We start from the raw sequence: 115,343 nt of genomic DNA on the forward strand, positions 1-115,343 counted from the left end.
ACAAAGGCTTTATATCCTGAATTGTGCACACCTACTGTAAAGCGTTTTAGTTCCCGCATTTTAACGACGCATCTACCATTTGAGGTTAAACTTAATTTGTTTCAAGAGGAGCAATTGTATTGCTTCAACTAAACTATTATCTATGAAAAAGATATTAATGGCAGTAGTATGTTTATTGACAGGCTATGGTTACTTGCATGCACAGCAGAATACAAACTATGTAAAGCAGCCGCAGGCAATTCAAAAAGGTTATTATGGAATTGGTAATAATGCAAATAAACTGGAACAAAAGACGCCGGTGGCAACACTGACTACCAATGATGTTTCCAAAGGTTATTATGCCATTAGCGACAATAAATCAAAACTCAATTTAGTGCCCGTAGTAACAGTTGGCGGTGACAAGAAATCCTCTGCAACAAAAGGTTATTATGCTATTGGTGATAATTACAAGAAGTTAACCACACCCGGGATTGTAGTTTTGGGAAAAAATAGCATGGGAGCGGAAGATATGCTTGATTGATAATAATGGTTGTTGTTTTTTTATAAAACGTGGTTTTTAGAAAATGTTCATGATCAATGAGGCAAATGTCGATTTGCCTTTACTGTATCCTTTGAAAACAATTTAAATGGCCTGGCTAATTAGCCGGGCCATTGTTGTATTGGCGAAGTAATGTCGTTAGGTTAAACAAGCATCGTCAGCTTTGGAAGATGTATCCTTCCGTGCCAATGACAGATTACATAACATTAACAGTTTTTCCCGTAGGGAATTAAGCTTAGTAGAAATGTCCGAATTGAGAACATCATAGCCCGTAGGGCTTTAACCAAATAAAAGAGGCTAATGTCCTACGGACAAGAATGAGCTTGAGTATTAGGGCATCTATTAAGCTATAAGCCCTACGGGCAATCGACGAAAAGTGCACGGTTATCTTTTTCTGATGTGAAATAAAAAAATACAGTTACACGGAGGGGCACTGAGTAGACACTGAGCTACACAGAGAATATGCTCAGATCATAACCAACACCGCTGCACCTTTGAGTTTCCCGTTTTTTAAATCTGACAGGGCTTCGTTGGCTTGTTCCAGGGGATAACATTTTGTTGTTGTCCTAATGTCCACATGGGTTATAGCATCGAAGAAATTTTGTCCGTCCTGACGGGTAAGGTTTGCGACTGACATAACTTTTCTTTCTTCCCACAACAGGCTATAGGGGAATGAAGGTATGTTGCTCATATGAATTCCGCCACAGATAACGGATCCACCCTTGCCGGTATGCTCTAACGCTTTAGGAATAAGACTTCCGGCGGGAGCGAATAGAATGCTGGCATCCAGCTTTACCGGCGGTGTTGCGGATGAATTGCCTGCCCATACAGCGCCAAGGCTTCGTGCAAATTGCTGGCCGGACTCATCGCCATCTCTCGTAAATGCGTATATGTTCTTCTGTTGTGCTACCGCCAGCTGCGTAAGTATATGCGCTGCTGCGCCAAATCCATAGATTCCAATATTGACCGCCGAAGGTGCTATCATGCTGTATGAGCGATAACCAATCAGACCAGCACATAACAACGGTGCCGCTGAAGCATTGGCCAATGTATCTTCAAGCGGTATGCAATAATCAGCGTATGCAACAGTAAATGTTGCATAGCCGCCATTAACTGTGTATCCCGTAAATAGAGCATCTTCGCACAGATTTTCTTTCTGCTGTAAGCAGTATCTGCATTTTCCACAGGTATGTGCCAGCCACGGCACTCCAACAACATCACCTTCTTTTAATGCATGTACATTGGGGCCTTTTTGTACAACAGTGCCAATGATCTCATGTCCCGGAATAAGTGGAAGCTTTGGATGCATGAGCTCGCCATCGACAATATGTAAATCCGTTCTGCATACGCCACAGGCAATCACCTTAATAAGTACTTGTTCGTCGCTGGCAACAGGTAAGGGTAAATCTTTTTGAACAAGAGATGTTTGTGCCGCTTCCAGCACCATTGCCCGCATAGTTTGTGGCAGCTTCATATAAGCTATAGTTAAACAGGTGAGAATATGTACCTCTAAATTAATCAGAAGATGGATGCAAACAAATCTGTATAGAATCAGGCGCAGTTTCCTGAAGCATTCCATCTGCACCGGTGTAGCCAAACATAAAGGGCCGCCCGTTATGCGCAGCAGCCCTGTCATTGCACCCTACGAAAACAAATTTTACGGAGCTTAAAAGCACTCCGGATTATTTAGTTATGTATATGTATATCTGAAAAAAGAATTGAGTCAGTTGGTGTAAGACAGTTTGATATCCTGACTTTCGTACCGGCCGGTTTTTTCTTCCACCGCAATGCGAAATATGATCCCATCAACAGATCCTTCCTCATTACCAAAAAATGGCCAGCTCGGTGTTAATTTCACCGTTTCGCTTGATATAACCGGTAATTTTCTGTGCAGTAAAAGATCCACGGCTTTTTTCCGGGGCTCGGGATCTGTTAGTTCTTCAAAACGGCCCCAGCATATTACACTTTCCCAGTTGCCCATGTTTTCCATAAGGTCCACTTCAAAGCATACCCTGGGATTTTTTCGCATCATCTCAATTTTCTTACCCTCTAAAGAATGGCAATAAATGTTTTTTCCATCATAGGCAAAGCTTATGGGTACTATGTATGTTGTGTCGTCCGCATGGCAACCTATGCGTCCGAATATTTGTTTTTTTAAGACCTCTTCAATTTGAGGGTCTGTCAATTTGCCCACCATAACCCTAAATTTTTCTTAAAGTTACTAATGGCTGATCCTGAAAATTGATGACCTGCATCACCCGGAAAGCTGTTTGTGAGCAGTAAAAGCGACAGGCGCCAGGTACAATCATTCAAATATTTTTAGCGTCTTTTGAATTATTGAATATGAGTTTGATCCATCCCGGATTTGTAGGAAATGGAAATTGAAACAGCAAAAATTTCATTGAATAATAATTACTTACATTTAGGCGGAATTCAGCCTTCAATTATTTCTGACAAAATTTGATGTAGTTCAGGTTGATTTTTTGTTTTAATCCGATCGTCGAGATAAGCTAACCAGTGATATGAAGTCTTTTACACCGTCAATTGCGTGCATTTTGGCACGAAGTCATCAGTTTTGTTGCCGCTGCTATTAAGTTGCCTGAGGTATTAAAAGTCTTAAATTAGTCACACATGGTTGTTGGTTTACAAAAGAACGCCAATGTACAGTGAAAAGAACGTAAATAATGAAGTCTCCCGTTTTGAAGCGCTGCTTGAACATGCCAGCGTTGGGATTGTAGAAATGAATGAAAAGGGCGAAATAACCGAGGTTAATGCCTTTGCGCTCCGGATGTTTGCCTGCAACAAGGAAGATGTGATCAACAAAAGAATTGAGGTTTTGATTCCTTCACGTTTTCATCACAAGCATGTTCATCACCGGCAGGAATACCTTGAACATCCTCATAACAGGCCGATGGGTATAGGCATGGATCTTTTTGGCGTTAAAAAGGACGGAACTGAGTTTCCGGTAGAGGTAAGTCTTAGCAGTTATATACACAGCGGACACAGGTATGTAATTGCATTTATAAATGATATAACTGTAAGAAAGCATGCCGAAGAGGAAATTAAAAAATTGAATGATGGGCTGGAGCAGGCAGTTGTGCAAAGAACAACAGAGCTTACCGAGGCAATTCAACAGCTGGAATTGTCGAAAGAAGAATTGTCGAAGTTGCTCGAGCGTGAAAAGGAATTGAATGAATTGAAATCGCGGTTTGTTTCCATGGCTTCGCATGAATTCAGAACGCCACTCAGTACTATTTTATCTTCGGCATATCTGCTCAATAAAGTGAAGATAATTGAGGATGAATCACGACGGGAGGCGCATTTAAACCGGATCATTTCATCCGTTAAAATGCTTACAGATATACTCAATGATTTCTTAAGTGTGGGCAAAATAGAAGAAGGTAAAATTTATGTCCGTATCACCGAATTTAATTTGCCCGTTTTTGTGGCCGATGCTTTGGATGAATTGAAAAATAATTTGAAAAATGGGCAGGAGATCATTTATAACCACACGGGAGAAGACCTGGCTGAACTTGATTCTGTACTGGTCAAACATATTATAATGAACCTTGTTTCCAATGCGAGTAAGTTTTCCCCGGAGGATGCACCGATCGAAATTGTTACTCATAATGGAAGTAATACAATAAGTCTGTCTGTAAAAGATCATGGCATTGGTATTCCTGCTGAAGATCAAAAACACCTGATGGAACGCTTCTTCAGAGGTAGTAATGTAAGCAATATCCAGGGGACCGGGCTTGGTTTACATATCGTTGCGAGGTATTCAGAATTGATGAATGGATCTATCTCGTGCATTAGTGAAGTGAACGAGGGAACGGAAATTGTTATAACCTTTAATAAAATCTAACATAATGAAAAAAATACTGGTGATTGAAGACAACGACGACATAAGAAGTAATACGGCAGAAATACTTGAGTTGTCCAATTACGAGGTAATAACCGCAGAGAATGGAAAGGTAGGTATTGCAAAAGCATTGGAAGCAAAACCGGATTTGATTATTTGTGATATTACCATGCCGGAGTTGGACGGTTATGGTGTGATTCATGCAATTCAAAGAAATGATGCTGTAAAGAATACACCCTTTATCTTTCTTACTGCAAGAGCGGAAAGAAGTGACTTCCGTAAGGCGATGGATCTGGGTGCCGATGATTATCTTACAAAGCCTTTTGATGGTACCGAACTGCTGAGTGCGGTCAATGGCCGCCTGAAAAAGATGGATGACCTGAAAAAAAACTTTGGACCCGGGCTAGAGGGTGTTCAGCATTTGCTGGAATTATCATCCGGAAAAAATGCACTTGAATCTCTTACCCAGGACAGAAATATAAACAGGTATAAAAAGAAACAGATAATTTACACAGAAGGCAATCACCCCAGCCGGGTATTCTATGTTTTAAAGGGAAAAGTTAAAAGCTTTAAGACTAACAACGACGGCAAAGAGCTTGTTACAGATCTTTTTAGTGAGGGTGATTTTGTTGGATACGTTGCTTTACTTGAAGGCACGACTTATAAGGATACTGCCATGGCCCTTGAAGATACTGAAGTGGCTATAATTCCGCGCGAAGATTTTGATAATCTGATCACCCGGAATCCCCAGATCGCCAAAAGGTTTATCCAGCTACTGGCGAAAAATGTCTCAGAAAAGGAAACTCATTTGCTAAGGCTGGCTTACAATTCTCTAAGAAAAAAAGTTGCTGATGCGTTGCTGATGATCCTTGCAAAATATCCGACGAAAGAAGGGGAGAACCCTGTTATCGATATTAGCCGTGAAAACCTGGCTACCATTGCAGGAACGGCTACCGAATCGCTGATAAGAACGCTGACTGATTTTAAAAATGAAAGGATTATTGATATCAATGATGGCCGCATCATCGTTCTCAATAAGTCCAAATTGGAAAAGATTTACAGCTAGCAATACAGCTTGCTAAACATGCTGTAACAGATACTTGTTGAAGTCGAGTTTTAACCGGGAAAAATCTTTTTCCAAAAGGCTTATATGCCTGCGGATATTTTCGAGTTTATTGTCGGCTTCAGCAATTAATGCGCTTTCAGGAATAATTTGTTCTGATTTAAGGATCTTACTGAATTCGGAAATATCGTTTCGCAAAACACTGATCATATCATCTTCCCTGATAAAACTATTATGAAATGCTTCGATGCTGGTCAGGTTGGCCCTGCCCAGCTCTTTTTTTAATATTTCGACGAGCCTGTTCTTGAGCCATATATTTTCATCCATCATGAATGTCAATAACCGTTTCCACGTATCGATTTCGTATTGTATTTGCTCAACTTTATCCTGCGACATACAATTGTGTTTATATTGATCTGTTTCAGTTCCTGCCAACTTATTCATATTGCACCTTTTTTTAATGAAAAATGACTTTTCAAAGAAGGCAATTTCTTCGTTTGGTGCAGTTGTTCGTCGTCTAACGGCACCTGGCTTTGTTTTTCAGGTAAACAGATCGACAAAAATATTTTTTGGCAACAGCATCTGCAAAGACGGTGGTCAGTCTAAACACTGAGATTGGTCATGGAAGACAGTAAGACCGTAGGATCGTAAGACAGTAAGACCGTAAGATAGTAAGACCGTAAGATCGTAAGATGCCGTCAGTGCGCTGTTTTTGACCACAATCAGGGCGGGGAATGAGCTGCATCATAATTGTTGGTCAGCAACTTTCAGATATTTATGTTGCGTCTCTGGCTTCTCCGTATGATTTTTCAGGTAAACGACGGTGAAATCTTTGTTACTCAACCTATAAAATGAGCAGCTTATGAAACTGCTAATCGTCTATGGAACTACAGAAGGGCAGACACGAAAAATTGCCCGTTTCATAGAATCTGCTTTGGAAGACTGCGGTCACCATGTTACAATTGCTGACGCTTCTGATGATCCTCCTCCAGCCTCAGAATTTGATGCTGTTCTGATAGGGGCTTCCATTCACATACACAGTTATCAGCCTGCCGTAGCGCATTATGTTCGGCAAAATGTGCAGGTGCTAAACCAAAAGCCATCCGGCTTCTTTTCCGTTTGTCTTGCTGTTGCATCTGATCTGGAAGAAGAACACCGGGAAGCAGAAAAGATAGCCTCTGATTTCTTAATCAAGGTAAGCTGGTCGCCCAAAATGGTCGGGCATTTTGCGGGAGCATTGAAATATACCCAGTATGATTTTTTCAAACGTCTTGTAATGAAAATGATTGCAAAGCGCGAGGGGAGAAGCACAGATACTTCACAGGATTATGAATATACCAACTGGGATGCGGTTAAAGCCTTTGCGATGGACTTTGCCGGTAAGCTGGAAGTAGTGAAAACTTAGTGTTCTATATCACAGGCGGAGATATGTATGAAGAGAAGATACGCGAATAGGCAAGTCTGGTCTTCGTCTCTAACGTTATCAGGCAGCTGTCTGTATTAATCCGGATTCAGGATTTTCTGACGTTTTTTATATTTTACAGATGATGAATTTTTGTGATAGCTTTCAGCCTGAATGAGAGTAAAACATAATACACACCCATTATTATCAGGCATGAGGCAGCCCAGAATAATGTAGTCACGATGCCTAACAAGGGAAGAAATGCCAGGATGAAAGTTGAAATAATTGTCAGACCGATCGCGCCCAAAAGCCATTCATACTGGGAGGCGTGAAATTGTTGTATCCCACTCGCTTCTTCAATTAAAGTTATAGCTCCGGCAAGTATCCAGAAGCTCAAAAGAAACGGAAGCATCACCATCGTAAAACCGGTATAGGTCAGTAAAAAAATGCCTGCGATTATTTCAGAAAAAGCTACTGATAACGTCCATTTTCTTGTGGAGATATGAGTTTTACGTCTAAATATAAAGTAGATTTTTCCTGTACCGGTAAGCACGCCCAGGGCGCCAAAAATATTTTCAGAGCCTATTGTGTGCTCAAAAGGGAAAAGTATTGTATAGAAACCAATTAGAATGAAAAGTACACCAATGGCGATGAATATTTTCCAATGCTTACAATCATCTTTGATTGTGGTTATGTGGGGTTTCATATAGTTAGCATTAGTTTGCAAACTATAATAATTTTAACGTCGTTTCAATGACCGGTATCATGGCATTTACGGATTGGCGTCAGCATGTTTACAAGGCGGAAGGTCCGGAGTACAGACACTTCACACAGGCGCAGTAAAAGTATTTGCCATCGGCTATACCGGTATATTAAAGTTACAAAAAATAGTGTTTCTATGTAAGCAGCATGGGCTAATGGCTGGCGGCTTTATGCTTTTTTCTTCAGTAACCCGTTGCTTTTTAACTCATTGAGAAGTGTTTCCGTAAATTGCTGACTTGCTTTGTTTATTGCGGGAGGATTCATGGCTTTTGTTTGAATAGAAAACAGAATACCCAGCGAGTTTACATCATAAAGATTTGTTTCAATATAATAAGTTTTGTCTGTTGAATAGTAGCCCGGTTGAAAAGTAGAACCGGCAACAAAGCTGTAGTAGCTGGCGAAATTGCCATAATAGCCACCATATGGGTATGGCTGATACGTATATTCCGAGCTCTTTGTATATGTGGTTTTGTTCTTTTCATCCAGGAGAGAAACAGTGAGAATGGAACTGCATCCGGATTCTTTTACTTTTCGGATCAGTGATGCTATTACAGCGGTGTCCGTGTTTGCAGTAACGGGACCGAAAACATCCAGGCTTTTTACTGCTTTTATTCCATTTGCCCGCGCTCCGTCAGCAAGGTCACTCTCAAGTATCGTTCTTGTTTCGGTGTTCTGGGTTAGCGCCGCAATAAACACACTCTCATTTGCCTGTTTGGGCAGGCTGTCCTTTTTTACCCAGGAGCCGGTGATCTTTAGGGTCTGTTTACTACATTGTGTTAAGCAAATTCCAACCACGAGGCTCATTAGTATAAAGCAGAAATTTTTCATTGGTTGTATCAGTCTTTTAGTTAAAGCGGTTATCGATCAATTTCTTTGGTATTAAGAAGAAGAACAATTGAATAGGGCTTAAGTTCATATTTGTTTGCAGAAATGTATACAGCGTTTTCCAAATCACTAACATCATCAGGAGATTGAAGTGCTGTGTCTATCCAACGTTTCCATTGAGAACCGGCCGCAGGTCCCGGTATTTCAAACGTTAACGCCTCATGGTAAGTGTTCAGCATATAATGCATGGTCATTGTGCCGCCCAGTGATTCTACGGTAAAAGCAATGGTGTGGGACGAGTATGACCAATCCGGCTGTCCAAGTTTAACGCCGTGCCAGGTAATGCTTGACTTCCCAAGGAGTTGATTTAACGTCATGCTATATTCAGCTTTAGACAGGTCACGCCGCAGGCGAATACCGATAAGCTTTTGCGTAAATCTCCGGACGTCTGCATGTCTGTCTGTAAGCGACCAGTCAAACCAGCTAAGATCAGTATTTTGACAGTAGGCGTTATTGTTGCCGTATTGCGTTCTGCGGACCTCATCACCCATCAGTATCATCGGCGTGCCTATGGAGAGCAATGTGAGTGCTAAAAAGTTTTTTGCCTGCCTGTTGCGAAGTTCTTCTATTGCAGCATCATCCGTAGGGCCTTCTGTTCCGTAGTTAGAGCTGCAATTGTCATTGTTGCCATCCCTGTTGTCTTCCCTGTTGGCCTCATTGTGTTTGTTGTTGTAGGAAACCAGGTCGTTAAGCGTAAAGCCGTCGTGGCAGGTGACAAAATTGATACTTTGTTCAGGCTCTCTATCACGGTAACTATAAATATCGGGACTGCCTATCAGTCTTGTTACAAACCTGGATAAAGTATCGTCATCTCCCCGCATAAACCTTCGCACGTCATCGCGAAATCTTCCATTCCATTCTTTCCATCTGTCGCCCGCAAAACTTCCTACCTGGTACAAGCCTGCGGCATCCCAGGCTTCTGCAATCAGCTTTACACCTGCAAGTACAGGGTCGGAATCAATGTCCCACAAAACAGGCGGTTTTTTAATCGGAGTGCCATCCTCGTCGCGGGATAGTATCGAGGCCAGGTCAAACCTAAAGCCATCAACATGCATTTCTGTTACCCAAAAATGAAGACTGTCCATGATCATCCGTCGCACAATCGAATGGTTGGCATTTAAAGTGTTGCCTGTTCCTGAGAAGTCAGCATAGTACTCCTTGTTATTTTGCAGAATGTAATAGATCTTGTTATCAATACCCTTATACGCAAATGTGGGTCCGTTATGACCAGCTTCAGTAGTATGATTGAATACGACATCCAGTATTACTTCAATGCCTGCTTTGTGCAGCGCCTTAACCATATCGCGGAACTCATCCAGCGCAGCGACCGGATCTTGTGACGAACTGTATTTCTGGTGCGGCGCAAAAAAAGAAACGGGACAATATCCCCAGTAATTGATGAGGCCTTCCGGGCTGTCTTGTTCGTCAAACTGAAACACGGGCAATAATTCTACCGCAGTGATGCCCATTTCTACAAGATAGGGGATCTTCTCAATCAGGCCGGCGTATGTTCCCCTTTTTGCGTCATCAATCATTGAGTTAGGATTACGGGTAAAGCCGGCAACATGCATTTCGTAAATTACTGTTTCCGCAAATGGCCTTCTGATAGGTGAATCGTTTTCCCAGTCATATAAAGAGAGGTCGGAAACCGCACTTTTCATCGGGGGTGTTGTGCCCTTTTTTCCGGGAATGTTTGCTGCATTACGGTCATACCTTTGTGGTACTGCAACAACATTTGAATATGGATCAATCAATGTTAAAGACGGATCATACCGGTGACCTTTTGCGGGATCAAACGGTCCATTGATCCGATAGGCATAGAGTTGGCCACTTGTAATGCCCGCCACAAATATGTGCCAGTAATTGTCCGTTCTGTTTTCTTTTGGGTGAAGCGTAATTGTCCGGGCAGGTTCGATAGCATCAATATGATCGAACAGAAGTAGTTCAACAGATGTGCCGTGCTTGCAAAACAGGGAAAAATTTACACCTCCTGTAAATACAGTAGCTCCTGGCGGAAAGCTGGTTCCATGCGCGGGATCATTCAACGTTCTTTCCGTTTTCTGCATAGCCAGAAATTTTTTATCCGGGTGTAACGTGCCAGATGTTTTCACAATAATCTCTTATGGATCTGTCTGATGAGAACTTGCCCATTCTTGCCACATTCAGAATGGACATTTTTGTCCATGCCTGCTCGTTGTTATATGCTGCCGAAACTCTTTGCTGGCAGTCAACATATGCCTGGTAATCCTGTAATACAAGATACGGATCGTCGCCCAGCAACGAATTGATAAGCGGCTTGAATATATTGGTATCACCTTTTGAAAAGGCGCCGGATTGAATCAGGTCGATTACTTCTTTAAGGTCGTTGTTATTGTTATACACATCATACGGGTGATAACCATTTTGTTTAATTGCTTTTACTTCGGCCGCGTCTAGTCCAAAAAGAAAAAAGTTGTCTTCCCCTACGCATTCCATTATTTCTATATTGGCGCCATCATACGTACCTATCGTCAGCGCTCCGTTCATAGAAAATTTCATGTTGCCTGTGCCCGAAGCTTCTTTTCCCGCTGTAGAGATCTGTTCGGAAAGATCTGCAGCTTTGTAAACATGCGCTCCGTTCTTTACATTGAAATCGGGAAAGAAGACCACCCGGATAAATTGATTTACCTCAGGATCGTTATCGATTGTTTCCCCAATTGCGTTAATCAGTTTAATGATGAGCTTGGCGAGATAATATGCGGGAGCAGCTTTTCCACCAAAAATAAAAGTGCGTGGAGTAATGCCATCAGTGCGTTTTTGTTTGATGCGGTTATACAGGTGGATAATATGCAGTGCATTCAGGTGTTGCCGCTTGTATTCATGAATCCGTTTGACCTGGATATCGAATAGTGAATCAGGATTTATATTCATGCCAAAGCGCTGTTTCAAAAGATGGGCAAGGTCTGTCTTGTTCTGTTTTTTTACATCGCGCCACGCTTGTTGAAATGACAGATCGTCTGCAAAAGATTGAAGATTGATAAGATCTGTTTCAAGGTGTGTTATCCATCTTTCACCAATGCGATCAGATATCAGTGATGCAAGGCGCGGATTGTAGAGTTTTATCCATCTCCTTGGTGTAACGCCGTTGGTAACATTAAAGAATGCATCAGGCTGAAGTTCATAGAAATCATGCAGCACATCCTGCTTTAATAACTCTGTATGCAGTGCAGAGACACCGTTAACAGCATGGCTGCCTATGGTTGCAAGATGTGCCATACGAACATATTTACTGCCCTGTTCATCTATAATAGACATGCGCCGGATCCTGTCATCATCTCCGGGATATTTATTTCTAATGTCAGACAAGAACCGGCTGTTGATCTCATATATAATCTCCAGATGCCTTGGTAAAATATGTGCAAACAGGGGAAGTGACCATTTTTCAAGCGCTTCAGGTAATAAAGTGTGATTTGTATAGGCGAAAGTTTTTCTTGTACATTCCCAGGCTTTGTCCCAGTCAACCATGTATTCATCAACCAGCAAACGCATGAGCTCGGCAATTGCAATGGATGGATGCGTATCATTTAACTGGAACGTGACGGCATCAGGAAGATCATCAAGGCTAAGGCCGCGCAGCTCTAATATACGCAAGGCGTCCTGCAAGGAACAGGATACAAAAAAGTATTGTTGAGATAACCTGAGTTTTTTACCTGCTTCCGAAACGTCATTGGGATATAAAACTTTTGATATTGTTTCTGAAAACACTTTTTCATGTACAGCGCCATAATAATCACCTTTGTCAAAGGCCTGGAAGTCAAAAGACTCAGTTGCTTCAGATTTCCATAAACGCAAAAGGTTAATTGTTTCATTCTTATATCCGGGGACAGGTGTATCGTAAGCAACACCCCTGATCTCGTACTCCGGTATCCATTTAACTCTGTAGCCACCTTTCTCATCCGTATAACCCTGTGTTTTGCCACCCAGTTTCACGCCGTAATTAAGTTCAGGCTTTACAATTTCCCACGGATTGCCATTGCGCAACCATTTGTCTGTAATTTCTACCTGCCAGCCATCACGGATCATTTGATCAAAGATGCCAAATTCATAACGTATACCATAGCCTATTGCCGGAACTTTCAGGGTAGTCAGGGAATCCAGGTAGCATGCGGCCAACCTGCCAAGTCCACCATTCCCTAATCCGGGTTCTTCTTCCTGTTGCAGTATCTCATCCAGGTTAATATTGAGCTGCTCCGCAGCTTCTTTGATTTGCTGTTCAATACCCAGGTTGATTATGGCATTGCCAAGATGTGGCCCCATTAAAAATTCTGCAGATAAATAGCCAACTATCTTCTGATGCTTGTCACGTATTCTTTCTAAAGAGCTTACCCAATGCTCCATCATTCTTTCGCGAACGGAATAAGCCACTGCCATGTACCAATCGTGCAAGGTTGCATATTCGGGAGATTTTCCTACGTCAAAACAGAAGTGACCAAGTATTGATTCTTTCAATTCGGCTACACTATTGCCAGGTCCAATATGCATAACATCAGTACTCATGCTAATTGCTAAGATTTAATGGTAAAGACTTTATTGATGTTGTTATTTTTCTGCAAGCAATTCCTGTTTGATTGTTCCTAATTCAGCTAATTTTTCCTTCGCCACCTTGGGATATTCAAGTCCGATAGAGTCAAGCGTTTCAATAACAGCTGAAGCTACAGCTACTCTGCTAAAGGCCTTGTTATCTGCAGGTATAACATACCACGGAGAATCTTTGGTAGCCGTGTTTTTAATCATGTCTTCGTAAGCATTCATGTATTCTTTCCAGTACCTTCTTTCTTTGGCATCAGAAGCAGAGAACTTCCAGTTCTTATCAGGATTGTCGATCCGCTCAAGAAATCTTTTCTTTTGTTCTTTGGCCGATACATTTAAAAAGAATTTGCAAACCAGCGTGCCATTTCTTGTGAGATATTTTTCAATGTTCCTGATGTCCTCAAATCTTTCTTTCCAAATGTTTTTTGTTACAAGTTTCTGCGGTATTTTTTGACTCTGGAGCAGCTGTTCGTGGACGCGCACAACCAACACTTCTTCATAATAAGAGCGATTGAAGATGCCAATGCGGCCGCGTTCCGGCAGGTTCCTCATACATCTCCACATATAGTCATGATCAAGATCTTCGGACGTTGGTGCTTTAAAGGAACTGACCTGGCAACCCTGCGGATTGATGCCTGACATTACATGCTTAATAGCTCCGTCCTTTCCAGCGGCATCCATGGCCTGGAATATCAGCAATACGGACCACCGGTCTTGTGCATACAGAATATCCTGCATAGTTGCAAGTGCATTTACGCCGAGTTGCAAAACCTGTTTGACCAGCGGTTTGTCTTCAGGGCCAAGTCCTCCGTCATCATCCGGATCATAATCTTTCAGGCGAAAGTTTTTCCCATCGGATACACAAAAATTCTTTGAGAACTTTTTTGCACGCTGGATGAGTTCTTTCTTACTAAGTTTAGTTACGTCAATTTTGTCAAGCTCTTTTTCTTTTGATTTCATAGCGTCTTGTTTATGCGCATTGCTCCTGATAAGAGCGATAAATAGTTAATGAGTACTTCAATCCGTTCAAGCTAATAGATATCCTGTTCCTCGCCAACTCTTGCATGTGTATTCGGCGACTTATTAGCAATATGCTCAATGGCTTCCTGCACACTATCTGTAACCAGCGCCAGTTTAAGATCTTCCTGTGAAATAGTTTCAGCTTCAACCATGGTTTCCCGCAAAAACTGGCCAAGGTGTTTCCAGTAGGCTGAACCCATGCAAACAATGGGCCGTGGTGGCAATTTGCCTGTTTGCGTTAGTGTAAACACTTCGAATATTTCATCCATCGTACCGAATCCTCCCGGCAACAAAACATATGCAACTGAATTTTTTCGAAGGATCACTTTACGTGTAAAGAAAAACTCAAATTCAACTTTAATATCCACAAACGGATTCAGTTTTTGTTCAAAGGGAAGCTTAATGTTGCATCCAAGTGAAACGCCTCCTCCTTCCTTTGCACCTCTGTTTGCAGCTTCCATTACGCCTGGCCCACCTCCGGTCATAACACTATAGCCATTTTCTGCCAAAGCTTTCGCCACACTTCGGGCCAGTTCATAGTACGCATGGCCTTCTTTGAAGCGGGCAGATCCATAAACTGTAACGCAGTTACGTATATTGGCGAAAGTGCTTATTCCTTGCCACAGGTCAGACATGGCTTTATGCGAATCACGGATTTCATCTGCAAGTGCTCTTCCTTCGTTAAAGAAATTTTTATCATTGCTTTGTGTCATGCTACAGTTTTGAAAATCTTGAACGGATATGTGAGGAAATTGGTTGCTGTGTTTTTTTATTTAAAACCAAGAAAATTAAATCTTCGTTTTCCGAGTTAATCCCTGTTCATGTCCTGGTGATGAACTGCGCAGATACAGGGAATTCGATGGCTGGAAAAGAATTTGCCTCCGTGGGCCTTTGTGCATGGTTGATCTTTTTACCATTGAACGGGCTTTTGAATTTTTATCAAAAAGGAGCAGAGATATTAATGCAAATAACTGTCTGCATACGGCATTAGCATAAACAACAACAACAGGCCTTTTAAACCAAATACTCACACATGCTATTAAAGTTAGCGCTTCATTTTTTTATGCTGATAAATGCGTTGGATTAACCGTAACATTTGTTACTGTTTTACCGTTAAATGCAAATAACCATTGCGTAATGTAACCTAATGAGTGCCTTATTTAATAATTTCAAATCCAATGTCGTTTAGCTAAGCCTGCATCTCCAGCTTTGGGGAGGTCTTCTAAATATAGATTTGTTAGTGATTTTTTATTGCTGTTGATAATGTGACCTCTTATCTAAACGATGTTAAATTTCAAATCTAAAATTTCAAATTCCAAATCTGCATCTGATAAATGTTTCATATTGAAAATCACATCAGTTGAACAAATTTGGAGAGATGTATGTTAAACAAAAAAGCAACCTGTTTCGTCATTACGAAATGAAAAAATATGACAAGGAACATCTTCCTGGCAACCTGCCTGATTCTACTTGTGTCTTTGCAAACTTTTGGTCAATACACTGCAGATAAAGTGATAGGCCAGAAGAATGTTGATGTTATAGATAGCCTTAAAACTGCCGACTACCCATATTTGCTTCCTATCTGGGGCAAAAAGGTTGCACAGAAAGGTTTTAAACTGCCCAAGTCCGCGGGGTTAAGTATTCAGTACCTTACACAGAAGTCAGACATCACGATCAATAATCTGAAAGTAGGAGTAAACAATGGGCCCCTGCATGATCTTGATCAGATTGTAAGGTTTGATGGCGCGCGTACAACCTCAAACGGAGTAAACATAAGACCTGATTTTTGGATATTTCCATTTCTGAATGTTTATGCAATTTTCGCTAAATCAAGAACATCAACTGCTGTTGATTGTGGTGTATGGTTGCCCGATGATAGTTCATGGAAACGTGTAGCTTCATTCAGTTCCAAAGCAAATTTTGACGCAACTACATTCGGGTTTGGATTGACACCAACGGTTGGTGTAGGTGGTTTTTTTATCATACTGGATATGAACTGTACATGGTCGGATATAAGTGCGCTTGATAAACCCGCTTTTGCATTTGTGTTTGGTCCGAGAATTGGTAAGAACATAACATTCAAAAACCATCCTGAAAAAAGTGTAACTGTATGGGCCGGTGGTTTCAGGCTAAAAATAAATACAGGTACTACAGGCTCGTTAAACGCATCAGATCTGCTGCCTGTAAACGAATGGCAAAGCAAAATCGATACAGGGTATATGAAGGTTTCTCAAAATCAGCAGAAGGTTGATAACTGGTGGGCCGGTCTCACAACTGTTGAGCAAAAGAACCCGGTTAATGTTGCCAGGCATGAAGCAGCTAATGCTGCCCTGGCGAAAGCGGGAAATGTATTGGATCAGGCTTCACAAATAGTTAGCGGTGCAGGTAATGCAACCATTCAGTATTCACTTGATAAAAAGCCACAGGATCCATGGAACTTTATTATTGGTTCTCAGTTCCAGATCAATAGAAGCTGGATGATACGTGCGGAATATGGCTTTTTAGGAAGTCGCTCGCAGTTTATTGGAGGTTTGCAGTATAGGTTTAATCTTTAAGACCGTAAGACAGTAAGACGTGTAAGATAGTAAGATAGTAAGACCGTAAGACCGTAAGACCGTAAGACCGTAAGACCGTAAGACCGTAAACCTTGTAAGATAAGAAGAATGTAAGAGGATAGGATGCGCCTTCCTCAAGCCTTACACCTTATACCTTACACCTTGACCTTCAATCCTAATAAACGAACTTGTTTAAAATGTCTCCAATATTTATTAAATTGTATAAGCTTCACCATATAAATTACCCTGTCATGAAAAAGTTGCTTTTGCCCTGTTTGATTGTGGCGCTGGGTTTGATTAGTCTGCCGGCTTTTTCTCAAGATAAAAAAGATTCCAAGGAAGTTAAAGATACGCTGCCCATGCTGGGGCTGGCTGGAGATAATCTTGATCTGTACGCCGTTTTGGATTTGTTTCAAAAGTCAAAGACAATTGAGGCTTTTGAAAAATCCCTGAACGATCCAAAAGAAAAAATCAATAACCTGGATTTGAACCTGGATAATAAAGTCGACTTTATTAAAGTGGTTACCAAAAAAGATGAAGATTCGTATAGATTTATACTTCAGGATGATATTAGTAAAACGGAAACGCAGGATGTCGCCGTCATCTTATTGGACAGAAACAAGGATAAAAAAATTTCTTTGCAGATCGTCGGCGATGAAGAGCTGTATGGCAAAGACTATGTTATAGAGCCAAAAGGAAACTCACCGGTTACGCCCAATCCTGCTTATAAAGGCGAGGATCCTGTTACAGTAGCAGTTCCGGCAACAACCACTACGGTCGTTGTTCAACAGGCACCCATTGTGCAATATGTATATTCCCCGGCCTATGTGCCTTATGCTCCTCCGTATTATTACGGATATTATCCACCCTGGTTTGGCTTTGCAACGGTTATGGCCGTTGGCATCTATCGCAGTAACCACTACTATCATGGCGGCTATTACGGGGGGCACTATCATGGAGGGAATAATACAGTTATTATTAACAACAGGAACAGCATTAATCACTATAATAGCACCAGGAATAGATCAGCTACCGTATCGGATAACCGGGCCAGGGGAAGCTATGGTAATGGATCAATAGACGGTAATAGGGGAGGTGGCAGGCCTTCGGCGTCAACGCGCCCATCTAACACGCCATCAAACAGGCCTTCAGCATCTACACGTCCTTCTAACACACCATCCAACAGGCCATCTGCGTCAACGCGTCCTGCTACTTCAGACAGAGCAGGAGGCGGATCTTCTTTTTCCAATCGCCAGACGCCATCAGCATCAACCCGCCAGTCATCTAATTTTTCTTCGTCCAGATCGGGTTCGGGCTTTTCAGGCGGAGGACGTTCTATGGGTGGAGGTGCCAGAGGTGGAGGCGGTGGAGGAAGAAGAAGGTAATTAAATTGACAATGGATAGTTCCTGCCCGACTGAAGTCTTTCAGGCGGGGATAATTGAAAATGATTGTTCTCGATTAACTTGATGGACTTAAGCACATTCTTCGCTCTTTCTCTGCGTGGTAGTTTAACCACAGAGTGAAAGGAGTTTTATTCACAGAGTTTCACAGAAAAAAAACAAAGCTTTTTTTGGGGTAATAAAACCGTGCAACTCCGTGAATAAACTCTGTGTCTATCTGTGGTAAAAACCAAATGCCGTAAGGCATTAAAGCCATCTTTCTATTAATGCGAATGAATGTGTTGGTAAACAAAAAAGGTCTTCCGGAACAACCGGAAAACCTTTGAAAAATATCTTAAGATTTTTTATTTAATCGGCCGATCAGAGGCACTCATATCCCTTACAGCAACATAGCTGCCGTTTCTCTTCTCAAACAGCGTCATATAATTCCCGGTATTGAATGGAGTGTTAGTTGAATCAACAACTGTAAAAGATCCAACCTCTACAACCATATTTCCATTTTCGGATACAAAAACTTCATTCGTTGTAAAAGAAATCTTGTCTGTATTCCCGATTACGTCTGATTGTAAAAATGCTATGATCGAATCCTTACCAACCAACGGCTTCCTGTTTTGATAGAAGCTGGTTGCATCATCAGCATAGTAACCAATGTTTTTCACTACTCCGCTATTGTAAGTCGCCGCAAATTCAGTCTCTTTGGCCTGAATTTCTTTTTTGATCTGCTCCTTGTCAATCGTTACAGTCGTTGGTTCTTCTTTTTTTGTTTGACTTTGACAAGCCAACATCAGGCTGGTTATGCATACGAATGTTGTCGCTTTTATGATCGTTGTTTTCATATTTGAACGCTATTGCCTTAATTATTAAAAAATAAAACCTGGTAACACTTCATCGCAATTTTAAATCAGCTTAGAGAGCCTGTTTAAAAATTGTGATGTTGTATAACAAGTACTCATACTGGTAATTATTTATCATCTACAAAGTCAACGAATATTTTTCTATCCTGATCAGGACTTAGTCTATGACCAGTAGCTATTTACAGATCGGAGTACTAGTATGATTTTGGTGCTGTGCTTGGTGCTTTCTGTTGTCCCAGTTTAAATGTAAGTCCACCGCCTAAAACAAACTGCAGCATAGTTGAATAAGTAGATACTCCGGCACCTGCGCCACCTGTTCCAAAATACAAAGCACCACCGGCACCTTGCGGAACAGAAAGAAGCTGTGTCTGCAACTTAATACCTACTTTGCCAGATGTCCAAATGTTAGTGCCTAAACGAAGGCCCCATGCAAATTTTGTTGCGCTTGCGCTGGTGCCTTTATCCGGATTTTTTGCATCGACGATGGCCATGCCTAGCATAAAACCACCGTAGGGTTCAACTTTTTCACTTGGATGAAATGTTCTAGCACCTCCAACCATAATGTAGTTGATTCCGAGGTCGAAATTGGTGTGTTTAACTCCGGAACCAATGCCCCCCTGGCCACCCGGATCATAGTATTCAGTAGGAGCATGTGTATCTAATCGCTGATACATCAATTCTATCCCGTAATACTGATGTACCCTGTATTCAAGGCCTGCCCCCCAAAGAAAGCCGCCTTTTATGGTCCCGTTAAAATAACTTGTGTTGCTGTAATAAGAGTCCACTTTGTCATCAAAAACATAAGCGCCGTAAGCATTCAGTCTTACATTTTGCGAATAGCCTGTATAAACAAGGCAACCGGCAAGCATTAGCAATAGAATTTTTTTAGCCATATGAAATTGTATTAATGATGTAAAAAATGTTGCGGTTGTGTTGGGGTGTGTTACTCGTGCATTCATCAAACAACATGCACTACTCATCTGTTATGAATTATAAAATTACCTTATTAATGTTGTATATCACCATCATCTGTTATTTAACGGTTAAGTAGGAAGAAAGTTTGAAGAATCGTAAAATCTGAAAATTTTATTACTAGCTTTATGCGTAAGTATTATTTAAACCCCTTTTACATAACCGGCATGATTAACTGGAAACTGTAAATTTTTTACATGAAACCAACGTTAATTATACTGTTCATTTTTACTGGTTACGCGCTTCTTTCCTGCAAAGGAAAAAATACTGAAACTACGCAGGTTGTTCCTGAAGTTAAGGTTGTTGTGGCTGGTCAGAAGACCATACCTGTTTTTACAGAGTATGTAGGCCAGGTGTACGGACAATCAGATGTAGAAATAAGACCGCGTGCAGAAGGCTGGATAAAGAGCCTCAATTTTAAAGAAGGTAGTCACGTTCAACGTGGTCAGCTATTGTATGTAATACAAGACGATGAATTGCGTGATCGCGAACAGGCTGCCGCAGCGCAACTGGCTGAAGCCAATATATTGCTTGTTAAAGCAAAAGCTGATCTTGATCGCGTAAAGCCACTGGCAGAAATGAATGCGTTAAGCAAACGCGACCTTGATGCAGCACAAGCCAGTTACGATGCGCAGCAACAGGCGGTATCATCTGCTGGTGCCACACTAAACAACGCGCGTACACAACTAAGTTATTCCCGCATTACAGCTCCGCTGGATGGTATTATAGGTGTTTCCAAAGTGCAGGTTGGCGACTATGTAAATAAAGGCATAGGGCAGCAGCCAATTAATACAATTTCATCTGTAGGCGCCATGCGCGTACGCTTTTCCATATCAGAAAATGATTACCTGAAGTTTAAGGAAAAAATGACTTACCAAACTGCAAAGGAACTTGAAGTCTCTTTTGTTTTGAACGATGGTACGCCCTTTCCTGAAACCGGTAAACTTGATTTTACTAACCGTGAAATAGATCCGACAACAGGTTCGTTGCTGGTGCAGGCTGTTGTTGCAAACAGATCAGGCCTGCTGCGTCCTGGCCAGTATGTAAAAGTGCGGTTTAAAGCTGACGAAATACAAAATGCCGTTCTTGTTCCGCAGGAAGCAATCAACCAAATGCAGAATGTGTATATGGCTTTTGTGGTGAATGACAGTAGTAAGATCAATCCACGTCCTGTAAAAGCAGGCGTTCGGTCAGGTAGCAACTGGGTTATTACAGAAGGTATAAAACCGGGCGAAAAACTTGCGCTCGTGGGTAATACCTTTATTAAGCCTGGCATGACCATCAAGCCGGTAATGACCCCATATTCTTACGACTCTACTTCAACTAAGTAATAGACTAACAGAATACAATAGCAAACCCATTCAATCTTATTCATGAGTGAATTTTTCATCCGGCGGCCAATATTTGCCATGGTAATATCCATTCTAATGGTAATACTAGGGTACCTCGTACTTCGAAGTACACCTATCTCTCAGTATCCAGAGATCACGCCACCCATGGTACAGGTAAATGCTACATATAATGGAGCAAACTCTGTAAACATGGAACAAACTGTAGCTACGCCGATAGAACAACAGGTGAATGGTGTGGAAAATATGCTTTACATGCGTTCCGTAAATGCGAACGATGGAACGATGCGACTTGAAGTTTCTTTCGAAGTAGGTGTGAATCTTGATAACGCCAACATGCTTACGCAAAACCGTGTGTCGCAAGCCAATCCTTTCCTGCCTCCCGAAGTAACTCAAATGGGTGTTACGGTAAAAAAATCGCTCACCTTCCCGCTGATGCTGGTTTCTATTTCATCTCCCAACAATACATACGATTCAAAGTTTCTGAACAACTATGCATTCATTAATGTAGTGGATGAATTGAAACGTATTTATGGTGTGGGTGATGTGTCTGTGTTTGGCGGATCCGAGTATGCGATGAGAGTTTGGGTAAAGCCTGACAGGTTGTCTAAATATGACCTTACTGTACAGGATGTGATGAATGCACTGAAAGTACAGAACGTGATTAAGCCCGGTGGTAGTTTTGGTGGAGAACCTGCTGCAGCAGGAACTCAGAATACTTACACAGCTCTGCTCCAATCACGTTTAATAACAGAGAAGGAATTCGGCAATATCATACTTAAATCAAATCTGAATGGTGCATTGGTTCGTATAAGTGATGTTGCAAGAATTGAGCTTGGTACGGAAAACTACAACATGACGAGCAGGATCAATGGTTCAAGCGCTTCAACTATCGCTATCTACCAGATCCCTGGTTCTAATGCGCTTGCTGTTGCCGAGGCAGTAAGGAAAAGAATGAAAGAGTTGCAGGAGCGTTTTCCGCCCGACATGAAAATGGATTTTGCGTTAGATACAACACTTGCTGTAACCGCGGGGATAGATGAAATTATTCATACCCTGCTTGAAGCAGTTGTACTCGTAATAATCGTGGTGTTCCTCTTTCTGCAGGATTGGCGCGCAACCTTGATTCCGTTGCTTACAGTACCGGTTTCACTCATTGGTACTTTCATTGTGTTTCCTTTACTTGGTTTTTCGGTGAATGTGCTTTCACTGTTAGGATTGGTGTTGGCAATTGGTCTTGTGGTGGATGATGCCATTGTGGTAGTGGAAGCAGTAATGCATCATATAGAACATGGCAAGTCGCCAAAAGAAGCAACCAGTCTTGCTATGAAAGAGGTGGGTGGTCCGGTTGTTGCGATAGCCGTTATTCTTTCAGCCGTGTTTGTTCCCGTAGCATTCACAGGTGGAATAACCGGAAGATTGTATCAGCAGTTTGCGATCACCATTGCGATATCGGTCTGTTTCTCGGCATTCAATGCGCTTACATTAAGCCCCGCGCTTGCTGCGTTGCTGTTAAAGCCGAAGAAGGATCAAAAAGGTCTTCTCGCCCGTTTCTTTGCAAGCTTTAACCGTGGCTTTGATAAGTTCACCAATGGTTATGTTAAAGTGGCTGGTTTCTTTGCACGAAAATTAATTATATCATTAATAATACTTGGTGGAATCGTGGTTGTAGCCGGTATGCTTGGTAAAAGAATTCCTTCCGGCTTCGTCCCTGAAGAAGATCAGGGCTATTTTATTATAAGCACACTACTACCTGATGCTGCGTCTCTTGAGCGCACAGATGCTGTTACAAAAAAGGTAGAAGCTATTCTGAAAAGTATTCCGGAAATAGACCTGTATACAACAGTTAATGGTAATAACCTGTTGAATAATACTGTTGCTCCCAATGCTGCTACATTCTTCATTACATTGAAGCCGTGGGAACACAGACACAAGACGGCGCTGGATGTTGTTCAGGAGATCAACGCCATCTGTATGAAAAACATTTCCGAAGCAACGGTGTTAGCAGTAGGGCCGCCGCCCATCATTGGTTTGGGTAACGGTGCAGGTTTTACGATGATGCTGCAGGATCGTGGCGGTAACTCTCCTCAATACCTTGCGCAGCATGCACAGGCATTTATTGCTGCGGCAAGTAAACGTCCTGAAATTGCAAAGATCTATACACTCTTCCGCGCCAATGTTCCTCAAAAAAGTATCCAGGTAGATAAAGAAAAAGTAGATAAGCTCGGTCTGAACCTGGACAATGTGAACAGTACAATAGCAACCTTACTTGGAGGAACTTTTGTAAACAACTTTAATCAGTTCGGGCGACAGTATAAAACTTATGTAATGGCTGATGCGGATTTTCGTAACCGGCCGGAAGATCTTCAACAGTTCTACTCACGCAATGCAACAAATGAAATGGTGCCGATAAGTACGGTCATTCAGATAAAAGACACGGCGGGTCCCCAGTATACCAACCACTTCAATATTTATCGTGCTGCAGAAATAAATGGTGTGCCTGCCCAGGGATATAGTTCAGTCCAGGCATTGCAGGCACTTAAAGAAGTTGCAGCGCAAACATTGCCCGCTGATATGGGCTACCAGTGGAGCAATATCTCTTACCAGGAAGAAGCCGCGGCAGGAACGGGTGGAAAAGCTTTCTTAATGGCCCTTCTCTTTGTGTTCCTCATCCTGGCCGCGCAATATGAAAGCTGGAAATTACCGTTCAGTGTGTTGTTGGGAACGCCGTGGGCTGTGATGGGCGCGTTTCTCGGACTGTTTTTAGCAGGTATGTTTTCGCTAAGCTATGTAAATAATGTATTTGCCCAGATCGGGTTGGTGATGCTGATCGGGTTAAATGCGAAGAATGCCATCCTGATTGTTGAGTTTGCAAAGATGAAGCTTGAAGCAGGGCAGCCAACACTTGATGCTGCATTAGACGGTGCCAAGCTACGCTTCCGCCCGATATTGATGACTTCGTTTGCATTCATACTTGGGGTTGTGCCCTTGCTTACAGCAACAGGTGCGGGCGCAGAAGGACGAAAGGTAATGGGGATGTCGGTATTCGCAGGTATGCTGACTGCAACGATCATTGGTGTGGTGCTTATCCCCGCATTCTTTGTTCTGATTGAAAGAAAGAAAAAGAAGAAAAATCAAGAAATCGCAGCTTCCGATACACCTCAACATGGATAGACAATGAAAGCAAAATATACATATCATCTTCTTTTAGCTACGCTGATGTTGTTAGGCGGATGTATGGTGGGGAAGAAATATACTGCACCTGAACAGCCTGCTGCCATTAGCTATAGAGACACTGTTCGTATTGATACGGCTAAGTTAATGGGCTGGTTCGATCTTTATAATGACACAGCATTGCAGACAATTATTAAGACCACACTGGATAGCAACAGGGATATGCTTACCGCCGCAGCAAGAATTGCTGAAGCAAGTTTACAGGCTGCTGTAATAAAATCAAACCTGTATCCTCAGTTTAGCTATGCATTGCAAGCAGGTGGCGGTAAAGCCGGATCTGATGCCGTTAAGGTGGCTGGAGGTGTTGATGGCGCCGCGTTCAATGCATTTGGTGTGCTTAACTGGGAGATAGATATATGGGGTAAGATAAGGCATGCCAGCAGGGCTGCATTAGCAAGCTATTTGTCCAGCGTATATAATCGCAATGCATTGCAGGTTAGCCTTGTTGCGGAAGCTGCTTCGGAATATTTCTTATTGCGTGACCTGGATAACAGGCTGGCAATTGCTCAGCAAACATATGCTAACAGGCATGAAGTTACAGGCATTATTACCGAGCGTTTTAATAAGGGGTATGTAGCAGAGCTGGATAAGTTATGGGCAATGCAGCAGGAAGCTATTGCAGGAGCAACCATTCCTTCTCTGAAAAGACAAATTGTGCAGGTAGAAAATTCATTGCGTCTTCTGATGGGAGAGGGGCCGGGAACGGTGGCGAGAGGTAAGTCAATTTTTGATCAGACTATTACTCCTGATATCCCCGTGGGGCTTCCTTCCCAGTTGATAGAAAGACGTCCGGATGTTATATCTGCAGAGCAATCATTGCGCTCACAATTTGAACAGATCGGTGTTGCTCAGGCCAACAGGCTGCCTTCATTCAGCCTTACAGGTTTGCTGGGTTTTGCAAGCCCCGCGTTATCAACTTTCCTTTCTTCAAAAGGATTTGTAGCTAACGGCTTCGGAAGTTTGGTAGGACCGATATTTAATTTCGGCAAATTGAAAAATTTGGCTGAAGCTGAAAAGAGAAAATTTGACCAGGTATATTATCAATACCAGCAAACAGTGTTAGGAGCCTTCGGTGATGTAGACAATGCGCTGACGTCCTACAGAACTTATGCGGAAGAGTATGCGCAAAGAACCAACGAGGTTGATGCAGCGGCAAAGTCATTGGTTCTCTCACAGGCCAGGTATGATAACGGATATACTGCTTATGTTGAAGTGATTGTTTTGCAGAACAATTTGTTTGATGCCCAGTTGCAGCAATCGATAGCGCTGCAGGGAAAATTGAATTCGTTAGTTCAGCTATATAAATCTTTGGGCGGCGGATGGTGAGGGGAGAGAAGGTGAATAGTGAATAGTGAATGGTGAATGGTGAATAGTGAATGGTGAATGGTGAATAGTGAATAGTGAATGGTGAATAGTGTAAGTTCAAAAGTGAAAAGTAAAAACACTCAGATTCAGTCCTTTTAGAAGCTCGTTGATTATAGTGCTGCAGCACATTTCACGATTGACCATTCACTATTGACTTTTTTAACCGTAAATCCGCCTGAAGCTTAACCGTTAAACAACTGCGCCCTAAGAAAATTTTGTAAGGTTGCCATACCTTGGTTATGGCAGAAAATTATTTCAGTAAATCAAATCTTTTCACAATGAAAAAAAGCTATTTGTTGGTAACCGTTTTATCGGTAACCCTGTTTGGCTGTCTTAAGACTCCCGATACAGACAAGCTGTCGAATAGTTTTGTTGTGCAATCTGCAAAGGACGCTAACGCCAATTTCAGTAGCTACAAAACTTATTACATTTCGGATACGATAGCGCTAGAAACAACCAATCAGAATGACAGTCTTTGGATTGGAGATGATGCAAAACAACTTGTCAACGCTGTAAAGCAAAACATGGATGCACGCGGCTACAGTTTTGTTGCTAAGAACACTCATCCGGACCTTGGGCTGGGGCTTACTGCAGTGAAGGATCTTAACCTGGGCGTTATCTATCCTGGCTGGTGGTGGGGATACTGGGGAGGCTGCTATTGGGGATGGTGCGGTTATCCGCCTTATTACCCGTACGGTGGCGTGGTGTACAGCATTCCAACCGGTACACTCATATTGGACATGATAGATCTGAAGAATGCCAGTGCAAATGGTAAACTCTTTGTGCCCTGGAGCTCTGTTATGTCGGGTGGTCTCGGAAATTCTTCCAATGATCTTCAATTGGGTGTTGAAGCCATTAACCAAGCATATACACAGTCACCCTACATTACAACACATTAATAAGCAACTTCAAACTGTATATCATGAAGAAAATTATTATAACACAGGTGCTTGTATTTTTTTGCGTGATATCCGCACTTGCGCAGAAGCAACTGGGTGCCATTTCATGGGAAATGAATTTTCCTACGAATAACGATTACCTCACCAAGACAAGCTACAGGGGCGGTAAAATTGAGTACCGGTATTTCTTTAAAAAGAATATGTCTGCCGGCCTTGCTTTAAACTGGGCCAATTATGAACAATACCTGCCGAGACAAACATTCCAAAAGCCTGACGGAAATAGCGCCGTAACAAGTGATTTTGTTGCGCAGGCATACCAGTTGCCCATCACAGCAACCTACCATTACTATTTTGAAGGTGGTAAAACATTTAAGCCGTACATAGGCGTTGGATTGGGCGGCCAGTATCTCGGACAGTCGCTTTACTACAATGTGTATGTGACGGATGATAATAACTGGGGCTTTGTTGCGCGGCCGGAAGTGGGTGTACTTATCAAGCCTGAAAAGAGTGCCGGCTGGGGATTTCTTGTGGCTTTGGGGTATAGCTATTCCACCAATAAAAACGATCTGCTGAACCGCGACAGCTTTAAGAATTTTGGGATAAGTATTGGATTTGCATTTGGACAATAGAAGACCGTAAGAGCGTAAGATCGTAAGACAGTAAGAGCGTAAGATTGTAAGACAGTAAGAGGGTTTGCATTTTTAACAACATAAATTCTGACAAATGAAAAACTTCCTGGTATTTGGTATTTTACTTGTGTCATTGTCTGCTGCGGCGCAGCCCACCAAGGATGACATTAACCTTATACAATCTATGTATGGTAAGGATAAACGGGACCTGATGCAGGAATATCTGCAGATCACTGATTCTGCTAAGTCAACTGCATTCTGGAAGCTTTATGACAGCTATGAGACTGAAAGAAGAAAACTCGGCCAGGACTATATAGCCCTCTTGGAGGAATATGCAAAAACTTATCAGACCATGGATGATAAAAAAGCGGACGAGCTTGTTACTAAAGCTTCCGCAAACAATATTGCTTACGAAAATTTGTATCTCAAATACTATAAAAAGATCAAGCCTGTGATCGGCGGCCTTAAAGCAAGTCAGTTCTTCCAACTTGAAGCCTATATGCGTAACACAGTACGCTCGGCCGTGCTCGATCAAATTCCTTTCATTGGCGAAATAGACCGGAAAAAGATGCAAGTAACGCAATAGCAATCAGCAAGCAATTACGCCTTTGTAACAATACATTAAACCACCAAAAAAGGATGTACTTCGCATCCTTTTTTTATTATTTAAATCGGTTGCATCATCGCCAACACAACTCCGATCTTTTCATTTTTTCCATCTTACCTATCTCCCCATCTTACACGTCTTACGGTCTTACGATCTTACGATCTTACTGTCTTACTGTCTTACTGTCTTACGGTCTTACGATTACGGTCTTCTCTACACCGCAGCCATCACCACACTTCCTGCTTGCCTCATCCAGCTCTCTGCGCTGGCGTTTTCAAACTTTGAAACGGTAATGCCTACAATTTCATCCTGTACTTTAAAGATAGAGGATTTGGTAAGAGATGTTTCATGCAGTTCACACCACATCTGTTGATAGTTGCTTGTTCTGATTATCTGGATGTTAGTGCGTATTCTATCGCCTGCGTACTGTAGATGCCCCGTAATGACAATATCGGCACCTGAATTGGTTGCCAGTTCCCTAATGTCAGAAGTCCTGCTTAAAAGGCTTGTAATGGCCTGGGGTGCTATAACACAAATGCTCTCGAAATGCATTAATGCGGAACTCAATTGCATTGTTAGTCCGTTGGTAAAAGATTCAAGCAGATCGTTATTCTTCTGGTAGGTGAAAGGAAGCACTGCAACTACCATGTTAGGATGCCCGATGTATGAGCTGTTGCTGCTTTTTCTTGAAAGACTGGCAACAGGTGCAAACGTGCCGGTGCTATCGCTTTTTGTTGTAGTACTGAATTCCGGAACGTATTTTCCTTTTGGTATGGAAATATACACTGTGTTTGCTATATCAGCGTGGTGATAATAATCATCCAGCGCGCGTCTCAATCTGCCTGCGTGTATTCTTACTATACCGTTTTCAGACGGTTTAAAATTAGCCGGTTTGCCCAATACGCCCACGGCAATGGTGTATTCCTTAAGGCAATTGGCACGGCCATTCAGTGTTTCATTTACAATGAATACAAGAAATCGTTTCAGTATTTCAGATTCTACAAAAACGGGATCTTTAAATATTTTTGTCATCTGATCCTGGATCGCTTCTTTTGGGATTGACGCTTCATTTTGCGTCCATTGAATAGGGGTCATAACAATAAGTTTAGTTTTTCTAAATAGGCAGCATCCGGTTAGCGCAGCATAGGTTTTGCAAATGGGTAAATGTTTCAATTGACATGCTGCGTGATCTCTCCTTTTACATTTTCATACAGTTGGCCAAGCGTTGTGAATGCACCGGACATCATGAAAAAAAGTTCCGACTGCGAAAATGACTCCAGTGATTTTACAATCGCCCAGTAGGTGATAAAATGATATTTTCCTTCGTGTATTACATCACGCATGATCTGAAATCCGAGGCAGGTGTCAGGTATTTGCGTAGATGCCAAACGATAAGTTTGTTCAAATTCTTTTTGATTATGTTCGGGAATGAACCCGGATAATTTTAAGTAATACATATATGTGGTTACAGAAAGTTTATGGAGGTATGAAGAATGTTCAGATTTGGTATCTATAGATTTCAATTTGTATGCCAGTAAAAATTGCAGCATAGCTTTTTTATAACATATTGATTTTTACTGGCTATCACTGTATGTTGAGGTGATGCAAATAATGACCTCTATCGAAATTTAAAACACGTATCGAAATATCGATAGCAGTAGAGGGCTTTCCATAGCCGCATTCGGTTGCTGGTTGTTTTTCTTTTCATTGGTTGTCATTTTTCATTTACAGGTTTTCGCGATAAATGTTCAATTTTTTTAATCGCGATCTCAGTGTACTTGGATGCAGCCCCAATCTGTTAGCTGCGCCGCTTTCGCCATTGATCCTTCCATTACATTCTTCCAGTATTTTCAGGATATGATTTTTTTCTACCTCTTCAATAGTTGATGAAGAAACAATTGTTGTATCATCGTTAACCGGGTTTTGGTTATTTAATCCTTCGAGTCTCAGTGTGTGCCCTTCTGAAGAAATAACAGAACGTTGTATTACATTCATTAACTCACGGATGTTGCCTGGCCATTTGTATTCGCACAATCTGGTCATGTCAGCCTTGCTTACGTCGGTGATCTGTTTGTTATGTTCAGCAGATATTGTTCTAACAAAGTGTCCTACAAGCAGCGGAATATCTCCGGGTCTTTTTCGTAGTGGAGGAATAGTGATGGGAAATACATTCAGCCGGTAAAAGAGATCCTCCCTGAAATGCCCTTCAACCACTTCCCTGGATAATTCCCTGTTTGTTGCTGCGATAATGCGTACGTCAACCTTTATTGTCTGTTGTCCGCCTATCCGTTCAAATTCACCACTCTGCAGCACCCTTAATAATTTGGGTTGAACAGAAAGGGGCATTTCACCTATTTCGTCCAGGAAGATAGTGCCTTTATGTGCCAGTTCAAATCTTCCTTTACGTGCTTGTAAAGCGCCGGTAAATGCGCCTTTTTCGTGGCCGAACAATTCACTTTCTATCAGTTCAGGTGGAAGCGCCGCACAGTTTATTTTGATGAACTGCTTATCACTACGGAAACTGTGGCTATGTATAAAGTGTGCGAAAATCTCTTTGCCCACACCGGTTTCACCGTTCAGAAGAACACTTGCGTTTGTGTCGGCTACCTTTCTTGCTTTTTGCAAAGCATACAATACTGCGTTGCTTTGACCAATAATACCAGTTTCCATGATTTGGGAACTGGTTTCGCACGTCGATGGAAGACTTTCTTTTTCAAGTTCATTTTTGAGTAGCTTCAACTGCATCAGTGCGTCTTCCTTATCTGTTATGTTGTTGCCAATATTCATCGTACCTTTAAGCTTTCCATCCTCATCATACATAAGCATGTTTGTCCAGCTTATCTTTAGCCCGGTGCCGTCTTTTGTGCGGACCTCAGTAAGAAAATTGGCGATTGTTTGTTGAGTTTGTATTGTTTTTGTGTAAAGCGCTTTTAAAGTATTGCCTGTACCGGCCATAGGAAACTTTTCAAACCAATTTTGGTTCAGCAATTCCGAAGCTGAATGATAGCCGAGCGTTTTAACTGTATAAGGATTAACGAAACTGATATTACCGTCTTTGTCCAGGGCAACGATCAGAAGTTGTGCTGCGTTCAACAGGGAGTTCCATTGAGTTTGTTCCTGATTCAGCTTTTTGATGATGTGGTATTTTTCAAACAGTTTGTTCCTCAACCTGAAGCTTATAATACATACAAACGTGAGTAGATTGAGGTTAAACGGAAAGAATATTCTAATGCCGCCTGTCTGCTGTTGATCTTGATTGGTCTGATAAAGTACGCCTGCAAACAGCAGTAGTCCATAGATCAGCATTGCTGTAAAAAGCCATTTAGCTTCCTTGCTCTTGCCTTGTTTTTTCTGATGCCTGGCTGCGAGCATTCCTTGCGCCCATATCAGTGTCAGCGGAACCAGCATAAACCAAATCCAGTTGGGGCTATCATTGCGTTGCTCTGTAGACACCATCAGCACAAAAGCAACAGCAAGTAAACCATTGATTACTAATGAAAGTTTTTTTCTGTGGTAATTGCTGTAATAGCTGATAAACCAGGGTAGCAGCAGGTAATGTGCCCATAAAAAAGAACACTTAACGTAAAAGGAAAAAGGATAGGGGGCTTGTACTTTTGTAATAAATCCCGCAGGGGGAACAACAATAAACAGCAATACAAGCAGTGCCAGTATTCCAAACAGCACATCTATCTTTTCACCATCTTTATGCATGCCCACAAACAGGTTTATCAGACCCGCAATGAGAGCAGCTCCTGCAGTAATAAATGCAGTTGCGAAAATAATTGGTTCCATCCGACAGTTTTAAACTGGCGTCTTAAGGGGTGTAATAAATAGGTCCTGTTTTCGTGGTAATAATCAAGGGGTACTTTAGATCATTCTATTATTGCGGCCGGCGCAGTTAGTTGCGGCGTTAAGACGTAACCAATAAGTTTTTTAGCAAAGCAGATCCTGAAAAAGTTTTTTTTTTAATGCAATTCCTGGCGAATGTTACGTCCTCGTAATAAATTTAATAAAAAAAGCCAATCTGTAACTTTTTCTTGACCGGGCCAACTGGTGTTCCGCATTGGTATTTAACTGTATTACAATCATTTGAATAATTTGTTGCAAAAACTGCAATAAATCTTTTAACAAACTATAAAATCCAGCCATAAGAGAGGTATAAAGAAAACAGGCTACCGGTAATGGCAGCCTGTGTTCCTGGTTGGATCCTATGCTGGTTGCTGATAATTATTGTGGTCTTGCAGATACTTCCGATGAGAGTGGTCCTTCACCCACACTATTCAACGCTGAAATAACATAGTAATAGGTTGTGCCATTTGTTTTGTTTCCATCAACATAAGATAGTGTGTTACCGTCCGAGGTGGTTTTAATCAGGTTGTATTTGCCTGAAGCGGTGCCACGGTAGATCTTATATCCCGTAATGGTGGTGCCACCTGTGTTGGAGGGTTGCCCCCATGAAAGCGTTACAGTAGTACTTGCTGCTGTAGCCCTCAAATTGGTAGGTGCTGTCGGCAAAGTATATGAAGATGCCGTGTATCTCACCTCGTTTGATTTAGGAGACTCTGCAGCTGAATTTACTGCCGTTACTGTATAATAGTAATTTGTGCCGTTAGTGAGATTCGGATCTGTATAAGTAAGTGTACTGCCTCCCACAGTTGTAAGCAACGTGCCTGATCCAGATGCATTGCCACGGTATATCTTGTAATTGGTAATTGTTGCGTTACCATTGCTTAATGGTGCTGACCAATTTAGCGTTGCTTGTAATATGCCGGCCACCAGGGAAAGATTTTGAGGTGCAGATGGTGCTACAGGTGGCGGAGTAACCAATACAGAAACTTCATTTGACTTCGCGGACTCCATATGGTTTCTGGTACTGGTCACAGTATAGTAATAAGTGGCGGGAGTAAGGCCAGCATCGGTATAGGTTGTAACATTCTTGGCAACGGTTGAAACGAGCTCTGTGGTAAAGCCTTTCACGGTTCCCCTGTAAACTGCATAGCCGGTAATTGAATCCGCACCAGAAGCTGGTGGGCTCCAGTTTAAAATTGCTTGTCCTACGCCCGGTTGTGCTGTAAGACCTTGCGGAGCTGGAGGTAAAGGTTCCGGTGCAAGAGAAGCCACAGCATCTGCTGAAGGCTGGGATTCGCCAACTTTGTTTATTGCTGTTACTTTATAAATGTAAGTAAAGCCAATAGTTACACTGGTATCGGTATAACTAAGCCCTGAATTTACAGCTACACTACGGTCTGAACCTCTCATTGCGGTTGATCTGTATACCTGGTAAGATGCTATTGGTGATCCGCCGTTGACTGATGGTGGGTCCCATGTTAATACAACACTTTTCCCTTGCGGAGTAGCAACCAGGTTTGTTGGTGGTGCCGGCACTGTTGGCATAACAGAGTCAGAGGATGTTTTGCTGTAAACATCTTTTCTTCCATCGTTGTAATACACGGTGATCTTATCCTGTCCTACAGAAAAGATTGCGCCGGGAGCTGTTGGGCCGGGAGGGGGAACAACTGAACTAGTGTCTGGTGGAGGAGGAGTTACATGGTTTGTATCCGGAATACCTTCAGTACCGCCGATATATTCATTCGGAACGTTGTCTTTTATCTTGGGCCACAAGGTTGGATCGTAGGCGAAATTGGTGATAACACCAGGTATAGATGCCAGAGCGCCATTGCTTGTTCCATTCTGAATGTACATAGCCTCCCTTGGGGCATTGGAACCACCCTGGAGTACTACATTGGTCATAAATAACTGCATTGCGCCGAGATTGTATCCTCTGTCATAACGGTTGTCAATATAAACAGCATTACTATTACCCATTTTGGCGGTGTTTTTCAATACGATATTGTTGTAATAAACCTGTCCACTGCTAAAGATGGTTAAGCCGGAGCCCACGGATCCATCCACATAAAAATCGCTAAAACTACCAGTGGTGGCATCTTGCACGGCTATGCCGCTTCTTTGTCCTGACTGGCTTGCTGTACCTGCATTGTACACTTTAAGGCCGGAAACATCACAGTTCTGTGCATTGGTTATCTGAAATCCATCCCATCCACAATTTGTAGCAGAACAGTTTCTGATTTTCAAGCCAACAATAGGAGGTGTTTTGAAACCATTGTACATATCGGATGTCTGACCGATATAAAAGCCTTCGTTATTACAGTTCTCTGCAGAACAGTTTTTCAGGGATACATCTCTGATAACAAAGTTGGGGTACGCAAAGGACTGATTAGCGGGGTCTGTCTTAATCATGAATCCTACCGATACTGTATTGATTGATACATTTTCAACAGCCAGGTTAGTGCACCCGCCCGCTTTAAAGCCGATCGCACCGCTTACACCCTGTACGGTAAGACCATACGCTTTGAAATAGGAGCTCCCTGAAATCTCTATGCCCCTGTTGCTGGCACCACCTATTATAACGCCGGGAACTGCGGTAACCACAACGGTATCTTTTATAGTTCCTTTGAGATTGTTAATGTAGAAACTGGTGATGTTTTGGTTAATTAATAATGTGTCACCGGGAGCATAATTTAAGGATGAGGCATCCTGAATGTAAATGCCGGTTCCTCCGGCATCAGGATTAAGTGTGATTGTTTTGGCCTGACTAACATACATAGTCGTAGCCATGCAAAAAGTAAAAATTACCTTTTTCATAATCTTTTTATTAGCGTGAGGAAATAGGATATCAGCCTGTGTATTTCAGCATTAAACACAACAGTATTAAAGGCCCATAAATCATGAGATGCTTGAGGATATATCCCTGTGTTTAGTGGAAAACACAGACAATTACAAGATACAACAAGTTATGTCATGTGTCAAGAGGCATGCAAAAAATATGTTTAAAAAAAGAGGGTAGCAAACCTTTTTTTATTCCAAATCTGGCAGTTGTATATAAGATAATCAAACATTTTTTTTATTGAAGATATTAGTGCACAGATATGTAAATCACCTTATAGCTAAAAGAAAAAGTATATCATTTATAAGCAAGGCCTTTTGTTCAGAAGCTTAGTTGTTTTTAATAGTACTAATAACATTTTGAATCTTCAATTTGGTTGCAGCTTATTTGGTTCCGTTTCCACGAATAAAATCTCTATACTCTGGTATAAGACGCAAAGTATAAGCACTTAATCCTCATATGTTGTAAAGAGCTTGATATAAGTAATTGGTTTTTGTGAAGCGGTATAAAGGTATACGTAGTTCACGCGCAAGTAAAATGAATGCTCAATACCTGAAAACATTTTTTTTTCAAATTTTTTTGCAAATAAAACCATGGTTGGTTTTTACCGTAATTTAAGTTGTTTATTATATGTCTAACCGCTGCGTCAGCAGGCAAAGAACAAGAATTCATTTAACCGTAAAACAAACGTATATAAACGCGAATGGTGTAAATTGATAACAATAACTTAATGAGGAGCTATTCCTTTAAAAAGCATGTAATATTTCAAACCATCGAATTATGAAATCCGCAAAGCCCGCAGCTGCTCTGAGGCAAAAAGGGCAGACCAAATCATCCATAAAAAAAATGCCTGCACCCGGGGGAAATGGACAATTGAAATCCGATTCATGGGTGGGTAAAATACCACACATAAAACCCGGTCGTTATGCAGATGGATTGCCGTTTCCTGATTTTAATTATCTCGCATTTAAGCTGATCCTAAAGCCCAACAGGTTTGTTTCGCGTGACAGTTTGTTCGACTTTGGGAAAGTGATCAAAGCTCCTGCAGTGGAAAATGGAATGAGCTTTAGCGTTGGTAACTTTGCCAACAGCCCTGTAAAGATCCGCGAAGTGATTTTTATTGATACGGATGACTTCAGGCTTTATAATAATTCTTTCATACTAAGACGCAGGATAACTTATGTGGATGGCTTTCCTGTAGGCGACCCGGAAATTGTATTTAAATACCGGAATCCGGATTTGCAGATGACGGCTGAAACAGATGTAAGGCCTCAGATACAAGGGGACTACCAGGTTAAATTTAAATGTCAGGTTTTGCCGCTTAAAGACCGGCTGGGAGGCATTCGTATTCTATATTCAAACAACGTGCAGTTTCCCAGGAAGAATGTTACTCAAAACGATGTACTGTCCTTTGATGTGGTTTCGCAGGTATTTCCAGCCCTGGAGTCCTTGAAAAATAAAGAAGGAGAGCGCATAAATCTTGTGAACGGTGCGATAGTGGAAGAAGTTTTGCAGGATATTGGAATGATTGACTTTGGTGACGGGATTACTGCAAAGGCAAATGTCGGCATCTGGCGCACGCGGGGTGAACACAGACCCCTGATTGGAGAGTTTGCATACCAGATCAAATTCCGCGATCGCAAAGAACTTGACCGCGAAGCTATGAAGCGTGCAGAAGCTTTTTTCCTTGCTCTGCAGTATTCCGCAAAAGACTGGATAGCTTTAAATGCCACTAAAACGGGAGTTGTGTACAGGCTTCTTGGTAATCCGCCAAAATCTTCAGAATAATATGGCCGGCAAGTCGTCAGAAAAAGCCACGGCGCTAATGCACGCATGGCAGCTTTCATTTGATCATATTCTTGCAATACGCTTTGCTATAAATGTGGCCCTCGCAACCTGGATTGTTTGGGGTTCCCTTCGTCTTATTAATGATACAAATCCGATATGGGCCATCGCGTCTATGGTTGCAGCTTCAGATCCTCAGCCTGTAGAAGCGCGCAGAATGTTTAAAGCAAGACTTGTGAATGTTGCCGTTGGCTGTGCCGTAGGGCTGGCTTTTTTGGTTTTCGGTAAGGCACAACAATGGATGTTGCCTGTAGCGCTTGCAGTAACTGTGCTGATTTCTTCGTTTGTTATACGCATTAAAACCATGTGGCGGCAGGCGCCTATTACAGCGGCAGTGGTAATTGCTTCCGCAATAAATCATGAATCAGCCAAAACCGGCCTGAGCTATGGATTACACAAAGTGGCTGAAGTTGTTTTCGGGTGTCTGGTTGGGCTTCTTGTGAGCTGGATGATGTCAAAATTGTGGTTGATTCAGTCAATGCCGGAACCGCAGTCTTCATCTCAAAAAAAGTAAAAAAAGCCTTCACATTGTATATCTTGTAGGCGAAACGATGCAGGGTAAATAGTATTAATTTTTTAACCAATAACCCTGCATCGTTGCTATCAGACTCGTTGCAGAACGTCTGCGACAACTCATCTATTTTTGATCGCTAGTGCTGAATTGTCGTGTATTGCCACTGTTGTAAAAGTTGATTTTTACTCCGGGCTTTTTCAAATACTTTGCTTTTAATTTTTGAAACAGTTCAGCGGGCTGTCGTTTATCGTTTACAATCAGGCCATCTGATGAAAACTGCAGGGAGTGCAGATCCTCTTTGGTCGCAATTACTTTTTCGCTGATCAGATCATTCGTTATCGCGGCCAATAGTTTTCTGTCTTCTTCAGCATGTTTGCGATCTATTTCAGCCTGGGCCCTGTCGTGGTCTGCTTGTTTCCTGTCTTCTTCAGCGCGCACCCTGTCCTGTTCCGCTTGTTCACGATCGCGCGCTGCCTTTTGCATGTCTAATTCTGCCAGTTCACGATCTTTTTCTGCACGCTCGCGGTCATTCTCCGCCTGTGCCCTGTCCAGGTCAGCCTGGTGCCTGTCTTTGTCAGCCTGCTGTCTGTCCACCTCGGCCCGGGATCTGTCTTTTTCCGCTTGCTCCCTGTCTCGCTTAACCTGATCAAGAATTTTCTTCACCATCGGCTCATATTTGGGAAAGTCTTGTTCCGGAATCTTCTTGCCGTCGATTACAAGTTCAGTGATCTTTTCATTTTTTAGCTCAATTTTATACAGTGAGCCATTCCGATAGGTTGTGACATGTTCAATTGCATCGTCGGTCGGGTCAGACTCGATAGTGAGAAAACTCTGATCGTTGCTTTTTAATTGTGTGGTTTTAGTTCCCTTTGAAGCGTTTGTTTTTGTCTGTGCGTGGGTGTTCAGCGAAAGCAAAGCTATCGCAAGGGCTGCTAAGCTTGCAGCCATAACATTTGTTTTCATTTCCTTTTTAATTTTAATAATGAGCAAGAACTACCTGTTCGGCTTGCAGTAAATTTTAAAAGTTAATTGTAAATGATGATTAACTCGCATGGTATCAGATCATGCATCTGACATGATGATTACATGCAGACATGTTGTAATGTGGCAATCCTGCCGGTCAGACATGATTTAATATTTACCAAACGATTATCCGGTATTAAACGGGATGATACATAAAGTGCGCATCTTTATGGTTCCACAGAAACCGCCGGAGTTTTATATTGTTGTGGTAGTGTTTTGTTTTTATTGGTAGTTTGAGAAGCCTCAAAAGCCTGCCGCCTGTCGCGGTCTGCCTTCTTCCTGTCTTCCTCAGAGCGGGCTCTGTCAACGTCTGCTTGTTGTCTGTCTTTTTCGGCTTTTTCGCGGTCTTTTATTGATTGCTCAAGATCGCGTTCGGCCCGCTGCCTGTCCAACCCGGCCATTACTCTGTCGGCGTCTGCTTGTTGCCTGTCCTTCTCAGCCTGCAGCCAGTCTTTATCAACCTGGGCTTCATCTGACAGCAAGAGTGTGTGGCCGTTTTGTGTTAACACCAGCTGTTTTTCATACTCATAAATTTGTGGATCATCTGTTTCTTTAACTGCTTCTGCTCTGCTATCCTCATCTACTGTCTTTGTTGCATTTTGTTCTATGTAGTGATCAGGTTCGTGCTTCCTGTTTTTTTCCTCCGCATTTTGTATTGAAGTTTCATCATGAGTGATAATAACGTGTTCCTTTTTTTCTGTTGATGTAGTGGTTGCCATTACCGGTGATATGAATCCTTTGGTGTTTTGAGGCTCAACTATTTTGCTTTTGCCTGCTATGCCCGCTAAAACAAAGCATGCGCAAATGCTTAGCGTAAAGAATATTTTTTCATGAAGGCTTAATGAATTATTTCTGTTGTAGGTAATGCGCATAACGCGTTGTACAAGTTGCTTTTTCGTTCCCGGAAATGCCGTAGTATATGAAGATCCGTATAAGGAATGTTTAGTGAAATTAACAAGCGCCTCAACAAACTGCTTCCTGGAATTTGTTTGTGCCAGCGCAATATCATCACAGCAATGTTCTCTTTCCTGTTTAAGAACTGCAGAGACCCAAAGAAAACCCGGATTGAAAAAGAAGATTGTTTGCATGATCTGTTGAACAATATTCACCAGGTAGTCATTACGCCGGATATGGGCCAGTTCGTGTAGCAGCACTGCTTCAACCTGGTCTTGCGGTAAGTGATTGAGCAGGCCGACAGGCATATAAATAACCGGTTTTAAGTGACCTATCACAACGGGCACTTTGGTGATCGCCGATTCCATTAAAACAACTGTTCTTTGCAGGTGTATCTTTTTTGAGAGGGTGATTAATGCCGCCTGCCATTTTGGTTCCGGTGTTGATAGATGATGCGTTTGCACACGGTGAATGAAAGTAAAACCTATGCTGATCTGTATGCATTTTAATAAGAAAACCATAAACCAGGCAAGAACAATTGTGTTGGCGTTAGCGGTGCAAAACAGTAGCAGTTTGTTCATTAAATACGTTAGGCCGGGTTGCTCAAGAAATCCTGTAGTATTATTGCTAAGTGTGCCCGGTTCTGCGTGCAATATAGAATAGCGCTCTTCAGCCAGGGATTGAAAGAAAGTATAAAGACAAGTGAGCAAGAAGATAAAAAACAGAAAACTGATGATATTATATCTGACTGCTGACTGTTTTTTCCTTGTGAAAAGTATGACCAACGAAGTGGCGATGCAAAGTAAAAGCCCCTGCCATAGTGAGTGAAGCAGCATTTTTGAGAATGCCCGCACCAGTACTTCTACTGATAAGGATGTAAGTAACGTTGTCATACAATTTGATTGTTATTTCGTTTTATCAAGCTTATGCAGCATTTCTTCGAGGACTTTCAATTCTTCAGGGGAAGTTTTCTCATTGCCCAACAAGGCCGTCATCAGGCTTTTCACAGAGCCTTCATACATGTTATCGAGGAATTTGCTCAGGGCGTTCCCCTTTGTCTTCTTCTCCTCCAAAACTGCACTGTATATATGTTTCATGTTTGTTTCATCCCGCATCAATAATCCCTTTTCCGTCATAGTCTGCATCAGTTTCAGGGTAGATGTGTATTGAATGTTTCCTTTCTTTTCTGTAAGGATATCATGCACAAAACGAACGGTTGAAGGGCCATGTTGCCATAAGATCTGCAATACATCCATTTCAGATTTAGCCGGAACAGGATCTGCTACCGTGGACTGATTTTTTTGCTTCATGAATCTAAGGTACGATAAAAAACGTACGTTTAGAGATTTAGTTATATTTTTTTGAATTTTCTTGATGAACGGTAAGTTGGGCCACTAAGACGCGAAGGCGCAAAGAAGCACGAAGTTTGGGAAACACGAAGGCATAAAGTTTGGGAAACACGAAGGCACGAAGTACACAAAGGAACACAAAGTTTTTTAAGACGTGCAAGCGCTGATAAGGGCACAAAGATGTGGCTGCCTGCGATCCTTCGCCAAAGAAAATGTATAACTTTTACAACGGCAACACGCTGCGTCGCCACTCCGCCGTGTTCGTTGCGAGAAATTTTCCTTCGCCAGCGCAACACATTCTTCGCTAAGAAAAACGTAAAACGTAAAACTTACAACGGCAACACGCTGCGTCGCCGCTCCGCCGTGTTCGTTGCGAGAAATTTTCCGTCGCGAGCGCAACACATTCTTCGCTAAGAAGAACGTAAAACGTATAACTTACAACGGCAACGCGCATCGCCGCCGTCCGCCGTGTTCGTTGCGAGAAATTTTCGCTCGTGAGCGCCACACATCCTTCGCAAAGAAAAACGTAAAACGTATCACATATAACTTACAACTGAAAATCAGCTGCGCCGCCGCCTCGTTGCGATCGTTGCGTGAAACCTGGCTTTGTGGCATTGTTATTGAGTATCGAACCCTGAAACCTGCAAAAATGAAATTTAAAAAGATGTTAGTTCCGGCGATGAGAAAAATAACATGCATTCGCATGTTTATCGTCACTGTTATTTGTTGTCTGATCACTTCCTTTTTTACGAACGCTTCTGCACAAAACGGTCAGCGTTTTATGCGTGTTGCGCGGATTGTTGTAGACTCTGCTCAACTGGATGATTATAAAGCTGCATTAAAGGAGGGTATGGAAAGTGCCGTCCGAACAGAACCGGGTGTGCTTTCGCTATATGCGGTATACGACAAAGAAGAGCCCACACATGTTACCGTATTTGAAATTTACCTGGATGAAGATGCTTACAAGGCTCACATACAAACGCCTCACTTTAAAAAATATAAAAGCACTGTCCAGAATATGGTTAAATCGCTGGAGCTTTCCGATGTTAGTCCTATCGCACTGGAGGCTAAATCCAAATTGTAATTTTTATCACATTATATAAATAATAAAGCAAAGCTCTATAACGGAGCCTTGCTTTGTGTTGGCAAATGACTGTAGAGAAAAAACTTCCCTCAATCACCATGTACTCTTCCAAATCGTCATTTTCCATTTTCAACTTTCAATTTTCAATTAAAGAAAGTTTTAATTCTAAGATCTATTGCTGCACAGCCCACGCCAACCCATCCGGGTTTATACCTACATCAATCCGGTTGGTTATCTCCAGTGATTTTAGATCTATTACTGCGACATAATTGTCGGCAGAAGTAGCAACGAACACACGTGTGCCATTCGGATCCATCTGGATACCCGCTGCTCCGCGTCCCAGTTTTATCCGTTTTATTTCTTTGTGGGATTTGGAATCAATAATCGTTAAGTCGCCTGTTTGCAGGCTTGAAATAAATGCCATTTTTCCATCTGTTGTAAATTTGAGTCGGTTGGCGCCAAATACTTTGGCGTCGATTTTTCCTGCGGGTTTATTTGTTGTGAGATCAATAATGGAAATAATGCCATTCTCTCCCGACGCTGTCCATAATTCTTTACCATCCGGCGTTACATCAAAACCCTCGGATCCTCTTTCGCTTGGAACCACGGTGTGTATCCATTCCTGGCGCGGTCTGGCTCCGGGAGGCGCCGATTTGCCCGGTTGAACGGAGCTGTCAACAAGAATGCTTACCGTGCCTGAAGATATGTTGGTCGTGTAAATCCGCTTTAAATCGTTGGTTACATAGATCATGTGGGTTCTGTCCTGACCGGTGCCCATGCTCCAGTCCAATTTATCCGTTGCGGGATCATATCGGCCAATCGCCTTGGATCCTTCTGCAGAAAACCATGCTTTGCCATCGGTGAAAACAATTCCGTGCGGACCGAACAATGGTCTTGTGTCAATATTTTTCAGCGGTTTTTGTGCAACCAGGTCAATCACGTTTAGTTCATGCAGACTCCCTCCGCCGTAAATAGTCACGTAGGCAGTCTTTCCGTCAGTTGACGCAATTACTTCATGCGGGTCGCTTCCAACCGGAATACGCGCCAGTACTTTGAGGGTGGCAGGATCAACAATGGCCAGTGTATGATCACCCTTTGAGAGTGCAAGGAGCGATTGGCGCGGCGCAGATTGTGCATGTGAGAAAGTTGCCATGCACGATGTGCATGCTAAGGCAAATGCGGCTATCAGACAATAGAAACCTGTTTGATGTGTTGTTTTTTTCATGGCATGAAGTGTTTGTAAACGAGTTTGAATATTAGATTCCTCAATGTTGAGCTGGCAAACCATTGCGCCCGTTTTTTAAAATACGAAATATGTTTTCTTTCTCAAAAATCATATCACTTTAATTCCTGCTTTCCGGAAGATTTGCCTGCTTTACCGCATAAATGAATGTATATACCCAATAGTTGGGGAATGATAAACAGGAATTGTTTGGATTGCTTAAATTTAAGTTATATACAAATCAGTATGGAAAACATCAAAAAAGAAGATATCAAACAGGAAGTGTTTGATCTGTACGATGACTATGCACATAACCGTATTGACAGGCGCGATTTTGTTCAAAAGCTTTCTGTGTATGCGGTTGGAGGCCTTACAGTAACGTCGCTCATGAGTTTTCTTATGCCGGACTACCAGGGTGCTATACAGGTAAAAGCCGACGATCCGCGCGTTAAATCAACGTATGTAAATTATCCTTCGCCCAAAGGCGGCGGTACAATTAAAGCATTGCTGACAATGCCGGCAGATGCAAAGGGTAAATTGGGAGGAGTTGTTGTGGTGCATGAGAACCGTGGCTTGAATCCGCATATTGAAGATGTTGCGAGAAGAGTCGCCCTGGCGGGATTCATTGCCATTGCGCCTGATGCGTTAACGCCGTTGGGTGGTTACCCTGGCAATGATGACAAAGGCCGTGAAATGCAAAGCAAGCGCGATAAAAATGAAATGCTGGAAGATTTTATTGCAGCATATGGCTTTTTAAAAGAAAACAAAGATTGTAATGGCAAAGTTGGCGTCGTAGGTTTTTGTTTTGGTGGATGGATAGCAAATATGATGGCTGTTCGTATTCCTGATCTTTCAGCGGCGGTTCCATTCTATGGTACGCAGCCTGCAGCTGAGGATGTGCCTAAAATAAAAGCGCCGTTGTTGTTACACTATGCGGGATTGGATACGCGTGTGAATGAAGGCTGGCCTGCTTATGAAGCTGCACTAAAAGCAAACAACAAAGCATATACCGCGTATGTATATGACAACGTGAATCATGGCTTCAACAATGATACTACTCCACGCTACGATAAAGCGGCTGCAGATCTTGCGTGGAAACGTACAATTGATTTCTTTAAAGCAAAACTGATTTAGTTCTCTGTGCGACTCCGTGTCTTCTCCTGTATTTCTCTGTGTAACCTAAATGATTATTCAACCCCATCAACAATTAGTTACGCAGAGAGCCCTGAGAAGACACTGAGTTCCAAAGAGTTTTTCTCACTCAGTCTTTTTCCAGCTGCACACAATTACGGATATCTCCAATAATAATCCCAATCTGCCCAAAGCACATGATTATTTTCTCCTGTTAAACTTTCTGTATTTTAATTTTTTTCTGCGCAGCTAATCATTGAAAGTGTCATAATTACACACAGAAATGCAAGAATATGTACAGCGCTTTCTGTTGATCGCCCCTTACAATTGTTAGGATTTCTTGTTCATAATTTGCAAATTTCCTGCTTCGTTCCTTTCTCCAAAAGCCTTGATTATCTCCCAAGAAAAAAATGGTTTAAGTAAATTGTTTTGTTATATTTGGATATGTATGAATGTGCATACATAGTAAACCTTTGTTAACGCCAATATGCCCCGCTTGTGAAAGAAGAAAAAGTATTGATTGCTTCCAAATGCTGCAGTGTAGACCTGTCTCAGATGCAGTATATAATTCATTTTTACCGTAAAAACACCTGTCGACGATGTCCAAATTCAAGAAATGTCTCTGAAGAGCGTGAGCAATTTTAAGACTGGTAAACAGCCGGATAGCCTGATGTAACAAGATCCCAGGTTTAACGCCATTTCGGTGTTTTTGAACACAATTACGGGTTACTAAAAAAAATATAAGAAGAAAAATAACGCAATTTTAAATTTATTCTTACTTTCACATATGTAGGTATGTATGAACATACTGAATAAACGATTGAAATGTAGCCGATTCAGATTTGCCCCTTATTCAGCAGTGAAAAAAGATTAAAATGTAACTGAACATTGAGTTTTTGACGTACATCCTAACGAACGCCTTCATAAACAAAGAAGCAACCATTACGACCATATGATCAACAACAAAGGCCCGTGATTGAAAATCATGGGTAAATAGCGATTTGCCAAAAGGTCAGCGACCTGGGATTTAATTTTTTAGTCAACAATTAATTGCTTTATGAAATCAAATTTGCTGCTAACCACTGGGGCTAAAGCAAAGCGTGCGCTTTGTCTGGTGGCCCTGTTAAATTTTTTGTCTACAGCCGTAATGGCGAAAGATAAAGACCCGCTGTTCGGTTATGAAATTGAAAAGGATATAATTATTACCGGGCAGATAACAGGAGAGAATGAAACCGCGATGGCAGGTGTAAATATTATGGAAAAGGGTACAAGTAACGGTGTATTTTCAGATAAAGATGGTAAGTTCTCCATAAAAGTGAAGGATAAAAACAGCTCTCTCATATTCTCTTTCGTAGGATATTCCATTAAGGAAATAAAAATAGGTTCTCAATCAAACTTCAACGTAAAGTTGGAAACAATTTCAAAAGATCTTGATGATGTGGTTGTGGTAGGTTATGGTACTCAGAAAAGGTCAGAGCTTACCAATGCGGTTGTGCAGGCTTCCGGAAAGGAGCTTAAGAAGTCCAACTCAATTTCACTTTCCAATTCTTTGTCGGGCAGATTAGCCGGCGTATTTGTCAATCAAAGAAGTTCCGTTCCTGGTTTTGATGATGCACAAATCCTGGTAAGGGGTCCGAATACGTACCGGAACAGCTCTGCATTGATCGTTATTGATGGTGTGGCGAATGCAGATCCGGATGGATTGAACCGCCTGGATCCGAATGATATAGAATCCATTTCGGTGTTGAAAGACGCCTCAGCTGCTATTTATGGTGCGCAGTCAGCAGGCGGTGTTATCCTGGTAACCACTAAACGCGGTAAAACAGGAAAACCAACATTCGATTTTGTTACTACCCAGTCATTCAACTCGCCCACAATGAAGATCAAATCTGCAGACGCATTTCAATACATGCAGGTGCTGAATGACAGAAGAGCGCTGGAAGGTACACCGCCAGACTTCCCGGATGAATTGGTACAAGAATTTAAAACAGGTAAAAGAAGGCCTGAAAACTGGTATGATGCATTGGTTGACCCGCCTGCAAAACAGGCGAGATACTCTCTTACCATGAGAGGTGGTACAGACAGGGTTAGATATTTCCTGTCCCTTGGAACTGCTAATCAGGGGGGCATTCTCCGTGGTGACGATAAAACCAGGCTGAAGCAATACAACGTAAGAAGCAATGTTGATGTTACCGTTACCAAAGATTTAGAAGTTGGTCTTGATATTTCGTTAAGAGAAAAATATACACAAACACCTCAGGCTGGTCCTGGCGGAAACATAGAATATTTTGCAAATACCAGCCCGCTGCAGGAAGCTTATATTGGTGGAGATTACCGTTACCCCGGTGAAGGTTGGTCGCAACTGAACCCGGCAGCGAGACTCCTTAGCCCGGGATACCGCAAGTATACAGCGGATGTTGCAAGTGGTACACTGAGATTCAAATACAACATACCGTTTGTAAAAGGACTGGCATTAGACGGGTTTGCTTCCCTGGTTAAAACCAGCAACTATAACAAGAGCTTCAACTGGACATGGTTTTACTATGAAAAGAACCCAACAACAGGCGATATCGTTAAAAAGCCATCAAGAACTGTTGAGGATATTGGATTGAGAGAAGAGTACTACCAGAGCCAGAGAGTTACGGGTAACTTAAAACTCTCTTATAATACGGTTATAAACAAAGACCATAAGATCAGCGTGTTTGCGTCTTATGAGCAAATGGAATACAAGGACAATAACTTCTGGGCACAACGTCTCGGTTATGATTCTTATATGATCGACCAGCTTTTTGCCGGTAGTAAAAACCCTGCAAACGGAAGTAACTCAGGTACTGCATCCGAATCTTCCCGCCAGAATTATTTTGGCCGTGCAAGCTACGAATACCAGGGTAAGTACCTTCTTGGATTTAGTGCCAGATATGACGGCTCCCCCATCTTTCCTAAAGATACCCGCTTCGGATTTTTCCCTCAGGCATCTGCTGCCTGGGTAGTTAGCAAGGAGTCCTTCATGATGAAAAGTCCGTTCAGCAATTTAAAGGTCAGGGCATCATGGGGTCAGTTGGGTAATGACAGGGTGAATCCATTCCAATACATCGGAGCTTTCGGTTACTCTCCGGGATGGGTGGTTGATGGCGTTGACGTAAGCGGTATTGCGGCTACAACAACTCCCAATCCAAACATTACCTGGGAGGTGAGTGAAAAAACTGACCTTGGTTTAGAACTTGGCTTCCTGAACAACAAACTGACCTTCGAAGCTGATGTTTACAGAACAAAAACATCACACATCCTGGGTCAAAGACAAGCCTCAATTCCTACATACACAGGATTGTTGCTTCCGGATGAGAACATTGGTAAAATGGACAGCCGCGGCTTTGATTTCCAGGCTGGATACAAGACGAATATTGGCAAGGTGAACATGGCCATCAATGGTAATGTTTCTTATGCTGAAAACAAGATCATTTATTTTGATGAAACTCCTCAGGCTGAACCGTACCAGAAATTAGAAGGCAAGCCGCTTAATTCCACTTTAGTGTACAAGGCCATAGGCATTTACAGAACGCAGGAAGACCTGGATAAACATCCGCAGTATGCCGGAGCAACACTGGGCGGGCTGATTTTTGCTGACCTGAACAACGACGGTAAGATTGACGGAAACGACAGGTATATGTTTGATGCTACTACTTTTCCTAAAGTGCAATTTGGCCTGAACGTAGCCCTGTCCTACAAAGACTTTGATTTAACGATGTTGTTCCAGGGGCAGAGTGGTGCTAAATGGCAACTGAATAACTCATTCAACTCAGGCGCTGGTGGTAATGGCCTTCAGTATGTGGCACTTAACAGTTACTCATTGAGCAATATAAATTCAGTGCTGCCTATGATTGCCCCTGTGGGCACGGCAGGTTCGGCCAGTGATTTCTGGTATCATAAAGCAACCTGGGTTCGTATGAAGAATCTTGAACTTGGCTACAACCTGCCTTCCAGGATACTTTCCAAAGTAAGAATGTCCGGTTTGAGGGTCTATTTTTCCGGAGATAACCTGTTTATGCTGTACAACAATCTTAAAAAATATGGAGCCGGCGATCCCGAGTTCGTGAGTGGAAACGGTGGAGTCTATCCAAATATGAGGACATTGAGTGTTGGCTTAAATATTACCTTCTAATACTAAACTTATGAGATATATAAGATCACAAAATAAAACACCGCGAATAGCTCTTTCTGTATTTTTATTCAGCTTAATAATTACGGTAGCAGGTGTTTCCTGTAATCACGACATACTTGATAAAAAGCCGTTGGACTCAATATCGGAGGACGCCGTTTTTAACGATCCCACATTTCTTCAAAGCTATGTGTACAACATATACAATGGTATAAAAGCACCCTGGAAACCCGGAACCGGGGGATATGAGGCGTTGACCGACATTGCGGTTGACCAGCCTGAAACGCACGACAGGTCCGCTGGTATTCGTGAGTATGTGCAGGGCATCATTACACCAGACAATATCACAGATCTTACCAATCTTTGGGCGGATGAGTACGGCTACATAAGAAAAGCAAACATATTCTTTGAAAAGACGGAGAACACAGTTATTGAGGCAGACAAGCTTAACCCGATGAAGGGCGAAGTACACTTTTTAAGAGCATGGATGTATTTTGAACTGATACGTACCTATGGTGGTGTGCCAATTATCACGAAGAGCTTTAAGTTGGATGACCAAAGCTTTGAAGCCAAAAGGAACACATATGGCGAATGTGTGCAATTTATATTAAAAGACTGTGATTCGTCTATCAGCTTTTTGGATGGAGTACCTACAAAGGCCGGAAAGATAAGTAAAGCAGCGGCTTTGGGTTTAAAAGCAAGAGTGTTGTTGTATTGGGCAAGCCCATTAAACAACCCTTCAAACGACAAATCAAGATGGCAGGCTGCCGAAGTGGCTACCAAGGCTGTGATTGATGCAGGGTTTAGTTTACACCCCACGCACGATGATCTGTTTACAAAACCATTGAAGACTGATGAAACTATTTTCGGTAAGTCGTTTACGCCCGGAAACAGAATTCCTGACTGGGGCTACAACTATGACTACTGGCCTAGTGGTTTCGATGCAAGGCAGCGCCTTATGCCCACGCAGACTTTTGTGAACATGTTCCAGATGACAAACGGACAATATCCATATATGGCGGACGGAACAACTGTGAATCCCGCTTCAGGATACGATCCTCAGCAGCCCAACATAAACAGGGACCCGCGGTATTACACTTCCATCGTCTATCCGGGTGCAGGGCCGTTCACCATCAACGACGGGGCAAAGAGCACTGACAGAAGGTATGAATATTGGGAGGATGCAAATCCTAACCCGGACAACGCACCGCCTTATGCAAATCCTAATAAGACCGATCCTAATAACGGACAAAACCTTTTTGATTTTGGACGCGACTCCAAATCATACTGGATAAAAGGGTTGACACCATTTCACTGGAGAGTTCAAACAGGATATGCATTCAGAAGACTAATGGATTTCAGTGGGCCACGCGCAAGTTTTGATTACGACTACAGCCAGGTGATTGTGTTTATGAGGCTGGCAGAATTTTACCTGAACTATGCTGAAATTCAGATCGCTTTAGGCAATGAAGATGTAGCACGTGAATATATCAATAAAGTAAGGAAAAGACCATCAGTGAACATGCCGGATATCACCAGTACAGGTGCCAATCTTGTTAAAGAGTACAGAAACGAAAGAGCGGTAGAATTGCACCTGGAAGATCAGCGTTTCTTCGATTTGAGACGTTGGAAAGCTGCGCCGGGAAACATGGATATTCCTATCCGGGGATTAACAAGTGTTAAGATGGACTGGACAGGTGTTCCTCCTGGTGACATCAACTTGTTGGGCAAACTGTCTTACACCTATGGTGTAATTCCGGAAGCTGAGGTAAGAGTGCCGTGGAAAGGGGACTATTATTACCTGTTCCCCATACCGCATGATGAAATCAAGAAAAGTAACGGTGCACTTGAACAAAACCCGGGCTATTAGACCAGATATGGTGTTTGTGAGGCTGTTAACATTACTAGTCAATTAAGCACGTATAGGGAGTTCAGTTTTTTCTCTGCGAAGAGTTGGTGTTTTCTTCAATGAAAACACCTCTCTTTTTTTTCATTTAACGACGGCTTGTCTTTTAAAAACAAAAAGAAATTGTAAGTGACCTTACATTAAAAGCAATAAACTATTTATTACACAGGTGCAAAATGATCGAGGTATGAAAGCTATTCTTTACAAAATTGTTTTTTTCTTTTTTTCTGTACTGTTTTTTTCGTGCAGACAGCATTCCACATTGTTTCGGTTAGTCTCTTCAGAACAGTCTGGAATTAAGTTTAATAATAAGATTGTAGAGAATGATTCTATCAATCCAATAGATGTTACTAACATTTATAACGGAGGAGGCGTTGGTGTTGGCGATTTTAATAACGATGGATTGCAGGACGTCTATTTCACAGGAAACATGACGTCGAATAAACTATACCTGAACAAAGGAAAGCTGCAGTTTGAAGATATTACAAATGCAGCAGGTGTGAGCGGAAATGGCAAGTGGTGCCGTGGTGTTTCAGTGATAGATATTAACAATGACGGATGGATGGATATGTATGTTTGTGCCTCTATGGATCACAATCCCGAGGTTAGGAAAAACTTGCTTTACGTTAACCAGGGTGCAGATAATCAGGGTGTTCCCGTATTTAAGGAGATGGCGGCGTCTTATGGCCTTGATGATACTACGCATACAACCATGGCGAGTTTTTTTGACTATGATAACGATGGGGATTTGGATGTATACCTGGTAGTAAACCAGATTCTTCCAACAGTGAATCCGTCAACTTTCAGACCCAAAATTACAGACGGATCTTTCCCGAGCACCGGCAGGCTTTACAGGAACGATTGGGATAGTTCTTTTAAACATCCTGTATTTACAAATATTACGCAGCAGGCAGGACTCACCATCGAAGGTTATGGACATGGTGTAAATATTACAGACATTAATAAAGACGGATGGAAAGATATTTTTGTAACCAATGATTTTTTATCGAACGATCTGTTATATATAAACAATCATGACGGAACTTTTACAGACAAAGCGGCATCATATCTAAAACATACTTCAGCTAACGGAATGGGTAATGATGTAATAGATATTAATAATGATGGATTGTCTGATATAGTTGAGCTGGACATGAATCCCGGTGATAATTATCGCAAGAAAATGATGCTGGGTTCAAGCAGCTATCAAACATTCCAGCTGAATGACTTTTTTAAATATCAATATCAGTATGTGCGAAACTCCCTGCAGATCAACCAGGGACCAAGAATAAATCAAAATGATTCAGTGGGTGATCCCATTTTTAGCGATATCGGTTTTTATTCAGGCGTTTCGGAAACTGACTGGAGCTGGTGCCCTTTAGTTGCTGATTTTGATAATGACGGACTTCGCGATCTGGTTGTAACCAACGGTTTCCCTAAAGATGTAACTGATCATGACTTTATAGCGTTCCGGCAGGAGTCCGCACCTATCGCTCCTGAGTCCAATACACTGGCGCAAATTCCTGAAGTTAAATTACACAACTATGGTTTTCGCAATATCGGCAATTGCCGTTTTGATGAGATGTCGAACGATTGGGGCTTAAGCAAGCCTTCATTTTCGAACGGAGCTGCTTATGCAGATCTTGACAATGATGGTGATCTTGATATGATCATCAACAATATCAACGATGAAGCTTCTCTATACGAGAATACATTAATGAATTCAGGCTCAAAAAATGAGCATTATTTATCCGTGCAATTAAATGGTGATTCTTTAAACCTGAATGGATTGGGTGCCTGGGTTGAATTATATTATGGCGGCAACATGCAGGCTTATGAACAAACGCCATATCGCGGATATCTTTCGTCCATACAAATGAACCCGCATTTTGGCCTGGGAACAACTACGTCGATAGATTCCCTTGTTATTAAATGGCCGGACGGAACCAAAGAGCTGCTAAGGAATGTGGCTGTAGATCAGACAATAAAAATCAACAAAAAAAATGCAAAAGACAATTATAGCTGGCAGATGCCGGCGTTAGCGCAAAATGCAGCCTTTAAAGAAGTGACTGGTAAACTGGGCGTGCAATATGCGCATTCTCAAAAAGACTGTATTGATTTTAATATTCAAAAATTATTGCCTCATAAGTTATCCGAATACGGACCATCTTTAGCTGCCGGAGATGTGAACGGAGATGGATTGGATGACATTATTGTGGGTGGTAATTCTTCTTTCGGAACAACTGCGTTATTACAAACGCCTACTGGTTCTTTTTTACAACGAACAATAACGAATACGATAGAGTCAGGTGACGAATATTTTCAGGATATGGGAACTACTTTGTTTGATGCAGACGGAGATGGGGATCTTGACCTTTATGTGTCCAGGGGAGGTTATGAGTGCAAGGGAAATACAGCTATCTACCAGGATCAATTTTTTGTCAACGACGGCAAAGGAAATTTTACAATCGATTCATTGGCTATCCCCCGGAATTTAACCAGCAAATCCTGTGTAAGGGCGGTGGATTATGATAAAGATGGTGACCTTGATCTTTTTGTTGCAGGCCGGGTAAGTCCATGGAACTATCCAAAAGCGGTATCCAGTTGTATATACAGAAATGATTCAAAAAATGGTCACATTAAATTTACTGATGTAACAAATGTTGTAGCAAAAGACCTGAATAATATCGGCCTGGTTTGCGATGCTATGTTTACGGATTTTGACAACGATGGCTGGCAGGATCTGATAATAGCAGGAGAGTGGATGCCGGTTACTTTTTTGAAAAACAATAAGGGCAGTTTTGAAAATGTGACTGAAAGATCAGGAGTTGAAAAACAAGTGGGGTGGTGGAATAGCATCGCGGGTGGCGATTTTGATAATGACGGCGATATTGATTATGTTATAGGAAACATGGGTCAGAACTCCTTTTTCAAAGCAAGCGAACAATATCCTGTATCCATTTACGCCAAAGACTTTGATAACAATGATAGCTATGATGCTATTCTTTCATTGTATCTGCCATCGAGTCAGGATGATCCTTCAAAAAAAGAATATCCTGCGCCAACAAGAGATGACCTGGTAAAACAGATCATTGGGATGCGGTCCAGGTTTCAAAACTATAAGTCGTATGCCACAGCAACAATGGACCAGGTATTTAAAAAAGAGCAATTAAATGGCGCCTTAATTTTAAAAGCAAATGACTTCGCTTCTTGTTACTGCAGAAATGATGGCAACGGGAAATTTACATTAATGCCATTGCCATTTAAATCCCAGTTATCTGCTTTAAATGGCATTGTTGCAGACGACTTTGATGGTGATGGTAACCTTGACCTGGTGATGAATACCAACGACTACGGAACAGATGTAACCGTTGGCCGGTATGACGCCTTAAATGGGCTAATGTTGAAAGGAGATGGAAAAGGAAATTTTACACCTCAAACCATCCGGGAAAGCGGCATTTTTATTCCGGGAAATGGAAAAGCACTGATCAAGCTGAGAGGTAATGGAGGTAATTATTTGATGGCTGCCGGACAAAACAGAGGACCGCTTAAAATATACGAGCTTAAGAAAGAACTCAATAATATTCCCCTGCAACCTGGTGATGTGAGCGCTGAAATAATTTATCAGAATGGTAAGAAACAAAGAACGGAATTCAATTACGGCTCATCCTTTTTGTCGCAATCAGCGAGGTTCATTAGCGTTGATAAAAGTATTAAGGCTGTATTTGTGTATGATAATCAGGGTAAGAAAAGAGCGTTAAGTTTTTAATCAGTATAACCACATAATAATTATACCACGATGAAATTTTTACGGACGATTTATTTATTGCTCATTTCAATGGGATTTGCTCTAGCATCTTTTGCAGGAACAGATAATATTGCTCCTCGCGCAAAGATCACTGCATCAACTGAAGCCGGCAGTGCGTGTGCAGCTAAAAATATCGCAGATGGCGTGATAGGTGTAGATGGAAAAGGAGAGTGGGTTTGTGAGGCTGATACAGCATATTGGGGATATATCCGCTTGCCATGGGTTCAGTTGGAATGGGATTCTGCGCAATGGGTTAACAAAGTTGTGCTGTTTGACAGAGCTACACTGGCGCACAATGTCAAGGGGCTAAAAATGGTTTTCAGCGACGGGTCCGTTGAATGGGTAAATCAATTGCCTTCTGATGGAACGGGACTCGCAGTTGCATTTAAGGAGAGAAAAACAAAATGGATAAAGTTTGAAGTGTTTGATGGAACGGGCGGTCAGTTGGGCTTCTCCGAAATAGAAGTATATCCTTCAGCTGAACATGCCAAAGATTTTGTGTCCACGGTAGATCCATATATTGAGACAAACCGGGGACGGTATTTCTTTTTTATTACGGGCAGTCTTCCCTTTGGAATGGCCACTTCGGCACCGCTTACCAGGAATAAAAACCAGTTTGGCGGAGGGTACAATTATAATGAAAATGAGATCCTGGGTTTTGAGCAGATCCATTCATGGATGATGTCGGGAATTGAGATCATGCCGGCCACAACTGCACAGAATCCCGCTGGCGGGCAACAGGCATGGAAGTCGCAGTTCAGGCATGATGACGAAATTGTACAGCCAGGGTATCACCGTGTAATGCTGCAGCAGAATAAAATATGGGTGGAGCAAACAGCGACTGAAAGAGTAAATTTTTATCGTTTCAGATATACAAAAAATACCGATGCGCGTGTCATCATCAATCTGGGCGGAATGGTTTCAAACTGCACCATGGTAGATGCAAAGGTTAATAAGATAAATGATTATGAAATAGAAGGCTCATTCGGCACAATTAAACGTCTCTGGGGTGGGCCAACAGATGTGCGCGTGTTTTTTGTGATCAGGTTCAATAAACCCTTCTCATCACTTAATGCATGGCAGGGCAGCAAAGCAGTTCAAAATGCCATTCAACAGGCGGCGGGCGATAGCCTTACGCTTGGCGCTGAATACAATATGGCTGCAGGAGAGCAACTGCAGATGAAGATTGCTGTCTCTTATACGACTACTGACAATGCCAGGAAAAACCTTGATGAAGAATGTAATCATTGGAGTTTTGATGAAGTGCGTAACAACGCAAGAAATACCTGGAACGACTGCCTGGGAAAAATTGTAGTAAAAGGCGGCTCTGTTGCTCAACGCGTAAAATTCTATACTGATCTGTGGCATGCACTATTAGGCCGCCAAAAGATCAATGACATCAGCGGTGATTATCCTGACAGAACAGAAGCGAAACCCGGGGGGCGTAAGGGGAACTTCACCGATGCTGTCTTCAAAATAAAAACGCTGCCCAAAGATGCCAGTGGCAAACCTAAATTCAATATGTATAATTCCGATGCGTTATGGCTCACACAATGGAACCTGAACATTTTGTGGAGCCTTGCATGGCCGGAAGTTTTGGATGATTTCTCTGCTTCCATGATCGAGTATGCAAACAATGGCTATTTGTTGCCACGCGGGCCTTGCGGTGGTGGTTACTCTTATATAATGACGAGTAACCCCGCGGCGAATTTAATCGCGGGCACTTACATGAAAGGTTTATTAAAGAAGGTAGATCCGGATCATGCATTCGAAGTAGTAAAACGGAATCAGTTGCCGGGCGGGATGTTGGGTAGCAAAGAAGATATAGAATTCTATACATCGAAAGGATGGTGGCCCGATAACGTGGGAATAACCATTGAAGCGGCTTTTCAGGATTGGGGTACGGCTCAAATGGCTTCAAGACTTGGTAAAAAGGATGATGTGGCATTCTTTAAAAAGCGATCTGCTAGTTGGGTAAATTGTTTTGATGCTGACAGTAAATTCTTGTTTCCCAAAAATAAGGATGGACAATTTATGCACAAGGATCCTTTGAGTGGTAACGGATGGATAGAAGCGAATGCATGGCAGGCTACGTGGGGTGTTTCACACGACATCGCCAAACTCGTTACTAAAATGGGTGGCGCTGACAGCTTCTGCAACAGGCTCAACTATGCTTTTGAGCAATCACGCGCTAAAGATTTCGTGTATGGTTATGGCAGTGGCTATGTAAGCTATGCTAATCAGCCCGGTTGCTCGAATGCGCATGTATTCAGTTATGCAGGCAAACCCTGGCTCACACAATATTGGGTTCGCAGGGTAAAAGAACAGGCGTTTGGAGGTGTTACACCTGATTTGGGTTACGGAGGGCATGATGAGGACCAGGGACAGATGGGAGGAGTGAGTGCGTTGATGTCAATAGGTTTGTTTGACATAATGGGAGGAGAGGCGGAGAAGCCTGTGTATGAAATTACATCGCCGGTTTTTGATGAAGTATCTATTACATTGAATCAGAATTATTATAAAGGGAAGCAGTTTGTAATTAAATGTTTTAACAACAGCGAAACAAATTGCTACATACAATCAGCTACGTTAAATGGAGCCGATCTAAAGAAGTTCTGGTTTAGCCATGATGCTTTCGCAAACGGTGGGCAATTGAATTTGTGGCTGGGTGCGAAGCCAAATAAGAAGTGGGGAACAACCGGTTTGCCGCCGGCATGTTCACAGCAATAATTGTATCAAAAATTTAGATCGGTTTTTATAAGGTTATTAAAATTTAAAATGAAGCAGTGGATGAAAAACTGCTGTTATAATTGAAGTGCTATATGAAAAAAAGTGTAAAGACAATTGTGGGGCTATTATGTTCTCTTATGTTGATTTGTAGTTGCAAGCCTCAGAAAAAAGAAACGAAGTTGTCAGAGGCTGATATCTTGCATCAAAACCAGGATCTGTTGACCGAGGTGATCATTTACGATGTATTTTCTCCGCCAGTTGCCAGCAGGATCTATACGTACTCATCGCTGGCCTCTTATGAAGCAATCCGCTTTGCCAAAGAAGGCAGCGCGTCAATAGCGGAAAAGCTACATGGCTTCGGAAAAATGCCTCAGCCGGAAGCCGGGAAAAAATATAATTATACGCTTGCTGCCACCAAAGCTTTCTTTACGGTAGTTCGCAATGTAAAAGTGTTCTCTGTTGATTCCCTGAAAACTTATGAAGAATCGGTCTATAATTATTTTAAGGAAAATTCAGATGACTCAACCTATCAACGATCTGTAGCATTTGGTGAAAGTGTAGCTCAGTCAATACTGGCAAGAGCAAAAACAGATGGCTATATTGATTCCAGGGGAAAGCCTAAATATCTTGGCAGTACCGATCCCGGGAAATGGAGACCAACACCGCCTGATTATTTAGATGGAGTAGAGTGGTGCTGGAATACAATGAAGCCAATGTTGATGGATTCTGCAGCGCAATTTACTCCGCCTGGCCCGCCAACATTCAGTAAAGACACCACCAGTCAATTTTATAAGAACGCCAAAGAAGTGTATACCATAAACACAACCTTAACGGAAGAGCAAAAAACAATTGCGCGGTACTGGGATGATAACCCGTTTGTGATAGAGCATTCAGGACATTTAATGTTTGGCAAGAAAAAGATTACTCCGGGTGGTCACTGGATGGGTATTGCAGCCATCGCGGCAAAGCAAACGAATGCGGATCCAGTGAAGATTGCAAAAGGTTATGCACTGACCGCGATTGCATTATATGATGCATTTATTGCCTGTTGGGATGAAAAATACAGGAGTAGTGTTGTAAGGCCGGTTACAGTAATTAATGAGTGGATGGATAAAACTTTTTCGCCTTTTTTACAGACACCACCTTTTCCGGAATATCCAAGTGGTCATAGTTCAATAACTGCAGCGGCGTCTACCGTCCTGGCAAGTATGTATGGAGAAAATTTCTCCTTTCAGGATACAAGTGATCTGAGATACATCGGCATGCAGCGCCATTTTAATTCTTTCCAGGAGGCCGCTGCTGAAGCATCGATCAGCCGTGTGTATGGTGGTATTCACTATCGCAATAGTGTAGATGATGGTGCAGCCCAGGGAAAAAAGGTAGGAGCGCTTATTGTTGATAGAATATTGAAGAAATAAATTAATGATCTCTGTGTGACTATAATTGTTCATGGTATTGGATGAATATTATGGTTACACAGAGAAATACAGGAGAAGACACGGAGTTGCACAGAGGGTTCCGTTTAAAATTCTATTATTTATTCTTGATTGACGACAGCAGTGCCTCCAATTCTTTCACTTTTTCCGGATATTTTCCAGCAAGATTATTTTTCTCACCAATGTCTTCTTTTAAATTATACAATTGTGGAGACTTGTCGTTGCCGGTTTCAGTTCCTGTAAGGCTGTCATAGGCTGTTCCGCCTGATGGTGTGATATATTTCCAGCCCTCTTTTACAATCGATATTGAACCACCCTGTTCAATCAGTACATTTCTTCCTGTGGGCTTTTTGCCCAGCAAAGCCTGCAGATGATCTTCACTGTCTGTCGCATTTCCTGCAGGCAGCTGTATATTTAAGAGCCTGGCAAATGAAGCCACCAGGTCTACCTGGCACATCAAAGCATCTGACACCCCTGCTTTTATTGTCGACGGCCAGCTCACAATAAATGGAAGTCTCGTTCCTCCTTCAAATGCACTGTACTTGCCGCCACGCAACGGGCCCGCCGGCATGTGTCCGTTTTGTTTTGTTACCGCCTCATCCTGGTAGCCATCGTCAAGCACCGGTCCGTTATCGCTGGTAAAGATGACAATGGTGTTTTTTGCAATGCCTGCAGCTTCCAGTTCTTTCATGATCTCACCTACTGTCCAGTCCAGTTGCAGAATCACATCCCCTCTGTATCCTAATTTGCTTTTCCCTTTAAACATGGTTGCAGGCATGCGGGGAACATGGGGTTCTGTTGTCGCGAAATAAAGAAAGAAAGGATTCTTTTTATTTGCGTTGATCACTTCTTTCGCTTTACTCAAAAAGGTAAGAGAAACTTCTTCGTCAGTCCAGCGTGCTTTTTTACCACCGCTCATATAGCCGATGCGGCCAATGCCATTGACGATTGTCTGGTTATGACCTTGTCCCGGTGATGACTGCATCTTCAACAACTCAGGATGATCTTTGCCTGTTGGATCATTGCCAATTGGTTTTTTATAATCCACTTCAATCGGATCCAGGCTATCCAGTGCAAGTACATCGCGGTTTTCCAGGAAGACAGTTGGTACCCTGTCTGCCGTTGCAGGAAAGATGAATGAATAGTCAAAGCCTACATCATTTGGACCATTTTCAATTGGCTTGTTCCAGTTCTTCGCAGTTTCTTTTCCAAGGCCAAGATGCCATTTGCCTACAATAGCTGTTTTATAGCCAGCCTGGCGAAATAAAGATGGTAGCGTTGTTTTGCCCGTAGGTATGATTAGCGGTGCATCGCCCGGAAGAATACGAATGCTTTCATCGCGCCATGGGTATTGTCCGGTGAGTAACGCATAGCGTGAGGGTGTACATGTAGCGGATGTTGCATGCGCATCAGTAAAGCGTAAACCCTGCTGTGCAAGCTTATCGATATTGGGTGTGCTTATTTGCCTGGCGCCGTAAACGCTAAGGTCTCCATAACCCAGGTCATCCGCGCAAATCACAATAACATTGGGCTTTTGTTGTGCGGCGCATGTTGCCGCGATAAACAGCAACAGTAAAAAAGATATTTTTTTCATGCTCGAAAAGATTATGTGACCGGTCAGATGAGATCTGCAACCGGCCAGACGGGTTTATAACGTAGCTTTTAGTTTCCCATTGTTATTACTTTCTAATGCCTTGTTGCTATGTAAATAATTTTTATAAATTAATTTCTAAGTTATTTAATTAGCCAAGACGTAAAATTACAGCTCTAAGTAATGACTTGAGTGGAGCTGGGCAAATTGATCAATCGTTTGCATTATGTTCTCAAACAAACATTTTAAAGTCAATGCATGCTGCGATTATTGTGATATTAAAGCCGGAAATTTTGCAAGCATGCACATTTCACTATTGACGATTCACGATTCACTACTTATTATTCACTTCCAAAAATGGCCTAACTTACCGGGCATTAAATCACTTCACTATGTTTAAAGTTCCCGGATATGATGAAGTATCTCCCGCTGCACAGGAAGTGTTCAGTCAGTTAACAAAAACGTCTGGCAAAGTGCCCAATCTCTATGCTACTATTGGTTATTCAGGCAATGCATTAAGTTCTTACATGGCTTACGTGCATGCCCAGGTAAAGAATAGTTTTCACGGAAAAGAACGGGAAGCAATTTATCTTATCGTGTCTCAGTTTAACGGATGCGAATATTGCCTGGCCTCACATACGCAAAGTGCCATGAAGTTTGGATGGAAAGAGGAAGAAACACTTCAGCTGCGGGCTGGTACTTTTCCCGATGCTAAATGGAAAATCATCTATAATGTCATACAATCTGTGATTGAAAACAGGGGAGCAGTTCAACAAGCGTTGCAGGACTTATTCTTTCAGTCAGGTTACAACGAAACTGCCTTGATCGATCTGATGGTATTGATCAACGTAATGAGCTTTACCAATTATGTTTTCAGACTAACTGCAATTCCAATAGACTTCCCAGCTGCAAAATCACTTTGAAAGCAAATGCAAAAAAATGCATGATTATGTTTTGGAAATGAAGCGGTGACAGCAAACTGCATTTCAAAATATTTTTTTAAAATCAACAAACAGCTACAAGAAAAAAGCCCGATATACCTGAGTTTTGTATCTATAAAGAATAGGCGAAATGTAGAATGCAGCAGACCTACTTTTTAGCCCTATTATGCTAGTCTTTTCATAAGCACAGTTAGATGTGAGCTCTAACAATGTTTTGGTAATACAAGCTTCGGTATTCCTGCTGAGGCTTCTTTCTTTTCTCAATTTTCAACAAATGTCTACACCGTTGAATGCGGTTCTCCATTACCTTGTCTGACTTTTACGCAACACAATTGAATAATAAGCGATGTATACCTGTGTTTTAATCCGGTTTGCCCTCTTGAAAACACAGAGAACCATTACGTCCGCCTGAACTGCAAAATGTAGTACTGGCTTAGGTTTTACTTGGGTTGTGTGGTTTCTGTTACGTTTTAATACCAGTAGTCAACTACTGTAAAAGCCCCGGTGTAATTTCCGGGGCTTTAGTGCCGTTTGCGTAAAAAAGTTATATAAGCTTGTACTGTCTCGCTTTTTGAAGAAATTCGGGAAAACTTGTGATCTCAAGTTTTTGAAAAATTCTGGCCTTATGTGTCCGTATAGTTGTTGTTTCAACGTTCAGCGTGGCTGCTATCGCTTCGATGGATTTACCGTTGGCCAGCAGTTGTGCAATACTCAGTTCTCTTTTTGAAAGCCGCTCCAAAGGAGCAATGTCATGCTCAGGCTCGTCGCTTTGTGTAAGCATGGCTTTAAACTCTTCATTCACGTATTTTTCACCTTTCCTGATAATCGCATACAGTGCGTTAGATATCTCACTGATGGGGGCCTGCTTGTTGATATAGCCCATAATACCCATTTGATACAGCCGTTTTGCAAACACTTCGGTTGGACTGGTGGAAAAGAACAGGATCTTTTGATGGGGATTCCGCTGCATGATCCATTCCGTTAAAGCAATGCCGTCCGTATCCGGCAGTGTCAGATCCAGGATCAGCAGATCAAAGTTTTCCTTCTTGAGCATCGTCGTACATTCCTCACCGGTACGTGCTTCAAAACACAGGACGGGTGGAAACTGCGATTGCAGTATATACAGCAGGCTTTGCCTGATGATCATATGATCATCCACCAAAAGTACCTTCATAGCTGATAATTAAAAACAAATTACAGTATTTATCGATCATTTTCAATACGGTCTCGCAATAGTGCACTTAGAAAATGTAGCTAACGGGTTGACCTTCTATGAATTTTTCCGGCGTCGGTTTGTTTTTGATTGTCAGGTCTTTCGCACTCCGGAATGGTGAATATAATGCTTGTACCTTTTCCTTTTGTGCTTTCAATGCGGTAGCATCCTTTTAATTTCCGGAGAAGCATCGCCATTATGTAAAATCCAAGCGATTTCTTTTGATGGGAGCTTAGTGGAATATCCGTATCCTGAATTCGCATCAGATGCTCAACCATTTCAGCACTTATGCCCATGCCTGTATCAGCTACACATATTTGAAGATCATTGTTATTACAGGAAGCCGTAAGTCTTATTTCGCCTGCTGAGGTATATTTATTCGCATTATCTACTGCGTTCCGCAGGATCATAAAAAGAATATTCGCATCAATAAAAAAATGCAGATTATCCTGTACTTCAGAAATAAACACATTTTCGTTTGTTTCCATCCCTATAGCGAACAGCTTTTTCAATTCTGAAACAATAACGGCAACGGATGTTTGTTCCGGGTGGATCTTTATTTCTTTTTCGTTTTCCTGGATCCAATAGACAAACTCATCAACAAGTTTGTTTAGCTCGTTGGAAGACTGATAAGTGGTGATAATTCCCTTTTTTAGCATGTCTTCGTCCATGTCAGGCATTTTTTCCAGAAGATGCCCCAGGTTAAAGGACAGGAATTTAAGCGGTGAACGAAGATCATGTGTTAGCAAAGCATAATATTCATCTTTAAGAAAATTGCTTTTTTTCAATTTGGCTTCAGATGTCGTCAGTTCATGTATCACCGCGGTTAGATTTTCATTGGATTCACTAAGTTCCGCAGTTTTTAATTTTACCTGCTGCTCCAGTTCCTTTTTGCGCTTTTTAATAAACCAGATGCGGAGGCTGTGTATCATAAAAAGTATCAGTAACAACATTGTCGCAAGCACTAGCTGGTATCCGGTTTTCTGATACCATTTATAAGGGATATACAGGCTTGCTGCATTAAGAACCAGTTCTTTACCAGGGAAGTCGTGTGTATGGCGGATCCGGAACTGAAGGGTATGTTCGCCGGGTGGTAGCTTTCTGTAAATGATCACAGAGCCCGGGGCCTGTAAGTGCCATTGTTTGTCATAATTGGTGAGAAAGTAAGACACTTCCAGTTCTTCCAGGTTGCCAAAATAGGGAATTACAGGGCTAACCTCAACCAGCTCGAGTTTGTTGTTGTAAACCGGTATCGAGTCATTGTCCGTTTCATTAACGGATTCCATAAGGGCGTTGGTTGGTAACGGATACGACACTATGTTCAATGGGTTGAATGTTACCAGACCATTCACATTTGCGAATGCAAGTGTGGTGTCTGATAGTTTTGCAGAGGCTGCACTGTTGCTTCCGTTGAACTCAGACATGATCGATGGGCCGAAATTCATAAAGTGCTGCACGCCCATTGAATTGCTGTCCGCTGGCGTATTATTTTGTAACTGTGCAAGAGAAAGCCTTAGCAATCCGTCATTACTGCTTACCCAAACTGAACGCGTAAGGCTGTCTGTTATGAATGCGTGTGCAGAAGGCGGAAGATTATTCAGTCTTGAAGAAAGGTGCCACCACTTCCCGTTTTTCTCCTGAAATATTCCCTTGTTGTAGGTCCCTACCAGGTAATTGTTCTCACCAATTTTTGTTACAGCTCTTATGAAGGCTTTAGTTAAACGTGGTACTGTTTTATGTGTTCCGTTGGCCGTGTTGTATTCTATCAGTCCGTTACTTGTTCCCAGTTGCAATGTTTGTGCATCTTTTACAAAAAGAATACTGAAATCAGATTTGTCAGGGGCTTTTAATAATGCTTTAAGTACTGGCGTGCCATATTGCAGGCTAAGCTCAATTAAGGAGAACTGGGTGAGCAGGTAATAGCTATTTGAGTCCTTACGCACCATGCTTTTTACATCAAAACGTTTATTGCTGAACGCACGCGTTTGTGCAGCAGTTATAATCGTTTCACTTTTTCCGGATTTAGGATTGTATCGCTTTATATCAAGCGATGTGGCCTGATACCAGATATTATCGTCGTCGTCTTTAAAAAGAAAGAATTTCAGACTGGCATCTTTTGCAAGCAATTCTGTACGGCCATTAATGCCCAGCCATACGAGGCCCTCGTTGATTACTGTGACAAATCCATTTCTGTAAGGGAAAAATGAATAATAATAATTATCGGAAACATCCTGGTCGGTCTGTTTATAAGACAAGAGTGAAAACTGCCTGGGCCTGTAAAATACAAGTCCCCGGGTTTTATAGTAAATCACCAGCAGGTGTTGCTGCTGTGAGTATAAGACCTGTAACGGTACATCTTTTTCCGGCGTTTCGGCCATTAATTTTGTATGCAACAGGTTGCTGCCCTTTGTTTCATTTATTTCGTAGAGCTTGTTCCCGTGCCATGCAAAGCTGAATTTTTTATCACTTGACTGCAGAATGTCTAAACGGCCAGTGTTGTTAACGCGTTCAATTCCGGAAAGATCCCCGGTGAAATAAACCGGGGTAGGTTTACCGCTGGTATCGTTCAATTGTTGTATCCTGTTGTTGCTGATTGTGTAAAAGTGATTTTCAGTAGCGAAAAGTGTAGGATTGTCGCCATTGTTCCAGCTGTATACTCTATCTCCTTTTTTGAGGTTATATAAATCTGTAGCTGAAATCTTTTCGATAACGCGGTCTTCCAGTCTCAGGTAAAACGTTTTACTGCTGCTGACAAAAAAAGTTGTTTGAATTTTATCTGCATACCATTTATTTTCCGGCTGGTTACGGCTAAAAAAATGGAATGGCCTGCTCACGGTTCCAAAAGCAACCTTTGTGTTTTTGCCTTCGTTAAGCGGTTCTATGCGGCTTTCTTTGTTAACGGTGTACAAATTTCCCTGGGCGTCCTGTATGCAAAGCGCTTTATCATCGCCTCTAAGGATCGTTGCAATTCCGGCCATTCTTTCATATTGCAATGTGGCGGTATTCTGGTCACTGTAATGCCGGAACTTAAAACCATCATAACGATATATTCCTGATTGTGTAGCCAGCCATATGCAGTTGTTGGAATCAGCCATCATACCCACTACATTTCTTATACGGGTAACGCCTGCAGGCTGTGTTTGTTCTTCAAACAATGGCTGTTGAGAATGTGTTACCAGGCTGCCCAACAGTAAAGGAGCAAGAGAGACTATAAAACGAAATAAAAACGACTTCAATGATGTATTGATTAGTGATCTTAAAATAATGCAGCGTGAAATAACTAACCGACTTCAAGTTCATACAGCTTAACCTTGGTTAAAAAATCGTATAGACTTGCAACTTCAAGCTTTTCAAAAACCCTGGCCTTATACGTGCGAATAGTGGATGCCCCTATGCATAAATGCGATGCAATCTCTTCCATCGATTTCCCTTTTGCAAGTAATCTTGCAACTTCCAGTTCCCGTTGGGACAATTTTGTGAAGGGATTGGCAGTGATTTTCCTGGTTGGCCCGGAATTGTCTGCCGTTTTATAATGTGCATTTTTATAAGGAATCTTTTTTCTTAAAATGGTATTCAGCGCTTTTCTTATTTCACTTATATCTGCTTGTTTGTTTAAATAGCCCATAACGCCCAACCTGTAAAGTTCTGCGGCAAACAAACTGCTTGGGTTCATGGAAAAAACAAGGATCATTTGTTCCGGGTAAGTATTCCGTATCAGGCCCGCAATTTTTACACCATCTATATCTGGCAGGTTAAGGTCAAGTATAACCAGGTCAAATGTCTGTGTCTGCAAAACATCAAGGCAGGCCCGGCCGGTTTCCACAGAACTGCAATCGGCATTCGGAAATTCAGTGTTGATAATCATTCCCAACGTTTGCCGTATTACGGCATGGTCATCAACAATGAGAATATTCATAGGCAATTTTTTTAAAAGTACGGCAATTTAAAGCATGTTACTACTGCTTGACACAATGAACGGTTGCAAAGAACCTGTAGCATAAAAATCTAATTTTATAACAAATCATGTAATAACATGATTTTCAGCAATACAGTTGTGTCTGGCTACCAGGCGGGCAATGTGAAAGCGTACGAATTGTAATTTCTTAATGGGATTTTAATGATAATCAATACAGGATAGCAGATATTGAACGCGATTTAAACGCATTAAAGCGATGACAAAGCCGCTTGAACGAGAGCTTGATCTTTTATTGACTGCCGTGACCGATCCGGTATTTGTAATGACTAAAGAGCAAGGTACCGAACTGCGTATAAAATATGCCAACGCCGCATTTGTTAAAGCAACCGGCTGCAAAAATGAAATGGTGGAAGGATGTTTACTACAGGAGGTGTTGCCCTTGCAAACTGCTGAAACCATTCTGCTAAAAATTAAAGAAGTAGGTGTGCAGGTGAAAGAGATGCAATGGCAACAAAACATTCACTTCGCTACCGGAACAAGAACGGCAATTATTAAAATAGTTGGCGATTGCAATGCAGATGGTGTATGTACAACCATAGCCGGGAGCTGGCATGATATCACAGATTTAATGCAAGAGCAGCAGGAAAAGCGCCGCGTAGAACATCTGTTGCACGAACGTGTAAAAGAATTATCCACTTTGCACAGGGCTGACCTGATACTTCAGTCAGATACACAACCTCAGGAAATGCTTTTGGAAGAGTTGGTGAACATTTTGCCGGCGGGGTGGCAATATCCGGCCATAACCGAAGCGAGAATAATATTTAACGGAGAACAATTTTGTACAAAAGATTTTTTTGCAACAGTTGACAGGATTTCTGCGGATATAGTGTTGCTTGATTCCTGTATCGGAATAATTGAGGTTGGTTACAGGGAAGAGATGCCCCCCGCCCACGAAGGACCTTTTTTAAAGGAGGAGAGAACCTTGATAGATATGCTTGCGGAAAAACTGAAATTGTTTGCCGGGCGCCGTGTTTACGCAACACAACTATTTAATGAAAAGGAGTTGTCAGACTCCGTAATAAATAACCTGCCGGGTATTTTCTACATTTTTGATAAAGAGGGCAATCGCTTAAGATGGAACAGAAATCTCGAAACGGTATCAGGCTATTCTCACGAAGATTTAAAGCATTTGCATCCGTTGGATTTTTTTGACGGGAAGGAAAGGGAATTTGTGGCAACCAAAATTCAGCAGGTGTACGATGGCCGCTATGTTGAAGTAGAGGCTGATCTTATTACAAAAAGCGGCGAGCGAATTCCTTATTTTTTGAACGGAGTTCCCATTTTTTATAAGGGGCAGCATTGTGTGATGGGATTTGGGGTTGATATCTCTGAGCGAAGGAAGTCTGAGCTGGAGTTGAAAGAAGCTGAACTAAAATTCAGAACGCTGGTAGAAAAATCCCAGGCCGGCGTTTATATTCTTAGCGAAGGTAAAATAGTTTACTTCAACCAGCGCTTTGCGGAGATATTTGGTTATACAATTGATGAATTGATGGGGCTTCCTGTTTTGGAAACACTGGTGGCGCCCGAAAGCAGACTGGCTGCAAAAAAATATGCATATACCTGCCTGCAGGGGCGGGATGAACAGATGCGGTTTGAATTGTGGGGTGTTAAAAAAGATGGAAGTATAAACCGCATTGAGTTTTATGTGGGACGCACTGTTTTCAACGGCAAGCGCGCATTGATAGGGACGGTACTGGATATTACAGAACGGAAAATGTGGGAGGAAACCTTACAACGCTCGGAAGCAAACCTTCAATCCATTCTCGGAACTACAGATACCTGTTATGTTTTGTTGGATAAGGCATTGAAAATTCAGTCATTCAATCACAAGGCACTCGAATATCTCCAGCGCGAATTTAAAAAAGCGCCCGTTCTTCAACTGCATATTCTTGAGATATTTCCACCGGAACGGCATGCAACACTCGCCGGACAAATGGACGAAGTGTTATCAGGTAAACAGGTAAATTATGAAGTAAGTCATCGCCAACCTGACGAATCGTACAACCGGTACCTGATAAAAATGTTTCCGGTGAGTGATGACGAGCAAATATTCGGTTTGATGATGGCTGTTTCTGATATAACAGAAATGCGTTCGCTGCAGCAAAAAATGCTTGAGCAGAGTGTGGAAGAGCAGAAGAAGATAGCGCGTGCCATATTGCGTGCGCAGGAACAAGAGCGCGCATGGATAGGTCGCGAATTGCATGATAATGTGAACCAGATATTGGTAAGCTCAAAAATGATGCTTGGTCTTATGGAAACTGCAGACAAGCAAAACCGTGAATTGATAACGCGGGCCAAGGGGCTTGTTGATAACGCTATTAATGAAATACGGGTGCTTACACACGAAGAGCTTGTACCGTCCGCCAGGAATGATCTGAAGGCGCTTATCAGATCTCTGTTGGAGAACCTCGACAGAGTAGCCGGCCTCCAGGTTAATTTTACTTACGATGATGCAGTTTCTGTGACAGATGATGAACTGCAAGTGAACATTTACCGGATTATACAGGAACTGTTTAATAATATTCTCAAACACGCCGCAGCGACAAAAGTTTCGCTTTCGGTCATATCTTATCTGCAAGGTGTTAAGATATGCGTTCAGGACAATGGCAGGGGGTTTAACCCGGCAAATCCTTCAAAGGGTATCGGCCTGAATAACATCGTAAACAGGGTGAAATCTTTCAATGGCACATTCTCCATTGATACTATACCCGCAGGCGGTTGTCGTATGGAATTCATATTCCCTGGTGCCGGAAGATCCTGAACAGCCTTTTACCGGACAACATATTTCAACAAACGTCTACACGGAAAACTGGTGCTTCCGGCTACTTTCGCGCAACCGTTTTAAGTCCAAAGGCCAAAAACAAACATGGGAATATAAAAAATCTTTCCCCCGGAATTTGAAGAACCGGTGTGTTAGCATACCCCTTATAATCTTATTATGTTCTAATGTTTGAACTTTTAAGCCCCCGGTTGGGGGCTTTTGTTAGAGAAATTCCTCACCAAAAATCAACAAACGTCTACAAACGTATTAAAATAAATTTCCGAGTTTCAATAAGACGTTTGAAGCACCATCAGTCAAAATATTTTCCTGTAAGGAAAGAAAAACGTGGTATAGTATGACGTCCGTATCCTAAAAAGCAAATTTTAACCAAGGAAAATCCCGACCCGAAAAGTTGGGATTTTTCCGTCCCGTCTATCCATAGCGTCATTACTGGTATATCAAGAATAAGGAGATAAATGTTAAAATCGCAATTGTTTCCCGAAGTGGGTGTGGCTACTTTTATTAAAACAGAAGTGGGCTTCCAATGAGCAAGCAGGAAAAGACATTTTTATTCAATGACCGGTGTGTTTTGGGTACTGCCGGGCTGGGAGGAGTGTGGGGAAAAGTAAGGGCTTCGGAATCCATACAATGTATACTCCATGCTTTGGAATGCGGTTGCACTTTAATAGATACTTCTCCGTCTTACGGAAACGCCGAAATGTATATTGGCACAGCATTGATGAAATGGAGGGGGAAGATTCCTTCTATAAGCACAAAAGCCGGCCGTCTTAAAAGTTTTGCGAGTGATGAAGGTATTTATGATTATTCAGACGAGGGGCTTGAAAATAGTGTCACTAATAGCCTCAATACTTTAAATATCCCTTGTATAAATATCTTGTTCCTTCACGACCCTTCTGCAATCCCAGCGCAGGATCTGCCACGCGTTATCGAAAAGATGCTCTCTTTTAAAAAAAGAGGAATGGTGGCGAAAATTGGTCTTGGAGGAAACTATCCTGCTTTGTTTGAGCCGTATCTGTCATCCGGCGTATTTGATGTAGTCATGTGTTATAACAGGCTTAATGCCTGCTGTGTGGATGATTTGGACACTACTTTGCCTTTTTGCCTGGAAAAAAATATCGCTTATTACCTCGCAAGTCCCTTGCATATGGGGCTGCTTGGAAGCAGTTTTCAGAAGTTTTCTGAACGCAAGCCTGACTGGCTTTCTAAGGAAATGATTGTTCAGGCGAACGTGATAAAACATATTGCCGATAAACACAAAATAGGGCTTTCATCTCTTGCGCATCGTTTTTTGCTGGGGTTTGATCTGCCTTTCAAAATTGTTATAGGAGCCGCTAATCAAATGCAATTGAATAGTACTATCGGGGATTTTCAACAAGGCCCTTTACCACATGATATTCAAACTGAAATTTTATATTCACTACAAGATAAAGTCAACGGATGAGTTTTATAGATGACGAGATTTTTAATATAGCCAAAATCACTATTCGCACACTGGAACCTGTAAAAAATATCGTTCCCTTCCAGGACGCCACTATGGGGCCATTTGCTTCATTTGGAATATCTATTATAACGTTAGAAGACGAAGATGGAAATATAGGCGAAGGGCCTGTGTTCAGTTCTTATATGAACATAATGGAAACCTGTTTTTTCCCGATACTGCTACACAGTGGTAATATCCGTTACCGCGAATTGTTTCCCCAATTATACTGGTCAATCAGGAACGAAGGATTCAGAGGTCAGGCTGCGGCATTGCTTGGACAGGTGGATATTGCGTTGCATGATCTCGCTTCGCGACGCAAGAGCCAGCCATTGCATAGACTCCTTGGAGGGAAAAACAATATAGTAAAAGTGTATGGCAGTGGAGGAGGAACCAATTATTCTTATGCTGAACTGGAAGAAGAAATAGGCTTCTTTCTTAACGCCGGCATAGACTGTTTTAAAATGAAAGTGGGTAAAAATTTTGGAACCCGTCTTCAGGAAGATGTTGAAAGAGTGAAGTTTGTAAAACAGCTCACTGGCAGTAAATGCAAACTGGCGATAGACGTGAACCAGGTATGGAAGTATGAAGATGTATTAGAATTTATGGATAAAGTGGCTGATCAAAATATTGCATGGCTTGAAGAACCTGTTCACTCAGCCAGTTATGACCAGATAGAACGATTATGCAGTGCGCTGCCAGTTGCAATTTCTTACGGTGAATCAGAACGAACATCAAGAATGTTTCCAACGCTTGTACAGTTAGGAGTGAAACACCTGCAACCTGTGCCAACACAGATCGGCGGTGTCAACGAATGGATGGAAGTGCGTGATCTGGCTGCGAAAAATAATCTCACTTTTTCTTCAGGTGGGTATTCTTTCTATACAAATTGCCTGCTCGCAACTACTCAGAATAACGTAATGTTGGAATATCTCCATTGCATTATGTTTGGCCTCGAAAAATATTTGCTTGTAAAGCCAGCGCTAAAAAACGGGATGCATGTTTTGCCCGAGGTATCGGGACTGCCGGTACGCATTAACTGGGATTACTGTACAAGTGAAAAAAAGATTATAAAAAGCCATTTCTGGAACAGGCAGAATGTAAAAAAGTACACACCTTTAGTTACGCTATAACATAACCAACTTGAACATATCGCTTGCGAATATTGACTATCTGGTGCTGCTGTGCTATGTAGCTGCGCTGTTTTTTATTGGTATATACCTTAAAAAAAAGAAAAACGACAACGATCTTTTTTTGGGAGGGAGATCTTTAAAATGGTGGCAGATAGGATTTTCTTTATTTAGCGCAAATGCAGGGCCAACCATGCTGATTGGGTTTGCGGGCATTGGGTTTTCGCAGGGCGTGGTTGGTAGCAACTTTGAGTGGTTCGCATGGGTCTTTCTAATGGTGCTGGCCATGTTTTTTCTGCCGCATTACCTCGCTACAAAAATCTCAACTGTTCCGCAGTTTATGCGATTGAGATTTGGTAGCCGGGCCTATGGTTTTTTAGTGATCTATAGTTTGATTTCCATCCTGTTTGCGTGGCTGGGAAGCACCTTGTATGCAGGAGGCTTGCTTATATCACAGATCTTTGGCTGGTCGTTGTTTAAATCTGTAATCCTGGTTGCTTGTGTGGCAACAAGCTTTACAACATTTGGTGGTTTTAAGGCTGTTGTACGGACCGGCATTTTTCAGGCAATTATTATCATCATATCGTCCATTATTTTGACGGTGCTGGCTTTACACAAAGTTGGAGGTATACATAAATTAGTCAACGCTGTTCCGGGTAATTACTGGAAGCTATTCAGGCCTGCATCCGATCCTGAATATTCCTGGGTTGCTGTTATTGCAGGCTATCCGGTTGTTTCTCTTTACTATTGGTGCACAGACCAGACCATCGTACAGAAAACACTGGCGGCAAAAAATCTGCAACAAGGGCAATATGGTACAATATTTATTTCCTTTCTCAAAGTATTAATGCCGCTGATCTTTATTTTTCCGGGCATCATGTGTTTTGTGCTATATAAACAATCGGCCCAACCTGATAACGCTTATATAACGCTTGTTAAACACTTAATGCCACATGGTCTTCTTGGGCTGAGCATTGCTGCGTTATTTGCTGCGTTGGTTGATGCTGTGTCTTCGGGATTAAATTCTTTCAGTACTGTTTTTACGTTAGATGTAATAAGCAGGTTCTTCGATCTGTCGGATAGGCAAAAACGTTATACGGGTAGATGGATAACCGTGCTGACCGCAATTTGTGCCGTGCTTATTGCAATAATGTTCTCCTGCTCCGGGAAAGGCTTTTTTGAGTTAAGCCAGGGGCTGGTTTCAATTCTTGCACCGCCGTTAACTGTTGTATTTCTGAGCGGGATACTCTGGAAAAGAATTAATAACATAGGAGCGGAAGTTGTATTGTACGGCGGAGGGTTGTTGTGCCTGATTATTGGAACATGTCATGTGCTTGGTTATCCACATCAGGGTTTCTGGCCGCATTTTTTGTTACTGTCGTTTTATATATTTTGCGTATTACTTGTGGTGATTGTTGTGGTGTCACTTTTTACAAAGCCCACAAGAGGTGCTGTTCTGCCGTCGCTGATTGATACCAATCGCAATATGAATTATAATAGCAGAAAGGTTTGGATTTTGTGGGGATTGCTTGCAGTTGTAATGACAATAATTTATTTTCTCTTTAGTTAACGTGCCGCAGCGGCAATAACATAAGATCTAATAGCTATAATTATAAATAATGCAGACATATAAATACCGTTCGTTTAAAGCTGTAATGTTTGTTCTTTTAATCACATTATGTTCATGCAAACACAAAGAAAAGACTGTCATAAATGAAAGCGTTAAAACAAAGGAGCTTGTTTTTGTTGTGAACCTGGTTGAGGATGACAAAAAAGTGCAGGAATATTTAAACTACCACAAAAATATCTGGCCGGAAGTGGAAGCTGGTTTTAGAAAAGCCGGTTATCAGCAGATCACGCTTTACAGGTTTAACAGGTTGTTGGTGATGCGTATAGTTGTTCCCGAAAATGCGGACCTGGATAGTATGGGCAGGATTGCAGAAGGTTATGATAAACGGTGTGCAGAATGGAACAAGCTGATGAGTGGCTATCAGCAGGGAGTTCTGGGTACGGCGCCCGGACAGACCTGGGTTGAAGCAAAACCTTTTTATTCTTTTTCAAACAAATAATACAGCAAAGCACATACTAACATATGTCTGATGCAGAATTTTATGATCGCTGATTTATAAAGGTATTCGGTTTGCGGGCTTCTACACCAGGTGTCGTCACAACCACTATACCTCATCCCTCTTACCTCACACCTCAAGCCTCACACCTCATACCTCAAGCCTCACACCTCATACCTTACGGCTAAAACCTCGCAGCTAGTGCTTCTCGTTGTATTGTTTCAGAAAATCTCTCGGAGACAAACCCTTCACATCCTTAAAGTGTGTGTTGAAATTGGATATGCTGTTATAGCCGCTGTGATAGCAGGCTTCCGTTACATTGTGATTGCCCTCCAGCAACAATTTTGCCGCGTGCCCTATCCTTACCTCTTTAATAAATTCAATGAGCGTTCTGTTGGTTTTCTGTTTGAAAAATCTGCAAAACGCTGAAGTTGACATAACTGTAATTTCAGCCACATCCTGCAGGCTGATATCGTTTTTGAAATTGCGGAAAATATAATCAAATACTTTATTGATTTTGATGGCCTCTCCCGACGATTCTATTGAATTAAAATATGGAGAAGATAATATTTGAGCCGTAGGTGATTTAGACAGGATATTCAGTAATTGAAGCATTAATGCCATACGTCCTAGTCCATCTTCAAACAACATTTGTTGCATGAACATTTTAGCCTTGTGCATAGTTTCACCCGTAAATAGAACGCCTTTGGACGCATTGTTGAATAATGTTATCAACGTTTTTGCTTCTGGTTTTTGCAACAACTGCTCTCCCAGGAAGTCCGGAAAAAAATGGATAACAGTTGCCTGCGGTTCTATCATGGCATCAACTGTCTGATAATATTGCCAGCAATGCGGAAGATAACTTCCCAGTAATACAAGCTCAGTTCCGTGAAAGTCCTGTATATGATCACCTATAAAACGCTTGCCTGAACAATTTTCTATAAGCGCGATTTCAAAATTGATATGACTCTTTAGTGTAGTGTATTTCTTCAACTTAAGAATCTCAGATCTTATTGTAAAGGACTGATCAGGTGGAAAAGTAAAATTCTCATAGATGTATTGCATAAGTAATCATTGGTAGCTATATAAACAATCGTCAAATGCAGTGCTTGACTGCATTTGCAAAATATAAAAACTATCAACACAAAAAGCAGCCATGCGAGGGTATGTTAAAAAAGAGGCAGTTTTTGCCAAATAACCCGTTGTTGTAAAAATGTAAAAGGGGCAGCTTTGATGTGAAAGGAACTAACGCTACCACACTGCAAAAGAATTGACATTAGTCTGAATCAATAGAAATCGTTGCTTGAATAAATGCCTGATTTGTAATTGAAAAGGTTTGGTAATAAAATAAAACATTTTCTAAAAAATAAATTCATGAAACTATGCCTTCAATATTAAAATAAGTAGTACTGACTAACTCCACTTCCAGGCTGGTATCCAGCAAATTGTTCGAAAAACTAACTGAACGGGTTCTCAATCTTTTTAATTCAAACCTAAAAATTATGAAATTAGCTTGCTATTGTTGTTTTTTAAAGGACAACAAACATCTTTTTACACCGGCTTCCGTTGTAAAACTTGCTCTTTCTTTTGTTTTATTCAGCTTTTTCACTGTCAGTGCATACAGCCAGACAGGATCTCAAAAAAATGACGTTGTATCCCAATCCGCTGGTAAGTTCAGAGGTGTTGTGATGGATGAAGCGGGTAAGCCACTTGCCGGTGCGAGTGTGCAAATACGAGGAACACAGACAGGAACACAAACCAATGAAAATGGTGAATTTACTTTAAATCCCAATGACAAGGCGACATCGATAATTGTTTCGTTCGTAAATTATGAAAGCGCCGAAATAAATATAAAGGGAAAAACTTCCGTTACTGTTTCTTTAAAACTGGCGATGGGGCAAAGTCAGGAGGTTGTTGTAGTTGGTTACACAACACAGAAAAAGGAGCTATTAACAGGTTCGGTTGCTACAGTTAAGTTTGGCAATGCTGAAACGGAAGTTCCTACCACAATGGTTGCCAATGTTTTGGCTGGAAAAGCAGCTGGTGTAAGCGTTGGCAATATGAATGGCATTCCAGGTCAATCGTCTCCGTCTGTTGCCATCCATACCGCCACTTCATGGAATTCACAACCTGTGTTATATGTGATTGACGGAAAAATTTCGGGTGCTGGTGATTTTAATAATCTGAGTCCCAATGAAATTGACAACGTTAGTATTTTAAAAGATGCGGCTACATCTGCAGTATACGGTTCAAGGGCTGCCGGAGGTGTTATCGTGGTAACTACCAAAAGAGGAAAAGCAGGTAAAGCATCTGTTAATTATTCCTTTAATACCGGTGTAGATACGCGCACAAAAGGAGTACAATTAACCAGTGCGGTTCAGGAAGGTAAATTGTTTAATACACTTGCCGGGCCTTTTTCCTGGTCAGGATTCTGGACCTGGTCCCAGGGTGATTTCGACTACTTTAATTCCCACGATTTGGGCAATGGTAAAGGCTGGGGTTATGATATGTTGAAAGATGTGTGGAGAAATCCTTTCACGCAAACGCATCAATTAAACGTATCAGGCGGCAGTGACAAGATCAGATATTATGTTGGAGGTTCTTATGTGAGCCAGGATGGTTTTTTGAAAAATCTAACATTCAACAAATACAATGTAAGAGCCAATGTTACAGCTGACGTAAGTAAAAACTTTCAACTTTTTGCAGGCGTAGCTTTAAACAATAATATCACGCATAGTACTACAAATACAGGCATTGGCGATCCTTCAGGGATATATAGAAAATTACTGGTATGGCAGCCGGATCAACCGGTTTGGACAACCGGGGCTACGCCCGGACAGCCTGTTAGTTACGGATGGATCGGTAACATGGGCGCAGAAGTTAATGGGCAAGGTGGCAATATTAATTATAACTATTTAAAGCCTGTTATTACCTTAAGTGGTACCTACAAAGTGCCTTTCGTAAAAGGATTGTCAGCCGGTGCATCATTTATTAAATCCTATACCGAGAACAGGCAGCACAACTTTATGACCCAGTACCAGATGGCAAATGTGAAAACTGCTTCAGCCCAGGGTAATCAGCACATCTGGTATACTGATTCTATTGTTGGTTATCAAACATCTTCTTCAACCAATCCTCCTTATATCGAACAGGTAGTAACCTGGAGTGAAGACAAGCAATTAAACTTTCAGTTGAACTATGACAGAACGTTTGCAGATGTACACCATCTCAAAGCCTGGTTGATTTATGAAAACTATACTACCAGTGGTTCCGGCGTGGATGCATATATTAATGGTTTTCCTGTTTATGTAACCGATCAGTGGTGGGCTGCTGCTCCTCAATCAGGTCAAAATGTAAATCGCAGTACCAAATATTCGACCTATACCGACGGTAGAAAATCCTGGGCAGGACAGCTGTTCTATGATTATGCCGGTAAATATCTGGCAACATTCGCTTACAGGTATGATGGTTCCGCCAAATTTGCACCTGATCAAAGATGGGGGGTCTTTCCTTCTGCCTCACTCGGATGGATCATCTCCAAAGAAAAATTCTTTAGAGGTGTGAGAGGAATTGAATTATTGAAGCTACGCGGATCTGCAGGCTTAACCGGTAATGATGGCGTAGGTGGATGGCAGTGGCAGCAAAGTTATCAGCAGGGAAGTTCGGCGTATTTTGGTTCAACACCTGCGACCAGTACAGGTATTACCTATGGTGGTATAATTAATCCTGCGCTGACATGGGAGAAGTCTTTAAATAAGAATGTTGCTGTTGACGTTAATTTCCTGAAACATTATAGTGCATCATTAGAATACTGGAATACTTATACATATGATATATTAGGTCAAAGAATACAGACTACGCCTCCTACATTCAGTCGCGCATTGCCTTCTGTAAATTATGGAAAGGTAAAAGGTCAGGGCCTGGATCTAACGTTGGGTTACAACAACATGTTTGGCAAGGTAAGGTTTAACACATCGGTTACCGCTTCTTACGGTTATGCATGGAACGTACTGAAAGACCAAAACGTTACTTATGATTACCAGGATGCTATAAAAGATGGAAGACATACCAATTATATAGCAGGTTACAAGACTGAGGGCATGCTTAAAACCCAGGATGATTTGACTAAGCTGTTAGCCTCAAAAGCCAATTATACTTTTAATGGTATTGCACCGGCATTAGGGCAACTGGTTTATAAGGATATTAATGGTGCAAACAATGTATTGGGGAAACCCGATGGTGTAGTTGACGGCAATGATATGGTGGTGCTTAAAAAAGACAATAATCCCATTGTCCTGGGCTGGCATTTTGATGTAGGTTATAAAGGCTTTAATCTGAGTGGAACTTTCAACGGGTATGTAAAACAATGGAAAAATGTGTCATCTCTTGCCGGAGGCGTGGAATGGAACAGGATGTGGAACAAATGGGCGACTGATATGTGGAGTCCCACAAATACCAATGGTTCTTTGCCTTATAAGTATTCCGCGAATGATGGAACAAATGGCGTTACATCATCCTTTAGCGACTTTTGGTTAAAGAATTCAAGTTTCTTACGACTGAGAGACCTAACGCTTTCCTATACAATTCCTCAGGCATGGTATCAGAAATATGGTTTTGACAATGTGCACATATTCGCTACGGGTACAAATTTGTTTATCATAAGCAAGTTTAACAAACAGTACTTCGATCCGGAAGGCGGTGGTGGTGATGGTACAGCGTTCCCAATCATGCGTTCATTCAATGCTGGTATTAGTGTTACATTTTAATTACGTTTAAATTATCAAGATTTATGAAAAAAATATTCAGATACCGTTTTTTTACTGTGATGATACTTACCGGTATACTGGCTTCATCATGTAAAAAAGGACTCGATTATAATAATCCTAACGCGATCAATGCATCGCAGGTTTGGACAGACCCGAATTTGATTAAGGCATTTCTCACGGATATTTATGGCAATTCTATGCCGGGATGGCCGCTGGGTAGTGGTGTAAATACTGACGAAAGCTACAGCTCACCTATCAGCAATTATCTGAAGGGAATTGTAACTGCCTCTACAACTTATACCGATTTGAATTACACAAATATTGACAAGTGTAATTATTTGATGGATCAGTTGGCACAAGTTCCTGCGTCGGTTTTAAGCACAGATTTAAATAAGCAATACACCGGTGAAGCCAAGTTTTGGCGCGCATGGGCTTATTGGGGTATGGTTAGTCAAATTGGCGGCGTTCCTCTGATCTTACATACCCAAAACCAATTAGATACAGCAAGCCTGAAAGTGCCGCGCAACAAAACTTCTGAATGCATTGCACAAATGGTGAAGGATTTGGACAGTGCCGCATTATTGTTGCCTTCCAACTTCACAGGAGCAGATTATGGCAGAGTAACAAAGGTTGCAGCGATGGGATTAAAAGGAAGAATTTTATTGTGGTATGCAAGCCCGTTATTTAACCCTTCAAATGATCAGGCTCGTTGGACAAGTGCTTACAGTGCCTGTAAAGCAGCTGTTGACGAGGCCACAACAGCTGGATATGGGTTAACACCTAATTACAATAGTATATGGTATTCAGGCTACTCATCAAGCAACCCCGAACCCATAATGGTTAATCAATACTTTTATCAGGACCATTACATGAATTTTGCAGCAATCAGGCCTCAACCATTTACCAATGGAGCAGCAGATGCTGACGACGCTTTATGGAGTTTGCTGAAAGCTTTTCCTAAAAGAGATGGCACACCCATGCAGGCTGATACCAACCAGCTAAAATCAAACCCGGTTTATAACCAGCAGTTCCTCACTGATTTTTATACCAACAGGGATGACAGGTTCTATGCTACGATCTTTAGCGGAGGAACATATTATCCAACTCCGGATCTGTTTCCATCAGCTACGCAAAGACTGCCTTATTGGGGCGTATATCAATGGGATGCTGCAAATAGCAAATATGTATGTCTTGTAGCGCAAATAGCAGGTGTGCCGGCTTCATTTGGCTTTGGCAGCACAGGTTTTTTGAATAGAAAAGGCCTGGATACTACGCTTACTGGTAGTAATGTTGTATCCGGTGCTGCAGGTGCCAAAAGCTGGTGGTCGCCTATGCGCTTTGCAGAGTTGTTAATGAACTATGGCGAGTGTGCCAATGAAACAGGTAAAGCAAATGAGGCGCTTGCTGTGTTGTACAACATAAGAAAGAGAGCTGGTATTGCTGCCGGAGTTTCTGGTAACTACGGTATAACAGCTGCCTCACAAAGTGAAATAAGAACGGCGTATATTAATGAAAGACAGGTTGAATTTGCATACGAAAATTTCAGGTTCTCTGATTTGAGAAGATGGAAACGGTTTGACATTTTAAATAATCAGGGTAACAAGAATTACTCACTGGTAGTGGCATTAAAACCCGGTCAACCGTTACCGGCAAGCACAAGTACTATCCTGGATCCGGTTGTAAGGTCAAGCTTTTCTGCCGTTGTGTACAATATAGGTAGCACTACAGATGTTTACAACCTCGATTTAAATCACTGGTTTTACGCTTTAAATCCGGCACAAATTTCAATCGAGCCACAAAATCTGCCGCAGAACAATGAATGGGGCGGTTCGTTTGATCCCTTGCAATAAGCTTTCGTTTTTCTTCATAGCAGTTAGATTACAAGCAGATGGCCGTCCCGAAGTAAAATTGGGATGGCCTTTTTTGTTTGCATAGACCCGGCGGAAAATAGTGTGAATTTTTTCAAATTGCAGAGACGGAGCTGTCCGTAATAATGTTCTCTGAAGACAATAAAACAGAAGGAAATGGTAAGAAAGCGGCAATTTAGTAGTCTGCCGACCAGTATCTTCGACGGCATTTAAACATTCGACGGTTGAAATGTTGTTCAATATGATAAAATTAAAGATATTCCTTTTTGTGTGCTGCATAACCAGCCTGGCAAATGCACAAAAGTTACAAACGCAATTTGCCACATTCAATTTAAATGGTAATGGTTTTATCACTTCTATAAAAAGTAAACAAACAGGACGCGAATACAATCCTGCAGGAATGACATCGCCCCTGATGAGCCTGTGTAAGAACAAGCAATATATTTTACCTGTTGCTGCAAATTATAATAACAGCGGGCAACAAATATTGCTTACTTACCCGAATGGCTCTGTTGCAACCATTAAAGCCGTTCAAAAACAACAATATGTATATCTTCAGCTTGTGTCACTAACAAAGCGGGAAGGAATTGACAACATAGTATGGGGACCATACAAAACAACTATTTCAAAAACTATAGGCGATATTATATCTGTAGTGCGAAGCGATGATTTTGCGATTGGTATGTTGGGTTTGAATGACAATACGGTGAGCGGGCCGCCGACCGATGGTGACATGAGCTTTATGTATTATTACATTCATTCGCCGGATCCAAAAAAATATCCGTTGCCTGCGCATCTGAAGGAAGGGCAAACGTTTAAGATTGGTGGTGACGGCATAAGCGATATCGCTTTTTATTCTCAACCGGAAGAATATTACAGAATGTGCTACGGCAATGGTGCATCGTTAGAACCATCGTTTGGGTCAAGTATTTGTATGCAGTCCAGAGACCGCAGAAAAGAGCAAATGATTCGCTTTCCCGTGTTGCCGCCGAATGTAGATGGTGGATTTAACTCAGCGCGCTACCAACTTGTTTTGCCTACAGATGCGGACTTTATGGGATCAGCCATTGCATTGTATGCTTGTCCTGATTCCCTGGGATTGCAGACAATAGAGAAAATTGTGCTTAATGAAGGCTTGCCACATCCCGAAGTTGATGGAAAATGGGTTAAAGATCCTGCTTCTTTCCGGCCGGATATTGCCTGGTGGGGCGCACATGACAGCCTTGCCTCATATACTAAACAGTTGGGACTTAAAGCCGTGCAGGATGAAGGTTGGGGAGAGTATTATCCCAATCCTGAAAATCGTTGGGGTCACAACAAAATTAGTTTTCATAACGGCAACAATATGACCGTTTCTCAGTATGGTGCATTAATGCAAAAAGAATCTATCCGTTATGGACTTCATACGTTATGTGAGTTCCTTCAGCCGAATAATAACAGTGATGTTGCACCTGTTCCAAGCGACAGTCTGGCCATTATGATGCGCACGACAATCACCAGCAATATATCAGAGAGTGATACGGTTATAACTGTTGCCGATACCAGTCATTTCAATGAGTTTGGCGGCTGGGAAGGCAATCACACCAATGTCCTTAAAATAGGAAAGGAGCTGATTGAATATAACGGCATTACCACAAAACCACCTTATACTTTTCTTCATGTTAAAAGAGGTTTTCACGGAACCTCAAAAGGCTCATATAAACCAGGTACAACCATTGTTAAGCTTCAGCCAAACTGCTACCATGGATTTGCCCCTGATATGAACCTGCAGGAAGTGTATGCGGACTATTATGGTAAATGGCTTACCGAGGGGGGAATGGATTATATTGATTTTGACGGACTTGAAAGTTGTGTTTACCAGGGCCATGGTCAGTATTCATTCAAAAGATTTTTCAGAACATTATTTGATAGCTATAAAAAGAGTGGAGGCGACTATCTGCGTGTAATGGGTAGTTGTGTTTACGAAGGTAACTGGCATTATATGAGTGTGTGTAATGTTGGTGGCGGCGATCATATGTTCAGCCCTGTGCAAAACAAATGGGGCATTGAGGGAAAAGATATGCGCTACGTATTTGAAAGCAATTATTTTCCTGCAACGTTTGGTATTCAGAGTTTTGCAAGTAATTGGACGATTTATGATGCAGAGAACCTGGAGGCCAAGTCCATCGGTTGGAATGCGACATATATGCTGGGTTTAAGTAAAGAAGCTGTAGAGAACAATCCTGAGAAAGAAGCAATATTCAGTGCTTACCGAACGTGGCAGTATGCACGCGAAGCTGGCGTATTTACGAATGCGTGGAAAAACAAGCTCAAAGATCTGGATTATAAATTTCATCTGCAACAGAAGGGGAACAAGTTTACTATTACGCAAGTAAAAGAGAACAGGCAGTCGGTAACTCCGTCAGGCAATAATGCCTCAGAAACGATTTCAGTAAGCAACTCGTATAAAGAACAACCCCTGCAATTGTCTATAAAAGTTAGCGGGTCAAAAGATGCTTCTGTAGCAGGAATGAAGATAGTGTTGGCAAACGGAAAAGAAATTGTTGTTAATTCAAAACTGTTAGCAGGTCAGTATATCATAAGCAGGAATAACCAGTTGTTTATTACGGATGCTCATAGAAAAGTATTGTCCAGGGTTGAAACGGCGAGCCTGCCTTTGCTAAGTCATGGAAATAGCAAGATACAGGTTGCCGTGGTAACTAAAGCAGGTGAAGGGATTAAGCTGGACATTGTAGTTACTACTATCGGTGAGTCTCAGGAAATTTAATGAAGGCGGTCCGGGTGGCGGCAATTTTTGGCAATGAATTTTAAATTTTATTGCTTGCTGCCTGTTATTCACCATGTTTTTCCACGCACAATGTAATATAATAACCTGCACTTCTTGTACTGTTTCTAAATTAATAAGATGTTTAAGTTCACTGTTATTAAAATATCCCTGACATTTATCGTGCTTCAAATGTGTTTGAATGCTTCGGCACAGAATAATAATGAAGCTGAATTGCTAAAGTTACTTTCAGATATCCGGGGAAATGCTTCGGTAAAAATCAGCCGTTTTAATCATGATGATGTATCCGGCCAATGGAGCTTCAGGAATAATACGATTGTTGATTCCACCCGCAAATGGCGTTTACAATTTAATGCAAACAAAATACAGGGAGAACAAAGTGCGCTGGATGGAGAACTGCATATTAAGCTGGAAGAGGGATTTGCACCCGCTTCTTCAGCGTCGCTCAATTTTAATTTTGCACAATGGAGCCGTGAAAATTATGTGCTGGTGCCGGCCATCGTTTACAATGGCAACCGTTACCAGTCTATTGGAGATGGTTACAATCCTCCTTATCCTGGCAGCATGTATTATAATCCTCGCGTGCCATTAACGATCTCGAATAATCCCCGCCTTGCAATCGAAAAAAATAAAGCTTCTTTACTGGAATTACAAACAGGCAATGCTGCAACTCCTGCTATGTGTTTCTTTTCACCAAAAAAGAAAAAAGCTTTCATAATCCTCACGCAACAACAAACGCAATGGGGTAATAACGGACTGACCATTGCCGAAAATGCGGCGCAGGATAGTTGTTTGTTCTCGATCAATATTCCGGCTGTAAGAAAACTGGCGCCGGGTTTTGGCGATTTTCATAAAAGCGGTGATAAAGCGCCGGATTGGAAGGCTGGCGATGAAGTGACATTGCGTTTCAGGGTATATGTTTTTGATGCTTCAGATATTCCCTCAGTGCTTAAGAAATTTATGGAGGTAAGGAAAACTGTAACAGGTGCCAATCAACCCAGGAACCAGTTGCCGATGAGTGCATTGCTGAATATGGCAACGGGCATTTGTAGTAATAATTGGCGCACATTTCCGGTGGGAAGTTATTATCTGCCCGAAAACAGTAAAGATTTTCAATTGGGATGGGTGAGCGGTATGATGAATTCATATCCGATGCTCGCACTAAATAATGAAGTTGAACGAAACAGGGTAACACAGGAATTGGATTTTGTAGTAAACAAGTTGCAGGGAAAAAGCGGTTTTTTCTACGGAGGAATAACAGCGGACGGAGAAATTCGCCCGGAGAAAATGAATCCGGATTATTCTGCTGCCCAGGCTATGGTTAGGAAGAACAGTGATGCATTGTTATGGTTACTGAAACACTTGATGTTGCTTAAAGAACAGGGCTATGCATCGTTAATAAAAAAAGAATGGGAACAATCGGCCAGAAGCCTCGCACAAGCATTTGTAAATACATGGAAAAAGTACGGAGAATTTGGTCAGTATATCGTTCCTGAAAATGGAGAAATAGCGGTGTTTAATTCAACAGCAGGCGCAATAGCTCCTGCAGGTTTGGCTATCGCATCTGCATATTTTCATGAGCCTGAGTTTTTACAGATAGCAGCGGCTTCGGCAACCTATTATTATGAGAGGGATGTTGTAAAACAGGGATTGACAGGTGGGGATTGTGGTGATATTTCCCAGGACGCGAATTCTGAATCCGCATTTGGATTTCTTGAATCGCTGATGGCTTTGTATTATTTTACAGGGGATCAGAAATGGATAGAGATGGCAAAGGTGGAGGCGGCATTGTGTGCTACGTGGACATTATCTTACGATCCTGTATTCCCGGCAAACAGTGACATTGGAAAACTGCAATGCAACATGGCCGGTGCTATGTGGGCAAGTATTCAGAATAAACATGCTGCACCGGGTATTTGTACGGCATCGGGCGATTATTTGTTCAAGTTGTACCGTGCCACAGGTAATGAATTGTATGCGGATCTGATAAGAGACATTCAACATGCACACGCAGAAGCTGTAAACAGACCGGAACACCTGACAACACATAACCTGATAGGATCATCCATGGAACGCATTCAACCAAGTGATGCAGAAGGAAAGTCCAGTATCGGAAATTTTATCAATACCCGCAATTCATGGACGGAAACGAATGGTATGCTCATGGCGCTGGAATTGCCTGGCATCTATCTCCAGACAGATCAGAAGAAGTTGTATGTATTTGATCATGTGACTGCGAAAATCGTTTCCAGCGATGCCTCCGGAACTACACTTGCTGTTAACAATCCTACAGCTTATGATGCCAGCGTATCCATATTTGCAGAAACAAAAGCTATGTCGCAAAAGCCGTTAAGTTACACAGCCTTTACAAAGTGGCCGAAAGTGTTGGTTAAAGCGGGCGGTAAGGTAATTGTTCATATAGATAGCAAGGCAGCTGTCAGCTATCAGCAATGAGCGGTGAGCAATCTGCAATTGCATTGAGGAATATTCTTCTTATAATTAAAGGGTTTTGTGCTCATGTGTTATCGGTTCAAAATTTTATCAAAAAACTGTTCAGTATGTCGGGACTTGTTAAATTTCGTTTTCTGTTCTGTTTGGCAATGATTGCTTCATTCAGTTCGAATGCTCAGGTGAGCTTCAGTACGGATTATTTTAAAATAAAGATCGATGATCGGGGATACATCACAAGTATGATGAATATCACGAAGAAGCCTAACCGTGAGTTTAGTCCTGCCGATAAACCTTCGCCATTAATGAGTCTGTATGACAGTAAAAAAAATAGCTACTATCAGCCTGTTAAAGCCAGCTATGCCAAAGCTGATAAAAAAATTAAGCTGCATTATCCCAACGGGTCGGTGGCTGCAATAACCATAGAACCCAAACAAAAATATTTTAAGTTAACCCTTCAATCACTTGCGCCGCGCAATGGAATTGATGCTATTCAGTGGGGCTCTCTTCATACCAATATCACCAACCTGATGGGTGAAATAATTGGCGTGAGCCGCGATACGAGCGATGCCGTTAATTACGCCATAGGCATGCTTGCTTTAAACGATAACACGTTGGGCGGGATAGCAGAGACAGTAGCTGATGCGGCTCCTTTTCAGTATATTATTCATTCGCCTGACCATAAGTGTTATCCTTTGCCTGACAGCTTGCACGAAGGCCAGGTTTTTTCGCTGGGAGGGGACGGTATTAGTGATGTGGCGTTTTATTCACATAAGGAACCCTGGTTCAGGATCATGTATGGCAATGCCGCACTCGTGGATAAAAAAGGAAGAATATCTATCGCCTACCAATCGCGCGACCGGTCTTTGAGTAGAGAAGTAAATTATTCACTTATTCCCCATATGGCTGCCAATACACCTAACCACATTCAGGTACAACCCCTGCCAGGCGTGGATTATATCGGCTCTTCCGTTGCATTGTGGGGCAGTCCGGACAGCACGGCTTTAACCGATGTTATCCGGAATATAGTGTTGCTGGAAAAACTGCCTTACCCAACCATCAACGGAAAATGGGTGAAAGATCCTGTCGCGTATGTTCCTGATGCTATTGCAAATGGAGGCTTGTATGACAGTATAATTTCCTATACTTCAAGATTGGGTTTTAAAACAATCAGTTTATATGATCAGGGTTTTCTAAGACCCGATCGCGGCAACAATGGTTATATTGACGGAAAGGAATTTGAAAAGAAAAGCCTGAAATTGACGGGCGAAAATGTTTCGCATAAAGCGTTTTCTGAGATGGCCGCTAAATATGGCATTACTATCGGAAGAACGACGATCACCAATTCTCTTGCGCCCGGTACCAAAGATGCAAGCCCTGTTCCGAGCGACAGTTTGTGTTATCAGCAAAAACGTTTGCTGACAAAAAGTATCAGCGCTACTGATACGATCATTACAGTGGACGACCCAGCGCATCTTGAAGAAATTGCCAGTTGGGAGGGGCATTGTGCCGATCTCAATATGATTAAAATTGGCAAAGAGCTTATTTACTATATGGGTGTTTCCAACACAAAACCATACCGGCTTTTGCAGGTAAAACGCGGCTACTGGAAAACCCAGCCTGCAGCCCATGCAGCCGGCGATACCATTTTAAAGTTACAGGTGACTGTTAATTACGGGTACGATGGCATTATCCCGAATATGCAGTTGCAGGATGAAATAGCGAAATACTACGCGGACGTTTGTTCAATCAATGGTTTGCGCTATTATGATTTTGATGGTCAGGAATTTTTATTTAATAACGGGCATGGATATTACTCGGCTAAGCGTTTCTTTCGAAAAATGTTTGAAAGAGCAACGGAGTTGGGCATTTCATCCATCCGGTTTACGGGAGCTACTTTGTCCGAAGGCTCCTGGCATTATCAAAGTATCTGGAATGTAGGTGGCGGCAAAAACTTATACGATGTAGATACGCGTGAATGGGGAAGTACAACAAGCCAGGGCAAAGATCTGAGAGATGTAACCTATGCTAATTTTTTTCCTGTGGGCATGGGGGGCAATTTTCCCATTAACGCCAAATCAAAAGTAGAAGATTACGAACATGTACAGGCGATCTCTGTAGGCGTGGGAACAACATACAGTTTAACCCTGAATCAAAAAGAAGTAGAAAGCTGTCCTCAAAAAGACGCCATTTTCCAAGCTGTCAGAACATGGGAGAATGCGAGGGCAGCCAATGCATTTCCGCGATGGGTAAAGAAAGAACTGGCCGATGCTTCTCAATCATTTCATCTTGAACAAATAGATGAGAACCGTTGGAATTTATATAAAACAAAAGCAGATGGATCGGACAGGAAGTTGTTTGTTCAATTATCAGGAGATAAAGCTTATCGGGCTAACGCATCCGGTGCAAGTCACTAGATAAGGGATTTTATATTTGCGGGATCAATGTGATTTAGTTAAGCACAAGCATGTACTCTGTGTACCTCTGTGTCTTCTCAGTGCCACTCTGTGTAACCTTTTTTTGTTAAAGTCGTGCAATTCTATGTTGAATAAAGCGTTTTTGATATTTATAATTTTATCAGCTTCGGTAATCTGCAGTTTTGGCCAGGATGATTTGGATCTTCAGAAAATGATGCCATCGGAAATTGATTCATCAGATATATTTTATTCAAAAGATTATTACACATGGTGCAGCAGTGTTATTAAGGGTGATGACGGAAAGTTTCACATGTTTTATTCAAGATGGCCACATGGTAAACACGCGTTGGATGATGATTCACTTAATTATATTTTCGACGGTTTCCAGGGTTGGCTCAAATATTCCGAGATAGCATATGCGGTAGCTGACAAAGCTGAAGGACCTTATCATTATGTAAAAACAATATTGAAAGGTGATGGTGATGCGAATAGATGGGACAGATTCACCATGCACAATCCACAGGTCCGAAAGTTCGGTGATTCTTATTATCTCTACTATATCAGCAATTCATTTGATTCAGCTTTTGCAGTTGCAAACAGCAGCAGTAACACAAAAGAATGGAATCATTGGCTTAAATATAATTGCACACAAAAGATCGGCGTGCTAAAGGCCCGGACAATCACAGATCTGGTCAACGGAAAATATGAAAGATCATTGCAACCGATTATGGAGGCCGACAATGTGCACACTTTTGAGGTGACTACAAACCCTTCGGTTACGCAAGGAGCGAATGGTAAGTATTACATGATGTATAAGTCAAGAAAGCCCAATGTTGGCAATATGACACTTTGGATGGCGCAAAGCAATACGCCCGATGGTATATTCAAAGAAATTGCAGAAGTATTTACAACACCGGAGATGGCTTGTGAAGATCCTTGCCTGTGGTATGATAAGCAAAGAAGAAGATTTTATGCACTGGTTAAATATTATTCCAACAGCGGAGTGCTTGCACCTCAGTTTGGGGCACTTGCATTGATTACTTCTATTGACGGTATGCGTTGGACAAAAGCCATGCACTCGCTCGTGTCGCTAAAAGAAATACAATTTAAAGGTCAACGCAGAATTGATTTGGCACATCTGGAACGGCCTTTCCTGTTAACCGGTAAAAACGGGCAGCCACAGGCTATATTTGCGGCTGCTTCTATCAGTGAACCAGGAAGAATGAAAGCCACTGAAGTAGAATTCACTTCAAATACTTTCAATGTATGCTTTAAGCTTAAAAGCAAATAAGCCATTCGCTTTTGCTTGCAGCCTGAATTTCGGCAAATGTCTACAGGATATAACTATTTGAATGATGAACTTTAGTGCATCAGCTTCTCTTGTTATCCCTTCATAAACAATGCTGTCAACCGGCAGGTATGTGGTAAGGTATCATCTGCATTATTCATACCGCCGGTATCAGCGCCAATTTCGCTTCATTTGCAGGACGAAACTGTTTAAGTTCTTTCCTCTTTTTTGTTATATACGAATAGCTTTTGAGCAGCTAGCTGTTTATCCATTCTTCAGCGGTAAACACATCCGCCTGGCGGGAGAATACTTTTTGCATTAGTATCTCATGTACTTCCAGATCTCTGTCAGCACAGCAATCTGACAAAACGGTTAGTTTATAATCTTTGTCAGCAGCCTGTCTGAGGGTCGATAAAACCACACCGCTTGTCGCAATTCCGGCAAGTACAAGATGATTGATATTGAAGCTTCTTAAAACTACTTCAAGGTCGCTGCCGGCAAACGCACTCACGCGACGTTTGATAACTGTGAGCTCATTTTCGAGTGGTTGCAGCAGCGGATGTATTTTTATGAAATCCTGCATGTTTACATTGGCGAACATTTCCTTAGCTACTGCAAAGCTTTTATTGTTGCTGCTGATCTCTGGCGAGCTTTGTCTGAAACCTACCACGACGTAAATAACGGGAATGCCTTTTTGATGCGCATTGTCAATGGCTCTTCTCGTCTCTGCTATAACATGGTCTGCGTTGGCAAGTTGGCTGAAAATGGAGATCTGCATGTCCATTACCAGCAATGCGGTGCCTTGTTTGTTTTGTTCCATCTCTGGTGAATTTTATAGTTTATTAATTCAATGTGTTTAGTTAGTATACATCGTCAACTTTGGGAGATGTCTCCTGCCGCCGACATGACGATCCTGGCTTGTCGGAAAAAGTAATCACAGCAGCTCTATTGATCCTTATGTAATAATGAGGAAGGCTGCACCCGCATCGTCACCTCGACGATAGGAGAGGTCTCCCGAATATTGATCTGCTCATGATATTTTATGCGAGCTTGATATTGACAACTTTAACTCATCGACATTGGTTTGTCAATTGATGCGATTACTGTTGCTTCAGCCTGCTCCGTTTCAATTACATCTTTCTGTCGCTTTTTATTTGTTTTGTGAAGCCGCCAGAAAATAAAGGAAATGACAATTGCAATTATCCCCTGTAAAAGCATTGTTGCCGGAGCGCTGATCTTTTGAGATATTGTTCCTGTCAGTAAACTGCCAAACGGAAGCATGCCGAAATAGCCGAGTGCCACATAACTCATTACACGTCCTCTCATGTGCGGAGCTGATTCTGTCTGCACAATCGTAATGCCCGCTGTCATGGGCATTAGTGATGCAAAGCCAATTATTATACAGAATGGGATTGCTACGTGAAATGTATTGATTCGTGAGAAAAGAATCAGGCCGGTGCCCAATACGGCAATGCTGCCTATAAGCACCTTCCTGAGATCAGTTCCTTTTTTCAGCGATGCCAGTAGCATGCTGCCGGCAATTGCGCCGAGACCAACAAAACTTGTGATGTAGCCGAAAGTGCCTGCATTCCCTTTAAAGACAGTTTTTGCGAAAACCGGCATTAACGTATCGTATGGTAATACAAGCAGACCCAGTAGCATGATGATTAAAAGTGCCAAACCGATTGCGGGTGTTTGTTTCAAATAACTAAAGCCTTCAGCGAGTTCAGTAAACACTTTCTTTTTTGACTGCGGCGGCGTAAACTTAGGTAAACGCATCAGCAGGAGAGAGGCAAGTACGGCCAGGAAGCTCAATGCATTTAATGCAAAACAAACGCCGGCACCAAATGACTGAAGAATGATGCCCGACAAAGCAGGTCCTGTTAATCGGGCAATATTTACCATTGCAGAGTTGAGCGCCAGTGCGTTGGCAATATCATTCTTGTCGTTTACCATATCGTGTACCATCGGTTGCCTGGCAGGGGTATCAAATGCATTGATTATACCCAGGACGACACTAAGCGATAATATTCCCCAGACAGAATAATGTTGAGTAAGTACTAATGCGGCCAGTAAAACAGCCTGTATCATGGATGCTGTTTGTGTAACCAACAATATTTTATAACGGCTGTACCTGTCTGAAACAATACCTCCATAAAGAGAAAGTAAGAATGAAGGAAACTGTTGGGCGAAAACTGAAAGTCCCAGCATAAAGGCGGAGTGCGTTAGCGAATACACCACCCAGCTTACGGCTGTGCGCTGCATCCATGTACCGATCTGCGAAACGGATTGGCCGCAAAAGAACAACGTATAATTCCTGTTTCGGAAAGCCCTGAATGCACCATGTTTTTCATTGTTAGTCATATTTTTAATAGCGTTTTGTCAATTCGACAAAAAATGATAAAATGTCGAAAGTCGTCCAAAAAAAATTATTTTTCAATTCCCTGCATAGCCATCTTTGTAAGCATATTTACTGCGGCTTCTATACGGCCGGAATTCTTTTCAAATACCATTTCACGCTTTAAACCATGCAGGCTGCAAAGCAATACAAAGACCATCATTTCCAGATCTTTAGAAGAGATTGCAGGAAACTCTTTGCTTTTTACGCCGTCCATTAGAATTTGTTGTAACAGCGCTCCTTCTTCTTTCATAATGCGTTTGCTGATGTTACTCTTTTTTTCCGAGTAAAGCGATATCTCGTCAGCATTCATGCCGGCTTCCATTGCAGTGAAGAAGCCTTTTTTCTTTTTAGCTACTTTTATCTTGGTGCTACAGAATGCCCTGATCTTTTCTTCTGTGTTGCTTTGTTCGTTTACCGCTTTGGAGAGCTCTGTAAGAATATCTTTTATTTCAACATTTACAACCGCGTCAAAAATCTCATCCTTGTTTTTATAATAGTAATAGATGGAACTTCTTCCTTTGCCTACAGCTTTTGCAACATCATCCATCGTAACTTTTTGAAAACCATGTTTCTGAAAAAGTTGTTGGGCAGCCTGTAATATCTGCTCCTGGATAATATCTTCTCTTCGTACGCTTGTTGTGAGCATTTGGAATAAAATAATCGATCTGCAAAATTAATGCATTTAGACAAAACGACAAAAAATGTCAAAATGTATGGCAGTTTGGAGTGACGCAACGGCTGGATAATACTCCATTCAATATAATAAAGAAACCGGGGACCTGCCTCTTCTGATGTATGTGCATCAGCATAATTTGTTGTTGGTATGCCCACTCGTTCCTATACTGCATATCAACAACGGTAGGCTTCGAACCCGGTTCGGTCAAAATAAACTTGCTATAAACACTAATAATTCTACCCTGATTGAATAATCACGCTGCCGCCGTTGTTCGGTGTGCAGGGTTGCTATGTGGCGCAGGGCACCAACAACCAGTTTTGCTCTTTAAAACTTCTCGCACGCGTAAGTTGCGATATTTATTGATCCATGCAACAAGACCATTTAATCAGCATAGTTTGTAATTGGTACACCACACTCATTTCCATGCTGCATACAATGCGGACTTCGAACCTGGTTCGATCAAAAAAAAATGGCTAAAAAGTAAAGAACATTCCAAAAGTTAAATACGTTCTATTTCCAGAGTTTAGAGCTGCCTAGTATTGCGTTTAGATTCGTCTACATGAAATTACAAACAAGAAATCCGGCTACTTCATTGGCTGAACAAGAAAAAGGCATTGCACCTGTTTATTCTCTCAGAGACCTGGTCATTTATTTTTTAAGGCTAGGCTCGTTGGGTTTTGGAGGCCCTGTAGCATTGGTGGGCTACATGCACAGGGATCTGGTAGAACAAAAAAAATGGATAACGGAAGAAGAATATAAAGAAGGTCTGGCGCTTGCACAATTGGCGCCGGGGCCGTTAGCGGCACAATTAGGTATTTACCTGGGCTTTGTTCACTACCGGGTTGTAGGAGCTACATTAGCTGGTCTGGCTTTTGTATTACCATCTTTCGTTATGGTGGTAGTGCTTGGCATTTGTTACCGGCTATTTGGCGGGCTGCCATGGATGCAGGCCGTCTTCTATGGCGTTGGCGCAGCGGTCATAGGCATCATCGCTATGAGTGCTTACAAACTCACGGTGAAATCCGTAAGCAAGCTCCAGGTGAATGCCATTAAAACCAACTGGCTCCTTTGGATATTGTATTTAACAGGCATTGTTGTAACGGTCGTTACACAATCAGAAAATATTCTTCTGTTTGTTTTTGCCGGTTTGCTATATATGCTGGTAAAGACGCCTCCGCAATGGCTAAGCCGCGATGCGCGGTTGTCTTCTTTCTTTTTATTAACCGGCATAAACTTTTGGGATTTTCAAACAGACACATTGTGGAAAATAGCTGTTTTCTTTTTAAAAGCAGGTGCGTTTGTTTTTGGTAGCGGGCTGGCGATTGTTCCCTTTCTTCATGGCGGCGTTGTAACGGAATACCACTGGCTCAGCGAACAACAATTTGTCGACGCTGTTGCGGTAGCCATGATCACTCCCGGTCCGGTTGTTATAACGGTCGGGTTCATTGGCTATCTGGTAGCTGGTTTTCCCGGCGCAGCGGTTGCAGCGTTGGCAACATTTCTTCCATGCTATCTCTTCACAATCTTGCCCGCGCCTTACTTTAAAAAGATTGCCAGGAACAAACCGGTTAAGGGTTTTGTAGATGGCATCACCGCAACTGTTGTCGGAGCCCTTGTAGGCGCCGTCATCATAATCGCGACACGTAGTATTACAGATATTGCTACTGCTATAATAGCCATTGTTGCAGTTTTATCCCTGATCTATTTCAAAAAAATTCAGGAACCAATTATCATATTAGTGGCTGCAGTCATTGGTGTGGTATTAAAAATGTTATTATGAAACGTATTGTATTTTCGCTGGTATGTCTCTGCTGCATTGGAACCATTCAGGCTCAGGTTGATTCTGCCGGGATCGAAAAAGTATTCGGAAAAAAAGGCGCTGTACAAGGTGGTGTTTATAAAGTGACCTTTACACGTAGCGACTTAAAAGTGCAGATCAATGATTTTTCCGTGGCGCCGGGCCTGGCATTTACTTCATGGATCGCGTTCATGAAAATGGGGAACGAAACGATGATGATGGGAGACCTTGTAATGCAGGATGCGGAAGTGGCAAAGGTTGTTAGTAAGCTCGTCAGCTTAAAGCTCGAAATAACAGCTATTCACAATCATCTTGTAAATGAAAGACCTGCTATTAAATACCTGCACTTTTCAGGCCATGGTGATGCAGTTGATCTTGCTCAAAAAATAAAATCAGTGCTTGGTGTTACAGCAACACCGTTATCTTCTCCTCCTCCGCCGCCCCAGGTTAATGTTGACTGGTCCGGCGTTGAAAGCGTGCTGGGGAATAAAGGTAAGCATGTTGGTAACCTGCTTCAATACAGTTTTGTACGTAACGAGCAATTGACTGAGGGCGGTATGCAAATGCCTCCTGCCATTGGCATGGCGACTGCAATTAATTTTCAAATGGATGGAAATAAAGCAGGTATCACCGGTGATTTTGTATTGCTGGCAGATGAAGTAAATGCTGTGATAAAAGCACTGACTGAAAATGGAATAGCTGTCACTGCCGTTCATAACCACATGTTGTATGATAATCCACGCCTCTTCATGCTGCACTTCTGGGCCGTTGATGACCCGGCTAAATTGGCCGCCGGCTTAAAAGCCGCGTTGGATAAAACGAATTCGAAAAAGTAGGTCTTTTTTATTTGATGTCTCAGCGGTGTTGTAGCGTCTCGTCTGTTTTATCCAATGTATTTGTTATGTAATGAATAGCCCCGGGTGATAGCAGCATCCAAACCTGGTATAAGGTAGAAGCATTTGTTTGGCATCTAAATTGGATGCTTTAACCGGTACGCTTCGGCTGATTGGCCAGATGCTTAAACATTAAAAACAACCCAATGGCTATATTCTGCTATCATGCATCGCACGAACAGTTTGCACCGTCGCATTTGCTAAGACTGGCTGTGATGGCTGAACAGGCTGGCTTTAAGGCAATACATTCTTCAGATCATTTTCAACCCTGGAGCAAACGGCAGGGCAACAGCGGTTTTTCATTTTCATGGCTTGGGGCTGCAATGCAGGCAACATCTGTTCCTTTCAGTGTTGTTTGTGCGCCGGGACAACGTTATCATCCGGCGATTGTTGCACAGGCAGTTGCTACATTGGCTGAAATGTTTCCAAACAGATTTTCGGTGGAATTGGGAAGTGGAGAGGCCATTAACGAAGAGATCTCCGGCGATCCCTGGCCACCAAAAGATGTAAGGAATGAACGATTGCTTCAATCAGTAGAAATAATCAGGAAACTGCTGAATGGTGAAAAAGTAAGTTATTCCGGATTGGTAAAAGTGAAAGATGCAAGGCTCTGGTCACTTCCTGACCGGCCACCTGAACTATTTGGCGCTGCGCTTTCTTCCGAAACAGCAGAGTGGTGCGGTAGTTGGGCTGATGGACTGCTAACAACCGCCGGTGACCTGGAGCAAACCAAAGAAAAGATTGATGCCTTCAGGCGCACGGCAGGAACAGAGAAACCAGTGTTCATTCAGTTTTCATTTTCCTACGATACCTCCCGGGAGGAGGCTATAAAAGGTGCACACGATCAGTGGAGCGCAAATCTTGTATCACAGGATAAACTGGCTAATCTACACGAGCCTGAACATTTTGATGAAGCTGCCAGTGATGTTTCATTAGAAGATGTTGAGAATAAGGTAGAAGTTTTTACCAGCATAGATCGGCTGATTGAACATGCCGGCCGGTTTGAGGAACTTGGTGTTGATCGGATTATTCTTCATAACATTAATAAGAAGCACGAACAGTTTATTCAGCACTTTGGAGAAGTGTTTTCCCGTGCAAAAAGTATTTCGGGATAAACAACCGGTCAAAAGTTGCTATCCTGGCCAGGTCTATTCACCTGGTGCTGACAGGGATATTTGTTTGGAATACGCTTTAGGGCTTATTCCTTTTATTTCTTTAAAAAATCTGTTGAAATTGGATAAGCTGTTGTAGCCGCAGTTGTAAGCAATGCCGGCAATATGATTTTCTCCTTCGGCAATTAGCTTGCAGGCATGAGCAATACGTATTTCATTAAGAAATTCAATAAACGTCTTTTGTGTTCGTGATTTAAAATACCTGCAGAAAGACTGCTTGTTCATATTGGCTAACTCTGCAATGTGTTCAAGTTGAATATCACGTGTAAAATTGTTGAAAACGTATTTAAATACTTTGTCCATCCTGTCATTGTCCTTTGCGTGGTAAGTATTGACGTAGCCGCTGCTTGCCAACAGGTGATATTCATCGGTTTGAATGGCCACTTCAAATATTTTAAGCAATGTTATCAGCCGCGAAAGATTTTCCTGTTCCTTCAGCGTTGTTATCAGTTCCTTTATTTTCTCTTTTGTTTTGCCTTGAAAGCTAATTCCCCTTCCGGCATTTTTTAATAACGATTCCAGTTTTTTTACAGAGCCGAAATGGGATAATAGTTCGATCAGCTTCTCCGGATCAAAAAATATTGCGATAGAATGTGCAGATTTTTCCTGTTGATCTTTATCGAAATACTTGCTGTCATTGCACCAGACATGCGGAATATCAGAACCCAATAGTATCACTTCATCATTTGTAAATGTTTCTACGCTATCGCCAATGATCCGCTTGCCTTCGCTTTCGACAACATATACCAACTGGCATTCATGATGAAAATGAAATTCTGTCGAAAAATAGGGAAGATTCGTAACTCTTACGGCAAACACTTCTTTAAGATCTTCTGGTATTTTGGCAAAAACAGGTTTCATGTTAGCGGAAACTTCAAAAAAAGACAGTAATTACTGCTAAAATACGGAAATGGAGGCAAACGTGGGCGAACACCAGTCAATCGATACATTGTCTTAAAACGTTCATATATGCGTACATAGCATTGCAAAAAAATCTCCTGCTACATTATCTATTGCCTTTGTAATAGCTAAAAGCTAATACCTGACACCTCACGCCTGACACCTGACACCTGCCACCTTCTACCTCATTATGAATTTAAAATAACATCGACTATCTTAAGACAAGCGTTTGTGTAAATAATCCAATGCTAATATTGTGTTAGTATTGGTCAATTCGCTTTTAGTGTGTCCAACAGGATAAAAATAGTTTTGTTTACCTAATAACTGAAATAACATGCTTGCTGATAAAGTAGTGTTTCTTACCGGAGGTGCAGATGGAATTGGTTGGGAATGTGCCCTGGCTTATGCTAAGGCCGGTGCTACCGTATGTATTGCTGATATAAATCCTGGTGGTGAAAATAGAATTAATTTATTGCAGGGCGAAAAACATTTGTTCATCAAATGTGATGTAAGTTTTGAAGATGATGTAAAGCTTGCCATAGAAACGGTTATAAAAACGTTTGGAAGACTGGATATTGTTCACAACAATGCGGGAATAGTCAATCCATCAAAACCACTGCATACTACTACTAACCAGGAGTGGGAGAGTTTAATGAATATCAATCTTAAGAGCATTCTTTTCACCACCCGCTACGCGTTGGATCATTTGGCCGCATCCGAAGGAAATATTCTCAATACAAGTTCATTAGTGGGCTCCATTGGACAAGATAATCATGCAGCTTATGTAGCAACAAAAGGCGCTGTCAATGCGCTTACAAAAGCGATGGCGCTTGATTACGCAAAGTTGAAAGTGAGGGTGAATGCAGTTGCGCCTGCAGCCATAAAAACGCCTGCGCTTGATGCATGGAGCCAGCAACAACCAAACGTGTCAGAAATAAAGAATTACCTGAACAAACTCCAGCCACTGGGCGCAATGCCAGCCGGAGATGTTATTGCAGACGCCTGTGTTTTTCTTGTTAGTGATGCTGCCCGCTTTATAACGGGGTGCATATTGACGGTGAGTGGTGGCGCTGAGCTTGGTTATAAAATCCTGGTTTAAAATATTACATAATAAAGATGATCGTAAAAATTAAGACAAGGGACGCCCGTTACAAACTGGAAAAAGGGGCGGGAAGTGATGCTATACACAGAGATCCGCAATATGCATACGCCGTAACTGAATTGATCGACGACAGTGGCATTACCGGAACAGGTTTGGCTTTTACGTTGGGTGAAGGAAATGATCTTGTTTGCAAAGCCGCGGAGTTTTATGCGCAGCAGTTAATAGGAAAGGATATTGAAGAATTGATGGGTTCTTTTGGCTTGCTGTTTAATCGCTTTGCAAATGAACAGCAGTTCAGATGGCTCGGTCCGCACAAAGGAATTGTCCACCTGGCCCTGGCATCTGTTACCAACGCCTGTTTTGATCTTTGGGCAAAAAAGCGAGGTGTGCCATTGTGGAAATTATTGATAGATCTTACACCTGAACAGATTATAGGCCTGCTTGATTTTTCGTATATAGAAGATGAATTGTCAAAATCTGCAGCATTGGATCTGCTTCGTTCAACATGTGTAACCAGGCAGGAGCGTCTGTCAATTTTAGAAAAAGGATATACCGCATATGATACTTCTATCGGCTGGTTCAATTACTCGGATGAGGACATCAGAGCTAATTGTAAAAAAGCTGTAGCCGAAGGCTTTACTGCAATGAAACTGAAAGTAGGTTCTGCTGATGAAGAGCGTGATATACGAAGGGCTGAAATTGTTCGTGAAGCAGCGGGTGACCAGGTAAAGGTAATGCTCGATGCCAATCAGCAATGGGATCTTTCCAAAGCTCTTCGGATTTGCAAAAGATTGCAGCACATTAATCCTTACTGGATAGAAGAGCCAACGCATCCGGATGATATTTTAGCACACAAACGACTGGCTGATGAAATTGCGCCTGTTAAGCTCGCGTTAGGTGAACACGTGCCCAACAGCATCATCTTTAAAAATTATTTACAAACCGGCTGTGCAGGATTTATCCAGGTTGATGCAGTAAGGGTAGGAGGGGTTAGTGAGTTTATTCTTGTGAGTTTGTTGTGTAAGAAATTCGGAATCCCGGTTGTCCCTCATGTGGGCGATATGGGGCAATTGCATCAGCACCTCGTTCTGTTTAATCATATCTCGGTAGGTCATGAAGCTTTGTTCCTGGAACATATTCCTCATTTGCGTAAACATTTTGTTCATCCCGTGAAAATTGAGAACGGCGTGTATGTTACGCCGCAGGAAGCGGGAAGTAGTTGCGATTTAAAATAACCTGATGATTGGTACAATAGATATAATTATTGCTGTGTGTTACATACTGGCCATTGTTACGATTGGTCTATGGACGGGCACACGTAAAAAGAAGAACGGAACAACAACTTCCGGCGAGTATTTTTTAGCGGGAAAAACACTGCACTGGCCAATGATCGGCCTGGCATTGTTTGCGACAAATATTTCCTGTTTGCACCTGGTAAGCCTTGCACAGAGCGGCTTTGATTCAGGTTTGCTGAACGGAAACTTTGAATGGATGGCCGCATTCACACTTATACTGCTGGCGCTTTTCTTTGTTCCGTTTTACATACGTTCAGGCGTGTCTACACTTCCTGATTTTCTGGAGAAAAGATACAACAAGGCATGCCGCGACTGGCTCGCATTTATTTCGATCATCTCTGCGATAATCATTCATATTGCTTTTTCCTTTTTGGCGGGAGGCATTGTGTTGGAAACATTGTTTGGAATTAATATGTATGTCAGCATTATTGTTATTGCAGCGTTAACTGGTTTATATACTATTATTGGCGGACTGAAAGCGGTGGTAATAACCGAATCCATTCAAAGTATTGTACTTATAACAGGCGCCATTATCATAACTTTTTTTTCCTGGAACAAGGTTGGCGGATGGCATCATGTTACTGAAATACTGGGCAGCCAAAACGCGCTTGAAAAGGTGAGTATGATGCGTCCGTTAGGTGATAAAAGCGGCATGTCGTGGATGGCAGTATTTTTCGGTTATCCGGTATTGGGGATTTGGTATTGGTGTGCCGATCAAACAATTGTCCAACGCGCCCTTGGTGCTAAGGATGAAAACAACGCAAGGGCGGGTGCGTTATTTTGCGGATTTATTAAAATACTGCCTGTATTTATTTTTGTAATGCCCGGGCTGTTTGCATATGTGTTGTATCATTCGCAAAAGCTGGATTTAAGTGCGTTGCAGCACGTTGATCAAAATGGCCAGCTTGCGCTGAATACAAAAGGTATTTACACATTGATGATAACGCAATTGGTACCAAATGGATTAATAGGCGTATTGGTGGCAGCCTTGCTGTCCGGCCTTATGAGCCAGATTGCAGGCGCCTTGAATTCTATCGCTACATTATCCAGTTTTGATCTGTATAAAAGATTTAAGCCTGCTACATCTGATAAAAAGTTGGTTCAGGTGGGCCGGTTGTCTGCTGCGCTTGCGTTGATTGTTTCCATTGGCTTGTTGCCCCTGCTAAATCAATACCAGAGTTTGTTTGAAGGCATTAATGATGTGATTGCGCATATAGCTCCTCCGATCACCTGTGTTTTTATCCTCGGTGTTTTTTGGGGAAAAGCCTCCGCCGTGTCTGCTCAACTGACATTGTGGATCGGTTCATTCCTTGGCGCTGCTGTTTATGCTGCAACGAAGCTCTATCCGGATAGTTTTCTTGCCGGTATTCCATTTATGATGATGGCTTTTTACCTGTTTTGCGCATGCGTGCTTATACAGGTAGTGTTTTCTTATGTATATCCCGTGCAACATACAGCTCAAAGCAGGGAACTGTTTTGGAAATCGTTAAGTGAACCGTTGCAAAGTAAAGGATGGTCTGGCCTTGGGAATTACAAAACGCTGTCATTATTGTTACTGCTTACAATGGCTGTTTTATATACGGTGTTCAGGTAAGAAGTGAATGAGTAAAGCTTAAAGCCTAAAGCCTAAAGCTTAAAGCTGACCGAAGCGAAGTTTTTTGAACCATATAAGGCGCATAGGGGCGTATAAGAAGTTACGCCGGAGGTCAATAATGGCTAGAGCAGTATATATTTACTCAGCCAGTTTGTGCCCTTCACCATTGACCATTCACTATTCACTAGTTGCATTGAAGGCACATAGGGGCGCATAAGAAGTTACGACCGGAGGATAGTAATAACTGGAGCGGCAGACATTTAATCAACCAGTTTGTGCCCTTCACCATTGACCATTCACTAGTTGCATTGAAGGCACATAGGGGCGCATAAGAAGTTACGACCGGGGGATAGTAATAACTGGAGCAGCATACATTTACTCAGCCAGTTTGTGCCCTTCACCATTGACCATTCACTATTCACCAGTTGTATCGAAGAATATTAACTATAGACAAAAACTTTAATGATGAATAAAAGAATTACCTGGCTTTCGTTTTTGATTGTTTTAAGTATGACTGCTTATTCGCAGAATAAGACAAGTAAAGCGGTTGTAAAGGATTTTATGAATAAACGCTTTGGTATGTTTATTCATTGGGGACCTGTAAGCCTGCGTGGCACGGAAATAGGTTGGTCGCGCGGTAAAGATGTACCGGTTGATGAGTATGATAGTTTGTATAAAGAATTTGATCCCGTGCTATTTAATGCTGATGATATGGTTAGCATTGCTAAGCAAGCTGGTATGAAATACCTGACCATTACTGCAAGGCATCATGATGGATTTTGTTTGTGGCCCACCGCTTACACCGATTTCAACATCATGCATTCTCCTTATAAAAAAGATATTGTCGGAGCGTTGGCGGCAGCATGTAAAAAGCAGGGAATTAAATTTTGTATTTATTATTCAGTACTAGACTGGCATCACCCGGACTACCCGAATCATAGCCCATCGGGTCAGGATCCTGATCCTAAGTCGGATATGAACAAGTATATCGTGTTTATGAAAAACCAGTTGAAGGAATTGATCACGAAATACGATCCCTATATGCTTTGGTTTGATGGGGCATGGGAAAAGCCGTGGACCGAAGAAATGGGGAGAGATATGTATGCATATCTTAAACAGTTAAAACCTGATGTTATTACAAATAACAGGCTGGGTAAAGAAATGGCAGGTATAGATAATGCCAAAATAGACGAAAGCAAAATGGTTGGTGATTATGATACACCAGAACAGGTTGTAGGTAAGCTTAACATGAATATGCCGTGGGAAAGCTGTTTTACTATTTGCAACCAATGGTCATGGAAGCCGAATGATAAAATGAAATCGCTCAGAGAATGTCTTGCGATCATTTCTCAAACCGCAGGTGGGAATGGCAACTTGCTTTTGAATGTTGGTCCTATGCCTGACGGACGTATAGAAGCGCGCCAGGCTACAAGGTTGCGCGAAATCGGCGACTGGCTTAAAACAAACGGTGAAGCCATTTATAATACGTCAGGCGGGCCATATGAGCCGACTGCAAACTATGCAACGACCCGCAAAGGCAACAATATTTATCTGCATGTAATTAAAACAGATACTGCTTCAATCACTTTAAAAAATCTTCCGGGTAAACAGGTTAAAAATGCACATGTTTTAAACGGTGAAAAGATTACGGTTGAAAATGACCGGGATAGTTTTCGTGTGTTGTTGCCAACTGCTTTGGCCGGAAAGCAAGAATATGTTGTAGTGTTGGAACTAAACGGTAATGCAGAAGCGCTACCGGTTATACATTAGTATTTCATTAAAACGCATATATGTTCAATATAAGAAAGTTTTGTTTCTTGATTTTACCGGTTCTGCTGTTTTCTGCGTGTGACCAACAGGGTGTAAAGCAATCAGGACAAGCAGGCGGCATGCCTGCAGATACATTGAAAAGCATACAACGCTTTGGCATGGTCACCGGTATAAAGGCTGACAAGATTGATTATTACAAACAGTTGCATGCATCAATTTGGCCGGGTGTTGCCAAAAAAATAAAAGCGTGTCATATTCAGAACTATTCCATCTATCTCAAAGAAATTGAAAACAAGTATTATTTGTTCAGTTATTTTGAATACACAGGAAATGATTTTGCTAAGGATATGCAGCTGATGGCAGCAGACAGCACCACGCAACGCTGGTGGAAAGAAACGGCGCCGGCACAAATTCCGTTGCCCGATGCAGCTGCAAAAAATGAAACCTGGAGCAGGGCGGAAGAAGTGTTTTTTCTGAAGTAGCCAGATGGTTTTAAATACAGTGTAGACTGGATTATATGCGATACACAGTCCAAAAATGATATGACAGATCTTTATCGCAAAAGCTCTGTGTAACTCTGCGTCTTCCCCTGTATTTCTTCGTGTAATAATAACTTTTATTAAGTATTGTCAACAATTAGTTACACAGAGCAGCACAGAGCAGACACAGAGGTCCACAGACAGTAAGCTTACATACAAATCCGTCATTTTCGATGATTAATTTGATGTTTTGCATTGCCAACCGGATCTTTAGCAAGTCATGATTATATAATTCAGAATCGAATCAAGAAAAATGAGATTGAAAAAATTTTATTTACTACCGATTTTTTTTGCCGCGATATTAGGCCGGTGCTTTGGCCAACTACAGCTGCCATCAAACAAACCTAACCTGGCACAGCAGGCAATGATCAAACGTGGTTATGGTATGTTCATGCATTTTGGTTTGAATACTTTTGCTGATGTTGAATGGTCTGATGGCACTATACCCGTTGAAAAATTCAATCCTACGCACCTGGATCCGGAACAGTGGGTACGAACCGCAAAGGAAGCAGGCTTCAGGTATGTGTTGCTCATAACCAAGCATCACGACGGTTTCTGCTTGTGGGATAGCAAATACACTACTTATGATGTAGGATCCGCTCCTGTAAAAACAGACATTGTAAAGGCTGTGTCTGACGCCTGTAAAAAATACGGGATCAGGTTCGCCATTTATTATTCGTTGTGGGACAGACATGAACCATCTTACAGGAATAACGATCCGCAGGTTTACATCAACTACATGCTGAATCAGTTAACAGAGCTGTTCAGTAATTATGGAGAGATCTGTGAATTATGGCTCGACGGTGGCTGGGATCGCAAGCCGAAGGATTGGGGCATAGATCAAATATATAAGCTGGTTAAAAAATATAATCCGGCTTGCGCGGTAAGTGTTAACCACACTATTGAAACTACAGAAGGTAAACGCAATTATACGCAGCCTTCCCTGATGACGGAAGACAACAAATATTTCTTTCAGTATTTTCCTGCTGATTTCAGATTGTGGGATCCGAAAATGATTACCCGTTTTGATAAAAAGCAATACCTGCACGATGGCAAATCCTATTATATGCCGTTTGAGCATACGCTTTGTATAAGCAAGCGCTGGAACTGGTTTCAGAAAAGTGTGCAGCTGCCAACACGAGACCTGGATGAATTGGAGGAGCTTTTTTATTGGTGCACTTACAACAATAATTCACTTGTGTTGAATGTCCCTCCGGATCAGACTGGAAGGATAAGAGAATATGAAGCATTAACAGCCATAGAACTAGGCAAAAGGCTGGGGCTCGCTCCAAACAAACCTTTGCCGCAAAACGGTGAATTTATTTCTTCTCTTAAACCTGTTGTAGCCACAAGTGTGTTTGAGGAAAAAGGCAAGCGCCATGAAGGTAACCTGGTTACAGACGGTAGCCTGGATAGCCGTTGGATCTCCGTGGATACCCTCGCAAGTCTCGATATAGAACTTGATTCATCAAAGGCTTTCAACAAGATTAGCATTTTTGAATACCAGGATACAAAAGAATTACCGGATGGTTTTTCGCAGATACGCATTCCGAGAATACAGGAGTACAGTGTTGATATCATGCTTGAAGGAAGTTGGAAAACAATTTATCTTGGAGCTGAACCTATGGGTGATTGTAAAGTGATCCGTTTACCTAAACGTTATCGCACAAGCAGGTTACGGTTCAATGTGAAAAAGGCAACAGCGCCTCCTTCAATTTACGAGATCAATGTAATTGATATGCCGGATAAAAAATAAAGAGCGACTTTCGTATCACCTGGGTTTAGAAAAGAATAGCCGCCAGTATCATCAAGCTACTGGCGGCTTGTTATTTAAAATCCTAAACAAGGGTTGTAAAATCTTGTTTATAGCATGTTGCTTTGTTCTTAGGCGTGTTTCTTTTTTTCAATAGAGATGATCACTGCTCATCAATAGAACTTAAATAGGTTCATTAAAAAAGTCGGAAGCATAATTGGATAGGCATTTGTTTCTTCTGAATTATAGTACAATTGTCCGCTTTATAGAAAAATGGTACGGAATTTCGTGTCAAAATAGCTTTGGGTATCATGGGTGAAAAACGCGGAAACGCAACAGTAGCAAGCGTTTAGCTTTTCTCAAATGCGCTTAGCTATAATAAAAACGAAGAAAAATTATGTATGATGAGAGGATTTTGTTGAGTAATTTCAATTCAGAAAGTTCAGGGAAATTTTCAAAAGCAAGCAATCGTCGAAGGCAATTCGTTAAAGGTGTGGATAAAGGTAAGCGGAACTTTCTACATATCAACATTATTTCGAACTTTTTTCATATGGCAAGCAATCGTTAGAGGTCGTCTGTTTCTACAGAAGGCCTTTTTTATTTAAAGTGGTGTGTGGTTTGTCTTGGTGTTATTGTACGTTTCCTGGAGCTATGACTTGCTGAATCAGATAATTTTTCATTTCCGCACTACAATTCAACAAAATAAGCTAAGATTTTACAGTGGATTATTGCTTTGGACATCATGATGGGAATTTCGTCAAACCCAATAATATCAATTGTTTTCAAGAATGAGTACTGCTTAGCGATGATAAAACTGAAGATAAGTTGTAAATGAAGAGAATATTCATTGAGCTAAATTTGTATCAGAAAGTTCAGATAGAGATTTTCAAAAGCAAGCAATCGTTGAAGGCAGATCGTTAAAGGTCTGATAAAGATAAGCGGAACTTTCAAACAACCAACATTATTTCGAACTTTTTTTCATATGGCAAGCAATCGTTAGAGGTCGTCTGTTTCTACAGAAGGCCATTTTTTTTTATAGCCATTGTACATTCAATGTCGTTTCCTTAAGTGGTTACAAAAAACGAAGCAAGCCTGAATCAGGTACTTCGTACTTCGTAAATCGTACTTGATAAATCTTAGTGTTTCTAAAGGAAACGGATTGTTCATTGACAATTAAGAATACCTTTCCTATTACTTGTTAGCTTTCCGAAGTAAAACACATTTTTGTGGTTGACTTTTGCCTGCCCGGCTGGTATTTTAAACTTATTGGGCGGAAATTAATATCAATAATTTCTGTTGGACATCATAGTGGAAATTGACTCAAACCTAATATTATTAATGGTTTCAGGAGGAAAGGGGTGGTTAGCGATGATAAAAATGAACTGAAGTTGTGTTTTATAGGCACAATTGTTGAATTAAATTTGTTCCTGAAAGTTCAAGTGAAGATTTTCAAAAGCAAGCAATCGTCGAAGGCAAATCGTTAAAGGTTGTTAAAGATAGAGTGAACTTTCAAATAACCAACATTATTTCGAACTTTTTTTCATATGGCAAGCAATCGTTAGAGGTCGTCTGTTTCTACAGAAGGCCATTTTTTTTAAAAATAGACTGCCGAATAAGCCGACACTTTCTTTTAAGCAACTGCTAACAATTATTAGTACATTCCAACCCGCACACCTGGATAATTCAAGTAACTACGTTTATCGTTAATTCAAAGCCGTTTAATTAAGACTTTTCTCTCAATTTACACTGCTCACAAAACGGTGATTTTTTTCATGAAGTAAAATTGCGGTCGCAGCTAACACAATCATGTATTTTTATAGCAACCATTATAAAACAGGTATTGCGAACATGAAGAAATGGATTTATTAAAAATATGTTCATTTTGGAAAGAAGGCCGCCGTAATATTTTTAATGCATATTTGCCTTTTGCCCAATTACACTCGTGCATTATCTGATAAACATCTACTCAAACTATATGAAGAAACGACAGTATTTTTTATTTGCATGCCTTTTATTGGCTACTCAAAACATAAAGGCACAGGTAATATCAGACGTTCCGGAGCCAAGACCGGATATAAGAAAACCTGTAGATACATCGTGGAATCATTTTTTGTCGGGCGACAAACTATTAGCGAATGGTCAGTTGTTGAATCCGGCTGGTCAAAGCCTTAGTTTGGCAAAAGGAACACGGGTATTGAACCTTGAATTCGCACATCAACACAATTTACTTATTGCCAAAACCAACAGGCGGCTTTATTTTATCGACGCAAAAGATTTTAAGACATTAAATTCTTTTGAATATCCTGATAAAGAGGCTGGCTCAATGAATGGCCTTACTGTGGACAAAAACGATTCAACTATTTATTTTAGCGGGCTGCAAAAGGATTTATATGTGGGTAATGTTAGCAGCTCCGGGAAATTTACACTTACAAAGAAAATTGATCTCTCTGAAAACAATAAAAAAACCAACCCTTTGGGAATCGGATTGTGCGATAACGGCATTGCTTTGGTGGCCCTTGCTATCACCAATAAAATAGCTGTCGTTGATCTTTTAAAAGGTAAGTTGTTAAAGACGATCCCGGTAGGTGTTTGCCCTTATGCAATAGTCCTCAGTAAGGATAAAAAACGCGCATTTGTAAGCAATTTTGGCGGCCCGCATCCTGAAAAGGGAGATGTTACAGAAAAGTCAGCCGGGACAGATGTTGCTGTAGATGACCGTTCAGTGGCCTTGCGTGGCTCAGTTACTGTTATTGATATTCAGTCAGGAAAAAAGATTGCCGAGGTTATCACGCGCATTCAGCCGGAATCGATGATTTTATCCCCCGACGGTAAATTACTTTATGTGACAGACGAAAGCGGTGACGGTATCAGTGTGATAGACGCAAAGACCTTTAAAATCAACCAAACAATCAGTACGAAGCCGGACCCTTCTCTTCCTTATGGTAGCCTTACTACAGCGCTGGCGTTTGGCAATGAAGGAAAGATATTGCTTGCTGCCAACGCAGGCAATAATTCAATTGCACTTATTGATCCGAAGAACCCGCAGAAAGGTCCTTATGGTTTTATCGCAGCCGGAGGCTTCCCCGGAGCCATAAGCATTTCAGGAAATGATTTATTTATTGGAAACGTAACTGCTTTGAAGGGTGAGCTACAAAAAGTTTCACTTCCGGGCAATAAGGTGGAAGCTGAGCAGTATACGGCAGAGGCCAGGAAAGGATTTCATTTTATAGAATTGCTAAGGGCGTCGGCCGTGACAAACTCAAATGCTGCACCTAAACCTGTTCCCGTCAACCCGGGAGAACCGTCATTAATCAAACATGTAGTATACATCATTAAGGAGAATAAAAAATTTGACCAGGTGCTTGGTGATTTTGGAAAAGGTAACTGTGATCCAACCCTGGTTGAATTTGGGAAAGCAACCACGCCCAACACGCATGAACTTGCAAAACAATTTGTCCTGCTCGACAATTATTACTGTAATGGTGTCAACTCAAGTGATGGCCATCAGTGGGCGATCCAGGGTATCACAACACCCTATCATGAAAAAGATTTTTCAATGGGGCATTGTGCTTATGATTTTGGTACGGATCCACTGGCTTATGCCGGTTGTGGTTTTATCTGGAATCACATGTTGCGCAAGGGCATCTCGTTCAGAAATTTTGGAGAAACAGATCTGGCTGAAATAACAAAGGGAAAGACCTGGACCGACGTATATAATTCATGGAAAAATAAGAACGATTCCGCCCGCTACAATTGCGTGTATGCAATGAAAAGCCTGGAAAAGTACAGTGACCTGCGTTATCCCGGCTGGAACATGGATATTACGGATCAGGTCAGGGCCGATGCATTTATTAATGCACTAAGTGAATACGAAAAAGCGGGCAGCCTGCCAGAATTCATCATCATTTATTTACCCAATGATCATACCTCGGGCTATAATGAAAGCTCGCCTACTCCTCGTGCTTATGTATCAGATAATGATTGGGCAACAGGCAGGGTGGTGGAAGCGCTTTCGAAAAGTTCCTTTTGGAAGGATATGGCCATATTCATCAATGAAGATGATCCGCAAAGCGGCACGGATCATGTTGACGGACATCGTTCAATATGTATGGTAGCAGGCCCGTACGTAAAACGCGATGTTGTCATCAGTAAGTTTTACAATCAGTCATCGGTGCTGCATACGATTTGCCAGATCTTCGGCGTACAGCCCATGAACCAGTTGGTAGCCGCAGCACCATTAATGACCGATTGCTTTCAACAGAACCCCGATTATACAGCCTATAATTGCCTGGCACCAACCATTCCCATCAACGAGATGAATCCGCCTAAGAATGCAATTAAAAGTAAAACCACTGCCAGGCTGGCCCCGCTTACCCAGAGAATGGATTTCTCCAGGCCGGATCTTATAGATGAAGATGCCTTGTTGTTCAGTGAGTATGTATGGTCTACCATACATGGTGACAAGCCCTTTCCAAAAGCCTTCTTCGGCGCGCATCAAAAGGGTTTAAAGGCTCTTGGTTTGAAAGTGGATTCAAAAGATGTTGACTAGGAGGGGAGAGGTGAAAAGTGCGAGCATGGGTCTTCCTGTAAATATGTAATCTACAGTTACAGGAAGATTCTATTTTTCTTCCAGGCGAAAGGCTCTGCGCAGTAGTGCAAGCTTTGACTCCGAAGCATTATAGACTCTTGAGTAAGGGTTTTGTAGCTGTTGATACTTTTAATGATTCCCCCAAAAAGATTATCATTTCACTTCGCTTTTTTTCTTACAGAAGATTTCCATGATACAACAATTTGCGACATTCCGTTAATAGTGTAAAACTGAGAACCTCCTTTTCGCCGGCCATTTTTCAATGCTGTATTTTGTGCAGTAACTTTAACCGGCGGAGGTTTTGTTCCTGCAGAAACGATTGCGAGATTGCATTGCATCTTTTTATCGCCAATTACAGTAAAGGATATTTTATTCCTGCTCTTTTTAATATCCAGCACCGGATAATCGGCATAGATCATGAATTGCTCATCCGGTACCTTCACATAGTGGCGCGGCAAAATTCCAAATGCATTGCCTGCACCATAAACTTCCTGTCCAACACTGCCACATTTTTCCCAGCCATCATGCATATCCTCAAGGGCGATCCAAAGCTTAGGATCAATTTCGCCGGTTTTAGGTTTTTCGGCAAGCATATCTTTAGGAAGCATCGGCGGATAGTAATAGGCTGCCCGGTACACAAGAAAACGGATATATTCAGTAATGAGCAATGTTGCTGATGGTAATATATTCATTCCGTTAGTCTCGTTTAGAAAGTCGTGAAACGCGCAAAACACCTCCTGTTCTTCATAAACCGCGGTGTAAGGTGCATTGCTCAACGGAAACAATGCAAAAAAAGAGGGGTAATGCCTTCCATATCCATAACTGCAATTCCATAGCCGAACGTTTTTGAAAATATTTGCAAGACATAAATAACATAAATCCAGGTAAACCTTCTTTCCTGTAAGTTTATAAAGCCGGACTAATGCACCCGCCGAAAAGGCCGTATTGTTGGCCTGATAAAGCAGGCTAAATCCTTTCCCTTTTAACGTCTGTGCGGCTTTTTCAGCCTCAGCCAGGTATTTACGGGATCCAGTCAGCTCAAATGCCTGTAGCATTACGTGAGCATATATACCCGCCACGTCTTTTTCTCCGCCTTTGCCAGGCTCAGTTTCTTCTTTAATCACATCCAGCGTTTCCATCTGGTAGAAGACCGGCCACTCATATTTAAAGTGATGCGCAACTTTGATAGCATATGGTAACGAATCCAGAAAAAGCCTTTTTGCAACAGCAACGCCTTTGAGTGCCAATCGTGAAAGGTTTAGCAAAGGATGGTGGAGGTACCACGAATCCATTACCTTGGGCTGTAATTGTTCTTCCTTGCCATCAAGCTTATCTTCTGCCGCGGGTAGCCATCGCATAATTGTTTTTAAATCTTTATCATAAAATGCAGGCAGTGTTTCGGTTATTTCATCAACGGTTTCAATTTTAGAATTGTTCCATTCCTCGTAATCCACCAGGGGTAAAATTATAGCCAGTTGAACCATTATTTCCGGAGGCGTTACAAAGTCGCATGTGTAAGCATTAAAATACGCATGGCCATTTACGTATGACCAACAGGCATGACTGTCGATCAGATCTCTAAGGCCCAACGAAAGTATTTTTGGCCAGTCGTGATATTTTGTTGCTGGCAGTGGCAGGCTCAAATAAGCGTCGGCAAGCATATTCAGAAATTGCCTTGACATTGCACTTTCTTCCTGGGATGCGTCTTTACTAAAGACCACGATGGCATCCGAAATCGTTATTTCTTTACCGGCCAGGATTGGATGTTCCGTAGTCGGCGGCAGTGACAAACCGAGTTCCGGCCAGTTGCCGCCTACAACATTTGCGCATGATGTTTTGGTTTGTTCGCAATAGTCATTTAATGCTGTAAGATTTTGCAGGTACAATATGGACCCTGCGTTCGGTTTTGTCATGCGGAAATAAAGCTGACCGGAACGCGTGCCTTCCTGGCTTACATGTACCTTTCCGTTCACTTCATTGAGTTTACCTGTTCCCGCAATGTAAACGTCGCGTGGCCAGAAAGGTATACTCACATCCTCCGCGGGTTTTAATGTAGTAGTGTAACGCAATAGCGGTTCGCCCTCCGCACTGCGGCTCCATTTTACACGGCTTGAAAACACGCCTGTTGCGCACCTGGCAGAGCATATAATTTCGTTAGCGTGTTCCGTTAGGCTGTTAATTTCCAGGCTTCCACCGGCGGCGTAGACAAGTCTGAATCCTATAAGTACTGTTTTGGTTGGATGAAACATTATCCAAACACTGTCAAATGTATTTATAAGCTCAAACTTATAGCCCTCGTAGCTCTTTGTATAGCGTACGTTTCGATCTTTATCTTTAAACGAAGTAATGGCTCCAATGGCCCACGGTGATTTTTGCAGCATATTCAACATTTTTCGTCAGGAAAAAAAGCTGGTTAGAGATAGTACGGTCACCCAGTGCGGTTTTTATTTTGATGAGGAGGAAAGCCATATTCAAAAAACTAATTTCATCAAAAATCTGGAGAGAACAGCAAACGTATTTGTGGCAGGTTATCGTTTATATGCAGATAACGGCTAACAAATCATCGACTTCCCTCTGGTCAAAGTTTTTTACGACATCGATTATCCGCGCCTGGTGATCCGTATCAATGATACCATTACTCAGTCTTTTAAATTTTTCAATGGTATCATTCCATGTAAAAGGTCTTGTATGGAAGCCATGATAATCATTTTTTTCGGCAGATATCTTTTCGTCTTCTTTAAAAGTAATTTCAACCTTTGTTTTCATTTCCTCCGGGTAAGCCTCTGTAAACGGATCAAGCATGCCTGCCAATAATAGTGGCTTGTGCAGCGGAAATTTGGTTTGCACATGCACCTTTTGCAGCAGGTCTTGCACATCTTTCCTTTCAATCCTTTCCGGTTCCAACTGTTCCGGCCATACGTCCTCGTCCAGTATCGCTACTGCCACCAGGTAAAAAAGGCTGTGGTCTGCTTGTTCTTTGGTTGCCACTTTCTTTCTGTCGCCATATGCGCCGGATCCTATTATATGATAGGCCGTAAGAAAAGTTGTTATGTCGATACGTTCGATTTGATCAACATCAATCCTGTTGTTTTTTCGCAGTTCCAAAACAGCTTCAATTGTTGATTGTGCGTGCACTTCGGCATTGTATTCTTTTAATACGCATTTTCTAAGCAGTTCAAATGATTCAGTGCACCAGTCAAAATCCAGCTTCATATCAAACACATCTTTAAAGCCTTTTGGCTCTTCAAACAGAGCGATAGGACCAGTGAGGTTTTGCGCTGCAAGAAATGCAATACCTGTACAATTGAGCGCTTCGAGCGATGATGCAAAACCTTTCCATTCGTAAGTGTAAGAAGCCCTGCTTGTAACCATAGGACTGATAGATGTACCGGCCATTCCAAGTGCATGTGCCGTTTGCAGTTCATTAAGGCCGATCAGCCGTGCAACGGCCACTGTTATCGAATAAGCCAGAAACAACGTATGATCGATACCTTCCTTCATTACCGGGATCTCATTAACGAGGCGGCATTCAACTTCGTAAGCGACTGCCATTGCCGTTAGAAAATCCTGGCTGCTGGTCCTCCTGAATTGCGAAGTAGCTAATAACGATCCCAGGTTATCGCTTGGGTGACATGTCGCTTCTTTGCCCATGTAATTATCCATAAAATCCGGATACCTGATAAGTGCTGTAAACAATTGTGCAGCCCTGTCAAATGAGGTTTGATTAACTAACGGAGCTTTGCATCTGCCACCCTCACTCATAGTTTGTATCTGTTTTACAAGTTTTAATATACTTGGCTTGTTCGTAGCATGCAATAATGAACCGATAGAATCAAGAAGGTGACGCTTTAACTGATCAACGATATCAGGTGGGATGTCTGAAAATGTTTTAGATAACGCAAACCTGGCTATCTGTTTATTCTGCAGTTCTTCATCGTGTTTCATAAAATAGGAGCGAGGCAAAAATGATGCCTTTCAATTTCGAACGGCGGTCGCGATCGTCCACTAATAGCCACATTGTCTTGAACAGTTTTACAGCACTTTTATTATCAAGATCCGTTTGCATTCTGCTTTTTTCTTGTGGATGCTGTAGTTCACAAAAGGAACAGCGGCTTAGAAATAAACTTTAGTTTTTTTTGAAAGCAAATAATTGCGGTGAAATCGCTATATCGCCAGTGCCATAACAAATGAATATCGTATGCTTAGTGAAAAAACTTTAGGTCTGCTCACTTCTGAAAAACATTTACGGTTGTGGAATTTTTACACAGTGTTTTGTTGAAGATTTAGTGCTCATCAATATTTCAAGAAGGATCTGGTTAGTTATCATATCTGCAGAACCAGGAAAGTTCCAGCCAAAAAAAAGGAACAGATAAAGCCTTTCCGGTTGGAATGGCGTTTGCTGCGATCTGTTTAAATGCTTCACTGCTAAAGCTTTGGCTTGGCATTTTATGGAGATCAAAAAAATATAGAGTGTACGAGACTACATATAGGGATAATAAAATTGCAAGGCCAGATAAAATGTTATGCGACAATCAATGCACTATTGCCAATGACATGTCGGACAAGGGTATAAACCAGGATCTACAGGAATATGTGGAAGAGGATGGTTATCCTGTCCCATATAAAAATATTCTGCACGACAATTCTGCCGGATAATATGTGGTTATCCGGCCGGATGATCCGGTTTTCAAAAAAGACGATATGTACCTGTGAGCTCCCGAATCTTAACTCTAAAAACAACTACGCGATTATGGACATAGCAGGCTCAATCACAGGACTTACAGGTATTGCGGCCGGTGTGTGCACATCGGTTTCTTTATTGCCCCAGTTGTTCAAGATGTTAAGAGAGAAAAAAGCAGACGATATTTCTTTTGTAACACTGGCTATACTGGTTACAGGTCTTCTGCTATGGGTGATTTACGGTGTTATGAAAAAAGATTATCCAATTGTTGTAACCAATTCATTTTCGGCGCTCGTAAATATAGCAGTAATGGTATGCACCATTATTTACAAGCGCAAAAATCAATAATCACCAGGCTTCTTCATAATTTGCCACAAGATTGCCGGGTAGCATCTACGGTTTGTCCGCGAAATATCAGGCAGGTTACACGGGTTGTACAGGTGCCTCAGAGCTATTTTGCCCATGGCAGGAAAGCATCATTAGAATCGCGTGCACCGGTTGCAACACCTTGTGAGTATATCGCTTCCCCGTCCAAGTTTTTTGTTTCGATATACCACAACATTACCTGTTTCTGCCCCCCAAAAAAACAAGATAATTGCAAAGGCATTGCGGGAAAGGTATTTATGAAAAAAATATATGCGTGCTCATCGAAAAAGAAAATGATTTGAACTTCGGAAACTATTAAATTAAATTGTTTTTGATAGCTTTAGCAACAGCCTCACTTTTGGAATGTACCTGTAGTTTTTTGTAAATATTTTTCACATGGGCGTTTACTGTATCGATACTTACGGCGCATGTATCAGCAGTCATTTTATAGCTAAGACCTTCAACAAGGCAGGTTAGAATTTCTTTTTCCCGTAGGGTTAAATCAAAATTCGTTGGTACTTTTCTTGACTCCTTGTCTTTTAGTATTTTAAGCACTTTGTTTGCAACAGAAGGTGTCATGGCGCTCCCTCCTTCATAAATCTCCCTGATTGCTTCCAGTATTCCGGCAGGAGACGTATTTTTTAGAATATATCCATCAGCACCGGCACAAATGGCATTGAAGATTTTATCTTCATCATCAAAAATTGTATCCATCAATACCTTAACTGAAGGAAAATATTCTTTTATCAGTGCAACTCCTTCAATGCCGTTCAGGCCGGGCATTTCTATGTCCATCAGCACCACATGAGGGTTGGATTGATTAAGCTTTTCAACTAGCTTATCACAGTTAGAGAATGCACCTACGCATGAGAAACCGCTTGTGCCATCAATCAGCTGAAACAATCCGTTTCGTAAATATTTGTTATCCTCGAAAAGAGCGACCTTAATCATATCTTTAATTTCAGTTCAATACTTGTACCTTCTTCTGTTGCAGTTTCAATTATCAGGATTGCGTTAATTTCTTTCGCTCTGCGCTGCATGTTTTTTAAACCATTGCCGGCGTCGAGCTTATCCCTGTTGAAACCAACGCCGTTATCCCTGATAAGCATGTAAACAAGTGACTCATTTCTAGAGATCAAAAACCTAATGTGAGAGGCTTGCGAATACTTAACCACATTAGTTGTAGCTTCTTTGAATATGAGATAAAAATTCTTGCGTACCTCCATGGGCATACTTATTCCGCTGATGTCGCCTTCAATCAAAAAATTAAACTGTATATTTTTACCTTTAAGTACCTGGTATGCAAATGAGCGCATCC

At 41.9% G+C, this 115,343-nt stretch carries 78 protein-coding genes (2 of these 78 running past the window's edge); 46 read left to right on the top strand and 32 right to left on the bottom strand.

Annotated elements, in window-relative coordinates; genetic code table 11:
- Positions 1–40 carry the 3' end of a hypothetical protein gene (locus QTN47_RS18425; protein ID WP_369330881.1) on the top strand. The gene continues 302 nt to the left of window position 1, outside the view, so 40 of the gene's 342 nt are visible here — the last part of the coding sequence; its start codon lies off the left edge, out of view; the stop codon is at positions 38–40.
- A gap of 102 nt (positions 41–142) precedes the next feature.
- Entirely contained in the window at positions 143–520 is a 378-nt protein-coding gene (locus tag QTN47_RS18430) for a hypothetical protein (RefSeq protein WP_369330882.1), read from the top strand.
- A 484-nt stretch (positions 521–1,004) separates the two neighbouring features.
- Here the strand turns inward: QTN47_RS18430 and QTN47_RS18435 are convergent, their stop codons facing one another.
- Together QTN47_RS18435 and QTN47_RS18440 are read right to left on the bottom strand one after the other, a co-directional pair.
- On the bottom strand, positions 1,005–2,012 hold the full coding sequence (locus tag QTN47_RS18435; protein ID WP_369330883.1) for a zinc-dependent alcohol dehydrogenase family protein: 1,008 nt from the start codon (positions 2,010–2,012) through the stop codon (positions 1,005–1,007).
- A 249-nt stretch (positions 2,013–2,261) separates the two neighbouring features.
- Complete coding sequence (locus QTN47_RS18440; RefSeq protein ID WP_369330884.1) at positions 2,262–2,735, bottom strand: pyridoxamine 5'-phosphate oxidase family protein; 474 nt, start codon at positions 2,733–2,735, stop codon at positions 2,262–2,264.
- Positions 2,736–3,197: 462 nt separating this feature from the next.
- On the opposite strand from QTN47_RS18440, the gene QTN47_RS18445 reads away from it, so the two are divergent.
- Both QTN47_RS18445 and QTN47_RS18450 read left to right on the top strand, forming a co-directional pair.
- Complete coding sequence (locus QTN47_RS18445) at positions 3,198–4,403, top strand: PAS domain-containing sensor histidine kinase (RefSeq protein WP_369330885.1); 1,206 nt, start codon at positions 3,198–3,200, stop codon at positions 4,401–4,403.
- Between the two features lie 4 nt (positions 4,404–4,407).
- A complete protein-coding gene (locus QTN47_RS18450; protein ID WP_369330886.1) occupies positions 4,408–5,466 on the top strand; it encodes a response regulator in 1,059 nt (352 codons plus the stop codon).
- Positions 5,467–5,478: 12 nt separating this feature from the next.
- Here QTN47_RS18450 and QTN47_RS18455 read toward each other — a convergent pair whose 3' ends face one another.
- Complete coding sequence (locus QTN47_RS18455; protein WP_369330887.1) at positions 5,479–5,907, bottom strand: hypothetical protein; 429 nt, start codon at positions 5,905–5,907, stop codon at positions 5,479–5,481.
- Positions 5,908–6,325: 418 nt separating this feature from the next.
- Here QTN47_RS18455 and hemG point away from each other — a divergent pair, with 418 nt between their 5' ends.
- Positions 6,326–6,868 carry a menaquinone-dependent protoporphyrinogen IX dehydrogenase gene (gene hemG / locus QTN47_RS18460; RefSeq protein WP_369330888.1) on the top strand — a complete coding sequence of 181 codons (543 nt, stop codon included), beginning with the start codon at positions 6,326–6,328 and terminating at the stop codon, positions 6,866–6,868.
- A gap of 133 nt (positions 6,869–7,001) precedes the next feature.
- Here hemG and QTN47_RS18465 read toward each other — a convergent pair whose 3' ends face one another.
- From QTN47_RS18465 to QTN47_RS18490, 6 genes are all read right to left on the bottom strand, one after another.
- Positions 7,002–7,571: an HdeD family acid-resistance protein gene (locus tag QTN47_RS18465; RefSeq protein WP_369330889.1), complete on the bottom strand. Its 570-nt coding sequence runs from the start codon at positions 7,569–7,571 to the stop codon at positions 7,002–7,004.
- A 224-nt stretch (positions 7,572–7,795) separates the two neighbouring features.
- On the bottom strand, positions 7,796–8,455 hold the full coding sequence (locus QTN47_RS18470; protein ID WP_369330890.1) for a hypothetical protein: 660 nt from the start codon (positions 8,453–8,455) through the stop codon (positions 7,796–7,798).
- A 29-nt stretch (positions 8,456–8,484) separates the two neighbouring features.
- The gene (gene glgX / locus QTN47_RS18475) at positions 8,485–10,578 is read right to left on the bottom strand and encodes a glycogen debranching protein GlgX (protein ID WP_369330891.1); all 2,094 of its coding nucleotides are present in this window, start codon (positions 10,576–10,578) and stop codon (positions 8,485–8,487) included.
- Between the two features lie 13 nt (positions 10,579–10,591).
- Complete coding sequence (locus tag QTN47_RS18480; protein WP_369330892.1) at positions 10,592–13,048, bottom strand: glycogen/starch/alpha-glucan phosphorylase; 2,457 nt, start codon at positions 13,046–13,048, stop codon at positions 10,592–10,594.
- Between the two features lie 42 nt (positions 13,049–13,090).
- Positions 13,091–14,041, bottom strand: a complete 951-nt coding sequence (locus QTN47_RS18485; RefSeq protein ID WP_369330893.1) for a polyphosphate kinase 2 family protein — start codon at positions 14,039–14,041, stop codon at positions 13,091–13,093.
- Positions 14,042–14,112: 71 nt separating this feature from the next.
- Positions 14,113–14,814, bottom strand: coding sequence for an LOG family protein (locus tag QTN47_RS18490; RefSeq protein WP_369330894.1), 702 nt, complete (start codon positions 14,812–14,814; stop codon positions 14,113–14,115).
- A gap of 717 nt (positions 14,815–15,531) precedes the next feature.
- Between QTN47_RS18490 and QTN47_RS18495 the strand changes: the two genes are divergently transcribed.
- Both QTN47_RS18495 and QTN47_RS18500 read left to right on the top strand, forming a co-directional pair.
- Entirely contained in the window at positions 15,532–16,656 is a 1,125-nt protein-coding gene (locus tag QTN47_RS18495; protein WP_369330895.1) for a hypothetical protein, read from the top strand.
- Positions 16,657–16,907: 251 nt separating this feature from the next.
- Complete coding sequence (locus QTN47_RS18500; RefSeq protein WP_369330896.1) at positions 16,908–18,041, top strand: hypothetical protein; 1,134 nt, start codon at positions 16,908–16,910, stop codon at positions 18,039–18,041.
- Positions 18,042–18,401: 360 nt separating this feature from the next.
- On the opposite strand, the gene QTN47_RS18505 is transcribed toward QTN47_RS18500, so the two are convergent.
- Both QTN47_RS18505 and QTN47_RS18510 read right to left on the bottom strand, forming a co-directional pair.
- Complete coding sequence (locus QTN47_RS18505) at positions 18,402–18,893, bottom strand: YybH family protein (RefSeq protein WP_369330897.1); 492 nt, start codon at positions 18,891–18,893, stop codon at positions 18,402–18,404.
- Positions 18,894–19,105: 212 nt separating this feature from the next.
- The gene (locus tag QTN47_RS18510; protein WP_369330898.1) at positions 19,106–19,804 is read right to left on the bottom strand and encodes a hypothetical protein; all 699 of its coding nucleotides are present in this window, start codon (positions 19,802–19,804) and stop codon (positions 19,106–19,108) included.
- A gap of 276 nt (positions 19,805–20,080) precedes the next feature.
- Between QTN47_RS18510 and QTN47_RS18515 the strand changes: the two genes are divergently transcribed.
- The 6 genes from QTN47_RS18515 to QTN47_RS18540 all read left to right on the top strand — a co-directional run bounded on the left by QTN47_RS18515 (position 20,081) and on the right by QTN47_RS18540 (position 27,945).
- Positions 20,081–21,214 (top strand): efflux RND transporter periplasmic adaptor subunit, encoded by a 1,134-nt coding sequence (locus tag QTN47_RS18515; RefSeq protein ID WP_369330899.1) that lies wholly within the window; start codon positions 20,081–20,083, stop codon positions 21,212–21,214.
- Between the two features lie 42 nt (positions 21,215–21,256).
- Positions 21,257–24,406, top strand: coding sequence for an efflux RND transporter permease subunit (locus QTN47_RS18520; protein WP_369330900.1), 3,150 nt, complete (start codon positions 21,257–21,259; stop codon positions 24,404–24,406).
- 3 nt (positions 24,407–24,409) lie between these two features.
- Positions 24,410–25,792 carry an efflux transporter outer membrane subunit gene (locus tag QTN47_RS18525; RefSeq protein ID WP_369330901.1) on the top strand — a complete coding sequence of 461 codons (1,383 nt, stop codon included), beginning with the start codon at positions 24,410–24,412 and terminating at the stop codon, positions 25,790–25,792.
- Positions 25,793–26,109: 317 nt separating this feature from the next.
- Positions 26,110–26,730, top strand: a complete 621-nt coding sequence (locus QTN47_RS18530; RefSeq protein WP_369330902.1) for a DUF4136 domain-containing protein — start codon at positions 26,110–26,112, stop codon at positions 26,728–26,730.
- A gap of 23 nt (positions 26,731–26,753) precedes the next feature.
- Positions 26,754–27,359: an outer membrane beta-barrel protein gene (locus QTN47_RS18535; RefSeq protein ID WP_369330903.1), complete on the top strand. Its 606-nt coding sequence runs from the start codon at positions 26,754–26,756 to the stop codon at positions 27,357–27,359.
- Between the two features lie 94 nt (positions 27,360–27,453).
- Entirely contained in the window at positions 27,454–27,945 is a 492-nt protein-coding gene (locus tag QTN47_RS18540) for a hypothetical protein (protein ID WP_369330904.1), read from the top strand.
- A gap of 234 nt (positions 27,946–28,179) precedes the next feature.
- On the opposite strand, the gene QTN47_RS18545 is transcribed toward QTN47_RS18540, so the two are convergent.
- The 4 genes from QTN47_RS18545 to QTN47_RS18560 form a co-directional block, all read right to left on the bottom strand.
- Positions 28,180–29,061 (bottom strand): hypothetical protein, encoded by an 882-nt coding sequence (locus tag QTN47_RS18545; protein ID WP_369330905.1) that lies wholly within the window; start codon positions 29,059–29,061, stop codon positions 28,180–28,182.
- Positions 29,062–29,135: 74 nt separating this feature from the next.
- On the bottom strand, positions 29,136–29,516 hold the full coding sequence (locus tag QTN47_RS18550) for an antibiotic biosynthesis monooxygenase family protein (protein WP_369330906.1): 381 nt from the start codon (positions 29,514–29,516) through the stop codon (positions 29,136–29,138).
- Positions 29,517–29,691: 175 nt separating this feature from the next.
- Positions 29,692–31,758, bottom strand: a complete 2,067-nt coding sequence (locus QTN47_RS18555) for a sigma 54-interacting transcriptional regulator (protein WP_369330907.1) — start codon at positions 31,756–31,758, stop codon at positions 29,692–29,694.
- A 435-nt stretch (positions 31,759–32,193) separates the two neighbouring features.
- Positions 32,194–34,629, bottom strand: a complete 2,436-nt coding sequence (locus tag QTN47_RS18560) for a fibronectin type III domain-containing protein (RefSeq protein ID WP_369330908.1) — start codon at positions 34,627–34,629, stop codon at positions 32,194–32,196.
- A gap of 802 nt (positions 34,630–35,431) precedes the next feature.
- On the opposite strand from QTN47_RS18560, the gene QTN47_RS18565 reads away from it, so the two are divergent.
- Positions 35,432–36,439, top strand: a complete 1,008-nt coding sequence (locus QTN47_RS18565; RefSeq protein WP_369330909.1) for a hypothetical protein — start codon at positions 35,432–35,434, stop codon at positions 36,437–36,439.
- Between the two features lies 1 nt (position 36,440).
- The gene (locus QTN47_RS18570) at positions 36,441–37,010 is read left to right on the top strand and encodes an FUSC family protein (RefSeq protein ID WP_369330910.1); all 570 of its coding nucleotides are present in this window, start codon (positions 36,441–36,443) and stop codon (positions 37,008–37,010) included.
- Between the two features lie 123 nt (positions 37,011–37,133).
- Here QTN47_RS18570 and QTN47_RS18575 read toward each other — a convergent pair whose 3' ends face one another.
- The 3 genes from QTN47_RS18575 to QTN47_RS18585 all read right to left on the bottom strand — a co-directional run bounded on the left by QTN47_RS18575 (position 37,134) and on the right by QTN47_RS18585 (position 40,237).
- A complete protein-coding gene (locus QTN47_RS18575; protein WP_369330911.1) occupies positions 37,134–37,958 on the bottom strand; it encodes a hypothetical protein in 825 nt (274 codons plus the stop codon).
- A gap of 242 nt (positions 37,959–38,200) precedes the next feature.
- Positions 38,201–39,820 carry a M56 family metallopeptidase gene (locus QTN47_RS18580; RefSeq protein WP_369330912.1) on the bottom strand — a complete coding sequence of 540 codons (1,620 nt, stop codon included), beginning with the start codon at positions 39,818–39,820 and terminating at the stop codon, positions 38,201–38,203.
- A gap of 12 nt (positions 39,821–39,832) precedes the next feature.
- A complete protein-coding gene (locus QTN47_RS18585) occupies positions 39,833–40,237 on the bottom strand; it encodes a BlaI/MecI/CopY family transcriptional regulator (protein WP_369330913.1) in 405 nt (134 codons plus the stop codon).
- A 688-nt stretch (positions 40,238–40,925) separates the two neighbouring features.
- Between QTN47_RS18585 and QTN47_RS18590 the strand changes: the two genes are divergently transcribed.
- Positions 40,926–41,360, top strand: a complete 435-nt coding sequence (locus QTN47_RS18590; RefSeq protein WP_369330914.1) for a putative quinol monooxygenase — start codon at positions 40,926–40,928, stop codon at positions 41,358–41,360.
- Positions 41,361–41,532: 172 nt separating this feature from the next.
- On the opposite strand, the gene QTN47_RS18595 is transcribed toward QTN47_RS18590, so the two are convergent.
- Entirely contained in the window at positions 41,533–42,585 is a 1,053-nt protein-coding gene (locus QTN47_RS18595; protein WP_369330915.1) for a beta-propeller fold lactonase family protein, read from the bottom strand.
- A gap of 243 nt (positions 42,586–42,828) precedes the next feature.
- On the opposite strand from QTN47_RS18595, the gene QTN47_RS18600 reads away from it, so the two are divergent.
- From QTN47_RS18600 to QTN47_RS18625, 6 genes are all read left to right on the top strand, one after another.
- The gene (locus QTN47_RS18600; RefSeq protein ID WP_369330916.1) at positions 42,829–43,716 is read left to right on the top strand and encodes a dienelactone hydrolase family protein; all 888 of its coding nucleotides are present in this window, start codon (positions 42,829–42,831) and stop codon (positions 43,714–43,716) included.
- A gap of 1,054 nt (positions 43,717–44,770) precedes the next feature.
- Positions 44,771–47,872 carry a SusC/RagA family TonB-linked outer membrane protein gene (locus tag QTN47_RS18605; protein WP_369330917.1) on the top strand — a complete coding sequence of 1,034 codons (3,102 nt, stop codon included), beginning with the start codon at positions 44,771–44,773 and terminating at the stop codon, positions 47,870–47,872.
- Positions 47,873–47,882: 10 nt separating this feature from the next.
- On the top strand, positions 47,883–49,739 hold the full coding sequence (locus QTN47_RS18610; protein WP_369330918.1) for a RagB/SusD family nutrient uptake outer membrane protein: 1,857 nt from the start codon (positions 47,883–47,885) through the stop codon (positions 49,737–49,739).
- 223 nt (positions 49,740–49,962) lie between these two features.
- Complete coding sequence (locus tag QTN47_RS18615) at positions 49,963–53,544, top strand: CRTAC1 family protein (protein WP_369330919.1); 3,582 nt, start codon at positions 49,963–49,965, stop codon at positions 53,542–53,544.
- A gap of 30 nt (positions 53,545–53,574) precedes the next feature.
- On the top strand, positions 53,575–56,313 hold the full coding sequence (locus QTN47_RS18620) for a GH92 family glycosyl hydrolase (RefSeq protein WP_369330920.1): 2,739 nt from the start codon (positions 53,575–53,577) through the stop codon (positions 56,311–56,313).
- A gap of 92 nt (positions 56,314–56,405) precedes the next feature.
- Positions 56,406–57,731: a vanadium-dependent haloperoxidase gene (locus tag QTN47_RS18625; RefSeq protein ID WP_369330921.1), complete on the top strand. Its 1,326-nt coding sequence runs from the start codon at positions 56,406–56,408 to the stop codon at positions 57,729–57,731.
- A 115-nt stretch (positions 57,732–57,846) separates the two neighbouring features.
- Here the strand turns inward: QTN47_RS18625 and QTN47_RS18630 are convergent, their stop codons facing one another.
- A complete protein-coding gene (locus QTN47_RS18630) occupies positions 57,847–59,343 on the bottom strand; it encodes a sulfatase family protein (RefSeq protein ID WP_369330922.1) in 1,497 nt (498 codons plus the stop codon).
- 389 nt (positions 59,344–59,732) lie between these two features.
- Between QTN47_RS18630 and QTN47_RS18635 the strand changes: the two genes are divergently transcribed.
- Entirely contained in the window at positions 59,733–60,263 is a 531-nt protein-coding gene (locus QTN47_RS18635) for a carboxymuconolactone decarboxylase family protein (protein ID WP_369330923.1), read from the top strand.
- Positions 60,264–60,825: 562 nt separating this feature from the next.
- Here QTN47_RS18635 and QTN47_RS18640 read toward each other — a convergent pair.
- The 3 genes from QTN47_RS18640 to QTN47_RS18650 form a co-directional block, all read right to left on the bottom strand.
- On the bottom strand, positions 60,826–61,455 hold the full coding sequence (locus tag QTN47_RS18640) for a response regulator transcription factor (protein ID WP_369330924.1): 630 nt from the start codon (positions 61,453–61,455) through the stop codon (positions 60,826–60,828).
- An 80-nt stretch (positions 61,456–61,535) separates the two neighbouring features.
- Positions 61,536–64,730: a sensor histidine kinase gene (locus QTN47_RS18645; RefSeq protein ID WP_369330925.1), complete on the bottom strand. Its 3,195-nt coding sequence runs from the start codon at positions 64,728–64,730 to the stop codon at positions 61,536–61,538.
- A gap of 44 nt (positions 64,731–64,774) precedes the next feature.
- A complete protein-coding gene (locus tag QTN47_RS18650) occupies positions 64,775–65,410 on the bottom strand; it encodes a response regulator transcription factor (RefSeq protein WP_369330926.1) in 636 nt (211 codons plus the stop codon).
- A gap of 256 nt (positions 65,411–65,666) precedes the next feature.
- Here QTN47_RS18650 and QTN47_RS18655 point away from each other — a divergent pair, with 256 nt between their 5' ends.
- From QTN47_RS18655 to QTN47_RS18675, 5 genes are all read left to right on the top strand, one after another.
- Positions 65,667–68,231: a PAS domain S-box protein gene (locus QTN47_RS18655; protein ID WP_369330927.1), complete on the top strand. Its 2,565-nt coding sequence runs from the start codon at positions 65,667–65,669 to the stop codon at positions 68,229–68,231.
- Positions 68,232–68,775: 544 nt separating this feature from the next.
- A complete protein-coding gene (locus tag QTN47_RS18660) occupies positions 68,776–69,693 on the top strand; it encodes an aldo/keto reductase (RefSeq protein ID WP_369330928.1) in 918 nt (305 codons plus the stop codon).
- A complete protein-coding gene (locus tag QTN47_RS18665; protein ID WP_369330929.1) occupies positions 69,690–70,862 on the top strand; it encodes an enolase C-terminal domain-like protein in 1,173 nt (390 codons plus the stop codon). Before QTN47_RS18660 ends, QTN47_RS18665 begins: the two co-directional genes overlap by 4 nt.
- A gap of 10 nt (positions 70,863–70,872) precedes the next feature.
- Entirely contained in the window at positions 70,873–72,429 is a 1,557-nt protein-coding gene (locus tag QTN47_RS18670) for an SLC5 family protein (protein WP_369330930.1), read from the top strand.
- Between the two features lie 49 nt (positions 72,430–72,478).
- Positions 72,479–72,928, top strand: coding sequence for an L-rhamnose mutarotase (locus QTN47_RS18675; RefSeq protein ID WP_369330931.1), 450 nt, complete (start codon positions 72,479–72,481; stop codon positions 72,926–72,928).
- A gap of 195 nt (positions 72,929–73,123) precedes the next feature.
- On the opposite strand, the gene QTN47_RS18680 is transcribed toward QTN47_RS18675, so the two are convergent.
- Positions 73,124–73,990: an AraC family transcriptional regulator gene (locus QTN47_RS18680; RefSeq protein WP_369330932.1), complete on the bottom strand. Its 867-nt coding sequence runs from the start codon at positions 73,988–73,990 to the stop codon at positions 73,124–73,126.
- Between the two features lie 437 nt (positions 73,991–74,427).
- Between QTN47_RS18680 and QTN47_RS18685 the strand changes: the two genes are divergently transcribed.
- From QTN47_RS18685 to QTN47_RS18710, 6 genes are all read left to right on the top strand, one after another.
- A complete protein-coding gene (locus QTN47_RS18685; protein WP_369330933.1) occupies positions 74,428–77,691 on the top strand; it encodes a SusC/RagA family TonB-linked outer membrane protein in 3,264 nt (1,087 codons plus the stop codon).
- Between the two features lie 23 nt (positions 77,692–77,714).
- A complete protein-coding gene (locus QTN47_RS18690; RefSeq protein WP_369330934.1) occupies positions 77,715–79,541 on the top strand; it encodes a RagB/SusD family nutrient uptake outer membrane protein in 1,827 nt (608 codons plus the stop codon).
- Positions 79,542–79,800: 259 nt separating this feature from the next.
- Positions 79,801–82,326: a hypothetical protein gene (locus QTN47_RS18695; protein WP_369330935.1), complete on the top strand. Its 2,526-nt coding sequence runs from the start codon at positions 79,801–79,803 to the stop codon at positions 82,324–82,326.
- Between the two features lie 138 nt (positions 82,327–82,464).
- On the top strand, positions 82,465–84,798 hold the full coding sequence (locus QTN47_RS18700; RefSeq protein WP_369330936.1) for a YyaL domain-containing protein: 2,334 nt from the start codon (positions 82,465–82,467) through the stop codon (positions 84,796–84,798).
- Between the two features lie 104 nt (positions 84,799–84,902).
- Entirely contained in the window at positions 84,903–87,209 is a 2,307-nt protein-coding gene (locus QTN47_RS18705; RefSeq protein WP_369330937.1) for a hypothetical protein, read from the top strand.
- Between the two features lie 124 nt (positions 87,210–87,333).
- Positions 87,334–88,500, top strand: a complete 1,167-nt coding sequence (locus tag QTN47_RS18710) for a glycoside hydrolase family protein (protein ID WP_369330938.1) — start codon at positions 87,334–87,336, stop codon at positions 88,498–88,500.
- A 253-nt stretch (positions 88,501–88,753) separates the two neighbouring features.
- Here QTN47_RS18710 and QTN47_RS18715 read toward each other — a convergent pair whose 3' ends face one another.
- The 3 genes from QTN47_RS18715 to QTN47_RS18725 form a co-directional block, all read right to left on the bottom strand.
- Positions 88,754–89,317: a cysteine hydrolase family protein gene (locus tag QTN47_RS18715; protein ID WP_369330939.1), complete on the bottom strand. Its 564-nt coding sequence runs from the start codon at positions 89,315–89,317 to the stop codon at positions 88,754–88,756.
- A 245-nt stretch (positions 89,318–89,562) separates the two neighbouring features.
- A complete protein-coding gene (locus QTN47_RS18720; protein ID WP_369330940.1) occupies positions 89,563–90,861 on the bottom strand; it encodes an MFS transporter in 1,299 nt (432 codons plus the stop codon).
- A gap of 65 nt (positions 90,862–90,926) precedes the next feature.
- Complete coding sequence (locus tag QTN47_RS18725) at positions 90,927–91,544, bottom strand: TetR/AcrR family transcriptional regulator (RefSeq protein ID WP_369330941.1); 618 nt, start codon at positions 91,542–91,544, stop codon at positions 90,927–90,929.
- A gap of 589 nt (positions 91,545–92,133) precedes the next feature.
- Between QTN47_RS18725 and QTN47_RS18730 the strand changes: the two genes are divergently transcribed.
- The 3 genes from QTN47_RS18730 to QTN47_RS18740 all read left to right on the top strand — a co-directional run bounded on the left by QTN47_RS18730 (position 92,134) and on the right by QTN47_RS18740 (position 95,380).
- The gene (locus QTN47_RS18730; protein WP_369330942.1) at positions 92,134–93,354 is read left to right on the top strand and encodes a chromate transporter; all 1,221 of its coding nucleotides are present in this window, start codon (positions 92,134–92,136) and stop codon (positions 93,352–93,354) included.
- The gene (locus QTN47_RS18735; RefSeq protein ID WP_369330943.1) at positions 93,351–94,208 is read left to right on the top strand and encodes a DUF1259 domain-containing protein; all 858 of its coding nucleotides are present in this window, start codon (positions 93,351–93,353) and stop codon (positions 94,206–94,208) included. Before QTN47_RS18730 ends, QTN47_RS18735 begins: the two co-directional genes overlap by 4 nt.
- 203 nt (positions 94,209–94,411) lie before the next feature.
- Entirely contained in the window at positions 94,412–95,380 is a 969-nt protein-coding gene (locus QTN47_RS18740) for a TIGR03885 family FMN-dependent LLM class oxidoreductase (protein WP_369330944.1), read from the top strand.
- A 33-nt stretch (positions 95,381–95,413) separates the two neighbouring features.
- Here the strand turns inward: QTN47_RS18740 and QTN47_RS18745 are convergent, their stop codons facing one another.
- On the bottom strand, positions 95,414–96,298 hold the full coding sequence (locus QTN47_RS18745; protein WP_369330945.1) for an AraC family transcriptional regulator: 885 nt from the start codon (positions 96,296–96,298) through the stop codon (positions 95,414–95,416).
- Between the two features lie 373 nt (positions 96,299–96,671).
- Here QTN47_RS18745 and QTN47_RS18750 point away from each other — a divergent pair, with 373 nt between their 5' ends.
- From QTN47_RS18750 to QTN47_RS18780, 7 genes are all read left to right on the top strand, one after another.
- A complete protein-coding gene (locus tag QTN47_RS18750; protein WP_369330946.1) occupies positions 96,672–97,436 on the top strand; it encodes an SDR family NAD(P)-dependent oxidoreductase in 765 nt (254 codons plus the stop codon).
- A gap of 17 nt (positions 97,437–97,453) precedes the next feature.
- A complete protein-coding gene (locus QTN47_RS18755) occupies positions 97,454–98,674 on the top strand; it encodes an enolase C-terminal domain-like protein (protein ID WP_369330947.1) in 1,221 nt (406 codons plus the stop codon).
- Between the two features lie 4 nt (positions 98,675–98,678).
- A complete protein-coding gene (locus tag QTN47_RS18760; RefSeq protein ID WP_369330948.1) occupies positions 98,679–100,328 on the top strand; it encodes a sodium:solute symporter in 1,650 nt (549 codons plus the stop codon).
- A gap of 465 nt (positions 100,329–100,793) precedes the next feature.
- Positions 100,794–102,098: an alpha-L-fucosidase gene (locus QTN47_RS18765; RefSeq protein WP_369330949.1), complete on the top strand. Its 1,305-nt coding sequence runs from the start codon at positions 100,794–100,796 to the stop codon at positions 102,096–102,098.
- A 20-nt stretch (positions 102,099–102,118) separates the two neighbouring features.
- Positions 102,119–102,580 carry an L-rhamnose mutarotase gene (locus QTN47_RS18770; RefSeq protein WP_369330950.1) on the top strand — a complete coding sequence of 154 codons (462 nt, stop codon included), beginning with the start codon at positions 102,119–102,121 and terminating at the stop codon, positions 102,578–102,580.
- 310 nt (positions 102,581–102,890) lie between these two features.
- Complete coding sequence (locus QTN47_RS18775) at positions 102,891–104,393, top strand: alpha-L-fucosidase (RefSeq protein ID WP_369330951.1); 1,503 nt, start codon at positions 102,891–102,893, stop codon at positions 104,391–104,393.
- 1,972 nt (positions 104,394–106,365) lie between these two features.
- Positions 106,366–108,939, top strand: coding sequence for a bifunctional YncE family protein/alkaline phosphatase family protein (locus QTN47_RS18780; RefSeq protein ID WP_369330952.1), 2,574 nt, complete (start codon positions 106,366–106,368; stop codon positions 108,937–108,939).
- A gap of 197 nt (positions 108,940–109,136) precedes the next feature.
- On the opposite strand, the gene QTN47_RS18785 is transcribed toward QTN47_RS18780, so the two are convergent.
- The gene (locus QTN47_RS18785) at positions 109,137–111,359 is read right to left on the bottom strand and encodes a hypothetical protein (RefSeq protein ID WP_369330953.1); all 2,223 of its coding nucleotides are present in this window, start codon (positions 111,357–111,359) and stop codon (positions 109,137–109,139) included.
- A gap of 154 nt (positions 111,360–111,513) precedes the next feature.
- Positions 111,514–112,923: an MmgE/PrpD family protein gene (locus QTN47_RS18790; protein ID WP_369330954.1), complete on the bottom strand. Its 1,410-nt coding sequence runs from the start codon at positions 112,921–112,923 to the stop codon at positions 111,514–111,516.
- Between the two features lie 525 nt (positions 112,924–113,448).
- Between QTN47_RS18790 and QTN47_RS18795 the strand changes: the two genes are divergently transcribed.
- Both QTN47_RS18795 and QTN47_RS18800 read left to right on the top strand, forming a co-directional pair.
- On the top strand, positions 113,449–113,634 hold the full coding sequence (locus QTN47_RS18795; protein WP_369330955.1) for a hypothetical protein: 186 nt from the start codon (positions 113,449–113,451) through the stop codon (positions 113,632–113,634).
- A 94-nt stretch (positions 113,635–113,728) separates the two neighbouring features.
- Entirely contained in the window at positions 113,729–114,007 is a 279-nt protein-coding gene (locus QTN47_RS18800; protein ID WP_369330956.1) for a SemiSWEET transporter, read from the top strand.
- Positions 114,008–114,340: 333 nt separating this feature from the next.
- Here QTN47_RS18800 and QTN47_RS18805 read toward each other — a convergent pair whose 3' ends face one another.
- Complete coding sequence (locus QTN47_RS18805) at positions 114,341–114,976, bottom strand: response regulator (protein ID WP_369330957.1); 636 nt, start codon at positions 114,974–114,976, stop codon at positions 114,341–114,343.
- Positions 114,973–115,343, bottom strand: partial view of a ligand-binding sensor domain-containing protein gene (locus QTN47_RS18810; RefSeq protein WP_369330958.1) — the 3' portion only. The gene runs 2,758 nt beyond the window's last position; 371 of the gene's 3,129 nt are visible here — the last part of the coding sequence; its start codon lies beyond the right edge, outside the window; the stop codon is at positions 114,973–114,975. The genes QTN47_RS18805 and QTN47_RS18810 overlap by 4 nt, the downstream gene beginning before the upstream one ends.

This window comes from Danxiaibacter flavus (assembly GCF_041060425.1).
GTDB lineage: Bacteria > Bacteroidota > Bacteroidia > Chitinophagales > Chitinophagaceae > Danxiaibacter > Danxiaibacter flavus.

Bases quoted from the DNA above. Each gene is read 5' to 3' on its own strand.
- QTN47_RS18430 (WP_369330882.1), top strand. From the start codon at position 143: ATGAAAAAGATATTAATGGCAGTAGTATGTTTATTGACAGGCTATGGT.
- QTN47_RS18435 (WP_369330883.1), bottom strand. From the start codon at position 2,012: ATGAAGCTGCCACAAACTATGCGGGCAATGGTGCTGGAAGCGGCACAA.
- QTN47_RS18440 (WP_369330884.1), bottom strand. From the start codon at position 2,735: ATGGTGGGCAAATTGACAGACCCTCAAATTGAAGAGGTCTTAAAAAAA.
- QTN47_RS18445 (WP_369330885.1), top strand. From the start codon at position 3,198: ATGTACAGTGAAAAGAACGTAAATAATGAAGTCTCCCGTTTTGAAGCG.
- QTN47_RS18450 (WP_369330886.1), top strand. From the start codon at position 4,408: ATGAAAAAAATACTGGTGATTGAAGACAACGACGACATAAGAAGTAAT.
- QTN47_RS18455 (WP_369330887.1), bottom strand. From the start codon at position 5,907: ATGAATAAGTTGGCAGGAACTGAAACAGATCAATATAAACACAATTGT.
- hemG (WP_369330888.1), top strand. From the start codon at position 6,326: ATGAAACTGCTAATCGTCTATGGAACTACAGAAGGGCAGACACGAAAA.
- QTN47_RS18465 (WP_369330889.1), bottom strand. From the start codon at position 7,571: ATGAAACCCCACATAACCACAATCAAAGATGATTGTAAGCATTGGAAA.
- QTN47_RS18470 (WP_369330890.1), bottom strand. From the start codon at position 8,455: ATGAAAAATTTCTGCTTTATACTAATGAGCCTCGTGGTTGGAATTTGC.
- glgX (WP_369330891.1), bottom strand. From the start codon at position 10,578: ATGCAGAAAACGGAAAGAACGTTGAATGATCCCGCGCATGGAACCAGC.
- QTN47_RS18480 (WP_369330892.1), bottom strand. From the start codon at position 13,048: ATGAGTACTGATGTTATGCATATTGGACCTGGCAATAGTGTAGCCGAA.
- QTN47_RS18485 (WP_369330893.1), bottom strand. From the start codon at position 14,041: ATGAAATCAAAAGAAAAAGAGCTTGACAAAATTGACGTAACTAAACTT.
- QTN47_RS18490 (WP_369330894.1), bottom strand. From the start codon at position 14,814: ATGACACAAAGCAATGATAAAAATTTCTTTAACGAAGGAAGAGCACTT.
- QTN47_RS18495 (WP_369330895.1), top strand. From the start codon at position 15,532: ATGACAAGGAACATCTTCCTGGCAACCTGCCTGATTCTACTTGTGTCT.
- QTN47_RS18500 (WP_369330896.1), top strand. From the start codon at position 16,908: ATGAAAAAGTTGCTTTTGCCCTGTTTGATTGTGGCGCTGGGTTTGATT.
- QTN47_RS18505 (WP_369330897.1), bottom strand. From the start codon at position 18,893: ATGAAAACAACGATCATAAAAGCGACAACATTCGTATGCATAACCAGC.
- QTN47_RS18510 (WP_369330898.1), bottom strand. From the start codon at position 19,804: ATGGCTAAAAAAATTCTATTGCTAATGCTTGCCGGTTGCCTTGTTTAT.
- QTN47_RS18515 (WP_369330899.1), top strand. From the start codon at position 20,081: ATGAAACCAACGTTAATTATACTGTTCATTTTTACTGGTTACGCGCTT.
- QTN47_RS18520 (WP_369330900.1), top strand. From the start codon at position 21,257: ATGAGTGAATTTTTCATCCGGCGGCCAATATTTGCCATGGTAATATCC.
- QTN47_RS18525 (WP_369330901.1), top strand. From the start codon at position 24,410: ATGAAAGCAAAATATACATATCATCTTCTTTTAGCTACGCTGATGTTG.
- QTN47_RS18530 (WP_369330902.1), top strand. From the start codon at position 26,110: ATGAAAAAAAGCTATTTGTTGGTAACCGTTTTATCGGTAACCCTGTTT.
- QTN47_RS18535 (WP_369330903.1), top strand. From the start codon at position 26,754: ATGAAGAAAATTATTATAACACAGGTGCTTGTATTTTTTTGCGTGATA.
- QTN47_RS18540 (WP_369330904.1), top strand. From the start codon at position 27,454: ATGAAAAACTTCCTGGTATTTGGTATTTTACTTGTGTCATTGTCTGCT.
- QTN47_RS18545 (WP_369330905.1), bottom strand. From the start codon at position 29,061: ATGACCCCTATTCAATGGACGCAAAATGAAGCGTCAATCCCAAAAGAA.
- QTN47_RS18550 (WP_369330906.1), bottom strand. From the start codon at position 29,516: ATGCTGCAATTTTTACTGGCATACAAATTGAAATCTATAGATACCAAA.
- QTN47_RS18555 (WP_369330907.1), bottom strand. From the start codon at position 31,758: ATGGAACCAATTATTTTCGCAACTGCATTTATTACTGCAGGAGCTGCT.
- QTN47_RS18560 (WP_369330908.1), bottom strand. From the start codon at position 34,629: ATGAAAAAGGTAATTTTTACTTTTTGCATGGCTACGACTATGTATGTT.
- QTN47_RS18565 (WP_369330909.1), top strand. From the start codon at position 35,432: ATGAAATCCGCAAAGCCCGCAGCTGCTCTGAGGCAAAAAGGGCAGACC.
- QTN47_RS18570 (WP_369330910.1), top strand. From the start codon at position 36,441: ATGGCCGGCAAGTCGTCAGAAAAAGCCACGGCGCTAATGCACGCATGG.
- QTN47_RS18575 (WP_369330911.1), bottom strand. From the start codon at position 37,958: ATGGCTGCAAGCTTAGCAGCCCTTGCGATAGCTTTGCTTTCGCTGAAC.
- QTN47_RS18580 (WP_369330912.1), bottom strand. From the start codon at position 39,820: ATGACAACGTTACTTACATCCTTATCAGTAGAAGTACTGGTGCGGGCA.
- QTN47_RS18585 (WP_369330913.1), bottom strand. From the start codon at position 40,237: ATGAAGCAAAAAAATCAGTCCACGGTAGCAGATCCTGTTCCGGCTAAA.
- QTN47_RS18590 (WP_369330914.1), top strand. From the start codon at position 40,926: ATGAAATTTAAAAAGATGTTAGTTCCGGCGATGAGAAAAATAACATGC.
- QTN47_RS18595 (WP_369330915.1), bottom strand. From the start codon at position 42,585: ATGAAAAAAACAACACATCAAACAGGTTTCTATTGTCTGATAGCCGCA.
- QTN47_RS18600 (WP_369330916.1), top strand. From the start codon at position 42,829: ATGGAAAACATCAAAAAAGAAGATATCAAACAGGAAGTGTTTGATCTG.
- QTN47_RS18605 (WP_369330917.1), top strand. From the start codon at position 44,771: ATGAAATCAAATTTGCTGCTAACCACTGGGGCTAAAGCAAAGCGTGCG.
- QTN47_RS18610 (WP_369330918.1), top strand. From the start codon at position 47,883: ATGAGATATATAAGATCACAAAATAAAACACCGCGAATAGCTCTTTCT.
- QTN47_RS18615 (WP_369330919.1), top strand. From the start codon at position 49,963: ATGAAAGCTATTCTTTACAAAATTGTTTTTTTCTTTTTTTCTGTACTG.
- QTN47_RS18620 (WP_369330920.1), top strand. From the start codon at position 53,575: ATGAAATTTTTACGGACGATTTATTTATTGCTCATTTCAATGGGATTT.
- QTN47_RS18625 (WP_369330921.1), top strand. From the start codon at position 56,406: ATGAAAAAAAGTGTAAAGACAATTGTGGGGCTATTATGTTCTCTTATG.
- QTN47_RS18630 (WP_369330922.1), bottom strand. From the start codon at position 59,343: ATGAAAAAAATATCTTTTTTACTGTTGCTGTTTATCGCGGCAACATGC.
- QTN47_RS18635 (WP_369330923.1), top strand. From the start codon at position 59,733: ATGTTTAAAGTTCCCGGATATGATGAAGTATCTCCCGCTGCACAGGAA.
- QTN47_RS18640 (WP_369330924.1), bottom strand. From the start codon at position 61,455: ATGAAGGTACTTTTGGTGGATGATCATATGATCATCAGGCAAAGCCTG.
- QTN47_RS18650 (WP_369330926.1), bottom strand. From the start codon at position 65,410: ATGAATATTCTCATTGTTGATGACCATGCCGTAATACGGCAAACGTTG.
- QTN47_RS18655 (WP_369330927.1), top strand. From the start codon at position 65,667: ATGACAAAGCCGCTTGAACGAGAGCTTGATCTTTTATTGACTGCCGTG.
- QTN47_RS18660 (WP_369330928.1), top strand. From the start codon at position 68,776: ATGAGCAAGCAGGAAAAGACATTTTTATTCAATGACCGGTGTGTTTTG.
- QTN47_RS18665 (WP_369330929.1), top strand. From the start codon at position 69,690: ATGAGTTTTATAGATGACGAGATTTTTAATATAGCCAAAATCACTATT.
- QTN47_RS18675 (WP_369330931.1), top strand. From the start codon at position 72,479: ATGCAGACATATAAATACCGTTCGTTTAAAGCTGTAATGTTTGTTCTT.
- QTN47_RS18680 (WP_369330932.1), bottom strand. From the start codon at position 73,990: ATGCAATACATCTATGAGAATTTTACTTTTCCACCTGATCAGTCCTTT.
- QTN47_RS18685 (WP_369330933.1), top strand. From the start codon at position 74,428: ATGAAATTAGCTTGCTATTGTTGTTTTTTAAAGGACAACAAACATCTT.
- QTN47_RS18690 (WP_369330934.1), top strand. From the start codon at position 77,715: ATGAAAAAAATATTCAGATACCGTTTTTTTACTGTGATGATACTTACC.
- QTN47_RS18695 (WP_369330935.1), top strand. From the start codon at position 79,801: ATGATAAAATTAAAGATATTCCTTTTTGTGTGCTGCATAACCAGCCTG.
- QTN47_RS18700 (WP_369330936.1), top strand. From the start codon at position 82,465: ATGTTTAAGTTCACTGTTATTAAAATATCCCTGACATTTATCGTGCTT.
- QTN47_RS18705 (WP_369330937.1), top strand. From the start codon at position 84,903: ATGTCGGGACTTGTTAAATTTCGTTTTCTGTTCTGTTTGGCAATGATT.
- QTN47_RS18710 (WP_369330938.1), top strand. From the start codon at position 87,334: ATGTTGAATAAAGCGTTTTTGATATTTATAATTTTATCAGCTTCGGTA.
- QTN47_RS18715 (WP_369330939.1), bottom strand. From the start codon at position 89,317: ATGGAACAAAACAAACAAGGCACCGCATTGCTGGTAATGGACATGCAG.
- QTN47_RS18720 (WP_369330940.1), bottom strand. From the start codon at position 90,861: ATGACTAACAATGAAAAACATGGTGCATTCAGGGCTTTCCGAAACAGG.
- QTN47_RS18725 (WP_369330941.1), bottom strand. From the start codon at position 91,544: ATGCTCACAACAAGCGTACGAAGAGAAGATATTATCCAGGAGCAGATA.
- QTN47_RS18730 (WP_369330942.1), top strand. From the start codon at position 92,134: ATGAAATTACAAACAAGAAATCCGGCTACTTCATTGGCTGAACAAGAA.
- QTN47_RS18735 (WP_369330943.1), top strand. From the start codon at position 93,351: ATGAAACGTATTGTATTTTCGCTGGTATGTCTCTGCTGCATTGGAACC.
- QTN47_RS18740 (WP_369330944.1), top strand. From the start codon at position 94,412: ATGGCTATATTCTGCTATCATGCATCGCACGAACAGTTTGCACCGTCG.
- QTN47_RS18745 (WP_369330945.1), bottom strand. From the start codon at position 96,298: ATGAAACCTGTTTTTGCCAAAATACCAGAAGATCTTAAAGAAGTGTTT.
- QTN47_RS18750 (WP_369330946.1), top strand. From the start codon at position 96,672: ATGCTTGCTGATAAAGTAGTGTTTCTTACCGGAGGTGCAGATGGAATT.
- QTN47_RS18755 (WP_369330947.1), top strand. From the start codon at position 97,454: ATGATCGTAAAAATTAAGACAAGGGACGCCCGTTACAAACTGGAAAAA.
- QTN47_RS18760 (WP_369330948.1), top strand. From the start codon at position 98,679: ATGATTGGTACAATAGATATAATTATTGCTGTGTGTTACATACTGGCC.
- QTN47_RS18765 (WP_369330949.1), top strand. From the start codon at position 100,794: ATGAATAAAAGAATTACCTGGCTTTCGTTTTTGATTGTTTTAAGTATG.
- QTN47_RS18770 (WP_369330950.1), top strand. From the start codon at position 102,119: ATGTTCAATATAAGAAAGTTTTGTTTCTTGATTTTACCGGTTCTGCTG.
- QTN47_RS18775 (WP_369330951.1), top strand. From the start codon at position 102,891: ATGAGATTGAAAAAATTTTATTTACTACCGATTTTTTTTGCCGCGATA.
- QTN47_RS18780 (WP_369330952.1), top strand. From the start codon at position 106,366: ATGAAGAAACGACAGTATTTTTTATTTGCATGCCTTTTATTGGCTACT.
- QTN47_RS18785 (WP_369330953.1), bottom strand. From the start codon at position 111,359: ATGCTGCAAAAATCACCGTGGGCCATTGGAGCCATTACTTCGTTTAAA.
- QTN47_RS18790 (WP_369330954.1), bottom strand. From the start codon at position 112,923: ATGAAACACGATGAAGAACTGCAGAATAAACAGATAGCCAGGTTTGCG.
- QTN47_RS18800 (WP_369330956.1), top strand. From the start codon at position 113,729: ATGGACATAGCAGGCTCAATCACAGGACTTACAGGTATTGCGGCCGGT.
- QTN47_RS18805 (WP_369330957.1), bottom strand. From the start codon at position 114,976: ATGATTAAGGTCGCTCTTTTCGAGGATAACAAATATTTACGAAACGGA.